76 protein-coding genes and 1 riboswitch (2 of these 77 only partly in view) are annotated in these 115,343 nt (G+C 41.7%); of the genes, 30 read left to right on the top strand and 46 right to left on the bottom strand.

Going from position 1 to position 115,343, the window contains the following annotated elements; genetic code table 11:
• The 8 genes from pgi to glk form a co-directional block, all read right to left on the bottom strand.
• Positions 1-991: the 5' portion of a glucose-6-phosphate isomerase gene (gene pgi, locus FLL46_RS02085; RefSeq protein ID WP_142891757.1), read on the bottom strand. It extends 653 nt beyond the left edge of the window; the window shows 991 of its 1,644 coding nt (coding positions 1-991); it begins with the start codon at positions 989-991; its stop codon lies beyond the left edge, outside the window.
• Between the two features lie 14 nt (positions 992-1,005).
• Positions 1,006-2,043 (bottom strand): type I glyceraldehyde-3-phosphate dehydrogenase, encoded by a 1,038-nt coding sequence (gene gap / locus FLL46_RS02080; protein ID WP_142891756.1) that lies wholly within the window; start codon positions 2,041-2,043, stop codon positions 1,006-1,008.
• A 96-nt stretch (positions 2,044-2,139) separates the two neighbouring features.
• The gene (locus FLL46_RS02075) at positions 2,140-2,781 is read right to left on the bottom strand and encodes a bifunctional 4-hydroxy-2-oxoglutarate aldolase/2-dehydro-3-deoxy-phosphogluconate aldolase (RefSeq protein WP_142891755.1); all 642 of its coding nucleotides are present in this window, start codon (positions 2,779-2,781) and stop codon (positions 2,140-2,142) included.
• Positions 2,782-2,813: 32 nt separating this feature from the next.
• On the bottom strand, positions 2,814-3,524 hold the full coding sequence (gene pgl, locus FLL46_RS02070) for a 6-phosphogluconolactonase (RefSeq protein WP_142891754.1): 711 nt from the start codon (positions 3,522-3,524) through the stop codon (positions 2,814-2,816).
• Positions 3,525-3,562: 38 nt separating this feature from the next.
• Positions 3,563-5,101: a glucose-6-phosphate dehydrogenase gene (gene zwf, locus FLL46_RS02065; RefSeq protein ID WP_142891753.1), complete on the bottom strand. Its 1,539-nt coding sequence runs from the start codon at positions 5,099-5,101 to the stop codon at positions 3,563-3,565.
• 42 nt (positions 5,102-5,143) lie between these two features.
• Complete coding sequence (edd, locus tag FLL46_RS02060) at positions 5,144-7,063, bottom strand: phosphogluconate dehydratase (protein WP_142891752.1); 1,920 nt, start codon at positions 7,061-7,063, stop codon at positions 5,144-5,146.
• Between the two features lie 212 nt (positions 7,064-7,275).
• Positions 7,276-8,292: a LacI family DNA-binding transcriptional regulator gene (locus FLL46_RS02055; RefSeq protein ID WP_142891751.1), complete on the bottom strand. Its 1,017-nt coding sequence runs from the start codon at positions 8,290-8,292 to the stop codon at positions 7,276-7,278.
• 223 nt (positions 8,293-8,515) lie between these two features.
• Positions 8,516-9,508 (bottom strand): glucokinase, encoded by a 993-nt coding sequence (gene glk / locus FLL46_RS02050; protein WP_142891750.1) that lies wholly within the window; start codon positions 9,506-9,508, stop codon positions 8,516-8,518.
• A gap of 382 nt (positions 9,509-9,890) precedes the next feature.
• Here glk and FLL46_RS02045 point away from each other — a divergent pair, with 382 nt between their 5' ends.
• The 3 genes from FLL46_RS02045 to FLL46_RS02035 all read left to right on the top strand — a co-directional run bounded on the left by FLL46_RS02045 (position 9,891) and on the right by FLL46_RS02035 (position 15,846).
• A complete protein-coding gene (locus FLL46_RS02045; RefSeq protein WP_142891749.1) occupies positions 9,891-10,919 on the top strand; it encodes a LacI family DNA-binding transcriptional regulator in 1,029 nt (342 codons plus the stop codon).
• 283 nt (positions 10,920-11,202) lie between these two features.
• Positions 11,203-12,780 carry a diguanylate cyclase gene (locus FLL46_RS02040; protein ID WP_142891748.1) on the top strand — a complete coding sequence of 526 codons (1,578 nt, stop codon included), beginning with the start codon at positions 11,203-11,205 and terminating at the stop codon, positions 12,778-12,780.
• A 24-nt stretch (positions 12,781-12,804) separates the two neighbouring features.
• Positions 12,805-15,846 carry a serine/threonine-protein kinase gene (locus FLL46_RS02035; RefSeq protein WP_142891747.1) on the top strand — a complete coding sequence of 1,014 codons (3,042 nt, stop codon included), beginning with the start codon at positions 12,805-12,807 and terminating at the stop codon, positions 15,844-15,846.
• Between the two features lie 17 nt (positions 15,847-15,863).
• Here FLL46_RS02035 and FLL46_RS02030 read toward each other — a convergent pair whose 3' ends face one another.
• Both FLL46_RS02030 and FLL46_RS02025 read right to left on the bottom strand, forming a co-directional pair.
• Positions 15,864-16,232, bottom strand: a complete 369-nt coding sequence (locus FLL46_RS02030) for a hypothetical protein (protein ID WP_142891746.1) — start codon at positions 16,230-16,232, stop codon at positions 15,864-15,866.
• 206 nt (positions 16,233-16,438) lie between these two features.
• Positions 16,439-17,035, bottom strand: a complete 597-nt coding sequence (locus FLL46_RS02025; RefSeq protein ID WP_142891745.1) for a TetR/AcrR family transcriptional regulator — start codon at positions 17,033-17,035, stop codon at positions 16,439-16,441.
• 133 nt (positions 17,036-17,168) lie between these two features.
• On the opposite strand from FLL46_RS02025, the gene FLL46_RS02020 reads away from it, so the two are divergent.
• Together FLL46_RS02020 and FLL46_RS02015 are read left to right on the top strand one after the other, a co-directional pair.
• The gene (locus tag FLL46_RS02020; RefSeq protein ID WP_210418571.1) at positions 17,169-18,347 is read left to right on the top strand and encodes an MBL fold metallo-hydrolase; all 1,179 of its coding nucleotides are present in this window, start codon (positions 17,169-17,171) and stop codon (positions 18,345-18,347) included.
• A gap of 101 nt (positions 18,348-18,448) precedes the next feature.
• The gene (locus FLL46_RS02015) at positions 18,449-19,177 is read left to right on the top strand and encodes a site-2 protease family protein (RefSeq protein WP_142891744.1); all 729 of its coding nucleotides are present in this window, start codon (positions 18,449-18,451) and stop codon (positions 19,175-19,177) included.
• Between the two features lie 27 nt (positions 19,178-19,204).
• Here FLL46_RS02015 and FLL46_RS02010 read toward each other — a convergent pair whose 3' ends face one another.
• On the bottom strand, positions 19,205-20,935 hold the full coding sequence (locus FLL46_RS02010) for an alpha-amylase family glycosyl hydrolase (protein WP_142891743.1): 1,731 nt from the start codon (positions 20,933-20,935) through the stop codon (positions 19,205-19,207).
• A gap of 63 nt (positions 20,936-20,998) precedes the next feature.
• On the bottom strand, positions 20,999-22,495 hold the full coding sequence (locus tag FLL46_RS02005) for an MFS transporter (RefSeq protein ID WP_142891742.1): 1,497 nt from the start codon (positions 22,493-22,495) through the stop codon (positions 20,999-21,001).
• A gap of 297 nt (positions 22,496-22,792) precedes the next feature.
• Here FLL46_RS02005 and FLL46_RS02000 point away from each other — a divergent pair, with 297 nt between their 5' ends.
• Complete coding sequence (locus FLL46_RS02000) at positions 22,793-24,415, top strand: alpha-amylase family glycosyl hydrolase (protein ID WP_142891741.1); 1,623 nt, start codon at positions 22,793-22,795, stop codon at positions 24,413-24,415.
• A gap of 831 nt (positions 24,416-25,246) precedes the next feature.
• On the opposite strand, the gene FLL46_RS01995 is transcribed toward FLL46_RS02000, so the two are convergent.
• The 6 genes from FLL46_RS01995 to FLL46_RS01970 all read right to left on the bottom strand — a co-directional run bounded on the left by FLL46_RS01995 (position 25,247) and on the right by FLL46_RS01970 (position 40,532).
• Complete coding sequence (locus FLL46_RS01995; protein ID WP_210418570.1) at positions 25,247-27,205, bottom strand: alpha-amylase family protein; 1,959 nt, start codon at positions 27,203-27,205, stop codon at positions 25,247-25,249.
• 54 nt (positions 27,206-27,259) lie between these two features.
• Entirely contained in the window at positions 27,260-29,659 is a 2,400-nt protein-coding gene (locus FLL46_RS01990) for a glycoside hydrolase family 31 protein (protein WP_210418569.1), read from the bottom strand.
• 142 nt (positions 29,660-29,801) lie between these two features.
• Positions 29,802-31,712, bottom strand: a complete 1,911-nt coding sequence (locus FLL46_RS01985) for a glycoside hydrolase family 13 protein (RefSeq protein WP_210418568.1) — start codon at positions 31,710-31,712, stop codon at positions 29,802-29,804.
• 225 nt (positions 31,713-31,937) lie between these two features.
• A complete protein-coding gene (locus tag FLL46_RS01980; protein ID WP_142891740.1) occupies positions 31,938-36,242 on the bottom strand; it encodes an alpha-1,6-glucosidase domain-containing protein in 4,305 nt (1,434 codons plus the stop codon).
• A 65-nt stretch (positions 36,243-36,307) separates the two neighbouring features.
• Positions 36,308-39,226, bottom strand: coding sequence for a TonB-dependent receptor (locus tag FLL46_RS01975; protein ID WP_142891739.1), 2,919 nt, complete (start codon positions 39,224-39,226; stop codon positions 36,308-36,310).
• Between the two features lie 463 nt (positions 39,227-39,689).
• Positions 39,690-40,532: a DUF2797 domain-containing protein gene (locus FLL46_RS01970; RefSeq protein WP_142891738.1), complete on the bottom strand. Its 843-nt coding sequence runs from the start codon at positions 40,530-40,532 to the stop codon at positions 39,690-39,692.
• A 449-nt stretch (positions 40,533-40,981) separates the two neighbouring features.
• On the opposite strand from FLL46_RS01970, the gene FLL46_RS01965 reads away from it, so the two are divergent.
• The 7 genes from FLL46_RS01965 (at position 40,982) to FLL46_RS01935 (ending at position 48,891) form a co-directional block, all read left to right on the top strand.
• Positions 40,982-42,235, top strand: a complete 1,254-nt coding sequence (locus FLL46_RS01965; protein WP_142891737.1) for a BamA/TamA family outer membrane protein — start codon at positions 40,982-40,984, stop codon at positions 42,233-42,235.
• Positions 42,236-42,245: 10 nt separating this feature from the next.
• A complete protein-coding gene (locus tag FLL46_RS01960; RefSeq protein WP_142891736.1) occupies positions 42,246-43,010 on the top strand; it encodes a hypothetical protein in 765 nt (254 codons plus the stop codon).
• Positions 42,997-44,145, top strand: a complete 1,149-nt coding sequence (locus FLL46_RS01955) for a sensor histidine kinase (protein ID WP_142891735.1) — start codon at positions 42,997-42,999, stop codon at positions 44,143-44,145. Before FLL46_RS01960 ends, FLL46_RS01955 begins: the two co-directional genes overlap by 14 nt.
• On the top strand, positions 44,135-45,505 hold the full coding sequence (locus FLL46_RS01950) for a sigma-54-dependent transcriptional regulator (protein WP_142891734.1): 1,371 nt from the start codon (positions 44,135-44,137) through the stop codon (positions 45,503-45,505). Before FLL46_RS01955 ends, FLL46_RS01950 begins: the two co-directional genes overlap by 11 nt.
• A 124-nt stretch (positions 45,506-45,629) precedes the next feature.
• Positions 45,630-46,238: a hypothetical protein gene (locus FLL46_RS01945; RefSeq protein WP_142891733.1), complete on the top strand. Its 609-nt coding sequence runs from the start codon at positions 45,630-45,632 to the stop codon at positions 46,236-46,238.
• Positions 46,239-46,331: 93 nt separating this feature from the next.
• Entirely contained in the window at positions 46,332-47,531 is a 1,200-nt protein-coding gene (locus tag FLL46_RS01940; RefSeq protein ID WP_142891732.1) for a tetratricopeptide repeat protein, read from the top strand.
• A 175-nt stretch (positions 47,532-47,706) separates the two neighbouring features.
• A complete protein-coding gene (locus tag FLL46_RS01935) occupies positions 47,707-48,891 on the top strand; it encodes a serine hydrolase domain-containing protein (RefSeq protein ID WP_142891731.1) in 1,185 nt (394 codons plus the stop codon).
• A gap of 81 nt (positions 48,892-48,972) precedes the next feature.
• Here FLL46_RS01935 and FLL46_RS01930 read toward each other — a convergent pair whose 3' ends face one another.
• A complete protein-coding gene (locus tag FLL46_RS01930; protein WP_142891730.1) occupies positions 48,973-50,322 on the bottom strand; it encodes a TonB family protein in 1,350 nt (449 codons plus the stop codon).
• 403 nt (positions 50,323-50,725) lie between these two features.
• Between FLL46_RS01930 and aroG the strand changes: the two genes are divergently transcribed.
• Positions 50,726-51,781, top strand: coding sequence for a 3-deoxy-7-phosphoheptulonate synthase AroG (aroG, locus tag FLL46_RS01925; RefSeq protein WP_142891729.1), 1,056 nt, complete (start codon positions 50,726-50,728; stop codon positions 51,779-51,781).
• A gap of 88 nt (positions 51,782-51,869) precedes the next feature.
• Here aroG and FLL46_RS01920 read toward each other — a convergent pair whose 3' ends face one another.
• The 4 genes from FLL46_RS01920 to FLL46_RS01905 form a co-directional block, all read right to left on the bottom strand.
• Positions 51,870-52,568, bottom strand: a complete 699-nt coding sequence (locus tag FLL46_RS01920; RefSeq protein ID WP_142891728.1) for a glycerophosphodiester phosphodiesterase — start codon at positions 52,566-52,568, stop codon at positions 51,870-51,872.
• A 121-nt stretch (positions 52,569-52,689) separates the two neighbouring features.
• Positions 52,690-53,811 (bottom strand): 3-deoxy-7-phosphoheptulonate synthase, encoded by a 1,122-nt coding sequence (locus tag FLL46_RS01915; RefSeq protein WP_281281926.1) that lies wholly within the window; start codon positions 53,809-53,811, stop codon positions 52,690-52,692.
• A 579-nt stretch (positions 53,812-54,390) separates the two neighbouring features.
• Positions 54,391-55,152 carry an SDR family oxidoreductase gene (locus FLL46_RS01910; RefSeq protein ID WP_142891727.1) on the bottom strand — a complete coding sequence of 254 codons (762 nt, stop codon included), beginning with the start codon at positions 55,150-55,152 and terminating at the stop codon, positions 54,391-54,393.
• A gap of 154 nt (positions 55,153-55,306) precedes the next feature.
• The gene (locus FLL46_RS01905) at positions 55,307-56,005 is read right to left on the bottom strand and encodes a molybdopterin-dependent oxidoreductase (protein WP_142891726.1); all 699 of its coding nucleotides are present in this window, start codon (positions 56,003-56,005) and stop codon (positions 55,307-55,309) included.
• 539 nt (positions 56,006-56,544) lie between these two features.
• On the opposite strand from FLL46_RS01905, the gene FLL46_RS01900 reads away from it, so the two are divergent.
• From FLL46_RS01900 to FLL46_RS01880, 5 genes are all read left to right on the top strand, one after another.
• Complete coding sequence (locus FLL46_RS01900) at positions 56,545-59,208, top strand: bifunctional diguanylate cyclase/phosphodiesterase (RefSeq protein ID WP_142891725.1); 2,664 nt, start codon at positions 56,545-56,547, stop codon at positions 59,206-59,208.
• A 107-nt stretch (positions 59,209-59,315) separates the two neighbouring features.
• The gene (locus tag FLL46_RS01895; protein WP_142891724.1) at positions 59,316-60,236 is read left to right on the top strand and encodes a histone deacetylase family protein; all 921 of its coding nucleotides are present in this window, start codon (positions 59,316-59,318) and stop codon (positions 60,234-60,236) included.
• A 310-nt stretch (positions 60,237-60,546) separates the two neighbouring features.
• Positions 60,547-63,816, top strand: a complete 3,270-nt coding sequence (locus tag FLL46_RS01890; RefSeq protein ID WP_142891723.1) for a S41 family peptidase — start codon at positions 60,547-60,549, stop codon at positions 63,814-63,816.
• Positions 63,817-64,104: 288 nt separating this feature from the next.
• Complete coding sequence (locus tag FLL46_RS01885; RefSeq protein ID WP_142891722.1) at positions 64,105-64,485, top strand: GntR family transcriptional regulator; 381 nt, start codon at positions 64,105-64,107, stop codon at positions 64,483-64,485.
• Between the two features lie 10 nt (positions 64,486-64,495).
• Positions 64,496-65,359, top strand: a complete 864-nt coding sequence (locus FLL46_RS01880; RefSeq protein ID WP_142891721.1) for a hypothetical protein — start codon at positions 64,496-64,498, stop codon at positions 65,357-65,359.
• Between the two features lie 295 nt (positions 65,360-65,654).
• On the opposite strand, the gene FLL46_RS01875 is transcribed toward FLL46_RS01880, so the two are convergent.
• Positions 65,655-69,140, bottom strand: a complete 3,486-nt coding sequence (locus tag FLL46_RS01875; protein WP_142891720.1) for a toll/interleukin-1 receptor domain-containing protein — start codon at positions 69,138-69,140, stop codon at positions 65,655-65,657.
• A 209-nt stretch (positions 69,141-69,349) separates the two neighbouring features.
• On the opposite strand from FLL46_RS01875, the gene FLL46_RS01870 reads away from it, so the two are divergent.
• The 4 genes from FLL46_RS01870 (at position 69,350) to FLL46_RS01855 (ending at position 72,059) form a co-directional block, all read left to right on the top strand.
• On the top strand, positions 69,350-69,814 hold the full coding sequence (locus FLL46_RS01870; protein WP_142891719.1) for a hypothetical protein: 465 nt from the start codon (positions 69,350-69,352) through the stop codon (positions 69,812-69,814).
• 167 nt (positions 69,815-69,981) lie between these two features.
• Positions 69,982-70,746, top strand: a complete 765-nt coding sequence (locus FLL46_RS01865) for a hypothetical protein (protein ID WP_142891718.1) — start codon at positions 69,982-69,984, stop codon at positions 70,744-70,746.
• Between the two features lie 345 nt (positions 70,747-71,091).
• Positions 71,092-71,349, top strand: coding sequence for a hypothetical protein (locus tag FLL46_RS01860; protein ID WP_142891717.1), 258 nt, complete (start codon positions 71,092-71,094; stop codon positions 71,347-71,349).
• Positions 71,350-71,426: 77 nt separating this feature from the next.
• Entirely contained in the window at positions 71,427-72,059 is a 633-nt protein-coding gene (locus FLL46_RS01855; RefSeq protein ID WP_142891716.1) for a hypothetical protein, read from the top strand.
• A 332-nt stretch (positions 72,060-72,391) separates the two neighbouring features.
• Here the strand turns inward: FLL46_RS01855 and FLL46_RS01850 are convergent, their stop codons facing one another.
• The 4 genes from FLL46_RS01850 to FLL46_RS01840 form a co-directional block, all read right to left on the bottom strand.
• A complete protein-coding gene (locus FLL46_RS01850) occupies positions 72,392-77,275 on the bottom strand; it encodes an RHS repeat domain-containing protein (RefSeq protein ID WP_168204001.1) in 4,884 nt (1,627 codons plus the stop codon).
• A gap of 869 nt (positions 77,276-78,144) precedes the next feature.
• Complete coding sequence (locus FLL46_RS26890; RefSeq protein WP_168204000.1) at positions 78,145-78,495, bottom strand: hypothetical protein; 351 nt, start codon at positions 78,493-78,495, stop codon at positions 78,145-78,147.
• 1,453 nt (positions 78,496-79,948) lie between these two features.
• Complete coding sequence (locus tag FLL46_RS01845; RefSeq protein ID WP_142891714.1) at positions 79,949-81,277, bottom strand: sensor histidine kinase; 1,329 nt, start codon at positions 81,275-81,277, stop codon at positions 79,949-79,951.
• Between the two features lie 15 nt (positions 81,278-81,292).
• A complete protein-coding gene (locus tag FLL46_RS01840) occupies positions 81,293-82,681 on the bottom strand; it encodes a sigma-54-dependent transcriptional regulator (RefSeq protein WP_142891713.1) in 1,389 nt (462 codons plus the stop codon).
• A gap of 329 nt (positions 82,682-83,010) precedes the next feature.
• Here FLL46_RS01840 and FLL46_RS01835 point away from each other — a divergent pair, with 329 nt between their 5' ends.
• The 3 genes from FLL46_RS01835 to FLL46_RS01825 all read left to right on the top strand — a co-directional run bounded on the left by FLL46_RS01835 (position 83,011) and on the right by FLL46_RS01825 (position 87,559).
• Entirely contained in the window at positions 83,011-84,279 is a 1,269-nt protein-coding gene (locus tag FLL46_RS01835; protein WP_142891712.1) for an efflux RND transporter periplasmic adaptor subunit, read from the top strand.
• Positions 84,280-84,407: 128 nt separating this feature from the next.
• Positions 84,408-85,151, top strand: coding sequence for an ABC transporter ATP-binding protein (locus FLL46_RS01830; protein ID WP_142891711.1), 744 nt, complete (start codon positions 84,408-84,410; stop codon positions 85,149-85,151).
• Positions 85,145-87,559: an ABC transporter permease gene (locus tag FLL46_RS01825; RefSeq protein WP_142891710.1), complete on the top strand. Its 2,415-nt coding sequence runs from the start codon at positions 85,145-85,147 to the stop codon at positions 87,557-87,559. The genes FLL46_RS01830 and FLL46_RS01825 overlap by 7 nt, the downstream gene beginning before the upstream one ends.
• Before the next feature lie 115 nt (positions 87,560-87,674).
• Here FLL46_RS01825 and FLL46_RS01820 read toward each other — a convergent pair whose 3' ends face one another.
• Both FLL46_RS01820 and FLL46_RS01815 read right to left on the bottom strand, forming a co-directional pair.
• Positions 87,675-89,522, bottom strand: a complete 1,848-nt coding sequence (locus tag FLL46_RS01820; protein WP_142891709.1) for a metallophosphoesterase — start codon at positions 89,520-89,522, stop codon at positions 87,675-87,677.
• Positions 89,519-91,186, bottom strand: coding sequence for an ATP translocase (locus FLL46_RS01815; RefSeq protein ID WP_142891708.1), 1,668 nt, complete (start codon positions 91,184-91,186; stop codon positions 89,519-89,521). The genes FLL46_RS01820 and FLL46_RS01815 overlap by 4 nt, the downstream gene beginning before the upstream one ends.
• Positions 91,187-91,417: 231 nt before the next feature.
• Between FLL46_RS01815 and FLL46_RS01810 the strand changes: the two genes are divergently transcribed.
• Together FLL46_RS01810 and FLL46_RS01805 are read left to right on the top strand one after the other, a co-directional pair.
• Entirely contained in the window at positions 91,418-92,245 is an 828-nt protein-coding gene (locus FLL46_RS01810) for a hypothetical protein (protein ID WP_142891707.1), read from the top strand.
• A 512-nt stretch (positions 92,246-92,757) separates the two neighbouring features.
• Positions 92,758-96,123, top strand: coding sequence for a methylmalonyl-CoA mutase family protein (locus FLL46_RS01805; RefSeq protein WP_142891706.1), 3,366 nt, complete (start codon positions 92,758-92,760; stop codon positions 96,121-96,123).
• Between the two features lie 127 nt (positions 96,124-96,250).
• On the opposite strand, the gene FLL46_RS01800 is transcribed toward FLL46_RS01805, so the two are convergent.
• The 3 genes from FLL46_RS01800 to FLL46_RS01785 all read right to left on the bottom strand — a co-directional run bounded on the left by FLL46_RS01800 (position 96,251) and on the right by FLL46_RS01785 (position 98,914).
• A complete protein-coding gene (locus FLL46_RS01800) occupies positions 96,251-96,706 on the bottom strand; it encodes a GNAT family N-acetyltransferase (RefSeq protein WP_142891705.1) in 456 nt (151 codons plus the stop codon).
• A gap of 86 nt (positions 96,707-96,792) precedes the next feature.
• Positions 96,793-97,935: a phosphatidate phosphatase App1 family protein gene (locus FLL46_RS01795; protein WP_142891704.1), complete on the bottom strand. Its 1,143-nt coding sequence runs from the start codon at positions 97,933-97,935 to the stop codon at positions 96,793-96,795.
• Positions 97,936-98,599: 664 nt separating this feature from the next.
• On the bottom strand, positions 98,600-98,914 hold the full coding sequence (locus FLL46_RS01785; protein ID WP_142891702.1) for a PGPGW domain-containing protein: 315 nt from the start codon (positions 98,912-98,914) through the stop codon (positions 98,600-98,602).
• Between the two features lie 288 nt (positions 98,915-99,202).
• Between FLL46_RS01785 and FLL46_RS01780 the strand changes: the two genes are divergently transcribed.
• Together FLL46_RS01780 and FLL46_RS01775 are read left to right on the top strand one after the other, a co-directional pair.
• Positions 99,203-99,532 carry a PadR family transcriptional regulator gene (locus FLL46_RS01780; RefSeq protein ID WP_142891701.1) on the top strand — a complete coding sequence of 110 codons (330 nt, stop codon included), beginning with the start codon at positions 99,203-99,205 and terminating at the stop codon, positions 99,530-99,532.
• A gap of 20 nt (positions 99,533-99,552) precedes the next feature.
• On the top strand, positions 99,553-100,503 hold the full coding sequence (locus FLL46_RS01775; protein ID WP_142891700.1) for a hypothetical protein: 951 nt from the start codon (positions 99,553-99,555) through the stop codon (positions 100,501-100,503).
• A 122-nt stretch (positions 100,504-100,625) separates the two neighbouring features.
• Here the strand turns inward: FLL46_RS01775 and FLL46_RS01770 are convergent, their stop codons facing one another.
• The 13 genes from FLL46_RS01770 to FLL46_RS01705 form a co-directional block, all read right to left on the bottom strand.
• On the bottom strand, positions 100,626-101,654 hold the full coding sequence (locus FLL46_RS01770; RefSeq protein ID WP_142891699.1) for an AI-2E family transporter: 1,029 nt from the start codon (positions 101,652-101,654) through the stop codon (positions 100,626-100,628).
• A gap of 50 nt (positions 101,655-101,704) precedes the next feature.
• On the bottom strand, positions 101,705-102,250 hold the full coding sequence (locus FLL46_RS01765) for a cytochrome b (protein ID WP_142891698.1): 546 nt from the start codon (positions 102,248-102,250) through the stop codon (positions 101,705-101,707).
• Positions 102,251-102,383: 133 nt separating this feature from the next.
• Positions 102,384-102,830, bottom strand: a complete 447-nt coding sequence (locus tag FLL46_RS01760; RefSeq protein ID WP_142891697.1) for a hypothetical protein — start codon at positions 102,828-102,830, stop codon at positions 102,384-102,386.
• Positions 102,831-103,008: 178 nt separating this feature from the next.
• Positions 103,009-105,309 (bottom strand): DUF6351 family protein, encoded by a 2,301-nt coding sequence (locus tag FLL46_RS01755; protein ID WP_142891696.1) that lies wholly within the window; start codon positions 105,307-105,309, stop codon positions 103,009-103,011.
• 417 nt (positions 105,310-105,726) lie between these two features.
• Positions 105,727-107,082 carry a CDP-diacylglycerol--serine O-phosphatidyltransferase gene (pssA, locus tag FLL46_RS01750; protein ID WP_142891695.1) on the bottom strand — a complete coding sequence of 452 codons (1,356 nt, stop codon included), beginning with the start codon at positions 107,080-107,082 and terminating at the stop codon, positions 105,727-105,729.
• A gap of 3 nt (positions 107,083-107,085) precedes the next feature.
• Positions 107,086-107,655 (bottom strand): elongation factor P-like protein EfpL, encoded by a 570-nt coding sequence (gene efpL, locus FLL46_RS01745; RefSeq protein WP_142891694.1) that lies wholly within the window; start codon positions 107,653-107,655, stop codon positions 107,086-107,088.
• Positions 107,656-107,900: 245 nt separating this feature from the next.
• Positions 107,901-108,674, bottom strand: a complete 774-nt coding sequence (locus FLL46_RS01740; RefSeq protein ID WP_142891693.1) for a BPSS1780 family membrane protein — start codon at positions 108,672-108,674, stop codon at positions 107,901-107,903.
• 408 nt (positions 108,675-109,082) lie between these two features.
• Positions 109,083-109,826: a hypothetical protein gene (locus FLL46_RS01730; RefSeq protein WP_142891692.1), complete on the bottom strand. Its 744-nt coding sequence runs from the start codon at positions 109,824-109,826 to the stop codon at positions 109,083-109,085.
• The gene (locus FLL46_RS01725; RefSeq protein ID WP_142891691.1) at positions 109,823-110,953 is read right to left on the bottom strand and encodes a threonine-phosphate decarboxylase; all 1,131 of its coding nucleotides are present in this window, start codon (positions 110,951-110,953) and stop codon (positions 109,823-109,825) included. Before FLL46_RS01725 ends, FLL46_RS01730 begins: the two co-directional genes overlap by 4 nt.
• A gap of 130 nt (positions 110,954-111,083) precedes the next feature.
• Positions 111,084-112,073, bottom strand: coding sequence for an adenosylcobinamide-phosphate synthase CbiB (gene cbiB, locus FLL46_RS01720; RefSeq protein WP_142891690.1), 990 nt, complete (start codon positions 112,071-112,073; stop codon positions 111,084-111,086).
• 8 nt (positions 112,074-112,081) lie between these two features.
• Positions 112,082-112,675, bottom strand: a complete 594-nt coding sequence (locus tag FLL46_RS01715; RefSeq protein WP_142891689.1) for a histidine phosphatase family protein — start codon at positions 112,673-112,675, stop codon at positions 112,082-112,084.
• 164 nt (positions 112,676-112,839) lie between these two features.
• The gene (locus tag FLL46_RS01710) at positions 112,840-114,675 is read right to left on the bottom strand and encodes a TonB-dependent receptor domain-containing protein (RefSeq protein ID WP_142891688.1); all 1,836 of its coding nucleotides are present in this window, start codon (positions 114,673-114,675) and stop codon (positions 112,840-112,842) included.
• A gap of 59 nt (positions 114,676-114,734) precedes the next feature.
• A riboswitch (cobalamin riboswitch) is annotated at positions 114,735-114,900 on the bottom strand.
• Positions 114,901-114,987: 87 nt separating this feature from the next.
• Positions 114,988-115,343, bottom strand: partial view of a cobalamin-binding protein gene (locus tag FLL46_RS01705; RefSeq protein WP_210418567.1) — the end only. It continues 502 nt past the right edge of the window; 356 of the gene's 858 nt are visible here — the last part of the coding sequence; its start codon lies off the right edge, out of view; the stop codon is at positions 114,988-114,990.

The following is a 115,343-nucleotide window of genomic DNA, read 5'->3' as shown; positions in this document are numbered from 1 at the left end:
TAGTCTGGGCACCATAGAAGTTATTGTACCAAATGCCGAGCAAAGCCATAATCACCGGAATATTATGTTCAAATGGAGAGTCTCGAAAATGCTGATCAGCGTCGTATGCTCCGCCCAATAATTGGTCAAAATTTTCAGGGCCTATTGATATGACAATCGAGAGTCCGATGGCCGACCAAAGGGAATAACGTCCACCGACCCAATCCCACATTTTAAATATATTATCAATTTCAATGCCGAATTGATTCGCAGCTTTCTGGTTTTCGGTGACCGCAACGAAATGTTTCGCCAGCAGCTTTTCGTCGGGCAAGCGACTCAAAAACCATTGTCTTGCAGTCTCAGCATTAACCATGGTGTCTTGAGTAGTAAAACTCTTAGATGAAATAATAAAAAGCGTCGTTTCCGGCTTTAGATTTTCCAAGGTATCGTTAATGTGGTTCTCGTCAATATTCGCAACAAAATGAACATTGAGATCGTGTAGTGCGTAAGGTCTTAGCGCTTCGGTCACCATTAACGGACCAAGGTGAGAACCACCGATGCCGATATTAACGACATCAGTAATGGGTTGATCAGTCGCCCCTAACCACTCCCTGGCGCGAATCGACCTGGCGAGTTTTTTCACCCGTGCTAACTCATATTCCACATCTGGAATTATATTAATGCCATCGACATAACAAGGCTTTTTCGAACGGTTGCGCAATGCCACATGAAGGACCGAACGATTTTCAGTATGGTTTATTTTTTCCCCCGAAAACATTTTCTCAATCATTTCGGGCACACCAGCATCTTTAGCTAAACGAATTAACAGGTTTATTGTTTCTGTATCAATTCGGTTTTTAGAATAATCAAATAAAATGTCATTAAATCGAATTGAAAACTCTTCAAAACGAGCGCGATTATCATTAAACTGATCTCGCATATGGACATTTCTGGTTTGCTCAAAATGCTGTTGAAGCGCGTTCCAACTTTCAGAATTCCGGGGAAAATGCATTTTAAATTCTCTTGTTAAACAGCCTTTTGCAATCTTTCTATTTGTTGTTCGCAAACCTGCATCAATGCCTGACAAGTGTCGAGCATTCGATTTGAAAACCCCCACTCGTTATCGTACCAGGCCATCACTTTAACCAGGTTACCGTTAACACCAGTTTGAGAAGCATCAAAACAGGACGATGCCGAGTTGTGGTTAAAATCAATTGACACTAAGGGTTCATCATTAAAGTACAAAACTCCGGCCATTTTTCCCATTGAGGCGTTTTTAATTAAAGTGTTGATCTCATCAACACTCGTTTCACGAGACGCAATAAAATTAAAATCAATGAGTGATACATTTGCAGTTGGTACTCGAACAGCAAGACCATCAAGTTTCCCTTGCATCTCGGGCAATACCAATCCGACAGCTTGTGCAGCGCCAGTTTTCGTTGGAATCATCGACATTGTTGCTGAACGCGCCCGGTAGAGATCTTTGTGTGGCATATCGATCAAATTTTGATCATTGGTATAAGCATGCACCGTTGTCATGACTCCTTTTTCAATACCAATCGAGTCGTTAATTACCTTAGCAATCGGTGCGAGACAATTTGTGGTACAAGAAGCGTTTGAAATAATTTGAGAATCGCTATTTAACACTTCATCATTAACACCATAAACAATAGTCGCATCAACATCGGTCCCAGGTGCGGAGATAATGACCTTATGAGCACCTGCCTCAATATGAGTTTTGGCTTGGGCTCTGCTTCTGAAAACACCGGTACACTCAAATACAACATCAATCCCCAGGCGCTTCCAGGGTAAATTTTTCGGTTCTCTTTCTGATAATACTTCTATCTCATCTCCATTGACACTCATGATATTTTCAGAAAATAAAACCTCTGCATTAAACTTTCCGTGAACAGAATCGTATCGTGTTAAATGGACATTCGTTTCAGCGCTCCCCAAATCGTTAATAGCCACTATTTGAATTTCGCTTCTTTTGCCCGACTCATACAACGCCCGCAAAACATTACGCCCGATTCGACCGTACCCATTAATAGCAACTCTAATCATTTCTACCTCCCACAAGGTGATAAACTTAATTGGATGCCAATAGGCTATTGGCAATATTTTTCACTTAACTTAATCTACGTTCTTAGGACAAAACGGCTAGCTGTCGTTATTGGTCGTTCCAACCATACTTGCCTGTTGTGCTAACTTTTTAATGCCTGACCAGTCTTTTTTCTCAATCATTTTTTTATTCAGCATCCAGGTTCCTCCCACACAAGCAACATTCGCTAATTCAAGATAGCGATCAGCACTTTCGAGGGAGATCCCGCCGGTTGGGCAAAAAGTAATTTGTGGTAGTGGACCAGCTAATGCTTTAAGCATTTCAATGCCGCCCGCTGCTTCCGCTGGGAAAAATTTTTGACACAAATACCCTTCTTCTAATAAATGCATCGCTTCACTCGGCGTCGACGCTCCCGGCAACAGGTTGACTCCTTCTGCCACTGCAGCACGTAACAAACTACTGGTGACACCAGGACTCACCATAAAATCAGCACCTACTTCTATGGATGCTCTCAATGTGGACATATCAGTTACCGTACCAGTACCAACAGCCACGTCAGGAAACGCTTGCTTGATTTGTGATACAGCTTCGATAGCAACGGATGTTCGCAAAGTCACTTCGAGGACTTTTAGTCCTCCTTCTACAAGTGCAGAAGCTAGCGGTAAAGCATCAGACAAGCGGTCAATAACTATCACCGGAATCACTGGGCCGCGTTTGAGAATATCGATCATATCTGTCATATCAAAATCCTGATTACTCGTTGTTAATTCGATCATTCCGCCCAATAAACTTCGACCGGAGTTTGTCTTTGATTTAAGAGTGCACTTATCGGTTGTTTCAACACATCTTTCTCCCCACCAGCACCGCGCAATACCTCGAGTTTTTCTTTACCAGTAATCAATAGAATAATTAACTGGCTGTGGAGCAAAGCCGGCAAAGTTAAACTCATACGCTGTGTATACTCACCAGCGACCGGACATCCTTGGGCGTTAATACCAATACACTTTTTAGTTTGTGCTGGGTCCATAGCTTCACCAATTTGCTGGGCGCCGGGAAATAAAGAAGCGAAGTGTCCGTCTTTTCCCATACCGAGTAGAGTGACATCAAAAGGCTGTGGTAATTCGCTAATACTTAATTCAGACTGCGCTTCTCCTTCTGCCGGAGTTTTCGCTTCATTTTTTAACGGCATTAAACGCGCTTCTCGCGCATTATTGACAAGTAATTTTTGCTGAATTAACCACTGGTTACTTTGCTCGTGCGTGGTCTCTATCCATCGTTCATCCGACGGTGCAACTAATATGTTGTGCCATAATAACGACATGTGAGAAAGCTTCTCAAAAACCGGGGCTGGTGTTGTACCACCGGGCACAACCATACTGGCTCTTCCCTGTTTTTCCACTCCTCGCGTTAGTTGCAATGCACATCGCTTGGTGACTTTTAAATAAAGTGATTCTCTATCATTGCAAAGGAATTCTTTAGTCATATTGATTGCCTTCTAATCTCATCTATTCTCTCTCCAGTTTATTTACTTTTGCCGGTACTCGTTTTATTTTCAGCGATGTTAATCCAACTCTGTTCTCGTTTTTCAAATAGCTCATTCGCTTTAGTTGGTCCCCAACTTCCCGCACTATAAAATTCCGGTGGAACCGCAGACGATTTCCAGCTTTCAATAATTGGATCAACCCATTTCCAGGCAGCCCTGACTTCATCGCGATGAATAAATAATGTTGAGTTGCCATGAATCGCATCAATTAATAATCGCTGGTAAGCTGAAGATTTAAATGGAATCGATTCTTGAGAAAAATCGAGGTTGAGTGTAATTGGTTTTAAGTTTTCTTTGCTTTCGAGCGATGAAGATAAATCTTCATTTTCACTTTTCTTCTCACCGTGTTCGCCAATCGCCTTAGCCATCAGTACTAATTGAATTTTTTCTTCAGGTTGTAACTGAATAATTAACCTGTTGGGTTCCAGATTTTTTTCTTTCGAACCATAAACATTATGGGTGACGTTTTTAAACTGCACGATAATTTCTGCACTTCGTTTCTTTAAACGCTTTCCTGTGCGCAAATAAAATGGGACACCCGCCCAGCGCCAGTTTTCGATAAAAGTTTTAATCGCGACATATGTTTCGGTATTACTTTGATAGCTCTCTAGTTCATCAAGATACCCTGGCACTTTTTCGCCATCAATCTGTCCACTCACATACTGGCCTCGGACAACCGACGACTCCATATCTTCGGGCAAAATAGGTTTAAGCGCTCTGAGTACTTTTATTTTTTCAACGCGAACATCCTCTGCCCTGAGTTTGTTCGGTGACTCCATTGCAACCAGACACAAAAGTTGCAGTAAGTGATTTTGTACCATGTCTCGCATTGCGCCTGCTTCATCGTAAAACCCCGCCCTTCCTTCGAGTCCGACTTGTTCACTGATGCTAATCTGAATATGTTCTATCGCCTTAGAGTCCCAGATATTTTCGAACAGGAAGTTACCGAACCTCAACGCCAGGAGGTTTTGTACTGTTTCCTTTCCCAGGTAATGATCAATTCGATAGATTTGCTCTTCCTGAAAGTAACGCGCCATTGTTTCATTAATCTTCTCTGCCGAATCCAGGTCGTATCCCAAGGGCTTCTCGACAACGATTCTGGAATTGGGCGTAATCAGGTTTTTGGTCGACAAATTTTCGCAACAAGCACCATAAATCGACGGCATGACGGCCAGGTAAAACAGGCGGATGTATTCTTCCCTGCCTTCAAACAAATCGGAGAATTGCGTCCAGCCCTGCTCAAGATTTGTCAGGTCCAGCATTACCGGTTCAACAATTGACATAAAAGCATTGCAGCGCGAAGAATCGAACTCTTCGGCATCTAAAAAAGTTTTCAACGCTTCTTCAATTCGCTCGGGTAGTACTTCAAAATCACTAGGCTTACGACAACACACCAAAATGCGCGAGTCTTCCGAGCAATGACCCTGATGGTATGCGCGATACATTGCTGGTAATAATTTTCGCATCGACAAATCACCCGTGCCGCCGAAAATCACTAAATCAAATACTTGCTTCATTATTACTCCAATTCATTACATTGCTCTCAGGGAAAAACTGGTTCAAAAAACTGATGCCCCCAGTTCCGCCGAAACAACCCGCTCTCTAAAAGCACCAAATAATTCTCGGCCGACACCAAAATCAGAATCCAGATTGTCGATTGACACCCTTTCTCTTTGTTCAAATTCGGATTGGTCGACTAAAATATTCAACTCGCCTTTTTGCGCATCTAATCGAATGACATCACCGTCTACAATTTTTGAAATTGCGCCGCCATCACTCGCTTCCGGAATCATATGAATGGCAGCAGGAACTTTCCCTGAAGCACCAGACATACGGCCGTCAGTGACAATCGCCACTTGATATCCTTTATCTTGCTGAACACCCAACAAAGGCGTTAGCTTATGCAACTCTGGCATTCCATTTGTTTTGGGGCCTTGAAAACGAATGACCGCAACAAAATCTTTATTGAGCTCGCCATTTTTAAAACTTTTCTCGAAATCTTCTTGCGAATGAAATACTGCTGCCGGCGCTTCGACAACCTGATGCTGTTGTGCAACTGCCGACACTTTAATCACTGAACGTCCTAAATTTCCGGTAAGCAGTTTTAGCCCGCCCTGCTCACTAAAAGAATGATTCGCAGGTCTTAACACTGTATCGTCGAGGCTTTCTCGACTGACGTTTTTCCAACGAACATTAAATTGCGATAAGCTCACATCAGTTTTGTCTCGGTAGATATCGGCACTGGTGTTTTGCGTTAACTCGGGTTCTTTAAAATAAGACTCAAGACCTTCTCCTAAAATGGTAAAAACGTCCTGATGGAGCAGTCCAGCATCACTCAGCTCCCGCATTAAAAACCCCATTCCACCGGCCGCATGGAAATGATTGATATCGGCACTACCGTTAGGATAAATGCGACAAAGCAACGGAACGACTTCCGATAACTCAGCCATGTCTTGCCAGTCAATTTTGATACCTGCAGCTCTCGCGATTGCTACCAGGTGAATGGCATGATTAGTTGAGCCGCCGGTTGATAGCAATCCGGCAATACCGTTAACAATGGTCTTTTCGCTGACAATTTTTGCTAGTGGAATCGCCTGAGAATTGCCGTTAAGTTGCGAAACTAAATTGTCGACTGCGGCAATAGTTAAGGCTTCTCTTAAATTTGTATAAGGTGGTACAAAGGAACTCCCCGGCAGGTGCAATCCCATTATCTCCATCAGCATTTGGTTGCTGTTGGCAGTACCATAAAAGGTACAAGTGCCTGGTCCATGATAGGAGTGGCTTTCTGATGCCAATAATTCTGCGCGGCCCACCTTTCCTTCTGCGTATGCCTGACGTACTTTTGCTTTATCACTGTTGCTCTGACCGGTCGTCATGGGCCCCGCTGGCAGAAACACGGTGGGCAAATGACCGAAACTGAGAGCGCCGACTAGAAGACCGGGGACTATTTTGTCACAAACCCCTAAACATAGAACGCCGTCGAACATGTTATGGGAAAGCGATACAGCGGTTGCCATAGCGATTAAATCCCGGCTGAATAAAGACAGCTCCATGCCAGACTGGCCCTGGGTCACGCCATCGCACATCGCGGGAACGCCGCCGGCAACCTGCGCTGTAGCGCCTGCGCGAATAGCGGTCTTTCTAATTAGCTCGGGATAAGACTGATAAGGCTGATGTGCAGATAACATATCATTGTACGAATTAACGATGGCTAAATTCGGCGCATGTTCCGCCGCCAATAGCTTTTTTTCGTTCTCACTACACGCAGCCATACCATGTGCAAGGTTACCGCAACCCAATGTCGCACGAGCGGGCTTATGTTCTTCCTGACCAGCCATTCGTCGCAAATAATCCGATCGAAATGGCTTACTCTTCTCAATAATATTTTGAGTTATACGCGATATTTCCTTTCGTGCGGCTGACTGATTGTTTCCGACTGATGCTTTCGTACTTTTTCCACTTTGACCAGATACAGACATTCTTTCTTCTTTCGCCTCGACAAGACTCTCTCGGTTGATAATTGATAACGAGCAAAGGTTTTCGCTCTGGTTTAATTAACGCACATACTGACACCGGTGTCAATTAGCAATCAATAAAATCGATAACGAGAACACTTGTCGAAGTACCAAGCGAAAGGGATTAATGAAACGGATTAGTAAAGTGAATTAGTAGATCTGATTTTAGTAGACAATCAAACTCTTAATGGCGCACTCGATTCTCTGACGATTAGCTCACCGTCGAGTTGCCTTTTTTCGTGACTTGACCCTTTTTCTCGGATGTTTTCTATCAAAATATTGACCGCTTGAGAGGCCATTGCTCTGACGGGCTGCTTTATCGTCGTTAACGACGGCCACAAATACTCACAAATAGGTGCATTATCAAAGCCGACTACCGATAACTCATGGGGAATCATAATTCGCCGCTGACTGGCTACTTTGAGCACGCCGGCTGCCATATAATCATTACTCGCAAAAATCGCAGTGGGTGGGCTAGCCAAGCCCAGCAACCGTCTGCCGCAATCCTCTCCGCTGGTGAATCGGAAGTCTCCCTGTTGAATGTAATCCGAATTAATTTCGATACCAGCTTCTTCTAACGCACTACAGTACCCCTGAAACCTCTGTTCAGAGACGTTATGGTCGATATGCCCTTTGATAAAGCCTATCTGCACATGACCTAATGAGATCAGGTAACGCGTCATCTGGTAAGCCGCCTGAACATCATTACTAATCACACACAGAGAGTCCGATTCCATTACCGTTGCACCAATTCTCACATATGCAATTTTTCTGCTATCGAGCATTTCAAGCAAAGATTTCATATCAGAAAAAGGTGGAGTCAGCACCAAGCCATCAAGACGCGACTCAGTAATCAAACTATCAATCCCAGTTAGTGATTGTTCACTTTCATGGTCGGTAGGATGAATTAACAGGTGGTACCCATTTTTATCGCAAATCTCTAGTGCGCCGGTTTGAATATCTGAAACATAACTTTTATTGGGATTGTCATAAACCAGACCGATCAAGAATGATTGATTGGTTGCCAGTCCTCTGGCTTGGGGGCTCGGTCGGTAACCTAGTTCATTAAATGCGTCTGTTACTTTTTGCTTGGTTGATTGACTTACATTGGGCTCGTCATTAAGCACCCTTGAAACCGTTTTCTTAGACACTCCTGCGTGTTTAGCGACAACATTGATAGTGACTTTTTGCAACTTTATTTCCTTTATCAAACCGCGATAACAGACCTATTTCAGATCAGTGTTGTTTACAAGGTTACTCTGCGAGTCATTTCATGAGCTCAAATTTGTGTAATACACCAATCAGTATATCGATCAAAATGTGCCTTAAAGCGCGGTCTAAGTCAATGAAAGCCAAGAACATCTCGATTCACCAGACGGCAGGTAACAACCGCCATTAGGAAAGATCAGCCGGAATTTAATGCTCAAATGAATTCCTGAACCAGGCGGCAGCCCCTAACAACGCAGAGTTGCCTTCAGTAACCAGCTGGACAGGAATGTCTTCCAGATAGTGGCTCATTTGATCTTTTGCCCTGAAAGCTCGCTTAAAATCACTGTCGATAAGAAAATCTGCAATTCTCGGCAATATCCCGCCACCAAGAAATACGCCTCCGCGAGCACCGAGCGCTAACGCTAAGTCGCCAGTAACACCGCCGAGCCAGGAACAAAATAACGCAAGCGTTCGTTGACACATTTCATCGGTGCCGGCCAATGCATGCCGACTGATTTCGGCAGTCGACAACTGACGGGCTGTCCGTCCCTCTACCGCGGCTAACGCATGATATAAATGACGCAGCCCAGGCCCCGAAAAAACGCGCTCTACCGAAACCAGTGAATATTTTCGCGAAAGCTGTTCCTTAATTGCCGCCTGAAGCGCGGTGTTTGCCGCCAATGACATATGTCCGCCTTCTGACGCTAACACATTCACCCGATGGTTTTGAGTCACCAAAGCAGCGACGCCAAACCCGGTACCAGGGCCAAGCACAGCGATAGGGCTCCCTTTGATACCATTTCCCTGGTTAATGGTACGCAAATGACCTTGCTCAAGATATTGAATAGCGTACGCGTATGCAGCAAAGTCGTTGATTATCTGTAAATTCGAAAAACCGAGTTTTCGCCTGGTGGACGGTACGCAGATATCCCAATTCAGATTGGTGAGTCGAATGCGTTCTCCCGCAACCGGCCCAGCCACCGCCAAACATGCCCCTTCAATCGATTTTTCATCTAATGTTTCCCTGTAACACGCCACAGCCTGCTCTACTCCATCGAACTCAGCGCTGGGATAGGTTTGCTGATTTTCAACTGTAAACTGTTGATTTTCCTTATTAAAAGTTGTGACCAGGCCAAATCGGGCGTTAGTACCGCCAATATCCGCCACAATATAAGGGCAATGATTATTTAATTGTTGCATAAGTTATATTCTCAATGATCATTCTAATAACGATTTTTTTCGACTATATCTTCAAATTTTGTTGAGCAGACCCGTAACAGTCGTGTGAATAAACCATCTACTTAAAGTCGCTGGCTCATAAACTACTACAAACAATATGATTTGGCTTTTTTATTACGCAATCCAATCATGATATGATAAATTATGATACCGGTGTCATTATTGATTTGTCAAAACTTTAATTGTGAGTCAGGCTAGCCTACTTTTATCAAAACCACAGTTAGAGTATATTGGCTGACAGTATTTTTACCCAAATCGGCTTTTACCCGGCCTTTAAAAATAAGTAATCTTTAAAATAAGCAGCCTTTAAAATTTATCAATTGGTTTTTAGCAGGAGTTTCATTTGAAAGGTAAAGCCACTTCATTTGACATCGCGCACCATGCTGGGGTCTCCCAGTCAACGGTGTCGCGAGCTTTACGCAATAGCCCGCTGGTCAATGAAGAGACTCGTGCAAGAATTCACGCGATTGCAAAAGAACTCAACTACAAAGTCGATAAAAATGCGAGCAATCTTCGCTCTCAACAAAGCGGTACAATCGCGCTACTCTTATTTCAGGATCCAACCAGCGACGACTCTCAGATTAATCCGTTTTTCCTCTCCATGCTTGGAAGCATCACTCGTGCTTGCACACAAAAAGGCTATGATCTCCTGGTGTCGTTTCAAGAGCTTGAGGACGATTGGCATGCTGACTATGAAGATTGCCACAAAGCAGACGGCATTATTTTGCTTGGATATGGTGATTACACTGACTACGAAGAGAAGCTGATTCAACTTGAGTCACAAGGGACTCATTTTGTTCGCTGGGGAGCGGTGAAGGAAGGACAACCAGGAATTTCGATCGGTTGCGATAATTTTCAGGGCGGATTCGATGTCACTCAACATTTAATTCAATCAGGCCGCAAAAATATTGCTTTTATTGGTGGTGCTTCCAAACACTGCCCTGAATTTTTTGATCGATACAACGGCTCCTGTCACGCAATCGAAAAAGCTGGATTGAAAGTGAATGCAAAACTACAAATTGAAGCAATCACTACAGAACAATCAGGATATGCAGCAGCTTTACAATTACTTGCCCTTAAACAACCATTCGACGCAGTTTTTTGCGCCAGCGACTTAATCGCAATTGGCGTGGTAAAAGCTTTGCGAGAAAGAGGCATGGAAATCCCGACCGATATCGCAGTGGTCGGCTACGATAATATTCCGCTCTCAGAATTCATCCGCCCTACTCTCACAACCGTTCAACAAGATACTAAATTAGCTGGTGAAGTTTTAGTTGAGACCTTGTTGGACAGAATTAATGAAAAGCAAGTCGAGACAACTATGTTACCGGCGAAGCTGATAGTTAGAGAATCTTGTGGTGGGAAAAATTGATTGTCGTTTTTTGAATTACATTACTTAAACGCTATTCAGAAAAACATACAATCAAGATCTTGAAAGAGCAAGAATCAGGCTGTAGCCTCGCCGGTATTTGCCGTCGCTTTGCAATTGGTCAGAGTACTTTCTATAAAGCTTTCCCCTTGAATATTCCGTAATTCGAGCTACAACTCCCTGATATTGAACCTAAAAATATATTCCAATCAAAGCAAATCACTTCAGTTAACAGAGATTTCTGTGTAGTATCCTTGGCTATATTGGTGATTTCAGATAACTTGGCATGTTAAGCGACTCGGTTCAACTCAACCTGAAATGGAAAGACGGCACTAAAGAAGTCTCTGCTGTGGTGGAGCTTGGTGAGTCGACTATCTATATTGGGCGTGGGCGTGAAAATGACGTTATCTTTGCCGACACTAGCGTTTCGCGCAAACACGCCAGAATCACCCAAACTCCTCAAGGTATCTCAATTCAAGACCTTAATTCGCGTTTTGGGACTTACGTCGACCATATTGCTATCGGCCCCGAAAACTCGATTCTGATCCAGTCCGATGTTGAAATTCGACTGGGGAATCTAGCCATAAAGCTTGAAATCGTCCGACCCGAAAAATGGCTGGGACGCTTGACTCAAGAGTTTTCAGCAACCAACCTACCCGCTTCGATAAAAGAGCTGAAGCAGCAAACATTGAATATTCTCAATCAACAGCCCACGAATAACTATTCCCCGGAAGAACAGCAACAAGTCATCGAACAGCAAAAAGTCATCGAGAAGGCCTTTAACAAAACGGAACAATTGGTCACTTCATGGGTAGAACAGAATACAGTCATACACAATATTCACTTGATGCTAAACCAAACACCGATTTATCAGGATTTTCTCGCGCAGATCCTGCCACCAATCGCCAATGTGTTAAAAGCTGATCGCGGATTCATACTTAAATTTGATGAGCAACATCGAAAATTAGTTCCTTCAGCGACTTATCACTATCAATTTGATGAAGAAACTCAAGCACTGGACAACAATGATTTATATAGTCAAACCGTTGCCAGGCGCTGTTACGACGAAAACGAAATCGTTTTGATTGAAGACACATGTAACGAAATTTCACTAAACCAGGCATTTAGTATCCATAAATTTTCCATCAAAAGTGCAGTTGTCATACCCCTGAGCTATGGCGAACGGACCCTCGGCGTTATTTATCTTGATAGTCAAACCAAAGCCAGCTGTTTCAATGAAGAACAAAAGCCTTTCTTACAATCGCTGCAAATTCACTTAGGCACAGCACTTAAAAGTGCGATGCACTACAGCCAGGCTATCACCGACGATTTAACGGGTTTATATACACGAAAATTTTTCGAAGAACGAATTAAGCAAGCGATGGATCAATCCAGACGATATGCTTCAACCTGTTGTCTGATCTTGCTGGACATTGATCACTTTAAAAATATTAATGACACTTATGGCCACAATTGCGGCGATCAGGTGCTCAGAGAAGTTGCCAACTTGCTTAGTATGACAGCGCGAAAGAGCGACGTTGTGGGTCGACTAGGCGGAGAAGAATTTATCTTCCTGCTAACAGAAACCAACGAAGAAGGCGCGCTTCGCTACGCCGAGCGTTTGCGCAAAGACATTGCGAACTTAGAAATTCAAAATGATGGTATTCGTGTTTCAGTAACCGCAAGTTTTGGTATCGTCGAATATGAGGCCTCACTGGGTACCATGCCCTACCGATTTATTGAAGAGGCAGATGCTGCCATGTATCTCGCCAAGCGTGCGGGACGTGACCGTGTACACGTCTCTACCAAAAAATCGCTAGAGTCTTTAAATACTCACATTCCAGATATCACCTTAACAGACTAATCAACTCAATTTAAATTTCCACCGATGAATTGTAAAAAATGCCAGCAAAGTAACTCTCCGCTTAACTTTTTTTGTGATAGTTGCGGAGAAGAACTCATCGCAGAAGGTCAGATGATGACTTTAAGTACTTCTTCATCGAATACTTCTCCATCGAATACTTTTTCATCCCAGTATGACGATGGAGATGATATCGACCAAACTCAAACCCGTTTTACACCAGACTTAACCACCAAACCACGATTAAATTTGAGTGATGAAAAACTCAATAGCGATGGTTCCATCACCCTGCCGAATCCACAATCATTTGTTCTGACCGCTACACATAAACGCGAAGACAAGGATGATGGTTCAAATACCCAATCGGGAATGGAGTCTGGCCACCCATTTCAAATCGTCAAAAAGGTTGGCGAAGGTGCGATGGGAATTGTTTATAAAGCCAGAGATACACAACTTAACAGATTAATCGCGCTAAAAATATTTCGTAATAAACGCGTTACCCGGCAAATCAGAGAGAACATGTTAGATGAAGCTCGGTTAGCATCCGCGCTAAATCACCCCAATGTTGTCACGATTTATGACGTCGCACGCAACAAAGATAACTGTTTTATCGCGATGGAATGGATAGAGGGAAAAACGCTCGATCGCTTTCTTGCTCCGTTAGTTTCAAGTCAAGGAGAGGGTAACCAGTTCACCAAGTTATCTTCACAGCAAAAGCTGTCGTATGCTCGACAGATTGCAGCAGGGCTAGCTAGCGCACACAAAGCTGGAATTATTCATCGAGATCTCAAACCAACCAACATCATGATTCGCGCCAGTGAACCGCGGGTAAAGATACTTGATTTTGGCATTGCAGAAATATCGTCTTTTTCGCAACAAACAAACGCTACAAAACAGAACCTTGAAAATGCGTCGTTAAATAGCGATTCAACTTTAGATCGAACCAATCAAACTTCAACCAGTGAAACAATCAGTCCCGCAGCAGAATTGCGTGGAACGCTATGTTATATGTCGCCGGAACAATCTCGTGGACGAAAATTAACGACTAGTAGCGATGTGTTTGCGTTTGGAATTATTTTATACCAGATGTTTTACGGTAATCACCCTTTCTATAAAAAACAACCGGAACTGACCTTAGAAGCAATACGAACGCATACGCCAGAGTTTCGTCCTAACTCCAACGACGGAGAATCTAAAAAGGAAAAGTCGCTACATAAAATTCCAAAAGTTATCGAGCGACTTATTCAACAATGCTTGAATAAAGACCCTGTGCAACGTCCAAAATCGATGGCAGAAATAGAATTGACATTACTGGAAGCTGAGCGAGAAGAAAAAAATCGCCGCTCGCGCGGCGGATGGCGATATTGGTTCACTTCCTGGCGTCTGATTCCATTGGCCAGCTTAGCCGCTGTAGCGGTTATCACTACCCCTCAAATTTTACGAGAACCAACTCCTATATCGCGGGAAAATATTTTACTCAATGGAAAAACCATTGCAATTTTACCTTTCGATAATATCAGCGGAGATCCCGCACTGGATGTATTTTCACGAGGTCTTTCAATCAGTCTGAGTAATGAGCTTGCTTTAGTGGGTCAGGAAAATAAGGATACCTGGGTGATCCCCTCGACAGAACTAAGAAAACTCAAAGACACCAGCGCTGAAGCAATTTATAAAAAATACAACCCTGAACTGATTCTTAGCGGGTCAATTCAGCATCTTGGTAACATCAGGCGTTTAAATATTTCTATTCTCAACGCAAAAGATTCAAAATTACTGCACTCAATCGTACATGATATTCCAGTAAATGAAGTGTTTAAGTGGCAATCTAAAATTCGAGATTCTATTTTGAATTTGTTGGATTGGTCGGTTTCGAATACTTTGCAAGCTAGACTCAACCAGCCATTAACGAATGGGTCAGAAGCTTATCAGAGCTATTTAGAAGGATTAGCTTACCTTTATCGGTATGATTATAAGGATAACCTAGATAAGGCGATTTCGGCTTTTGAAAAAGCTGTTGAAATAGACACAGGCTTCCTCGAAGCGACAAGGGAACTGGCGGGAGCCTATATTCGAGCCGCCAAAATACGAAATGGTGCAGAATGGTTAGAGCAAGCCGAAATCTATGGAAAACGAGCAATTAATTTAGCACCACAACACTCGTTAAGCCATTCCATTTTAGGGAATGTTTTATATGCAAAGACGGAATTTGATAAGGCGATGCAAAGCTATCAGAAGGCAATCAAAATGGATAGTAACAATGCGATCGCTTACTTTGGTTTGGCCAAAATTTACAAACGAAACGGAGAACTAGACAAAGCAGAACAAACTTATCTACGCTCCTTGGAAATAAACGAAAACTGGATAGTTTGGAATTACCTTGCAGTATTCTACTACAGGACAAATCAACTTGATAAAGCTGAAAGCGCCTATAGTATGTTACAAAAGCTAACGCCTAACAATGATGTTGCCTATCAAATTAACGGTGCTATACAAATGAGTCGCGGAGACTACAAAAATGCACTAAAAACTTTTACGGAAGCAATTAAAATTGAAGCAACAGGAAATAACTACTCTAACTTAGGCACAGTTCAGTTTTATCAAAAAAATTATGATGACTCAATAAAAAACTTTTTACTAGCGGTCAATTTAAACCCAAAAAACCACAAATTTTGGCACAACCTGGGAGATTCTTACCGCTGGAAAAAAGATGCAAAATCAGCAAATAGCGCCTATTACAAGGCATTGAATCTTCTTAAGCTTAAAATGTCTAAACAACCGAATAAAAGACTGTACAAGATTACCAAGGCAATGCTACTAGCCAAAATGGGAAAAGTAAAAGAAGCTTTAAGAGAAATGGAATTGATTGATAATATTAACGATTCTTATCATAAGGTATTGGCAGCCCAGATTTTTACGCTGTGCGGCCAATACGAAACCTCTATTGATTGGATAAACAAGGCTCTTTTACAGGGATACCCAAAGCAAAGCCTGATAGACGAACCAGAATTTCAAAAGTTATTCGAATCGAGCTGGCGTAAAAAAATCACTTTTCTAAACAACAAAAAGTGAGCCATATTCGACTTACTCTAATCATCGTCATCACCATCTGATACAACAATCATCGGGTCTAGTACATGATAAACGTCGTCTTCAGTTTGTACATAAACGATGTAAGAGTTATAAGCAGGCACATTAACTGCACCATCAGTTTGAACTTGCAATGTGCCAGTTTTACTGACATCACCAAAAGCATATTTTTGTTCATCAGCCAACGAAAAAGGATTATTGAAATACAGTCCCCAATCTTTAACAGTTGTTGAATTGTTTAGCGGTGTTGGCGAATCGTTACTCATCGAAAAAGTAATATCTTGGCCTTTTTGCGCGGTTACCGAAGGGTTCGCGCAGGTAATCGTCCCATTGTTGAAAGTAAAACTCACAGATAGTGGTTGAGGCATAACACATCCTTTCATATTATTAATAGGTTATTGTTTAATGATTATGAGCTTCGATGCCGAGTGACTGCAAAATTAATCAGTGAAATTAATCAATGACACTAAGCCCTATGCTCACTTTGCCTTAATTCCATTACTTAAAAATGAAATCAACCGCTATTTATAACGCAGTTATTAAAAGAAAGAAATGCTTATTTGTTGAGTCAACCTCACTTCTGGTAATAACATAGGAACATTCCAACCGACTCTTCAATCATATCTTCAACTTCTTGCTCGGTTGGAGACTCTTTACCTTTTAGCAGCCTGGGCCAATAGGATTCCATTTTTACCAGCCCCATAAATTTTCTGCAGGCTTCTTCACCACAGGATAAATTTAGCTCACCTTCAGCAATCGCAGAATCAAACCAGTTATACATATCCGACTCAATCGCTGACATTTGTTCCATTGCGTGTTGTATTCGTTGTGGATTCTGTAAAGCTTCCGGCATAACTACACGAGAAAGTCCGATAAACTCGTCAGATGAAAACAGGTTTATTTTCACCCGTGCGATCGCCTCAAGCTGTTTTCGCAGAGGAATACCGTTTTCATAAGGTTGTGGAGAAGTTTCTGCGATCAAGCCAAACATATACTTAACAATACCCATATAAAGCTCGTCTTTGCTGGCAAAATGATTGTAAACCGTTCGCTTGGAAACCTCCGCACGCTGCGCGACATTGTCCATGCTTGTTCCTGAAAAACCTTTCTCACGGAACTCCTGAACAGATGCCAATATAATCTGCTGTTTCTTTTTTTCAGTTAACTTCATGATTTTCAACAACTAAATTTTAGTTTCATCAATTAATACTCACTGTAACACATTTTTTTACACTAAGCAGTTTACTTTTTCGCAAACAAAAAGTAAACTACACCGTACAGTTTACTTGAGCTAGTGTAATTTTATGAGCAAACCCGATAGACAAAATACCAAAGGAAGCAACCAGAAGCGCAGTTTTAAGCAGTTAGGGTTGTTAATAAGACGTCGAAAAATCACCACATTTATATTGCTACTTGGAGGCACCATAGCCATGACTATCTCTTCTCTTAACGCAGTAACCGTCGAAAATGACGCCCCTTATTTAACTTCCTCACAGTATAACGCTGCAGGAAAATTCACTAATCAAAAAATGGTAGACGAATTCAGTTTTAGTCGCCTGTTCAGAATAGTGAAGCGTTCTTTATTCGAAAAAAAGCAAAACACGGCACCCGACAAATTGATTCCTTTAGAATCGATTTCTGACACGCAACTTGAACAACTTCCCAGCGATAAAACATCTATCATTCGATTAGGTCATTCAACCATTCTATTAAAATTAGACAAACAGTTTTGGTTGATCGATCCAGTATTTTCCGAGAGAGCTTCACCATTTTCATTTATGGGTCCTAAGCGATTTCATCAACCGCCAATTAGCATTAACGATCTTCCAGAAATTGATGGCGTGATCATTTCACACAATCACTATGACCATCTTGACGAGTACTCCATCAAGCAACTAGCTAATAAAGTGAAGCACTTTATCATGCCACTTGGAAATTCTGCACAAGTGATCGACTGGGGAATTAATCCAGATAAAGTAACCGAGCTAGATTGGTGGCAATCAATTCAAATTGAAGGCACCAAAATTACTGCAACACCCGCACAACACTTTTCCGGCCGAGGAATCAGCGACCGCAATAAAACTTTATGGAGTTCATGGGTAATTAAATCGGAATCAAGCAACTTATTTTTCAGCGGTGACACCGGCTATTTTGACGGGTTCAAGGAAATAGGAAATCAATACGGCCCATTCGATCTAACGATGCTCGAAACAGGCGCTTATGATAAAGATTGGTCAGAGGTTCACATGAGCCCAACTGAATCTGCCCAAGCGCACAAAGATTTAAAAGGTAAAAAACTATTACCGATTCACAATGGCACATTTGACCTGGCTTTTCATAGTTGGACAGATCCCTTTGAGCAAATGGTCGAAATTGCAAACCGAGACTGGATTGATTTGTTAACCCCTAAAATGGGACAGGTTGTTACTCTAAACAATGATGATTCAGTTGATGCAGCACGGGATTTATTTTGGTGGCGTTAGCCACTTATCAAATTGCGGTTTTATTTTAAGATGATATAGCGCAGCTTTAACTCGATTTGGAAAAAATGACCATGAACTTAGTTTTATAAACACAGTCCTAATTGTTAATTTTTTCCATCAGGAGAGCAGCTATATCACTTAAATTAGAGTCATTTAAATTAGAGTCACTTAAATTAAAGCCGCTTAGTTTAAGATTTTTCGCGTCTTGTTCTGCGATACCTGTTTTTATCTATTTGTCTGTTGTGATTCATGAGTATGGGCATGTCCTGGGTGCTAAGCTGGTTAGTAATCAAACCCTGACAGTTTACATTTGGCCTGGCTACGAATTACACCCTAACATAGGTTCTCCCTATAAAAAGAACTGGCCGAAAGGAGTAGTCGCATTTGGAGGAATTCAGGCACCTCCTGCCATTTCCTCAAAAGCTAGTGAGATTCCAGGTTGGAAAAAGTACATAGATTTAAAACAGGAAGAATATAAGCCAATAACAGAATTTGACTCAAGTATAATAGCGTTATCAGGGAGCGGTCTTAATTCATTACTTTCAGTAATATCACTGTTATTCATCTATATATTCAAGCCAAAAGGAATAGGTCTGGCGGTGTCCGTTGCAGGAGCGCTCTTGCACTACGACTTGCTACTTTATAGCGTGCTACCGATATTTTTCGATTTACCACACTTAATTTTTTGGGGTGGGACAAGCCCCGAACCAATCATTGCACTATCTAAATTAGGGCTACCTCAATATTTCTCAGTGAGTTCCGTCATTTTTATCTCGGCAATTCAACTGGGTTGTTTGTACAAATTGTTAAAATCACTGCCCGGCAATTAAGTAGAAAATTTTGCTAAGTTTATGAAGTTAATCTCGACTACTAGCCTCTCTTTCCCTTCCCATTAACTGCCGCATCCGTTCTATTAATTGCTGATTGTTATTGGCTGCATCAAAAAATAAAATAGATATGCCATGAGCCTCAACAACCCTTTTGAGTGACCCCTTGACAATTATCTTCTCATTTGAAAACGCCTCGCGCCACTGGCCATCACTTAAATACTTATCTATATTAAACTCAACGGGGGTATCACCCTTGTTTAACATAACCAGGGCAGTCTGATATTTCCCGCCATGTTCAAATATACGATAAAATGCAGCTTTATTTTTTGAGAACTCTAAATTTACCTGCAAGCCTTTCTGTAAGGCTATGGCGTTTTTCCTGATATTAGCGACCTTGCTCAAAGCTCGATAGACTGGATGTTTCTCTGCTTTCTCGATATTTTCCTGCCCCAGATAATTACGATTACCGGCATGCTCGCTAGTCCCAGCCATAAATGCGATTTCAGAGCCATAATAAATTACTGGAATTCCACGTGAGGTAAATAGCCAGTTATGGGCATCGATAAAACCGTTATCATCAGCATTCATCCGAGACATGTCGTGATTATCGTAAAACGTCATCAATTCATAAGGATTTTTATAAGGACCTTTTTCCAGGTGTAGGTAATTTGTCAGTTCGCTAAAGTCAGAGTTTTTGTTTTCAAAAACTTTTGTCATCCATTCTCGACCGGGAAAGTCCAGTACACTTATCCCACCATTTTTGTCCAAAGTATGTTCCGCAATAAAATCGGCGTCAAAGGAGTAACTTTCCGCAAACATAAAAAATTCAGAGTGCTTGTCTCTTATTCTATCGCTAAAGGCTTTCCAGAATGAATGCGGCATATGTTTGATGGTATCAATTCGAAACGCATCTGCGCCTTGAGTTATCCAGTAAAGATATGCTTCGCTAAAGTAGTCGAGTACCTCTGGATTATCCTGGTTAAAATCCGACAATTGTAATATATCGTTAGACTTATTATAAAATCGGTGCAACGGGTTATCATCAGAAAGTTTTTCAGGGTCGAGGTTTTGTTGATCAGCAATTAAACGCCCATCTTTATCAAATAATTGACCAAACTTTGGCTGTTGTTTTGGCTTCATCGTATAGGCCGGTGAACCATGATTTAGAACGATATCTAAAACCGTCTTAATCTGATATTTTTCGCGCAGCTGCTGAGTCAGTTGTTTAAAGTCTAAATTTTTCGATGGTAGATGCTCATCCGTTTTAAAAAAGTTGACGCCCCAATATCCATGATATCCGGTCTTTCCACCATCACGAAAAGCACGGCCAAATGCTATCGGCTCACCACCGGCGAAAGACTCATCGGGTTGATCGACAATTGGTGTCAGCCAGATGGCACCAAAACCAAGGTCCTTAATATAACCAGCGTTATCTAAAATGCCTTGAAAATCGCCTCCCATATAACCGACGTTAGCAACCTGTCCATTAGGCCCGACTAAAGTGTTCTGAAAAGTTGGATTATCACCACCTTGATTGGGGAAGTTATTTTCAGGATCACCATCAACAAACCGGTCAGTCATCAAGAAATAAACGGCATTACTCGCAAAAGGTTCTAAGGTGCCGTAAAAAGACTCGGTCTGTAAAGATACTCGCTCCATAATTCGAGACTCATTGTCAGCCTTATCCTGACAACTGATCAAAGCGGTAGTAACTAATAAACCTGTAATTTTTAGCAGTAGCTTTTTTGTTTTTTTCATTATTTATGATCTTTAAATATTTAGCTGTTGAAACAATTAAAGTAAAACACCTCGATTAACCAATCAGGCCCCCGCTAACTCCTTTTCAGCGATTAACTTTTCCGCTGACTCATCTCTAACAAAATAAACAGAAATAGCCCCTAGAATCATAAACACGCCGGCTAAGACAATAATGTTAATCGCTTGATTATCAAAAATATGCGCTAGAATTTGACCAGCAATTATTCCCGACAGAATTTGCGGCGCAGCGATGGTGAAGTTGAATATTCCCATATAAACACCGGTTTTAGCTGCCGGTAAAGAGTCAGAAAGAATTGCGTAAGGCATCGCTAAAATTGCCGCCCATGCAATCCCAATACCGGCCATAGGAAACAATAATCCAATTGCGCCTTTGGGAACATCGACTTCAGTGACCAACAAGTTGACATGGACAATTTCTGAGTTTTGAAATGCCAGAAAACTGATGTACCCGATGCCACCAAGTAACAGGGAAACCGAGTAAGTCAGTTTACGACCGAACAGATTTGCAATACGAGTTAACAGAATCGAAAATATCGCCGCAAACAACGAATAAGCAGCAAAGATAATTCCTACCCAGTCGCCGGCAGCACCTTTTGCCGCCGCAATTTCTGCGGGAATGGTACCAACAGATGTCAGGTAATCCGGATCGAACCATTTAGCTTCAACTCCCCAGATATATTGCGTAATAGCAGGCGTGGTGTAAACCCACATAATAAACAACGCAAACCAGGAAAAAAATTGTACCACAGCCAATTGCTTCATCGTTTTCGGCATACCGATTAATAGTTTAAAAAAGCCTGACAGTTTCTCAGCGAGAGACTTTTGAACTGCAAGCTCTTTGTTGAGTTCTGTTTCATCTATACCTTTATAAGCATTATATTGTTTCGGTGAGTATTCTTTGGTTCTAAAAACAGTCCATAATACCGAACCAAACAGCGCCGTAGCACCAAGATAAAATGCCCAGATAACTGATGGCGCAACCTCTCCCGCTTTTGCAGTATTATCCAGACCAATCACATTAGTTAACACAAACGGTAAAATCGAGCCACAAACAGCACCAATATTAATTAGCAAGGACTGGATTGAGTAGCCCAGATTGCGTTGCTCTGAAGGCACCATATCTGACACCAAAGCTCGAAATGGCTGCATAGTGACATTAAAAGCGCCATCCATTAACGCCAGCATAATGCCGCCGAAGATCATAGGCGCCATAATTGCGACGGCAATCTGTGCATTTGGCATAAACGCCATGCCTATCGCCGCAGCAATTGCGCCAAAGAGAATATAAGGATTACGACGACCAAAACGGTTCCAGGTTCTATCTGAAGCAGAACCGACGATTGGTTGTACGATTAACCCCATTAATGGCGCGACTATCCAAAATAGTGAAAGAGAATGAAGATCAGCCCCTAAATCGGAAAGAATTCTACTCGCATTCGCATTTTGTAGCGCAAAACCGAATTGCACACCTAAAAATCCAAAACTAACATTCCACACCTGCCAGAATGATAACGCGGGCTGTTTTATTTTTTTGTTCATTAATCTACCTTTAGTCGCCGTTGGAGGTTATTTCAATGTTAATAACAACTGGATGTGCTTTTTGCTATGCCACTCAATTACTATGCCATTCAACCATTTTGACTGGCTACGCAAATATCAGTTTCGCTTTGGTCTATTACAGTTCCTTTTTATCTTAAATTGATTGTCAAAAGCGAGTAAAAAAACAAGTTTTTTCTATGCATACGTATGCAGGCGTTTGAATAGCAGATTACCTTTCAAGTATGCTGCAATTAATACAATGAAAACGAATTAAACAAAAATAACGACAGGTTTCAAATGAGTCAAACTTCATGGTGGCGAGGAGCCGTCATTTATCAAATTTATCCCAGAAGCCTTAAGGATAGTAACGGCGATGGCGTTGGCGATCTACAAGGTATCGTGCAACAACTCGACTATATTGCGAGTTTAGGCGTTGATGCAATCTGGGTTTCGCCATTCTTTAAGTCTCCCATGAAAGATTTCGGTTATGACATCAGTGACTATCAAGATGTTGACCCACTATTTGGTACGCTTGAAGATTTCGATCAACTCATCGCTAAAGCTCATGATTTAGGGCTAAAAGTTATTATTGATCAAGTTCTCAGTCACACATCCGATCAACATGCCTGGTTTATCGAAAGTCGAGACAATAAAACCAATTCGAAAGCAGATTGGTACGTTTGGGCTGATGCAAAAGAAGACGGTTCTGCGCCCAATAATTGGTTGTCTATTTTTGGTGGTTGTGCCTGGCAGTGGGAACCTCGACGCCAACAATACTATCTGCATAATTTTTTAACCAGCCAGCCGGACTTAAACTTCCATAATCCAGATGTTCAACAAGCTATTCTTGAAAATGTTGAGTTCTGGTTGAAACGAAAAGTAGACGGTTTTCGGTTAGATGCAATTAACTTTTGCTATCACGATAAAATGCTCAGAGACAACCCAGCCAAACCAGTTAACGAAAGACAAGGGCGTGGTTTCAGTGAAGATAATCCTTACGCGTATCAATATCACTACTACAATAATACACAACCAGAAAACATCGCTTTTATTGAAAAGTTAAGAGCTTTGTTAGATCAGTATCCTGGTACAACCACCCTTGGTGAAATTTCATCAGAAGACTCGTTGGCAACCATGGCCGAATATACTGAAGGTGGAAAGAGGCTTCACATGGGTTATAGTTTTGAACTACTAACCGATGATTTTTCAGCACAATATATCCGGCAAACAGTTGAGTCATTAGAGTCAAAAATGACCGAAGGATGGCCTTGCTGGGCTATCAGCAATCATGACGTAAAACGTGTTGTTAGCCGTTGGGGCGATAAAGAAAATAGCGAAGCTAAAGCAAAACTATTCAGCGCCCTGTTAGGTTCGTTGAGAGGTAGTATTTGTTCTTATCAAGGTGAAGAGCTTGGGCTAGAAGAAGCCGAGCTGACATTTGAACAATTACAAGATCCCTATGGTATTACCTTCTGGCCTACTTTTAAAGGGCGAGATGGATGTCGAACGCCAATGCCATGGAATAGTCATTTACCACACGCAGGTTTTTCTGAAAATGATAGTTGGTTACCGATCCCTGTTTCGCATATTGATAAAGCTATAAACCTGCAAGAAGATGATCCGCTATCAGTGTTAAATAGTTTTCGTCAGTTTTTTGCATGGCGGAAAAATTATCCTTCGCTCATAACTGGAAATATTAATTTTATTGATACTGAAGAACCGGTACTTGGATTTTTCCGCGAAAATAGTGATGAGAAGTTACTGGTGTATTTTAACCTTTCTTCTTCTCAACAAGTGATTCCAATAAACCAGGAATATGTGTTGTCTAGTGTTGAAGGTCATGGTTTATCCTCCGGCGCAATAAGTGGTAATCAGGTTGTGCTTCCTGCTTATGGATGCCTGTTTGCTAAGTGTAAATAGGTTGCGCCTTTTTTTTATTTTTTTGAGCTTGTTTTTATGCCGCTTTGCTTATGTGCGGCGTTTTTTTTGTTTCCGTGGAAGTTGTGTGAGTTTCTATTTTATTAAGGGCGGTTTCGCATCGCTTTGCTTGCATGCGACTTACTTTTTTCAACAGCTAAAAAAGTAAGCAAAAAAGCCGAGCGCTTGCCGCTGGGCAATTGATACAGGCGAAATTCACTAGAAACAAACCTTTAGCACTGAAGTTGTTATTGAGATGCTATCGCCTGCTCTGTGGAAGGTAGTCTTTACAATGAAGCATTGTTGCTGTTACGCATGCAGATTGTCGTTTGGTTCTTTCTAAGATATTAATTTTGTCGTGCTTTGATTAGCTATTTTCAACTAGTTTCAGGATATATTGACTGTCCGCAATCACTAAATATCGAATACGTGGAGGAGTGAATTCATCTTTCGCGCCTACCCACTCATTCCTAGTAACCTTCCCACCGATAACTGTTTCTGAGTTGAGATAAATTTAAAGTCGTAGATGAAGCTACGAATTAAAAATTGACAAAAGTCAGTTGGAAACCAGGGATAGTTGTTAAAGGCTCCTCGCCCAGCGGCTATAACGAGCTTGTGGAATTCATGACTCATTGGATTAAGCGGAAAAATGTTTGAGGGAACCGAGTTTTTTTCCGCCCAATGAGTCACTGTCAACAGGAAAAGGCGAGAAAGGCTTATCAGTTCTTACAACACCAAACAAATTAGTTATTTTCAGCGAAAAAGCCCTTTTGGTTACTTTTGTGGCTTTGGACAAAAGTAACTCGCATGCAAGCGAAGCGATGCGAAATCGCTCTAAAAAACCAAAACCAAAGACTCAAGCCCCCCCAAAGAAACCTTAATCTTCCCCACCCCACCTTCAACACTCAAATCAAAACGCCGATCATCAAAAATATTCTCCAAATGGTAAACACCATCCCGCAAATCCCACTCACTAATCAATGACTCCATCACCTCAATCTCAAACCGACTACTCTTATCATCAGAAAAATTACTCACCACTATAACTCTCTCACTATCAGACCAGCGAGCAAAAGAATAAAGCTTCTCACCATAATTTCGCGTGTTTACCAAATTGTAAGAATGCAAATCAGCATAGTTACCAGTTAGAGCGAGAGAATTAGCACTAAAAGAAAGTAACTTTTGATAAAAATTATTTAGAGATTTTTCATTAGAAGTTAACAATCCCCCATCATACTTCCCATTATTGGCCCAGCGCTTGAGCGTTTCTAATCCCCAATAATCAAAAATAGTCGTTCGCGTCGGAGCACCAAACCCCGCATCGCCTTCGCCTTTTTCCCCTAAATCTTGCGCAAAATATAATAAGGTGGGACCTTTACCGATTAATGCAGAAACGACCATCGCAGGTTTACCCTTGTTAGCATCCCCGGCAAAGTCAGGACTTGCGATACGCTGCTCATCGTGATTTTCAAGAAAATGCAGCATTTGAGGGTCAATGTCAGCAAAGGTATCAACAATTGGCGTCAATAAAGAAGTCGGCGCTTTACCTTGCATAATCAATTTTAAAGTGTCATAAAAATCAACCTTATCGTATAGCGAGTCCATCAATCCTAGCTTGATATAGTCTCGATAAATCTTTGGGTTGTAGACTTCTGCTAACAAAAAAGCTTCAGCGTTTTTTTGTTTAATTGCTGAGTTTAGATAACTCCAGAATTCAACAGGAACCATTTCAGCCATATCATAGCGAAATCCATCAACACCAAATTCAATCCAATAAAGCGCGATATCTCGAAACTTTTTCCAGGAATCAGGAACACTTCTACCTGCCCAAAAGTCATAATGCTCGTGATGGTTTTTACTACGATAACTATCTGGCAAGCGGTCAAAGTCGTATGTCCCATCGGGACGAACACCATAATTGACCTTGACTGTTTCGTACCAGTCGTGAAAACCTGGCTGCGCTTTACGGGCACCATTTCCTGTCCACTTAGCGGGAGACTCATGAAAACGTCCGTCACTTAATAAATGTTTTTCACCGCCCAAAGCCTGGTAACCATCTAAGGGTTCAGGGACAACAAAAGGTTGATCAACAATATAATAAAAATTGTTGTCTCGATGATACTCAACATTAGTATTATCTTCCGCGCCAAAATCTTTTACGCCTTTCGGCTTGGAAATCGACTGATAATTTCTCGCCACATGATTGGGAACAATATCAATGATCACTTTCATCCCTTGCTGATGAGTTCTCTCTACCAGTGCTTTAAATTCTTGTAGGCGGTTATCGGGCTCCACCGCTAAATCAGGATTGACATTGTAGTAATCTTTAACGGCATAAGGTGAACCGGCTCTTCCTTTAACTACGTCAGGATCATCATTAGCAATCCCTAGCTGAGTGTAATCTCGAATTAACGCGTGATGCGGTACGCCTGTGTACCAGACATGGGTCGTTCCAAATTGCTTAATGGCTTTAAGCGCATCAACAGTGAAGTCGTTAAATTTGCCAACACCATTTTCTTCAATACTTCCCCAAGGTTTATTTGTTGTGTTTCTATTACCAAATAGCCGGGTGAAAACCTGATAGATTACTTTTTTTTCTGGTTTTTTAGCTGCCTTTTTAGTTGGCTCTTTAACGTTCGAATTTAGCGCCGCTTTTGTATCAGCCTCGACCTTCTGAGTATTTTTAATGTTTGCTCGTTCAGATTGAACACAACCAGAAATAAAAGAAGCCGTGAAAACAGCCATACTAAAAGTAACAATGATTATGTTTATTTGCTTTAGTTTTTTCATCATCTTATGTTTCGATTTAAATTAATATTCAAAATTAAAACTTGTTTGTGTTTTTCTTTACTTGATAACCAACAAAGACTTTTCATGGTTCCATACAATTGAAACCTCAAGTTGATTCAATGCTGAGTCATAAGTAAATTGATCGGCAGGTACCTCTTCGTCATTAAATTCAATCGACTCTGGTTTTCGATTCCAATTGTGAATCACTAGAGAAACCTTTCGTGACGCCGGCATTGTTCGATAGCCCTTCCCTTCGCGCTTAATTTCAATCTCTAAATGTTTTCTTTGGTTCTTCGCCTTAAATCTCAACAACTCATGTGCGCCACTCTGAATTGAATCAAAGCTCTCCCCATCATCCTCATACATCATGCCTTTACTTTCTGATGCAGAATCATCCGAGTAATAGTGCAATATTAAATTCCCACTTGAGTAATCTTTTGTAGATTGAATACTTTCTATCATTGGTAGGAAGGCACCGGCCTTAACGAGAACTGGAATTTTTTTCAAATCAACAGGTATATCGACGGTTTGACTACCTTGATATTTGGTACCGTTCCAATAGTCAAACCATACGCCTGTGGGTAGTGAGAGCGATTGTGAGGTAATGCCCGGCTCAACTACTGGAGAAATCAAAAGAGAGTCCCCCCACAAGTAGCTCGTTTTATTATCGATTAAGTCTAAATTAGATTCATCAGAAAAAAACAATGGCCGCATTAGCGGCATTCCTGTGGTCGAATTCTGATAAGCCATCGTATAGATATAAGGCAACATCTGATAACGCAACTTAACGAACTCTCTGATAATATCTTTGGTTTCTTTATCGTGGAAGACAGGCTCTGGCGCAATGTTATCTTGTGCGTGAGGTCGGTAAACCGGTTGAAATACGCCGTATTGCAACCAACGAATATAAAGTTCTTTATCAAAAGTTGTGCCACCGGCAAAACCACCCAGGTCAGAATGGGTGTAGGCCAGGCCGAAAAGTCCCATCTGTAAACTCAATTCTACCTGAGGTTTTAATCCTCCCCACGACCGCGAAACATCACCGGTCCAGGGAATTATTCCAAACCGTTGTGACCCAGCGAACCCTGACCGCATCATAATAAACGGGCGCGTTTGAGGCTGAAATTCTCGTTGATTTTCATACACCATTTTAGCCCACTGGTGGCCGTATGCATTATGGATTTCATCACCTCTGACGTTTCTTTCGGCGGCAGAGAAATAGTGCAATATATCATCGGGATGAACTTCGGGTTCTCCAAGATCTCCCCAGGTTCCAGCGGTTCCTTGCTCGAAAAGTTTTTGATAGTGTTGCCAGAACCACTGTTGAGCATTTTTATCAAACACATCAACTAAGCCAGTATTGCCGAAATAAAAATCATATCGATAAGGCTCACCTTTTTCATCTTTAGCAATCACCTTATTATCAACGGCCTCTTGCCAATTTTTAGAACTGCTTAATATAAAAGGTTCGGTAATGGCGATGGTTTTAACACCTTTTTGTTTGAGGTCATCGATCATTTTTTCAGGCGTCGGAAACGCGCTTCGATCCCAATCAAGGTTACCAACATGACCCTTAATATCAGGGCCAAACCAATAGAGGTCGAGAATAACTGTGTCAAGCGGAAAGTCTTCTTGAATAAATTTATCAACAGTTTCCCTGACTTGCTTTTCGGTTTTATAACCAAAACGGGAAGCATAATTTCCAAACGCCCATCGCGGCGGTAACGGTTGTTTTCCGGTGAGTTCAACGTAGTTATTAATAAGTTTAGGAAAATTCTTGGCCGTAGAGACAATGTAAGCAGTTCGTCCACCAACAGCTTCAAACGACAAAACATCTTTATTTGTTTTTCCAATGTCCAAGAAACCTGACGCCGAGTTATCAAATACAATCATATATTTCTTATCTGACATAATTGCCGGCAAACTGTAGTACATCTGATTAGATTCAGTGGTGTAACCATAGTGGGCACGGTTATAAAGTGGCATTCTGTGGCCTCTTCGATCCATACCGAGAACTCTTTGCCCGCCCCCCATAATTTTTTCTTTGTCGGTAAGCTCAAAATTGAAACCTAAATTCTTATCAGTATGAAAATATGCTATCTGACGGCTGATAAGTTCAGCGCCACGAAAAAACCGAATCTCAAAGTTTTTCTTATTAATGACCGCTTCTAAATTGCCATTACGAAAAAACAACTGGTTGTTTTTTTCCTGAAGCTCTCCTTTTTCACTTCTTGAAGTCTCAGATATTGCAAAGGAAGGTAATTGCTTTACGCCGTTTTCCATATGATGCACCTCTATGGAATCACCAGGTAACGCTGTCAATTGAATCTTTCCCCTGGATGTTTCAACAACTAAAACGCCATTTTCCATCGAGTGCGAGACATATTCGGAGCTTTGTCTGGATGTTACACAAGAGGTGAGCGCTAACATTCCTAAAAGGAATAATATTTTTTTCAATTTTTTTCCTCGTAATAACTAAGTTAACGATTAAGTCGATTGCGTTTCCCCCGCTCAGTACACTGAGCCTCTCTACCCCGCAGAAAGAAAAGCACTTATCTCCTCCTTCATCAAAGGGGGCTTAAGGGGGATTTATTCAAGTTTAATTCTTCACAATATCCAAAACCAATGCGGACATTCCCTCAACTTCAATTGCTTTATTCATCGAATATTTCCTTTCCGTAAAGATATCTCTACCAACACGACCCTTTTCATCTTTAAGCATTGATGGGAATTTTTCTGGATTGATTACGACAGTGCCCTTATTTTTATTGAGTACAACCATTACTTTTGAACTCTGGTTATGTCTGAAATAAACATAAACACCATTTTGTGGAGCGTAATGAGTTAGCTTTCCAGTGTGAATGACTGGCGAGTTCTTGCGCCAATTTAACAACTTTTTCATAAACAACTGCATTTCAGACTGACTATTGCTTAATCCTGAACCAGAAAATGCGTTCCGCTTGTCGCTTTTCCAACCACCGGCAAAGTCACTCCTGATTACACCGTGGGAATCGCTCTCTTTGTTATCCATTAAAATTTCTGTTCCGTAGAAGAACTGTGGTATTCCGCGGGTGGTCGCAAAGAAAACTAATGCCATTTTAGTCAATGCGACATCATGTTTTAATTGGGTAAAAATTCTCCCCATATCGTGATTATCAGGAAAAATAACCAACTTTTCTGGATTCGCATAAATGAAATCGCCGGCAATTGTTGCGTAAAGCTTTTGAAATCCATCGGACCAGCTATCTTTTTCGGTAAGACCTTTTACCAGAGCATCCTGAAGTGGAAAATCCATCAATGAAGTTAAGTCAGATTGATAATCATCGTGACGTCTTTTACCTTTTTGCCAATAAGCAACAATGGCAGGGTTTATTGACCATTCTTCACCAACCATCGTAAATTCGGGATACTCAGCCACAATTCTCTGCGTGTAGTCTGTCAGAAATTTTTTATCTGAATATGAGTAAGTATCTAAACGAATACCGCTCAGGTCAGCATATTCAATCCACCAAATACTATTTTGAATAAGATAATTAGCCAACATCGGATTACGCTGATTTAAATCTGGCATTGTCGGCACAAACCACCCATCGGCGAAACCGTTTCTATCTTCTGCCACACCATGGGGGTCATGTAAGCTTTCCCTTTTATGACTGGTAGGGCTGAACTTAGCATTATGGTTAATCCAGTCTTCTGCCGGAAGATCTTTCATCCACCAATGTTCGGAGCCAATATGATTAAGAATGATGTCTTTGATTAACCCAATCTCTTTTCGCTTTGCTTCCCTGGACAACTCTCTATACAAACGGTTACTACCATAACGCTCGTCAATTCGATAATAGTCTGTTGTGGAATAACCATGATAGGAATATTGAGGCTGATCGTTTTCCAAAACGGGATTGAGCCAAAGCTGCGTGAACCCCATTTTGTGAATATAATCCAGGTTATCAATGACTCCCTGAATATCACCTCCGTGTCTGCCATCTGGATTTTGTCGATCAAGTTTTTCTTTTAAACTATCAACTTCATCATTTGAGGAATCACCGTTAGCAAATCGATCGGGAGTAATTAGATAAATAACATCAGCAGAATTAAATCCTCGTCGGTTAGCCGAGTTCGACTCACGTGATTTAATTTGATAATCAATCGTGTTAACGACTTTCTTGTTTTCAAGAAAGTGAAGCTGATAGGTTCCGTGAGGAGTATTCTGTAACGACAAATTGATAAATAGATAGTTAGGATTATTCGTTGACTGCCATGATTCAACTTTGAGTTTTTTGCTCGGCGATTCAACCGTCAGATTGGAGATATTATTCCCGTGGACCATCAACTGAAGGCGATTGTCTTTCATACCTGCCCACCAAAAAGGAGGTTCGATTCTATAGTTTTTCATCACGTCAGTTTTCACTGACGTGTGCTCTTGCGCTTGTACTGAAAAACTAACGCCAACAAATAAAATAAATAATGTGAGTAGTGGGAAATAGTTACCTGAATGTTTTGTAAAATTCAAAACAAGACCTCTTGATAAGAGACATCTGAAATACGTTCTTTAAAATAGAATTTCTGCAGCACATGTACTGGATATTTACATGCATACCAGCTCAAATATATACATTCCTAAATATCAGCGCTCATAATAATCAAACAACGTTTTAATCGATTAGCCGCCCAGCCAACGCCGGACGGCAATCGAAAACCGGGCTTACCCAGTAGCCCGGAGCGACACTAACTTCAATTAGAGAGCGGTTACCGTCACTGATGGCGCTGAACCATCAGGCCCGGTAACCATAAACCGATAAGTTCCATCTGTCGTAATTTCAAGCTTCAGATTATCGTTAGTAGTAAATAACCCTTCGGCAACACCTAACTCAACTGCAGCCGAATCGCTATTTTCGGCGCCGAAGTTAACCGTCGACCAATCTTCACTGGCAACTTTGAACTCGTAACTACCAGCGGTTAGCGCTCTGTCGATACTGTAAGTACCATCGCCGTTATAGCTAATTTGATCATCAGTTCCCCAACCGTTCATGCTGCCGCGAAGGAATACCGGTGTGCCGGCAAAGAACTCCTGGTTAAACACACGAAGCTTTGGCACCAGGTTGGTCATATCAAAAATAAACACGTAAGTGGCGTCAGTGGAGATGGTAATGTTTAAGTTATCATTGGTTTCGAATAACAATTCTTCGACACCAAGTTCAACCGTTGACTCTCCAGCATTTTCAGCACCAAAATTCACGGTGCTCCAATCTTCTGATGCGACTTTAAAGTTATAGGTTCCAGCAGTAAGCGGCACAGATAGCGTATAGATTCGACCGCCATCATAAGTGAACGGCGTTGTCGTTCCCCAGCTATTCATGTCGCCTCGTAGATATACCGTTGTTCCTACGTAGGGTTCCTCGTTAACGACATTCAATACCGGCGCCGTCGGTTCACTGGCATCGACTTCAAAATAATAAGTTGCATCAATTGCAGGTGTGATATTCAAATTAAAATTGGTTGAAGCAAGCGTTTTGTCAGCGCCTTCAGCGACAACTTGTTCAGCGCCTTCACTCGCTGCACCATAGTTCACGGTAGACCAGTCTTCAGACGCAAACTTGAAGTTGTAAGTTGTACCACCTGTCAGCGCGACAGCCACCGCGTAAACGCCGTCACCTTGATACTCAAATGCATCATCAGTCGACCAACCATTCATATCACCGCGTAGATAAACAGAAGTGTCTCCATAAGGAACAACGTCGGGTGCACCGGAAGTCGCAAAAGCGGATAAACCTTCTCCTTGTGCCGCCCCTTGAGATTTAACGAAAACAGCCATAGTACGGGCAGGTACCGTAAATGTCCCTTCGCCAGTACCTTCGCTAAAACTCGCGCTACTCATTCGTGTATCCACTGATGCGGCCAGCGTCGGATGTAAACTAAATCCGGCAGCGGTTGGAACCGTATGTGATTGTTCGCTATCGGTACCATTAACCACAACGACAAGCGCGTCAAAAGCAGGGTCCAGGTCGGTCACACCAACACCATCATCAATACTCATGACGATAAGCCCTTGAGTTTGTCGACTACCGATATTATGGAAACCAACGCGCGCCAGAACATCGGCTTCAGAAGTCAAACGGAACAGCTTACTATCGCGACGAATACTCAGAAATTCTTTGAAAACATTGGACGCGAAAGTGATATCACTGTTACTGGTTGCTGTTAACGGATTTGAAGAAATACCAACAATATTTTCCCAGTTGCTTTCATTGTCCTGAGCTAGCGGCAAGCCAACATTCCAGTTGTTAGTCGTCATGGTAAAGTCAACATAATTGAACCAGTCGCCAGCATCATAAGTATTACGATCCATTGATTTGGAACGAAGCATGTCACCACCGAGTTGCAAGAATGGAATTCCCTGACTCATCAATGGAATTGACAAGGCAATATTTTGTGAACGCACTCTGTCTTCTTGTGACATACCAACAGGTAAGTTGTATTGCAATTTATCCCACAAAGTATTGTCATCATGCTTAGAAACATAGTTGATTACATCAGCTGGATCCAAGGCATAAGATGGGCGAGAAAAACTGCTACCGGTACTCGCTGCGCCACTGGAACCTTTCAGCACATAGTTAGCTAGCGTGCCGGCCATACCCAGTTTAACCACATCTTGTTCATTCAAATCGCCGCCGCTGTTAAACAACGCAGCGGAACGAATACCTTCCCGAATGCGATCATTGAAAGTCGATATTTCGGTTCCTGCGAGGTTATCCTGATTGGCCTGATTCGCTCTGCCATCATCTCGATACCAACCTTCTCCGTAAAAATAGTTATCCGGATCAACAGCTCGTACTGCTTCTCTCGCCGCAACCATTTGTTCAACTGAGCCATGGCTCATAATATCGAAACGGAAACCATCAAATTTATATTGTTCAGTCCAGACTAACAGAGAATCCTTCATAAACTTATCCATCATACGATGCTCTAGTGCCGTATCGTTACAACAAGTGGATTGTTGAACGCTTCCGGTCACCAAATCTCGGCGATGATAATAGCCAGGAACAATTTTATCGAACACAGAATTGTCCCACAGGCCGGCAGAACTTGTATGGTTGTAAACAACATCCAGAACAACACGCAAACCAGTTTCGTGTAGCGCCTGGTTCATCGCTCGCATTTCAATAATTCGTGAAACGCCGTCGGCATTAGAAGCGTAGATACCATCTGGCACGCTAAAGTGTTTTGGATCGTAGCCCCAGTTAAACGAGTCTAAACCTCGCATAGAGTTCACTAGCGCTTGAGCATCTTCTGAGTAAGGTGCATAACTTTGTAAAACAGAAAGAATAGTTGCGCTGTCAGATTCAACACCACAGACTGGTGCATCGGCGTTGGCCGCACATAAATCTCCAACGGTATCATCGATATCAACAATATTTGCCGGGTCTTCGCCAATACTGGCAATGTCATTGGCAGGCAACATATGGAAGTGAGTTAAACCCCGTGACGCTAAAGCCGCCAAATGTTGCATAGGTGCGGAAGTTGTTTCGGTAAATGCCATATACTTACCACGATTGGCTTCCGTGGTACTTTCATCGCGTACGCTGAAATCTCGAATGTGCCCTTCATAAATAACGGCATCTTCGGGGTCGACAATAGTCGGTACTGTGTGCGCATCCCAACCCGCAGGTTTCAGGTCCGCATCATTTAAATTAACAAACTGACTGTACATGCCATTAGTCGACAAACTTACTGAGTAAGGGTCGGTGGTTTCAATGGTTTCGATCGCATCGTTTTGCGGATGATAAACACTGAGTTCAAATCGGTAAAACTGACGGTCAAGGGATGCAGTTCCCCCATAACTCCAAACACCGGTTACGGCATCTTCTGTCATATCATTAGTGCTGGTTAAATTTTTAGCGGCATCATAAATCTTTAACTTGACTGTCTGCGCAGTCGGTGCCCAAACCGAAACGTTGATATTATCGCCAGAATAAACTACACCAAGTGCCGACTCATCAGCATCTGCATCACCGGTTGTATAAATTGCGTCGAGTGCTTTCGCCGCTTGAACATTGGTCGCCTGAAAAGGGCCGTCAGCATTGTAAGCCGCAAGCACTAACTGATTTTTCAAAACGGCTTTCGCTTCTTCGGCCGTCCAATTTCCCTGGTATGCAGTCCAGCTGGCAAACTGTGGATACATGGCTTGCTGTTCCGCAGTCAATTCCACCTCAGTCAACACCACCGACGTACCACTTAAGTTTGAATCATCATCCACCTCGATGCTCGCGTCAGCAGAATGGTGCAGGCGAACTTCGGTTGCTAATACTGGATCAATTTCCCAAACTAATGTCGTTGCATCGATCCAGTGAGCAGCAAAATCTTTGACCTGCAGCGGTAAATCGCCCAGAGATGTAATTGGATATTCGAAAACTGCCGGATAGCCAGAAAGCGTCCAGTTCATGCGAACAAAATCAGGATCGTCCTGAACCAGATTCATGGTCCAGTCACCGCCGCCTAATTCTTTACCAGCATCATCAGTGCCAATGTGAATAATAAAGTTCGCGCAGTCACCATAACCTTCTTTCAATTTTAAAATCCAGTAAGCACCATAGTTAGGATCAATTCCGGTGTGGACCAGACCATTCGACCAGGACTCAGCGATAGATTCCGGCGCCAATGAATCGCAAGCGTCATTGTTCCAGGTGTGCAATCGATAGCCTTCATAAACCGGATCTCCCGCTTCATTTGATGCATCTTGTGGTCTGTTATAAAAAAGTATCGCTTCGTTTTCGCCTGGAAATACACTCGGCTCAGGCGCATTAGGATCAGCACCAATGACACATTGATCATTCGTTTCATTAGGCACTGTCGGCGCAGGACAATCAAGGGGCGGCGGCTCAACACAAGATGTTCCGGTGGGATCAGGAATTAGCGGCAATGTACAGGTCAATAATTCTTTTCCGCTATCGACCGATCCGCCGCCACATCCACCTAATCCGAGCAAAGTTAAAATAATGGCAACATAGCTCAAAATGGTTATTTTTTTTGTCAAATTATTCATGGGCAATCTCCAAATTATTCTTTTCAATTTACTTGGTTTCTAAATTTATCGACTTAACAATCAATTTAAAGCTGGTAAGTCATCCCAAGAAAAAATTGACGGCCAAAATATTGAATTGTGCCGGTTTGTGCTTTTGTACCAAAGTAAGATTTTGTCGGTTGGTCAGTTACATTGTTAACCTGAAAAACTATCGTTCCACTTTCATCAAAAGCGTAAGAGGCTTGATAGTCAACAACCGTTTCACCATCGAAGAATACTGTTTGCTCATTAACGGCAATTTGTTCAGAAACAAATCGCGAACGGTGACGCACATTGATTCGAGTTTCAAAATCGTCATATTCATAAAAAACGGTTGCGCTGATCACATCTTTTGACAACCCATCTAACGGTAAGTCAATTGAAGAGCCGCCAAAGTCAGTCAGCTTACTCACCTCACTATCGGTGTAAGCATAACTTCCGCTCACACCTAAGCCAGACCAGGGTTCGGGCAACATTGAAAATACCTGGGTGTAAGCCAGTTCAAACCCTTGAATGTACCCTCCTCCTGTATTGTTTACCGCTGTAGTATAAGAACCATTACGCACTTCAAATTCTTCCAAAGACACAGGGTTTAGATAAGTTTCAGGAACCGCAATATTGGTGGTCGAAAAGTCAAAGTTTTCCACGGTAAATTGATCAATAAAAGACTTAATATCTTTATAAAAAATCGCCGCAATAAGGGCTCCGTCAGTCTCACTAAAATAATATTCGTAAGACAGATCATACTGGTCTGCCATAAATGGTTTTAACTGTGGACTGTTGACACTCGTGGCATTAAATTCTTGAGTATCAAGATTAACCTGCCCACTGATCTCCGACACCAGCCGTTGAATTGGCGCACGCGACATCACTCTGGCCGCAGCAAAACGAAGTTGGGTATCTTCAGTGAGTTTAAAATTTAAGTTAATTTGCGGCAAATAATCGGTGTAAGTGACGCCGTCAGTACCTGGTGCGTATTGATCATTAACAATACCTGCCTCGTCGACAATATTCTGTGCACCCTGTAATGGATCGCCTTCGACATTTTGTAATGTTGATGCAGATTGATCAGTATGAACAACTCTCAATCCAATGTTACCAGTAACGGGCATTTCGCCTAACATGGCATCGATATTAGCCTGGAAATAAGCAGATGAAACTTTTTCTGTCACTTCACCACTTTGTAAAACAGACCATGCCGAATGATTGTCTAACTCTCCCAACGCGTTAACACCCCATGTTTGCACGGGTTGACCTGTTCCTGCTGGCAACCAGGCGGCGAGAACCGCATCAATATCAACGGCCAGGTAACTCGGAAAACTAGCAAAGTCTCCAGAAAAACTTACCGGAGTAGCTAAGCTGCTATTGAGTCTGAAAGGCGGTTCACTGGATAAGAATGAACCGTCCGAACCGTATTCGAACAGCGATCGCTCTTTATCATAGTTTCGTTCAGAAAAACGAACGCCCATTTCAAACGAAGAAAACCAGTCGCTTTGTTGTAAATCATAAACACCATCTAATTTAAAAGCTTTTAAGTTGTCTTTATATTCAAATGGATAAGTACCATATTTACTGACCATGACGCGGTTAATATCGGCAAAATTCTGATTGAAACTCGCGTCAGGTAAATTCAGATCATTCAGTTGATAGTTTATTGCGACACCCGTGTCGAAAACTGGATTGGCAATGGTGGCATCTTCAGCAACTAAAGACCAAAGTAAGCGATTTTGGAAATCACTTTCAGCACCAGAATAAGAAAGATCAGCACTTAGAGAAAAATTATCGGTCAATTGCCAGTTGGCATTAACTCCATAGTTTGCAATTTCATCAACTTCACTATCATCATCGTTTGCAATTTCAACTCGAGTATAACTCTGTCCAGTCCTTACTACCGTGGCGCCAACTACGTTGTTCTGAAAAATATTGGGATTATAAAAATGCGCCGTTGGTCCACCAAATTTAACTCGAAGACCTCGCGCGAATTGTTCGGAATCAAATTTTGACAAAAAGGCATCGGCAGTTAATGAAAATGTATTACTCGGCGTCCACTCCACTGCCGCGACATAACCGTCACGAATTTCAGTGCCGCCTTTATGCTGCATTTCGAATCCTTCGCTGATAAATTCGAAATCTTGATCACCGTCAACGTCTTTTTGATCGTTGTAGTGAAGACCGATAAATTGGGTCGCTACGCTGGGTTGATCTAATCGAGCAAATCCTAAAGATAATCCCACTGTGTCATCGGCAAATTTTCCCTGGTAAGAAAAGCTTAAGCGGCTACCGCTTTCTTCAGCATCGTAAATTTCTTCAGCGCGATCGTTGTACATGCCTCGTGCATTAAAACTAAACGTGTGTTGCTCTTTGTTTTGTAATGGGCTCGCCGTTCTCAGTTCCACCGTGCCTGCAACACCGCCTTCAATTAAAGACGCTTTTTGCGATTTATAAACGGCACCGGATGCAATTAGCTCTGACGGATACTGGTCAAACTCAACACTACGCGTTCCTCCAGTTGAAACTTGTTCTCGTCCATTAAGCGTCGCTAAAATAAAGCCGCCTGATAAACCACGGATATTAATTTCAGCAGCCTGTCCACCGGTACGTACCGCGGAAATTCCAGGTAATCGTGTTAATGCGTCTGCAATTGATACATCGGGAAGAGAACCTAGATCGTCAGAGGACAATTGCTCACTAACAGTGTCGGCATATCGCTTTTCATCGAGTGAGCGAATAAGGCTTCCACGATACCCAGTGATAACCATTTTATGTTCTTCAATTGGTTGTTCGGTCTCGGTCGCATTTTCATTCTGACTGGATGAATCAGTCGACTCGCTTACCTCATTTTCTTGTGCAGATTCTTCTTGAGTAGTTGTTTGTTCTTGAGCACTGACTGGTGAAACATATAAGCCAGAAGTTAGCCCTGCAGTGGCTAAGGCTAACGTCAATAAACTCGGCTTAAATCTCGTCATAGAAACCCCCTTGTTATTATTTTGTGTTGTTCGATCCCTAATGTATCGGTTTTACAAAAATTCGTTATCGCCCTGAATTCGCTAAGTAAAACTTATCAAATTGATTGTTCACACCAGAGTACAGCGTCGGATAAAACACATTTTTAGTCATTTAATCTTGCATCAATAATACGGGGGAACAATTTGACAGGACAATGGCTTGCATACGTATTCATAAGAATTTTGAGATTTTTACTGACGTCGATAGAGGTAATTCTGGTTAAAAACGTGATTATTACCGGAGAAGTGATGCAGTAGATTTTTTGCTTCTTTTTCAGCAGGTTTAACCACGACGCAATAGCCGGCATTGTCATATCTATCGCGACTTAAGTCGCTCCTACAGGAGAACAACGAATTTGCAGGAGCTGTTTCAACCGCGAAGTGTTGGAAGGTAATAAGTAGGGTGAAAATTTCCCCCAAATGATTAATAACTAACGCTAACCTCGTACGAAGTAAATTTTCGAATATTAATAACACCTGTATCAAAAATTAAATACTGGCCTTTAATCCCTTTTAGTGTTCCTTCAACAACAGGGTTTTTATCGAAGTTATGCGAAGTAATTTTGCTGGGAAATTCTAATACAGGGTAATCAATCTCAACCAGTTCACTCTCAACCGGCTCAATCTCATCCTCACCGAAACGCGTAATAAGGCTATCTATGCCTTCTTTAAGTTGCGATTTAAGTTTTTCCGCCTCACCAAGTATGTCTCTGGGTTCAGCATTTCCCTTGAGCAAAGCACGCCAGTTGGTTTTATCTGCGATTAAGTCTTTAAAGGCAGTTTCGACAAACCCTGACTGCTGACGGGTGTTGACTTTAAAAATGATCGAAGCCTGCGTCGCCCCTTGATCGATCCAACGGGTGGGGATCTGAGTGTGACGAGTAATACCGACTTTTAATCCCGAGGTGTTGGACAGGTAAACATAGTGAGGCGTAAAACAGTTTCTCTCCCCCCACTCAGGTTCACGGCAAGTACCTTCATGATAATGACAAGTTTCCGGCTTCATTATGCACATATCGCATTGCGCCAGCTTTTTCATGCAAGGATAACAATAACCTTGGGAGAAGCTTTTTTTTGTGGCTCTACCACAGTGGAGACAGGAGATTTTTCCAGAAAACTCAAGTTTTAGCGACTGACCTAAAAATTGATTCAGTGGTAACTCTTCCTCTCCAACGGGAAGACGGTAATTAACTTTATTTTCGTGATCACCCAGATCAGCGCGCATTTTAGCCAGTACACCAGTAAGCATATCGAATTTAGACCCCATCTAAATACAGTTCAAATAATCATCAATTGAGTGACAATCGATTCAAATAACCGCTCGATTTTAGCTTTTCTTTGCCCTGTCAACCAGCATTTATCGGGTTACCTGCCAATATACGTTTCGTTAATAAAGCATTCGACTAGCAACATTGACCAATATTTAAGCAGATAATCCTCGATTAACCTGGTCAATCATAAATACTTACATATTCCAATGTTAGAACTAGATAAGAAACGGTTACTATTCCCATCAACTTACTGATAGTCGAAAATAAAATACAGGTGTCGTTTTTTTGCAACAGCCAATCACTATTATTAGCGCCCTTTATTGCGCCCTCGAAAACAGACAATCAATTATAAATCAAACACTTAGAAACCTGCCTTTGCTCCAGTTGCGGTTTGGCACATCGGTTGCTCTTTCAAACTAACCAAACCAAATTAAGAGCAATTTTTATGAACAAAAAGTTTTTTACTGGCCTGCGAGAATTTTCGTTGATCTTAGCCATAATCGCGTTGTTAGGTAGTGCTGAAGTTGTGGCGGCGTCTGAAACAGGTAATGACGACGGCTTATCATTTAACTTAATCATCGATGATATTACTTGCCGAGGCAATGAAAACACCGATTGTAATTTTATTTTGAAAAAATACTATCAATCCGTCGGAGACCTGGTCGATCCAGGCGAAATCGCAGATGCGCGACTGAGGCTGGGAACATTATTCCAATTTAGAAATGTACGAGTCACTCTGGAAAAATCGAGTGAGCGTGGGCACGTTGTCGTTGTATTTATCGTTGAAGAAGCCGATCAAATTCAGTTTAATCTCGCTGCAAACTACGCAGGTACTGATATTAAAAACTACGAAAATGATTCTTTTCAACTAGCCTCCGGCGTTACTGATTTTAACTTTTTGGGGCGAGGCAAACAGCTTAGTTTTAATGTGGGCACATCTCAATCCAAGTCTCGCAACACTCAGTTTATTTCTCCAACGCTGTCTTCAAGCAGTCGTCAAAAAGCTCGTAATAATTATGCTGACATAGAATATTATGACCCGCACCTGTTCGACTCAGCACGATACTTTTTTACCGCCAAAATATCTTATAACGAATGGAATAACAGACATAACGTAACACTTTCAGGAGAACAGGAAGAACACCTGACAGTTAATGATAATAACAATTCCAAATTTTACTTTTTGTCACTAGGTCGACGCTTTGGAAGCTATTCCTATGTTCAACTCAGTGCATCAGATATCGATACGAATTTTAACGGCGGAAAAATAGATTCCGATACTGTCGTATCGATGAGTTACGGTCGAGATTCGCGCGACAATTTGTTGTTCCCCACAACAGGCTCAAACTTCACCGCGACAGTCAACCATCTTAACAACTCTCGCTATTCATCATTACATCTAGCTTACTCAGATCACTATAGTCTCACAGATAACTACGTACTGAGTTATCGGATCACAGATACTTTTGAATACCACGAAGATACGGGTTCGGATTTCGACCTTAATCCTTATTATTCATTAATGTTTAGTGACATAAACCAAAGTCAAAAACACAATGGTATCTACTCAGGCTGGCAGTACACTTTGCATTTTCCGTCAAATGAGGCAAGAGATCGTGGCGTAACTTTCGGCGTTGACTACATACATCAAACCGATAAGCTGATTTATCGACTTGCATTCAGTTATGAGAAAGAATGAGGAGAACCCCATGAAAAGCCTCCTCATTCTGTTTTTATCCATTTTGACGTTTCATAGCGTAATTGTTAGTGGACAAAATATAAAACTTAAATTGACTGAAACAAAGCTCACTAGTTACTTGCTAGAGATTGAGTACCCTGAGCGGTTGGTCTACCAAGAATTAAAAAGTGGCCTACCAAATATGATTGATTTCATTATCAAGTTAAAAGATGAAACTTCACAAATATCGAGACAAAAATTCAGTTTAATTATCACCTACGATCTTTGGGATGAACACTATAGTATTAGCCGTCTGGATTCAGGCTCGCTGACCCAGCAACTAGTAAAAGATGAGAATGAACTAAAAAATGCTATTTCGAATATTGCTTTTGCCGATTTTTACACCTTTGGAAAACGCCCCTCGACCGATGCACAATTAAACAAAGAATATTCAATATCGATTCAAGTACTATTTAATCCAGTGAGAGCTGAGCGTGTTAAGAAGATTTTAAACTGGATCAGAACCAGTAACGGTTACGACGAAGTTAACGAACAAAGTGAATTTACGTTAGCATCGAGGCAATCTGCTGCAAGCAAACCGCCCTCAAACCCGGTAAATATTATCGCTGGCGATTCGCACAAAAGGACAGTTAACAGTGGCGGCCCTCGATTCCAAAAGCTATTTGACAAGATACTGGAGCAGCAAATGTCAGATGATCAAACGAGCGCACAATGGAAAAGCCAGGTAATTACCCAATCATTCACGCTGAAGAGTTTAGCTCGTGAAGACGACTAAGATTAACCTCTACCTGATTGCGACGATATTGACTTTGTCTGTATCGTCTTTTGCTATTTCATTCTGGCTCATTGACGAAATTCTTGAGAGCACTGTGCGCTTAGGTATCAACCCCAAAACAGGAGAGTTGCTTTCAGAGTACCAAAAATCGTTGAAACAATTAAAGAATTTTAATCCTGAGCAAGAACAAGCGTACAAACAACGTTTTTTTGAAATTCAGGATTTACTGGAAGTTTACCGAAAGCCTGAAGAGCTACGCAAAATAATCAAGCATTCTTACCTGACCTACTTCCTCATCATTTTTATTAGCATTCTGTTGTTATCGATTGTAGCGGCAATTCTTTTAAGCAGAAAAGTATCCGACTCTTACAGAAAACTGCTTAAGAATAACCTGGATAAATCCAGGCGACTGCAAGATCTGGAAAATATTCAAAACTGGCAAAATATCGCCGCAAGCCTCGCCCATGAAATTAAAAATCCGCTCACGCCAATTGAAATGATGGTGTCAAATCTCAATAATGCCTATCACAGCCTGACTCCAGAACGATTCGATAAGAAGCTGAATCAAACGCAGCATATCATTCTTGAGGAAGTCGACCGTCTTAAGAAAATGGTTAAACACTTCTCGCAATTCTCAAAACTACCTGAAGCAAAATTGCAGCCCATTGAGTTCGAAAGTTATATTCCTGAACTAGTCGATGAATTATCGGAGGTCTGGCCTACAACTCGGTGGGACTATAGTTTCAGTGAAACCAATAAGCCTACCGCGATCAATCTTGATAAAGCACTTTTCAAGCAATGCTTAATTAATTTAGTTAACAACGCGGTTGAAGCCAACCCATCAAGTGAACAGATTAAAATCAAATTGGATATATACAACAGTAACGACGATTCATTGATACTCATCTTTTCCAATCAGGGAAAAACGATTTCTGAAGCCGACCACGCTAATATTTTTCAGGTAGGCTATTCGAGTAAGAATAATAAAAATAACCAAGGATTAGGTTTATCAATCGTCAAGAAAATTATTTTGGAGCATTTTGGCACAATAGAGCCAGTAGGTTTTAAACAAGGTGCTGCCTTTATGATTAAATTACCTATTAACCAACAAGTGCAAGCGAGTCATGACAAATAAACTAGAAAAAACAAATGGAAAAATTATTGTCATTGATGACGAACCTAATATTTTGTTGAGTATTGCATCCTGCCTTGAACTCGAAAATATTTATGTCGATACATTTACATCCTCGAAAGATGCGTTTATCGCAATGCAAAAACAGGATTATGATTGCGCGCTCATTGATATTCGATTAAACCAGGAGTCAGGAATCGAGCTATTCAAACAACTGCAATCAGCAGGTATTGATATCCCGACGATATTTATGTCAGGCAATGCTAGCTTAAACGAAGCCGCTGAATCTCAGAAATTAGGTGCTTATGATTTTCTTGAAAAACCATTTTCCAGTGAAAAACTAAAAATCGCTTTAGAAAACTGCCTCAACTTTTACCGGTTAAAAAATAAGTTGAAGAGAATTGAAAGCTCCCACCCACAAAACAAACTTATTGGAGAGCATGAATTAATGAGGCAACTACGCTCTGAGATCTCAAAAGTTGCTAAAACCGACGCCGCCGTATTAATTCGTGGCGAGAGCGGCACCGGGAAAGAGCTCATCGCACGAGCGATACATGAAGCTAGCAGGCGTTCAGAAAAAGAATTTGTTACCGTCAATTGCTCAGCCATTCCTCAAAACCTGATCGAGAGCGCACTATTCGGTCACACAAAAGGCGCTTTTACCGGGGCCAATGAGTCTAAAAAAGGCTATTTCGAAATGGCCAATCAAGGGACTATTTTCCTGGATGAAATTGGTGATATGCCACTCTCTGCTCAAGCCGCTTTATTACGTGTACTAGAAACCAAAGAAGTTCAAAAAGTGGGCAGTGAAAATACCAGCTATGTGGATGTTAGAGTGATTGCCGCAACCCACAAAAACCTGGACGAAGCTGTAGAGAAAGGAGATTTTCGACAAGACTTATTTTATCGCATTAATGTAATACCGATCACATCTCCTGCACTCAGGAAAAGGAAAAGTGACCTCCCACTGCTGGTGAATTACTTGATCGAAACCTTGTGCCGCAAACACGGTATCTCAATCAAGCAAACGGACAACTCTTGTATAAAACTATTTGAAAACTATACCTGGCCAGGCAATGTGCGAGAATTAACAAATACCCTCGAAAGAATGATCATTATGGGAGGAGAAATTTTAACTTCCCAAGATATTCCCAAAGATATCACCTCTCCTCATCAACAAAAAGACCGCGAGGTTAGTTTAAAATCCTACCGCGAATTCGCAGAACGAGAACTCATCGTCGACCGACTGAACCAATTTAGTGGTAACATCAGTCAGGTTGCCCGTTCGCTCAAAATAGACCGAACTCACTTGCACAAAAAGATTAAACAGTACGAGATTCAACGCGACAAAACATTTGGTTGAAGTATTTCAATTCAGCCAAAATTCAGCTTATCTCAATTAAACTTTTACCCTCTTTAGCTTATTCTATTTGAACTAAGAGCGATTAATCTTATTAAAGCCTATTGGTGAAACAAGGTACTTGAGTATGAAAACGATATCGAATATAAAAAAACTTCCAATCATGGAAAAGCAGTCAAAGGCAAAAAGAAACACGAACCGGCTGTTCTCTCTCTTACTCTTGAGTGCTTTGTCCTCCCCAATTTTTATGTCATCACAAGCCTTTGCTCACGAAAGTAAATCAGGACGCTTTTTTTTCACTTACGAATCGAATGGTGATGATTACATTGCCGGCGTCGGTACTGGTGTGACATTCAAAGATGAAGACAGTAACTTTGGCTTCCAGGTCAACAGTTCGTTCAACGCTGCAGAAGTGAGAGCCGATGATGGTTTTATAGAAGATTTCTTCGCCTGGCAAGCCTCTGTTAAATTTGGTTACTTTTCTAATATTTCGGTTTACGGAGAAGCCGGTATTGACTTAACCGAAGCATTATTTCACGACTATCGATATGATGACGATGACGATCACCATCATCACTTTGAAGATGATGTTGACGCCTTTGTTGGCGTAGGCATTGGCGTTGACACTGGGCCAATAAAAATTGAAGCATTTAGTCGACGCCGAGAAATCGACAGCCGATATTGGGAAGCAGAAGCAGAAACCTTTAGTGGTGTACAGTTATCAATTAACTTCTAGCAGCTAACTTTCTGATATTAATTTACAGACACTAACTTCCTGATTTAACTTCCAGACATTGCTATTTTGACGGGATAGCTTAGAATAAAAAGTATGCTATCTCGTATTTTCTTCGTTACTTCATTATTAATTTCCGGCTGTATTCTTTCAGCATGCACTAGCACCCAGCCAGCCAAAACACCGGTTATCATCGCCAAATTACCGCAACCAAAACCCTGGATGAACTCAGAGCACTTTGGCGAAAGACCCAAAATCATTTCACCTGCAGAAGTTTCAAGGCTATCAATCGAACAACAGTCAGAATTTCTCGCCTACTTTCGGTCTCACGAGGAGCAAGATACGAGAGCGAACAAAGTCATAGGAGACTACCTTAAACAGCATTTAAGCGACTTCAATTACTATTCAGATACCCTGACCGCACAAAACTCCTTAATCGAGCAACAGGGAAATTGTCTCTCTCTAGCGATTTTAACCAAGGCTTTAGCTGATCTGGTCAATGTGGAAGTCAAATACCAACTAGTGCAAACAACACCGGTTTATCAAAAAGAAGGGAATGTCATCTTAAGTTCGCAACATGTACGAACCAAGCTATTAGATCCCAAGATAGCCCGAGAAAAAGGAGAAATAGTGTTGTTGCGAGGTGGCGTTTATATCGATTATTTTCCTACTCTGGGAAGTAGAGCACTACGCAGTGTTGATGAAGCCGAGTTTTACTCGATGTATTACCGTAATAAAGCCGCCGAAGCACTGATTAACAAAAATAACGTTTTGGCATACTGGTTGCTCAGACAGTCTTTAAGCTTAAAACCTTCTGATGCCCACGCCATTAACATGATGGCAGTGGTTTATAGCAATACAGGGCAGCTAGACACCGCCGCTGAACTTTATCGCTATGGCATTGAAAACTCTGAAAATAAGCTGGATTTACTGAGCAATTACCATACTTTGCTCAAAAAAACCGGCCAAATTGAGGAAGCAGCCAAAATAGCCAAAATACTCGATCAGTATGACGACCCAAATCCGTTTAAATGGGTTCGTCTGGCCAATACCGCTTATAACGCGCGTAACTACTCTCGAGCTATCTATTACTATAAAAAAGCAAGCCGGGCGGCCCCTTATCTGCATGAGCCCTATGCTGGAATTGCTCGCTCAAACTTTCAAATGGGTAGATTAACCTCTGCACAGCAAGCGATGGAAAAAGCCTTACAAAACACCCATAAACACAACACTAAAAAGCTGTATCAGGCCAAATATGAAATGTTGTCGCAGTTGTTAAATAAAGACTCTCACTAGTCAGCTTGTCAAGATTGTCAATTATTATCATAGTCCATCAATTTTTTGTTAAATCTTGGGTCTTTTCCATCAATTAGCCGCTAATCTGACGCATTTTTGGGGTTATATTTCATCTTTTTTTTCACATTTCTGTGATACACTTGGCCGATATTATAAGGAGCAGTAATTTCCAGTTATGCCTATTTCCTGGTTGAAAAAAACATTTTGTATACTCGTTAGCTTAATCTTTTTGAGCGCTTGCTCAAACGAAGAGGCACCAAAAGCCGAGCAAGTATCACAAACCTATAAGTACAGCATTCCCGAATATCTCGATGATGGATGGCAAGTCGGGCATATCAGCGATTTCGGTTTTGACGAACAAAAAATAACAACACTCGTCAAAAATATGCAAAACCAGACCTATCCCGGTATTGATTCAATAACAATTGTTCGTGATAACACCTTGCTTCTCCACGAAAACTTGAGAAGCGAATTTTCAATTTATGATGAGTGGATTAATAACGAAAACCTGCATCGGCATGTGATGCATTCCACAAGTAAAAGCTTTGTTTCTGCCCTGGTTGGCATTGCTATTCAGCAGGGTTATATCCCCGATACTTCATTACCTTTTTACAGTTTTTTTAACTATGGCGAATACTCAAACTGGGACGCCAAAAAAAACGCAATAACCCTCGAAAATGTACTCACTATGCAACTGGGTCTGGAATGGGATGAATGGAACTTTCCATTTGGTGATGATCGAAACAGCCTGACCAACTTAACCGAAAACAACTATGATTTCGTTAAAGCCATGTTAGATTTACCACTCACATCAGAGCCAGGAACAGAATACGCTTATAACACTGTAGCCTCGATTGCTTTGGCCAATGTACTTGAAGCTGTTACTAATATGCCTATGGAAGAGTTCGCCCAGCAATACTTATTTGATTTGTTACAAATACGTGACGCAGAATGGCTGATGATCCCGACGGGCTCACCCAACACGGGAAGTGGCTTATTTTTACCCACACGTGACATGGCGAAGTTTGGGCAACTTTACCTCAACAAAGGTCAATGGAATGGCTTACAGATAATTTCTCCCGACTGGATTGAAAAGTCACTCAAACCCAGTGTAAAACTTGCCTGGGATTACACCAGTGGGTACGGTTATCAGTGGTGGTTAGGAGAATTTAAGGTGAATGATAAAATCATTCCTTTTTACTCAACTCGTGGGTTTGGCGGGCAGTTTATCATCACCATTCCAAGCTATGATCTGGTGCTTGCATTTACTGCTCATAATTACGAAGAAGAACTTTACGACTTACCATTTAGACTGACAGAACAGTTTATTCTGCCAGTCATCGAACAAGATCCTATTTAATTTGTTATTACACAAAAAATTTATGAAAAACTAGCCTGAACTCCGGCGCGGATGGCTATCAAATCCCCAGTTCAGGTTAGCTTAAAACCACAGCTTCTTTTTTTGATAGGCACTCAAACGATTTTTGATTTCATCTAGATCAACCCGCATATCTTCAGCCTCATCTAATGCATCTTCTTGGTAATCAACCGCTTTTTTAAAGTCTCCCTGGGCAGCATGGGCTGCAGCTTTAATTTCGTTCAGGGTTGCTTCGTCCCAAAACTGTCGGCTAGGCAATGTTTTAATAATCTTGATGGCTTTCTTAGGGTTTGCGATCTCTTTATTGTTAGAGGTCGCTAACATCCAGGCATAATCAATTGCCGTCGAAACCTCTAAATCATCAACATCACTCAAATACTCGACTGCCTTCAATTGTGATTCTTGAGTACCTTTTTCAATAGCTAGTGAAGCCAGTAATTGTTTCGCCTGCGGCTGACCACTCGAAGCGGATCGAGTTAACCAATCAATACCTTTCCCCCTATCAGAAATACAACCCTGCCCCATGATAAGACTCCGCCCCAATTCAAATTGGGCGCTAGTGTGGCCCTGAATTGCTGCCTTGATAAACCAATCATTCGGATTTTCTTTTTTTGGCATTTTCAAATGTTTATTCCAGACGCCGAACAAATATTGGGCGTCGGCATCGCCTAATGCAGCGTTCTTCTCTGCTTTTTCCAGGTATTCTTTTTTCACCGAAATTTCATCGGCCCCCTTCAATCGAAACTCAATAGTATAACGGAGTTTTTTCTGCATTATTGGTTCGCCTGCTTCATTAACGGCTGGCTTGAAACGCCACTTCTTAATTGCAGCCACAGAATCTTTAACGAAAAGGTTTTCCGGTAATGATTGAATTATATGAAGATTTCGCGGCTTTCCAGATTTATCCACATCCATTTGAAAACGAACCCAACCTTGTGCACCACTCATCGCCGCTTTTCTTGGGTATTTAGGATCTACAATTTTGACAGGATCCGCCGAAAATCCATGTTCGTTTTCCGCTTTTACAATCACGGGATAAAGTTTCTTCATTAAAGTTGCCGTTGAGTAATTTTTGTAAAGTTTATTGAATTCTGCTTCAGCAGCATCTTTGTCTTCTATTTTCGAAGCGATTGTCTGAAAAATTTTCTTTTCCTGAGGCTTACTCGTTTCCCCTTCAACAGCTAATTTCATCCACGCATAAGCTTTATTCAAGTCTTTCTTAACGTGTTGGCCATGGTAATACATAACGCCCAGGTTGAACTGAGATCGTTTTTCACCCAATTGTGCCATCGACAGAAAGTCCTGATAAGCTTTCGCATGCTCACCGGCACCATAACTGTCGAGTGCGGAATTGAAATCGGCCTCAACAGCTGATGACATGAATAAAAATAAGATAATAAATAGTTTTCTCATTGCATCTTCCTTGCAAATTATTAAATAAAAAATCCTCAATATTATTACACTACCTGAAAGTTAATTAAACACTATAAACAGGTGCAATTAATTGAGATATTTAAAGCTAAAACATCAACTCAACGATATTTGTTGCGATTTATTTCGAATCCTCGTCAAAGTTGTCTGAAATACCGCAGAAATGTTAACTAAAAACCTGACTTTTGAATTCACAACAACATGGATATTTTTTCCAACAATTTCATTGCAAACACATGCTACTCATTGAATTTTCAACTATTTATCCCAAAATAGAACCCGTTGTTAGAACTTTCTGTTACTAAAGTTTAAATTCGTTGCATAACCATTCGGATTTCCGAATAATTTCTTAAAACCGCCACAAAATAGTTGTATGGAATATCCTATGCATTACCAAACAGACGATGTACGTATTGATAAAATAAAAGAGCTGCTTCCTCCAATTGCTTTACTGGAGAAATTTCCGACGAACTCTGTGGCTACAGAAACCGTCTTAAATGGCAGACAAGCGATTCATAATATTTTACAAGGTAAAGATAAACGCCTGATGGTTGTTATCGGTCCTTGCTCAATCCATGATCCTGAAGCAGCCATCGCATACGCAGAGAAGTTACTTGAGTTACGCAAAAAATATTCAGACTCTCTTGAAGTTGTTATGCGCGTCTATTTTGAAAAACCCAGAACCACAGTCGGTTGGAAAGGCCTGATTAACGACCCTTATCTTGATAACAGCTTCAGAATTAATGAAGGACTTAAGCTGGCGAGAAAATTATTGGTGGACATCAACAGTATGGGTTTACCGGCAGCCGGAGAATTTCTGGATATGATCACGCCGCAATACATTGCTGACCTGATGAGCTGGGGAGCTATTGGCGCGCGAACTACCGAGTCGCAAGTTCATCGAGAACTCGCCTCAGGACTATCTTGTCCCGTCGGATTTAAAAATGGCACCAATGGTAATATTCGCATCGCGGTTGATGCAATCAGGGCGGCCAGTTCCGCCCATCACTTCCTCTCAGTTACCAAATATGGGCACTCTGCAATCGTACAAACAGCGGGCAATGCGGACTGTCATATCATTTTACGCGGTGGCAAAACTCCCAATTATGATCGCGAGAGCGTGACATCAGTTGTCGCCGGTCTTAATGAGGCTAAAGTCAATCCAAAAGTGATGGTCGACTTTAGTCACGCTAACAGTAACAAAGAATTCAAACGTCAGCTGATTGTTTGTGATGATGTTTGCCAGCAAATTGAACAAGGTGATGAACATATTTTCGGCGTTATGGTGGAAAGTTTTCTTCAAGAAGGTAATCAAAAATTAAAAGATAATAAAGCAGAAACTTTTGGACAAAGTATTACCGATGGTTGCATTGGTTGGGAAGACACCGAACTATTACTTGATAAATTATCACAATCAGTTTCCAAATCCCGACAAGTTTAAAGCTGACGAGTAACTTACGGCTGGCGGATAAATCAATAAAACCAGCCGTTATTCTGAATAATCGAGTTTGAATAATCCGACCGCTGATTTATTTTAGATGTGCAATACGAACCATTGAGCGGGTTGGGTAATTTGTAAAAATACCGTCAACCCTCATTCGATGAAGATCGGCAATATCCTCCTCATAATCAACAGTATAAACAAACACCTTGAGACCCCTTTCATGGGCATCATTTACAAAACACTCATCAACGAAATCAATATCGATATGGATGCTATAAGCATCCAGTTTTTCAGCGAATCTTGCGTAGTTAATCGGACGACTTCCCGTTAAAGCGCCAATTCGCCAGGCCATATCTAAAAGCTTAATTTCTCTGAGTAGATGATGATTAAACGAAGACAATAAAAACTGCGATTGTTCAAAACCTAGCCGGCTCATCGCTTTTTCCAACATAGCTAGCAGTGGCTTTACGGTTTTCTCGGATTTTAATTCAATATTAAGGTCACATCTCCCTGCCACCAGCGTTAACACTTCCCACAGCGTGGGAATTTTCTCACCTTTTCCGGCATCCAATAACTTCAATTGAGACAATGGCTTTTCGCTGACTCGACCTTCACCATCCGTTGTCTTATGCAACCAGCGATCATGAATGACTATCAGCTCGCCTTCGGTCTGGTGAATATCAATTTCCACCGCGTCAACCTGCATCTTTAACGCGGCTTCAATCGCTAATAATGTGTTTTCGGGCTCGTGTCCACTGGCGCCACGATGGGCAATGACTCTCATATTTGATTAACTCATTAGAAAAACTCAAATCGATTATTTTCTATCAACTTGAATTACTTTCTCAAATAGTTACTTCAATGATAAGTGTCAAATTATCTAATAAACAGCTGGAAAATGTCTATTAAAAAGTTATCCCTTGCCTGAGCGCTTTCGAGTGCGCATTGCCTTCACTTAATTTGTCTGCAAAATCAATCAAACTGGATTCCGTCGTTTGCCAATCAATACACGCATCAGTGATCGAAACACCATACTTAAGTGATTCTTTTGCGCCCGAAATAGGTTGATTACCTTCGTTCAAGTGACTTTCTAACATGAATCCGATTATTGAATCATTACCCGCCACAATCTGCCCTAATACATCCTGTAAAACGATCGGTTGCCGGCGATGGTCTTTATTCGAATTACCATGGCTGCAATCGACCATAATATTAGTGGGTAAGCCTGCGCTGCGTAATTTTTCCTCATATTCCGCCACCTGTTCCGCCTGATAATTTGGCTTGACTCCACCGCGCAAAATTACGTGCCCATGCCGGTTTCCAGTTGTCTCTAATAAAGTCACCTGGCCTTGTTGATTAATTCCCATAAAACTGTGACCACTTGCCGCCGCTTTCATCGCATTGATCGCCGCAGAAGCGGAGCCATCTGTGCCATTTTTAAAACCCATCGGCATCGACAATCCACTTGCCATTTCTCGATGAGTTTGAGATTCACTGGTTCTTGCTCCTATCGCCGCCCATGAAACTAAATCAGACAGATATTGAGGAGAAATTGGATCTAGTACTTCGGTACCCACCGGCAACTCCAACTCTGCTAACCAACGCATCAACTCTCTGGCCTGGGCTAAACCTTGCTCAACTTCAAAACTATTATTTAAATGGGGATCATTGATCAAGCCTTTCCAACCGACAGTTGTCCTTGGTTTTTCAAAATACACTCGCATCACAATAAATAATTCATCAGATAAATATTGATGAAGCCGTTTGAGTTTTAGTGCATATTCCTTAGCGGATTTGATGTCGTGTATTGAGCAAGGCCCGACAATAGCTAATTTTCTATGATCCTCACCAGCTAAAATATTGGCAATCGTTTGCCGGGAACCCGCAACAAATTGGAGTGCGGCTTCACTGATCGGTAGTTTTCCCTTGAGCGCGGCGGGAGTCAGTAGAACTTTTTCAGAAGCAATATTAAGATCATTGACTCGATTCATTGCTAATTTTGTGTTGATGCTTGTATTGGTTAACATGTTAATTTTCTCGTATTGTTTGCTTCGATCTAATCCTATCGTTGATCATTTAATGTCTTTGCTCATTTAGCACTTATGCTCAACCATTTTCTGAATCATTAAATTCTGACTATCGAAAATTTTTGACTAATAGTGATCATGTGATCGAAATTAATTTTTAGTTGTCAGGTGACAAAAATATTTTTTTTCGGCTAGAAATAGCTTTAGTTAAAATATCAAAACCAAAGTTAGCCGTTGAAACTGTGTCTAGTATCTAAAATAGGAGTGGCGATAACGACGAGAAAAGAAAATATATTGGGAAGCCAGGCAAATAAACGTGCTGAAGGAAGTTGAAGTTAATTGGGTTCGGATACGATTGCCAATCATTCGACTGCTATTCATTCGACTGATTATCGATTGCTGAGCCGCTGCTCGCGACCTCAAGTATTGCGGCTTCGATTGTAAGCCATTTTTCTGGTGCACCACTTTTCTCCAATTGGCGAAATCAAGTTGTAGCAACCATTGTTAACCCGAAGTAAACTAAAACCAACGAACTTTTTGGAATATTGTTAACTTCAAAGCAAAGACGCGCATAGCCTTTTACCGGCCACCGGCAACATCGATAAATGTCCCAGTCGCATAGGAAGCTTCATCGGATAAAAGCCAGCTAATCGCGGCAGCAACTTCGTTGGGATCACCACCCCGTTTCATTGGAATATTATCCTTAATTCTATCTACTCTTCCCGGTTCACCTCCATCGGCGTGCATATCGGTATAAATAAAGCCCGGACGAACCCCGTTAACGCGAATACCTTGATTAGCAACTTCCAGCGATAATCCTCTGGTTAATGTATCGATTGCACCTTTTGACGCAGCATAATCGACATATTCTCCGGCAGATCCCGTACGAGCAGCAACCGAAGATACATTAACAATAGCGCCACCGCTCCCACCATTTTTTATCGCCATCCGTTTAACCGCTTCCCGACTACACAAAAAATAGCTGGTGATATTGGTCGTTAGAATTTGATTAATTCTTGCTGCGGTCATTTGTTCTACCGTCGTTTGCGGCAGTAAAATACCAGCGTTATTTACCAGTCCGCTAATTGTACCGAGTTGCTCATCAAGGGTCTCAAACAGCCGCATAACATCGGATTCAATCGACACATCGGCCTGCACTGCAATGGCCCGCACTCCCGATTCTTTTAATTCAGCGACCATATCTTGTGCGGCCTCAGAATTCGACCGATAGTTAACGGCAATATCATAACCATTTCTGGCTAATACCCGAGCTGTCTCCGCACCAATACCTCGACTGGCGCCGGTAATCAGAACTGTTTTATTAGTTGAATTCTTATTCATTGAATCCTCATTTATTGCAGCCTTATCAACTAAAACCTCATCCACCGAAACCATACTGATCGAACCCCCAGTTGAGAACCTGCTAAATTATCACCTTTTAAAGCGTAGCAACTCTCATTATTTTTATGCGTTCCGCCAATGGTTCCTTTCAATACTAACGGGATTTCGATTCCTGATAGTTGCGCATCGCTTGTTGAAACTTTTTGACAGTTGGCTTTACCAACGGGCGATACAAAAACCGGAAAAGCCAACCCGGGCCAAATTTAGCTCTTTCTTCCATTGCGACTCTGGCCCTGGGATGATCCATAAATCGAAAACCTGATGGGCGATATAATTTATTGTCGCGTCGAAATTCAAATCCACAAATGTATTTGACATTTTTATAACCATAGTGAGCAGGAGCAACCAGACGCACCGGCGCACCATGCTCCAAGGTCAGTGGAGAGCCATTTAATTGATCAGCCAGCATGACATCCTCAGCTAAAAGATCGGCTAACGGAAGGCAAGTACGATAGCCGTCTTGCGCACGTAAAATAACAAAGCCAATATCTTCAGCAGGCAAAGCTTTCGCTTTAACTATTTTGTCGTAAAACTCCGAAAACCTTACCCCACTCCAGCGTAAAGATTTAAAACTCCAGGTTGTCACACAGTGAAAATCTGAAGTTTGTTCAACTCGCGGCAACTTGGAGAAAACCTCGGAAATTGACATTGGCTGCGCCACATCTCCAGTTATCTCAAAAACAACCTGATCGAGTTGCCGTGGAAACCGATTAGCAAATGGGGTTAAACCAAAACGATAAAATGTTTCAGACTCGTACTGTCCCGGCGGGAGTTTGGACTCACTTTTCATCATCAAGCCGTCTGGTTTGTCTATTAATAGCAGATCCACATGTTAAACGATAACTCGGGGCAATGCTCTCAATTCGAGCGAAATATTGATTCACTTGTAAAGCCAATGTTAACTAAACCTGATGTTTGGATATTGATATTTATCAGCCCTACAAACCAACAAATCCTGATTTTTATGTGATCTAGCTCATTAGTTTAAATGTTAGTCACAAGGATTTAGGTGAATTTCAGAGAAATCTCGCTATAATTTACTAGGGCGTGTTTATCTTTCGTTATTTGAGATTGTTGAGGCTAAAATTTTGCCAATCAAGGCGTTTGGAGTGAGGTTTAGTCATTCTAAATGAGCGACAAACAACGCGGAGTGACGAAATTTTAGCCACAACCCGCAGGGCCGAGCCATTTTTTCGCCCAGCGGCGTTAAAAGCTGAACCTGTAGAATGGCTACATGGTTCATCTTTTGCCTTGCTGGACAAAAAAATGGCATCGGCAATCTCAAATAACGAAAGATAAGCACGCCCCAGGCCACAGGATACTTTTCATATATTGAAGAACGAAACGACGCTGACAGAAAAGGATCTTTGCGAAGAAATTAAAGACCTCAAGGTTAGAAATGCTGAATTAGAAAAAGCGGCGAGACGGTTCACGGCCGCAAAAAAATTACAAAACGCCCTCTTCAGAATCGTCGATATCGCTAATTCAACGGCGGATTTATACGAATTTTACTGCGAATTACACAACATAGTCAGCGAGCTGACTTCAGCTAAAAACTTTTTTATCGCGCTATATCATCAGGACGTCAACGGTTTAAGTTTCCCTTATTACGAGGATGATGAGGATAACGAGCAAGGTAAAGACGAACCATTACACAACAAAGAGAAAATCCACTCTGCCGAGAAGTATCAAGCCTCACCAACAATGCAAGTAATAACGCAGGGAAAATTGCTGCACCTCAACGCTCAGCAAATCGCCCAAATGGGCGGAAAAGGAAGAAATGCCGAAGACTGGATTGGCGTTCCACTCATTCAAGGTGACAAAGTGCTGGGTGCACTTGTGGTACAAAGCTATGCGCCGGGCTTTAGCTACAGCAAGCGTGACGAAAATCTACTCACCTATGTGTCCCAGCATATCGCAACGGGTTTGAGCCGCAAACAAAGTGCAGAAGCGCTCAAAGATGCACACAAGAAATTGCAGCAAAATAATCTGGAACTCGAAAATCGAGTGCAAGAACGTACTAATGAACTCAACCAGATTAACTTGATGCTTGCCAATGAGGTAAAAGTTAGGAGAACCAGCGAGAAAATTCAGAAAGCTTTATTCAAAATTACCGACCTGGTGAGCACTGCAACCAGTTTAAATGACTTGTTTGAAGGTGTGCATCGCACCATTTCCGAATTAATGTATGCCGAAAATGCGTTTATTGCGATAGTATCTAAAGATAAAGATGCGTTGGAATTTCCCTATTTTGCAGACCAGCACGATGCGCGACCCGGCATCATTCAACTAGATAGCGAGAATGATTCAGAACCTTCCAGCCTCACAGTAAAAGTGTTTCAAACCGGCGAACCTATTTTATTCGAACGCTCAAAAGATAAAAAACGGGAAGTCCTCGGCCCTGAGCCAATTTCCTGGTTGGGTGTCCCTCTAAAAGATCAAGCAGCGACTTTTGGCGTTATTGTGGTTCAAAGCTATGATAAAAATCATATTCACAGCAACCAGAACCTTTCCGTATTAATCACCATCGCCAAGCAGGTCGCGACAGCAATTTTGCGTAAAAAAGACGCTGATGCACTCAAACAGGCCCATGAAAACTTAGAGCGACGAGTAAAAGAGAGAACTTCCGTTCTTGAAAAAACGATTGTTAAGCGGCGCAAAATCGAAAAACAACTTGAGCACGAATCGCTCCATGATGCTCTTACCCAATTACCCAATCGAAAATACCTGACGGAACAATTAAAAATAGTACTTGAAGGTGAGTTAACTGAATCTTCGTGTGATATCGCGCTACTATTTCTCGACCTGGACCGGTTTAAAATAATTAATGACAGTTTGGGTCATCATATCGGTGACCTGTTTTTAGTGGAAGTGGCAAAAAGACTCACCAGTTGTATGCGTGACAACGACGTTGTGGTTCGATTAGGGGGTGACGAGTTTTGTATTTTAATGTCTGATGTACGTTCAGAAAAAGTGGCTATTCGACTCGCAGAAAGAGTATTGAACCAATTACGCAGTCCCGTAGAAGTTGAGCAGCATTCCCTGATTACCAGTGCCAGTATCGGTGTCAGGCTAGCGAAGGTAGGAAAAGACAATGCAGTGCAAGTGATCGGCGATGCAGATTCTGCCATGTATCAAGCAAAGCACGATGGGAAAAACCGTTACTGTTTGTTTGACGCCAACATCAAAAAAATTGTCTCCAAACGACTACAGTTAGAGCAAGACTTACGTAACGCCATCGGTACTGATCAGCTATCACTTTATTATCAACCTATATTAGAACTATTTACCAATAGCATCGTTGGACTTGAAGCCCTGATTCGGTGGGAACATCCAACCGAAGGTTTTATCAGCCCGGTTGAGTTTATCCCAATCGCGGAGGAAACCGGGTTAATCCAGGAGGTAGGCGAAAAAGTTGTGGAAATGGCCTGCCAATCGTTACACGAGTTTTCTCAAATTAGCGCTACTGAATCGCTTTACGTCAATGTTAATATTTCAGCGATTCAAATCCTGTCGCGAACCTCGGACGAGTCAATTCGTAAGCTTATCGCCAAATACAAAATCGACCCAAGCAAACTCAATGCAGAAATTACTGAGAGTATTCTGGTAGAAGATTTCAAAGCGGCCATACAGTTTGTGCAAGAGCTGAAAACTATCGGAATGAAAGTATTTTTAGATGATTTTGGTACCGGATATTCTTCGCTCAGTTATTTGCATCAATTTCCTTTTGATCTGATCAAGCTCGATCAATCTTTTATTCAGTCAACTTCCGAAAATAACAGTAATATTACTCTAATCGAATCCATTGGATTCCTTGCCACCAATCTTGGAATGGATATTGTGGTGGAAGGCATAGAAACGGAAGCACAAATGATGCTTGCACAAAATCTGAATTGTCGCTTTGGCCAGGGATATCTATTCGCCAAACCCATGCCGAAGCACCAATTGATTAAGTTTGTTCAAGAGTATGCAACTTCCACCAGTTTTATCAATTAGTCTAAGCAACCTCACAATTTGAAATTTAGGCAGAGTCTGTTTATCTTTAACGCATGCCTAAACAAGCTCGTGGATCAGGCACATAAAAGCTACTGGAGGACCTTGTCATGTCTTTAGGAATAATCAGTCACTCAGATTGCAGCGCCCACAATGTCGGCGAGCATCATCCCGAACGCCCCGCACGAATTGCTGCCATTCAACAAGAAATAGCTAATTGTGAATTAGAACCGCACCTTCTCCACATCAATGCCCAGCCAATAAAACAGGAACAACTTGAGCTGGCTCACAACGCCGAATACATTGAGTATATTTTTGAAAATGCCCCCAGAGAAGGAATCCTGCAACTCGATGCGGATACCGCAATGATGCCAGAATCGCTGAATGCGGCGTTACTTTCTGCAGGTGCTGCAACCAATGCTGTCGACCTGGTAATGAGCCAGGAAGTCAACGCAGCCTTCTGTGCCACACGGCCGCCTGGCCACCATGCAGAACGCGACAAAGCGATGGGATTTTGCCTGTTTAATAACGTCGCGATCGCCGCAATCTATGCAAAACAACAGTATCAGTTAGCACGGGTTGCAGTAGTCGACTTTGATGTGCACCATGGTAACGGCACCGAAAATATTTTGAGAGATGAAAGCGGTTTTTTATTCTGCTCAACCTTCCAGCACCCATTTTACCCTTTTAGCGGAACCGAAGCTCACCCCACACATATTATTAATACTCCATTGTCGGCTAACGCAGGTAGTCAGGAATTTAGACAGGCAATTACTAACGACTGGCTGCCGGCACTACACCAGTTCAAGCCAGAACTATTATTGATATCTGCGGGTTTTGATGCCCATGCTGAAGATAATATGTCACAGGTAATGCTTTATGAAGAGGATTATCACTGGGTAAGCCGAGAACTCAAGTCAATTGCCGATCAATATAGCGATGGTAGGATAGTCTCTGTACTAGAGGGCGGATATTCCCTGGGGGCGCTCGGTCGAAGTGTCGTAGCCCACCTCGAAGGGCTATTAAGTTAGCCTTTAATCTCAAATAATAGTAGGTCGATACCTCCCACCCAAAGTAATGCGATTTTACAATCGTTTCTGAAATCCTGCTGCCAATTCAATTGTTCGAAACGAAAACTCGATTGTCGTAAAAACCTGATCATGATTAGACACAATTTTTCGTGTTGAATTTTGCTGATAAATTACAGTTAGAATACGCATTGTAGTATGCTTTAGAACTTCGTTCTGTCTTGAAGAAAGGAGAGAGTTTTTAACCTTTTGAGATAAACAGTCCCTAACAGCATCAAGACAAAATAAAATCAAAAAATGAGATAAAAACACTATGAAACTGCGATTAACATTGGCACTTATTTTCGCGTTCAGTAGTTCTGCTTCTGCTTCAGTTGGCTACTACCGTTCTCCTACTCTTCACCAAAATACATTGGTCTTTACTGCAGAAGGCGACTTATGGGTCACCAGGGTCGACCAGCCAGAAGCCAAACGGCTGACAACTCATCCTGCAGAAGAAAAACAAGCCAAATTATCACCCGACGGCACACAGATAGCCTATGCCGCCAATTATGAAGGTGCAACCGAAGTTTATGTTATCCCGGTTAAAGGCGGTGTCTCAAAACGCGTGAGTTTTGAAAACAGCAGTGTCAGAGTGCAAGGTTGGACACCAGATGGAAATATTCTTTACAGTACCAACAACCGTATCGGCCCAACCGGTAACTGGACTCTGCGAAAGGTCAATCCAAAAACTTTGGTGGTTGAATCTATTCCTCTGGCTGACGCGGTTGAAGGAGCCATCGATCAACAAGGTAAAAATATCTATTTCACCCAATTTGGCCTCCAGATTTCAACGGACAATGCCAGGAATTACCGCGGTGGTGCTAAGGGCGAGCTGTGGCAATTCAAGTTAGGCTCAAAATCAGAAGCTAAAAAACTGACCGGTAACCATATCGGCTCCTCACGCCAACCGATGGTTCACCAAAATAAACTCTACTTTATCAGCGATGCCAGCGGCTCAGACAACATCTGGTCAATGAATTTAGAAGGCGGTAATTTTCAACAAGTGACCCAATACCAGGACTGGCCGATTCGTTCTGCACAAATAAACGGTGACAAGATTGTTTATCAACATGGCGCAGATATCAAGTTGCTGGATCTCAGTTCATCGAAGAGTCAAAAACTGAATCTTGAACTCACTTCCGATTTTCCTAATTTACGCGAGCGTTGGATTAACAAACCACTAAAATATATGACCTCAAGCCGATTGGCAGGAAAACAAAAAAAGATAGTTATTACCGCCCGCGGCAGAGTCGCTATCGCAGGAATTGATAAGTCTCGTCTGGTTGAAATTGCCACCCCGCTACAGTCACGTACTCGCAATGCTCTGTTAAGCCACGATGGAAAATGGGTCTACGCGATAAATGACGCCAGCGGCGAAAATGAGATTTGGCGTTTTGCCGCCGATGGTTCAAAAAATTCGAAACAGTTGACTGACGATGGTTCTATTTTTCGTTGGTCTCTATCCCTCTCCCCCAACGGAAAATGGATTGCCCACGATGACAGAAGCGGCAACTTATGGTTGCTCAATACAGATAACGCTCGCAACAAAAAAATACTATCCGGAAGTGACGGATTAAGTCCTTACGCTGATGTAAATTGGTCTGCAGATAGTCGTTTGCTGGCAATTACTCAGTCTCATCAAGACGACGAGCGTAGCCGCATTGTTTTGTATTCTCTCGATGACAAAAAACAACAAGTGTTAACCAGCGATAAATACAACGCTTATTCACCGGCATTTAGTCCCGATGGTGAATGGTTGTACTTTTTATCCGACAGACATTTTAAAGCCACCCCTGGTGCACCATGGGGAGATCGAGTAATGGGAACGGTATTTGATCGACGAACCCAAATATTTGCTTACGGATTAACACAATCAGCGGTGTTTCCATTCCAATCCCCAAACGAGCTGATGCCTAAAAATAGTACGACAAAAGATAAAGCAGAAAGTAAAAAGTCAGCCAAGAAAAAAACTAAAAAAACAGTTGAATGGAAAGGGTTAACGAAGCGCCTTTGGCAAGTTCCCATCGATTCAGGCAACTATAGTAACTTGACCGTTAATGATAAATTTCTGTTTGTGCAAGATAGAATTAATGAACCGAAAAGCAAACCAACAATTAAATCAATAAAGATAAAACCTTCTCCTGAATTGGTGACATTTACGGACAAAGTTGCTGGATATGCCCTGTCAAACGATGGCAAAAAGATATTCGTACTCAAGGAAGGCAATGACAACGCGAATATGTTTATCGTTGATTCAGGCGACAAATTCCCTAAAGACACAAAAGGCACCAAAGTTGTCACAAAAGATTGGCAGTTGCTGCTTAATCCGAAACAGGAGTGGAAACAAATGTTTCAGGATGCCTGGCTAATGCACCGCGATTTTTTCTATGATAAAAATATGCGCGGAATTGACTGGAACGAAGCGAAGAAAAAGTATACTCCGCTACTTGATCGCTTGACTGATCGCTATGAACTAAACGAAATACTTAAACTGATGATGGGAGAGCTAAACTCACTCCATTCACAGGTGAGAGGCGGCGACTACCCGAGCGATCCGTCAATGGCCAAAACAGCAACACTTGGCGCGATACTTAGCCAAACCAGGAAAGGTGTATCGATTGACCATATTTACCGTTACGATCCAGAACTCCCTTCGCAAGCCTCACCATTATTGAAACCTGGTGTTAACGCAGCAGAAGGCGATATTATCAGTGCGGTTAACGGCGTCAAAACAAACTCGGTTGACGCAGTCAATCGACAACTGAGAAATCAAGCCGGCAAGCAGGTTTTATTAGAACTTAAACGAGGCAAGAAACAAGTTAAGACTGTGGTGGTGCCAGCTTCAAGAGGACAGGATTATCAGTTCAGATATAACGATTGGGTGAATAACAATCGAGAAAAAGTATCAAAATCAGCCCCTCAAATCGGCTATTTACATTTGCACGCCATGGGCTCAAATGACATTGCTAATTTCGCCAGAGAGTTTTACGCTAACTACCGAAAACACGGATTAATTATTGATGTACGCCGCAACCGCGGTGGCAACATTGATAGCTGGATCATTGAGAAACTGCTCCGTCGTGCCTGGGCCTTTTGGCAACCGACAACCGGCGACTCATTCACCAATATGCAACAAACTTTTCGCGGGCACCTGGTTGTATTGGCGGATCAATATACCTACTCGGACGGCGAAACTTTTACAGCCGGTGTTAAAGCTTTGAACCTCGGGCCGGTTATCGGCAAGCAAACGGCAGGCGCCGGCGTATGGCTACGCAGCCAAAATAGAATGGTTGATAACGGTATTGCCCGGGCAGCTGAATTTGCGCAATACGCGATAGATGGTCGATGGGTCCTGGAAGGGTATGGAGTGAAACCCGACATTGAAGTCGACAATTTACCTTACGAAACCTTTATGGGAAAAGACGCGCAGCTTGAAGCCGCAATTGCATACCTTAATAAAAAGCTCAAAGAAGAGCCTATTCCAAAGCTTCAAGCAAAGCCTTTTTCCGATGTTAATACGCCTGCGGAAGATATTCAATAAGCATTAATCGAGTACATATAGTCATAATCGATTGCTCCCACACAGGCAGTGGGAGCAATTCAAACAGCCTTAAGCAAATATCATTTTCACATCAAAGTTCCCACTAAATAAGCCACAGTAACTCGTTAATATTTAAAGAAAAACAGGCCGTTGATACGGTATCGAATTCTCACTAATTCCTCTCCATTTCACAATCACAAGCCGGTATTGATCAAATTTTGCCCTTGCATTTTGCTCGAACCCATTGTACCATCACCACACATGGTTCATATGGGTCATATTAAAATTATGGAAATAACTATCGACATTGACGATCCGGTCCCACTGTTTGCTCAGTTGATCGAACAGATAAAAAAGGCCGTGCTCAGCGATAAAATTGGTCCAGGCGATGCGCTACCTTCTATCAGGCAACTCGCCAATGATCTGGAGCTCAACAGCAAAACGGTTGCAAAAGCCTATCGACTGCTAGAGCGAGACTCGGTCATTCAAACCAAAGGTTATCGTGGCACATTTATTCATCCCGATGCTAAGTCAAATAGCACTGTCGACTTAAATGAGTGGGTAATGACAAAACTAAACGAAATGATCACAACATTTAGAGAATCCGGTGTTACCGATTCTGAAATAAGAATTGCATTTGGAAACGCGATGAACAATCGCGGCAATTAAGGAGACATACATGATAGATAATATATTATTTTATCCAATATTTTTAAGTCAAATCCTGCTAATTAATTTCTATTTTTCAAAAAAATTAGTTGATCGAGCTGAGAGGATATTCAAAAAATATCCGCCATCGAAATATCCCAAGCTCTACCCGAAACTAGTAAAGCCTGAAGGAAAAAGGCATCAAAGTTTTAACCTGATCAATCGCATTGTGTTAGTACTTGGTTTAATACTCCTGATCGCAATCGGCGTATGGGAAAACTCGTCTGAAGAACAGTTTCCAAAAGTTATTCCGGTGCTATTTGGACTACTTCAATTTTCTCCATTTATTTTGATGGAAATTTCATGTTTCAAACGCTTTAAACAAATGAGAGAAGCCAATTCAAGCACGACTAGAAAAGCCGAATTACAGCCGCGCAGATTGCAAGATTTCGTTTCACCCACACTAATTGGTATCGCGATATTCATGTATGTTGCCAGTGTATTGTTTGACTTGTATGTCCACGACTTTGTCATTCAATGGGGCCATGACACGGTTCAAAGAGCATTTATACTACTAATGAGCAATCTTTTTCTGATTGGAATAATTATCTGGAATTTAAGAGGGAAAAAGCTCAACCCATATCAAAAAAATAAAGATCGCTTTCGGCAAATAAAAATTAGCGTGAGTTCTCTGGTGTTATTGAGCATCACAATGAGCTTATATTTTGCAGTCGTAGCCGCAGGAGATAAATTTGATATTGAATCTTTTGAACCTAGTATCGCCAGTTTATATTTTCAGCTAATCGCATTTATTTCAATCGGCACAATGGTACAAGAAGCGAGTATGGAAGAAACTGATTTCGAAGTGTATCGAGAAGATGTTTCAACGACTTAATTATTTAGCTTTAAGTTACTTAAACTCAAATTATTTAGCTCAACGATACTCGCATATTTAGTCAGCTTTACAAAATACTGAGTATACTTTAAATGTGGGAACACTTGACTCAGCGTCATGTTCCCAGTCACTAAAGATACAAACAACATTACCATCAGGAGAAGCTTTATGAACGGAATAATCATTGCGGGTGTGATGATTACTTTGTCGTATTTCATAACCGCAACTCCTGACGAATCGCTCATCGAAAAAAAGCGTTCGAAATATTTGAATGCGAGTCAATCGAATAAAACGGCTACTCTTCCAACAAGTTTTGCAGTTCTTGACATTTACCATGATCGGGATTCAGTTGAAGACACAGCTCAACATCACGCCGTGCATCATCTTTTAAATCACAATAAAACCGTGCTAATCCTCGAATATAATAATATTCGCCAACATTCTGCTCCAGTAAAATTGCGTTACTCAGCGATTCAATAGCCGGAGGGTAAAGTTGGAGGTTTAAGTTGCAAAGGCCTTGCAAATACCAGGCAGCATGGTGGTTCTTATCTATCGCCAACAGCTTCTTTAAGTCAATGAGAGCAAGGGCATATTCACCGCGTCCTCCCTGATACATTGCTTTTTCATATAGTGAATAAGTCTCTTCAGGGTTAAGTTTAACTGCCTGTGTAAAATCCTCGAACGCTTTTTCAACATCATTAGCCAACTTATACAGGTAACCACGATATTGGTAGTGTTGACTATTTTCAGAATCAAGTTCAATGGCACTCGAATAATCCTCAATGGCACCAGGAATATTGTTTAACTGTTCTTGAATAAACCCTCTTCTTGCAATGTATTCAGCCCGGTATTGCTCAGGTAAATTCGTCGTCATATTAATCAACATCGATTGATCACTCAACGCTTTTTCAAATTGCCCTAATGCTTCATAACATTCGCTTCGCCACATGTAGGGACTTGGAAAGTCCGGTGAATACTCCATGGCTTTGCTAGCTACGGCGATAACTCGTTGATATTCTCCCGCATCAATCACATCATAAACCGCTTGTACCAGACCGAATTGCCCGACGCTGCTTTGACAAATAATTTCAATAGCCTGTTCAAAAATATCGGGATGAACCAACTTCAATACAAAATCTCCTAAGGGTCGATTAAGTTCAGGGCGCGCTTTTTTTGTTGGAAAAAAACCACCTTCTCCAGCATGCAAAGCCACGCCGCCGTCCTCTTTATATTCAACTTTAATTTTTGGCGTCGGTGGATAAGTTCTGATATGCAAATATTGATTAACCGCTTTAATACGCTGCAATTGAATTTCCTGCCTGTCCTCAGCCGAAAGCAAGCCAATCACTTGAGTATAGATTTCATCGCTATCTACCCGCCCTAACCCATCTGCAAGTTGTAAAGCAATTTTCTCGTCGTTGGTAGTTTTTACAATTTCGATTAGTTCGTTCGCAAGTCGAATACCACTAAAATTTGCAGTCACCAACTCCTCGCCCAAATGCGCAAACAAACGGGACAAAAGCCTTGCACTTACCATTCCCTGATACTCACCATCTTTCGCTAAATCGATTAATTTTGGTAAAATAATATCGAGACTTGGTGAATTAGCCGTAAATAAATTTTCAAAGCTATTGATAACATTATCGAGAATATTTTCGTGCTTAGGGTTAATTAAAACTTCTAAAAAAGGGATTGCAACAATTTCAGGAGTTTGACAATTTCCCACGTACACCATTGCCTTTCTACACACCTCTAAATCAGAATGATTTAATAATTGAACAAATAGATTTGCAGCTCGTTGAGAATTTCTGAAAACCTGCAGAAGATGCGGTAGGTTGGATAATACCTTTATATCATCTTCAGCAATTTTGTTTTCCAGTCGTTCGAGAAAAGTATCAACATCATTACTCCAATAAACCAGACATGCACCAAGATAGCGAGCACCATCTAAACGCTCATCGTCCAGTCGAGTTAAAGCGACAGTTTGTCCACAAAAGTTAACTTTACTCACAACCTCGAAAGTCTCTGGATTATTTTCGATGAGAAAATGATGTGCATTATTGCGCAATCGAAATAAATGAGGGTTACACCGTTTAAGCAAATGCCAATGAAGATCACTTTCAAAAACCTTCGTCAGCCATTCTGCGACCATAGCAACTAAAATGACCGGCTGGCGAGTTTGAGAACGCACATAGCTGGAAACAAGTCGATGCATTTGCCAGAGCCTGACTATGTTGTTTCCGCTATCTTTATCATTGGTTGACTCAGAGGATTGAATCCAACTGCGATTTGCTAACTTCCCTAATGTCCTTTCGGATATCGTTAAAGTTAACAGTGGTTGAGGCACCGCGACAAATGATAGAAACGCGAAGAATTGTAACGCGCTTTGCATCTCATGGTCATTCTGCAACAGTGCGTAGGATAAGTGAAACGTCTCAGTAACTCCCCTTAAGTAGTTTTCTTCAACTTCTTCTTGTAAAGAATCAATTTCGTCTTTTAAGTAATCAGCAGGCTCTTCCTCTCTCGCTTTGCTTAGCAATGACTTCACAGCAATAAACTTCTCACTAAGAAGCGTTTGTAATAACTTTAAGGCCAAAGGCAAACACCCAACCCAGTTAACAATTTCTTTCCACTCGTCATTGCTTAACCAGTCTTTCTTCACTTCATTTCGAGTAATCATTTCAATGGCAATTTCCGGCGAAAACTCTGATACGCGAATTAATGTACCCACTTTAATTTTTGAGCGCCGTGTCGTACCCAGTACACGCACATATTGCTCAACCGGGCACCAATACTTTAGCGGTTGAATACGTTGGCCTTTTTTCGGTTCAGGTAGATTATCCACCACCCACAATACCGCTTTATCATTTTCTCTTTCGCTAAAGTAATCAACTAACCTCGATGATATAGCCTCGACATCAAAATGAAACCGGTCGACAGGCTCAATATTCGGAAGAAATTTCAGCGCGATATCATAGAGCTGTTCAAATAACTCTTCTTCATCACAGTCGGCATTTAACCAGATGATACCGCCAGGGTAATAACGTGCTCCGTAACGCCAAACATACTCTGCTGCAATTTGTGTTTTCCCTGTTCCACCTAGCCCTCGCAGTACACAAGTTGTAGCGTTACCAGCAACACCATTCGTTTCCAGTGAATGAAATATTCTCCAAAGAATATCCTGCCGGCCTATGAACTCATTACCCAGTCCATCGGGAATATTTTTCAGAAAATTAGGAATATTTTTAATCACTGCGGGAACTGGAATAGAACCGCCATCGAGTAACATTTTTACGGCATTGTCATCAAACTCATCCAATTGATTGCCAATAACATCCGGATCTTTCTCCAACTTCCGTATCACCAGCTCAACCAGATCGGCGCTATTGTCAGAAGCAGGCCAGGAGGTATTGGACAATAACGGTGGTAGGTGAGCTTTTACCATATCTAACTCAGTATTTTCAGGTAGTGCAATAAGCATATGCTCAAGCGGTGATTCAACCTTGCCGTTAGAGATGTTCTTTCGGTACAAAGCAATGCCTAACTGATATTCGCAAACGCACCAATAACGCTCGAAATAAACGGAGTCCACAAATACAACCATCACCCTGGAGTTAAGCAGACTTTTTGCAATATCTTGTGGGAAACGACTTCCTAAAGGAATTGACCTGTCATCAATAAAGTGAGAAATACCATTGTCTGTTAACAATGCTGCGAACTGATGTGCTTCATCAAATGAAGATGTTCTGGCATAAGAGATAAAAACGTCATAGCTTTGCATAGGAATCCCTCCCGAAAAGGTGAGCAAATCAATGATCTGCCTGCAATTATCACTTTATTAGCGTATATTAGTTAATGGTTCCCGTCCAGTGGTGAAAATGTGCACGTCTAATTTTCGACAGGAAAAACTTTGTCATTTAAATTTTGTATTATTTTTTAGTTGTTTTTTTATCAACAAAATTAATCATGGTAAAAATGGAGGAGGTTCCAATGAAATGGAAAAACTGGCTTGAAAGTTGGAATATGACAGCCTTAAGAATAAAAACACCTTTCCTTGATTTAGAGTGGAAACCACGAGACGAAGATAAGGCCGCAGCCTGGGAACTTTATGTCGAATTACTGACTCGAACGACAACTCAAACAAGCGACGAATGCGGCGACGAACAAACCGCCTTATCAAGTATCCACTCACTTTTTTCACTCACCAGAAGTGTGTTGAAAACACATGGAAGAAATTGTGCAGAGTTCGCCAAAATAGCGATTGTTGTTCTTAACCAGGTGGTTCGTCCTTTCACTGCGAAATGGCACGGACTTTCTCTGGAAGGCGCTTTCGACGATCCTGAACATTGTCGTCAATTTAGAACAGAACTTGCTGAATTGCGCAAAGTGTTACTGGTTTACACGAAAATGTTGGCAGATATGGCTGGGGTCGAAGATCTGACAGAGCTGAATTGAAACCCACACAAGACAAACCATTTCGGTGAAATCACTATCCGAACACAATACGAAAACACGCCCAGCTCGTCTGAAGGGTTATAAGGTTTCCTAGACCTTAAAATATAGAGTTAATTAAATAGGAAACATACATGAAGCTATTGATTAAAATTATCCTCGCGACAACTTTGATTCTTTCAAGTTGTTCAATAGCGGCCAACAAGACCGATAAAAGTATATTTCAAAAGTATGCTTTTAAAGAGGGAGGCTACTCTGTTGTTGGAACCCATGGGCAAAGGCATGAATTCCATGCCGAGATGAAAGAGTTTTTTATCGAGAACGTCGAATCTCTTAAATCAATAAAGAGGGATTGGCAGCTAGGCGATGATAAGCCTCTTTCAGCCTGTGGTTACAATTACTATCTAAATATTTTGAAAGATGGGGTCAAGGTAGACGAAATCGGGCTGAATTTTGAAGACGGTTGTGGATATGCAGTTATTGACGGAAAGAGTTTTTCATTTGATAAAAGTCAATTACTTAAAAGTAAACAACTCATGCGAAAAGTGATACGCAAAGAACATAAGTTTGAGTCTCTAGAGGAGGCAAGAATCTTCATGAATAAACAGAAAACAAATTCTGAAATCGCTCTAGTTTCACCAGTGAAATGGGCTGAGTTCGACGGGGAGTTTCGAGTTTATGCCAATTGTAAAAGCCACAAGCATAATAAAGGCAAAATTGATGGATGTATAAAGGCGCTAAAAAAGCAGATACGAGAAAAGCAACCAAAGCGTAAATTTGCGATTACACAATCTGGTTCATCAAAAGACAAAGTTCTATTGACTATAAAGGGAGCAAAAGAACTTATTCAATTATTTGATAAGGAGTCTATTGTTTTTACGTGGAAAGATTATCGCCCTGAACTCATTGCATATTGGGTCGCTGATGCAAAATAACTTGCTGCTCCATGCACTTCCGGTGGCTATCCATAGGTAGTAAATACCAGACACTCAACTGGCCGCAAATCGCTTACAGCCGAAATCAACTTTCGCTGACAGACATTTCAGCTTTAGGAGCTTGTAAATTAGCTAAATTTTGACAACGCATTTTTAACTGATTGGAGATTAAAACAATCTCCCATAAAATCTGTGAGAGATTGTCTACTAGTTGAGTGTCCGTTTATGGTTGGCTATTCAAGGAAAAGTCGATGAAACGTAACAATACGCTGAAATTTAGCGTAAACTACACAAAAAATTAGCTTTGCGTTATAGCAATAATAAGTAAGAAATAGGAAAGTATTTGTGTCAATTACTCATCCTGAAACAGAGTTTAGAATTATATTGAAGCCATCAGGAATCTCCCCTTCATTGGAGGAGTTGAGATCTTTGAGAGATGCAGACGTCAAGGCAAGAGAAGTGGCACTTTTCAAGTTAAGAGAAGAAATTACTAATACCGGAAATTGGACTATAGAATCTTTAGAGTATTTCGATGTGAGTGACTTCAAGGAAAAATCAGATGGTTCGACTTGGCAAATTGATATTGAAACTGTAGAGTTATAACAAGAATTAGAAATGGATTCGATGAACAAATACGCCTCACAATTTAAATAAGCGTTAAGCACTAGTAAGGAGCAAGTATGATTAAATTCCTGTCGATAGTTCTCATAACCCTATTCTCGGCAGCTAGCACTGCCGAGGAGAGCTTACTAAGGCATGCCCAAAGTGTTTATAAACTTGATGACTCCAAGCTAACTGATTTTTTGATCGAAGTCGTTAATATGGATGTGCTCGAAGGGAATAAAACAAAGTTTGTGGGCGAGGTAATACTTAGCTTAGCACCAGTTGAGCGAGAGGAATTTTTTGATTGCAAGAGATTTTACAATGAAATAGGAGAGACTAGAGCTAAAGCCGTTAATGAAAAAATGACTCATTATCTTTTTGCTTGTAAGGATCCGCACTACACAGAAAGAGATGCATTGGAAAAACTGTCTAAGGTATTGAAAACTGACATAACCCACCCCTATGAAGTTGACGCAACATGGGCATGGTTTTCGGCAACTGGAAACACCGGTGCCCTTAAGCGGTTTCTCGAAAATTACCTGAAAAATGAGAACACTTGCCACAGATGTATTGAGTGGTCATATGCTAGCAATTACAAACAAAATCAAGACGTATACTTGTATCTTAAAGAATACTCTACAACTGTGGGCGTCGAAGATAAATTAAAGCTATTTCGTTTGGCACCAAATGTAGAGGATGAGGGTACTTAACAAGAGAAGGTAGTGGATGCTTCGCACCGCTGCTTTGGACGTTAGTCACGTGAATTAAGTTAAGCGTACAATTATGACTCTAGCTTCTTAGTAAATGCCAGACACTCAACTGGCCGCAAATCGCTTACAGCCAAAATCAATTTTCGCTGACAGACATTTCAGCTTTAGCAGCTTATAAACCAACTAAACTTTAACAACGCATTTTTCAACTGATTGATGATTGTGACAATCTCCCACAAAATCTGTGAGAGATTGTTTATTAGTTGAGTGTCCGTTTATGGTTTATAAAACGAAAACACAATTTCTTTGAGCTTCTTAATACTCACATAAAATTATGGACCAAGAACTCCGTAATAAATGTAATAGTCATTAGCATTGTAAATTTTCCCGAACTCTCCCACGCTTCGCGTTACTCTCTCGGCGATGAACGCTCTGTTTCCTTGATCAAAATTGTAAAAGTCAATGAACCCAACAGGTTTCATGTTTGCGTTTAGATAGACAGTTGCTTCTCCTATTCCATAATTATATTTGGGGCTGCCATATGTATCTATCGGCGCAGAAAAACCTTGTGTACCATCGCTTAGCGGCACGCTTTTGGCTTCTTTATATTTAATTATTCCGACAGACAGAATTTCATTAAATGTAATCTTCTCTAGCTCGTAATTGCTACCATCTCCATACCACCATTTTTGGTACAGTTCTATCTCAAAATTGCTATCGAGTAGACCACTAGATTGTCCCATGTTTTGAATCAATGCCCCTATCGAGTCTTTTTGTGCGTTGCTGAATCCTTCCCTCTGACTAATTCCTCCTCCAAACCCTTCTCTAATATCAGCTATTTCGGAGCCATAGTTTTTGGTTCTATTTGACATTCGATGATAGGTTGTAACTGACTCGTTATTAAAATGAAAAGTCGTGCTAAATCCTCCAGTAGTTGCATAGTCGGCAATTACAGGCGCAAGGTAATCCGCATCCGGAGGTAGTACTGCCGCAGCGGCGCTCGCTATTGCCTTGCGTGATCCACCATAGAAAGTCGTCGAACAAAAGCAAACACTGCCGCCAGAATCTGATCCACGAATGGTAGTTTTGTACCCGCTCGGATCAACAAACCGCATCGGATTATTAAACACATAACTATACCGATTATAACTCTGCGAGAAATGCGGTGCCTGAACAATCGGGTCAGGACTTAAAAAGCGGCCCAGCGTCGGGTCATACACTCGCCCATTCATATGAATCAAGCCAGTACGGTCGAGATGTTCATGACCGGTGTAACCACGTGAGACTTTACGCCGCAAATTGTTGTTTAACGTGCCTAACTCGTCGCTATTAAATTTGCCCAACCAATTATCTTTTCGGCGATTACCAAAAGGTTCATAGGCAAGGCGCATAATGTCGCCATTTTGATCAACAATGGCAGCAACAGAACCCAAATGATCACGCAATAAATATTCTGTGTTATTGGTGATAGTGTAGCCATCATGTTTAACACCTTTAATCTTTATTGCGTTGCCAAGTTGGGTTTTATATAAAGCGCTGTATTCATTATCCGCTTCGGTTAGAACTTCTTCGTACGCGCCGACATAAAAAGTATGCTCGTTTTTGAGCTGACCGTTTGTATCCTTCCACTGAGCTTTGCGGTAGTAACGCGCACCGTCAATTCCATAGGCAAATTCGTCGCGCGCATTAAAGTTAGATTCACTTGGGCCGCGCGATACACGATGTGGTTTGCCACGTGCCGTCCAATCTAAATAACGGTTGTCGCCATCGCTGGATAAGTACTGCCTGATTGCACCATTCGCGTTGTAAACTAAAGTGCGGTTTACCCCATTCAGGTAAACCGAGTTCACTGCGTTTGCGCCACCGTTACCACTGATGCTCGCTGAGGTGTCATAGACATAATCGGTTAAGTCATCACCTTCACCAATTACCGTCGTCTTTGTCTTGATGTTGCCGTAAATATCGTATGACTGACTGAGTTGTCGACTTGGCGACGAAGCAGAACTCTGATAGGTGTAACTGTCGGTTAAGCGGCCAAGCGGATCATAGTCAAAAGTTTCGCTGACATTGATACGGGCGTCTTCGCGCTTTTCGAGCATACCGTTGCTTAACCAACGGTAACTTTCGTTTTGAATCTGGTTTGATGCGCGTGTTGAACTCAGGCTTCGTAGACTGCCAGTGAGCGGTTCGAAGGCTTTAGCGGTGCTGATGCTCGGACCGAATTCTTCACTGGTAATGTTGCCGAAAGCATCGACACTGACGACTTTTTGCAACTGACCACCGTTTTCATCCAACACTTTTTCGAGGAAGCCACGGGAGTTGAAATGATTGGTGGCGCTGACACCGCCAGGATAAGTCGTGGTTTTGAGTCGGCCGTAGCTGTCATAGCTGACGCCCGAAGTGTAGCTTTTGGTGTAACCCGGAACTTTGATATCGACCTTTGTACCACTCAGCTTGGAGTCATTGTAATAACTCAAGTCCTGCTTGTGGTAAAAGCGTGAGTCGTTATCAACAAACTCAGTGTAGTCGAGCAGGCCCTTGCCGTTGGCGCTGGTGTCGTATACCCAGTTTTGCACACCGTCGAGGGTGGTTTCCCTGGTTTGTCGGCCAAGCAGATCGTATTTGTAATCTGCGCGCAGACCGGCATTATCTTCTTCCCAGAGCAGTTCACCCAGACCATTGTATTTGCTGGTGACAGTTCCGAGGTTTTGGTCAACTAAGGTGATCCGATTACCGGCTACATCGAAGCTAAAGCTGGCGACTTCATTGCCTGCTACTTTGATCCACTTGCTCAAACCCGTTGGGTAGTATGCAAACTCGGTAGTGACTTGGTCGCTGCTGCCATAAGCATCATGCACTTGGTAAACTTCGCCCGTGCGGTTCTGGATCGTTTGCTTTCGATGGGTATCGGTGTGTGCTTTGTCTGCATCAGTTACGTGCTGGGTAACTGTGGTTGCTGGCAGACCGCCAACCACGCTATAAGTCGTTTGTGTGGAGCTGTTGTCGGGCCGATTCACTTTCGCCAGGCGCCCATACGCATCGTATTCGTAGTGGATCCAGCTCGGTGTGCTGTCACTAAAGTACGGCAGGCTTTCGTATGCCAACTGACCGCGCTTGTTATACAGCCTGTCTCGGTAAACAGCTTTGCCATCGAAGCTGATGGTTTCACTGCGAATTTCGCGCTCGAAAACATCGAAGTAACTGACAACATCACTGGTAACTGGCGAACTGCGCGTGATTTTGATGAGTGCGTCGGCACCGCCGTGACCACTCGGTCCGTTTACCCGAGAACAAACACCGTCGCAACTTTCGTAGGTCGTACTAACAGTGACGTTATCCGGATTGGTTTGCGTGCTGATACGACCAAACTGATCGAACCCGATTGTGCTAACAAGGTTGTTGATGTCGGTCGTTTCTTTAACCGAATCAAAACGCAGATCATATTTGGCGCTGGCCGTTTGTGAAAGGGCATTGGTGGTTTGTGCAGGGTTACCTCCAAACTCAAACGCATCGATGCTGCTGGTACGCGAAGCAACTTCGACACCACTCGCTGTTGTTGTAAGCAGTCGGCCCAAACTGTCGTAGGTAAAACTGCTGCTTAAGCTGAGGTCGGCATCACCACTAAAGCTGGTTTTGTTGTCAATTCGATGGGTGTACGCACCATTGTGCACATAGGCTTCTTGTGTTTCCTTGACGCTTTGATAAGGCACCGTGCTTGAGCCTTCAAACCAATCGCTGTCGGTCTGATGATTAAAGCCAATGATCCATTCGTCGTTGGTGTAGTTGGTAAATTGTTTTTTAACTTTTTGCTTGCGTATCACACCGCTAAGAAGATGATCACTGACAGACCAGGTATCGCCAGCTTTGCCTTCGCTAGTTTTATTTGACGAGCTAGCCCATTCGGTTTCTGTCGTCATGCTTTTCAGCAGGCGAAGGTTTGTGTCCAGTTCAGGTGTTTTGCGCGTTTGTTTTACGCTGATCAGTTGACCGTCTTGATAACTGTAAACGGTTTGTGCCGTGTTCAGGTAAAGGTAGGTCAGCATGCGTTTTTCACCGTGACCGTCCTGATGATATTCGCCATGATCCATTGAGAAATAAAGGTAGCGATTAAATACCTGGCTAAGCAGCTCACCACTGTTGTTAGTGCCAAGGTAGGTTTCACTGCGGGCGTTAACCTGATTTTGTAAACCGAAGGCGGTACCCGCGGTTTCGAACTGGGTGTAGCGAGTCGTATTGCTGACCACATCGTAGATCTTCATCGCTTCGAAGCCAACAAAGTCGTGCGCTTCGGTCGTCAGACCAACCCCCTGATAACTGACTTGCTTTTCATTTAAGCCGCCGAGTCCATCGCTTTTGCGAATTGCAGTAACAACCGTTTTGAGTTTCCCTTCGTCCTCCTCTTCGGCGGTGAGATCACTCACATGACCGACGCCTGCCGCATTGAATTCACCAAAGGGACGCTCGTTAAACTGACCGACAGTTGACCCTTCCTGCATCGTCAGGTAGTCAAACTCGGTTGTTAAACCATATTTGGAAGTGACGGATGTAATGGCCCCCTTGGCCGGACCGTCGCGGAAATCCCACTTGAACTTCAAGGGTTCCAGACAGCTTTCATTTCCACCGTTTTCACCGAAGCCACACTCCTGAAGCTGATCGAGCCAGTAGACATCAGTCGTGTCAGTTTCCTTGCTCGCCAGATGGTATTCGCGAATTTTTATTCCATTTCGCCAAATTTCCACGCCTTTCAGCAGCGGCGTGTTTTGCACTTCATAGGAAAGAAAGGGATCTTCCTGGCCGCCAGGGATAACCACGTGCGTTGGATCGTCATTGACCAACTCGGTGTAACTGCGGCTCATGTAGTTCATTTTGATGCTGACAAGATTATCCCCTTCGCCGTAATCAATCGCAGTGGGGTAGCTGTTTTGGATCTCCTGATTCTTGTGGTAGTGATAAACCACCTGGTTGCCAAAGACATCGGTCTTGCGTTTGATCTTGCGGATGCGGGAGGTAACAACATCCAAATCCATTGGGTCTTTGGTAATCAGGTAGCTATCATCGCTGGTTCCATATTCAAGTACGGTACCGTCCGGCTGAGTCAATTGGTAGCCGCCGTTTGCCAGTGGCTTGATTGCACTGAAACTGTCGCCGCGCAGGCGAAAACGCATGGCTTGAGGATTTTGCACCACTGTGGCAAGTGGTTTACCGTCCAGGCACATGTAGGTCTCCTTGATCTTGCAGGTGTGGATCTGCGAGAAGCCACTCAGACGGAAACCACCATCCATGGTGTCTTTCGGTAGTTTTAAATGGGCGCGCTTGTCATCACGACCGCTACTGTAAAGAAAAGATAAAGACGGCATGATGCCGTTTACGCCTTTAGGCAGTTTCAGCGGAATACTGATATTCGACTGGCCTTTGCTATTGGTTGACGACTTATAGCTGGTTGCGCCAACGGTGTCTGCGGTTCTGATTGCTGCACCGACGGGATCGACGTTTGCCAGGGGATCCGCTCGAAGGATGCTTTCTACGCTGCTTGAGATCGCCCCCTTGTGACAATCGGGTCCACCACCAACTGCCACGCACGCGTCCACACGATAACTGTAAGTGCCTATTGAATCTTTCGTCAGTGTGAGTGTTTTTAAGTCTTTGCCATCACCAACAGGCGTCCACGAACCGTCGTTGTACTTTTCGTACACGCTGTACCAAATACCGTCGTAGGCATTGGCATATGGCAGGACCGCATCGTTCCAGAATATTTTGAATTCGGATTTAAGGCTTTTCTCCGGCACAGCCAATATCGGCGCACGTGGGTTAGGCAGGTTAACATTAATACTTGCGACATTACTGAACGCACCGCATTTTTGAGGCACACAGGCACGCACTTTATAACTGTATTGGCCGTTGGTTGCTGCGGTGACTGAAAAGGATCGGCCCGTGCCGTCTTGTACTTTGGTCCAGTCGCTGGTGGGCGAATCTTCGTAGAGTTCATAACTTACGGCGCCACTTGATGATGGCCACGACAGTGAGAAGTTACCGGTAGTGCTGGTGCTTGCTAGTGAAATATTGCCAGGCGCTGCCGGGGTATGGATCACCGTAAAGTAACTACCGACTTGTGCCAGACTACATCCTCTGTTGTTACAGGCACTGACTTGATAGCGGTAGCTGCCATTGCCCAGTGTTTCTTGATTGCTTTGACCTGAAATCGGCGTAACATTTTGCCAGCTATTGTTTTCTTTTTGTCTTTCGAGCTTGTAGTAAGAAACACTACCACTAGCACTTCCCCATTGAGTTTTGTACACACCAGCATCCGCATTGACGGCACTGGTTTGGATAGAACTCGGCTTGCCGGGCTTACGCAATACGGTAAATACAGTGCCGTACTTTTTGCCACCGCAGTCGTTGATGTTACAGGCGCGGACATAATAAGTGTGGGAGCCATCAGGCGGTGACACTTGTTTTGATCGAGAAGAGGTCACCTTATGCGCAAAGGCATAACTTCCACTGCCTGTTTTGCGGAATAGCTCATACCATTCGACGGTACCGGAGGCCGCGCTCCAAGTAATTTTGTAGGTGCCGGTGTCAGCATTAATGGTGAGGCGAGAGATGTGCTGTGGTGTTCCCGGTGTGCGCTTTACTGTTACTGCACTACTTGTTTTTGGTGAACTTCTGCAACCTGCGTTGTTGCATGCGTAAACGCGATAGCGATATTGACCATCACTCAGGGTGTCATCACGAGAACGACTCGAGGATTCCTGAAGTGTCGACCAGTTACCTGCACCGTAGGTTTCACGCTGCAAGCGATACTTGCTCACGGTGCCTGAAGCAGTTCCCCAACTGATCCTATATTTACCTTGTGCAGCACTTGTCGTTGAAATGTTAATTGACGAAACATTACCGGGTTTTGTGAGGACTTTAACGGTCGCAGAATTCGAGTAAGACGTTGTACAATTGTAGCCGCCTCCACCGGGACCTCCTCCCCCTCCGGAAATCGAACACTTGTATGTTTTTACACGGTAATAGTAGGTCCCTTGCGGCTTGCCAGTATAGGATTTTGTACCACTGGTCACATTGTTGGCAATGGCATTCCAATCGCCACTGTTAATTTTTTCCTGCAGGGTATTGGAACCCATGCTAACACTTGCCGCGCTATAGCTGATGCTGTAGTTACCATTCGCACTCACGTTGGTAGAGGCACTCACGCTAGCCGCGTTAGCAACCACGGACAGGGTCGACGAGATAATAATTATCACGGCGCCCAACAATACTCGCGATTTACGCAGATAATTTTGATCATATTTCGTTGAGAATTTTTTTTCAGTTAACTGAACTAATGATGTCAGGTATTTAATTTTCACAAAGCAGCCCCTTTTGGTATGCAGTTTGTTCGTTTTCAATATTTGTATCGTTTTTTCTTTGTCATATAAGATTACTAATCCAATCAACAGCATTTAAATAAAGGTCATCTATTTAATAACGCTATGTTAAAAATGCTGTGGATGAATTATCCAGCGCATTTAATTTAGGATGATTAATGTGAAAATTTTGTGTTTGCCAATATATCGAAAATCGATAACCAAAAAGTTTATAAACAAAAAAATCAGACACTCAGCTTATGGCCAAACTCTCACATAACACAGGTCCTCTGTTTAAGGTTTAGTCAGCTGCTCTGTATCGAGATATATCTACTTTCTTTTCAGAATAGTCTTCTAGTTTGTTCAAAAAAATGGCAGGTAGTCTTCGAGAAATAAATTCGCTCAAAGGGGCCGGAGTAATTGATTTAAAAAAATACTGAATTACAAATTAGAAAATTCGTGACGCGATTAATACAACACGGATTCTTGAAAAAATGTTTTATCAAAAAATTGACACTCGCTCAAATGGAAGGGCCACAGCTATCCAAAAACCACTCGGAAACATGCACCGTTCAGCCGATTGTCACGGTTTAAATTATCAACATAAATTAGATCGCCGCCATGGTTCACCATGATTTGTTTTGAAAGGCTTAATCCTATTCCTGAACCTTCTTGTTTAGTTGTAAAAAATGGAATAAAAATCTGTTCAACAACATGGGGTTCAATGCCGATACCAGAATCTTGAATTTCAATGATAAGTTGGCTTTGAGCATTATAATACAGAAAAATTTTAAGTTGTTTTAGTGAGACAGTTTTCAAGGCTTCCATGCTGTTTTTTACCAGGTTAACTAATAGCTGTTCCAATTGAGCTTTATCAGCCATTACCCAATATTCTGACAAGTTAGCATCTACATCAACTTTAATGGACAACTCGCTCAACGCTTGCTTATGTAGCGCCAAAACTTGCTCTACCAGTTTTCTTATTTCCACGCGCTGCAATGTGGGCAAGGGTAATCGGGTTGCCCTGGAAAATTGCTTGATAAATTTATCTAGCTGACTTGCCCTGTTCGCAATGGTATCTAGTGCCAGATCTAAATCTTCTTTATTTTCCCTGTCATCAAATTGAGTATCGTCAGGTATCAACGCTTTACAGGTTTGTGCTAACGAAGCCAGCGGCATGATCGAATTGGCTATCTCGTGGGTAAGCACCCGGGTGAGTTGTTTATAGGCTTGCTGTTCTTTTGCTTGCAATGCTTGATAAATCGACTGGACATTAACAATTTTGACACGTTTACCCTGAATATTAGAGCAGCTAATTCTTACCGAGAGCGTGTCGTTATGTTCACCACTTTTCCAGGGTAAAACATTGCGGCTACTTTGAGTAGAATCCTGAATAAATAGACCAAGTTGTCCCCATGCTACATCTTTAATATCTTGGGGCAAAATTCCGAGCAAGCGATCAAGTGCCGGGTTTTTGTGTAGCAAGTGATTATTTTCGTCAAGGACCAACACACCAGAATCAAGATGAATTAACAGCATTTCCAAAAACTGATGCTGAACTTCAAGTTCTGTGCGAGATTGGTGAATTCGGTGCCGCACCAGGTTGAACTCCTTGACCAAAGGATCATCTTTTGAAAACCCAAGAGTGGGGTCGTCATTAGCGAGTGCTTTAAGCAATCGTTTCAGACGTTTATTACTATTAACATAAACTTGTGTTAACCGAACAGCCACCAACCCAGTGATTAAAACCAAAGATAAAGTGACAGCGATCAGGTTTTCTGCGTTGACAACAATAATTGTAATCGTCAGCAATATCGAAAACGCCAATAACCAACTTATAAAATTCAAATTTTCTTTCAGAGTTGTCATTTAAAGACCATACTTTTAAAGACCGTACTTTTCCAAACGTCGGTATAAGGCGCCTCGGGTTAAGCCGGTTGCTTTAGCGACTTTACTCACGTTTCCTTCATAATAAGCCAATGCGTTTTGAATGGTTAACTCTTCAACCTGGCTCAAATTAAAATTTTGCTCACCAGGCTCAACAGTTGACGAATATTGTCCAGATGGTTCAGCAGCGTTTGCATCTTGCAATGAGGTAATTTGTAGATGGTTACCATCATTTAATATCACCGCCCTTTCAATGACATGTGACAGTTCTCGCACATTGCCAGGCCAGGAATAGTGCTTCAACTTACGCATTTCTGAATCAGGTATGCTAACTTCACGCCGGTATTTTCGACAAAAATGCTGCAAATAATAATTGGCTAAAAGAGGAATATCTTCCAGACGTTCACGTAGCGGTGGTAAGTGAATTTCCACTGTATTGACTCGAAATAATAAATCCTGCCGAAAGCGTCCTTCAATTGCCGCCTGGTGTAAATTGTCATTAGTCGCACAGATTAATCTTATATCAGTTTTGATCGGCTTATTTTCACCCACCGGAGTAATTTCCTGGTTTTGCAGCGCGGCCAATAACTTAACCTGTTGTTTAATCGGTAAATTACCCAATTCATCCAAAAATAAACTACCGCCTTTCGCCAGTTCAAAGCGCCCTACCCGGTCAGTTTTTGCGTCAGTGAACGCGCCTTTTTTGTGACCGAATAATTCACTTTCAAATAGATTTTCGCTAATGGTTCCCATATCTAAACTGATAAAAGCACCACCAGCGCGTGGGCTAGCTTGGTGAAGCGCTCGCGCCGTCAATTCTTTACCGGTGCCGCTCTCTCCCAAAATCAATACACTCGCGTCTGTTTCAGCGACTTTTTCAATCATGGTAAAAACTTTTTGCATAGCAGGACTTTCGCCGAGAAATGGTTGTTGGCTATCGTTTAATACTTGATTTAAACCTTGAGTTTGCCGACTCAGTTGCTTGAGTTTTTGTTTTGATTCAGAGATTTTAAGTGCGGCAGCAATTGAGGCCAACAATTGTTCGTTAGGGCAAGGTTTGGCAATAAAATCTGAAGCCCCTGCTTTAATCGCTTCAACCACCAGCTTAATTTCAGTATAAGCAGTCATCATAACTACGACAATTGTTGGGTCGACAGTAAGAATTTTTTCCAGCCAGTAAAAACCTTCTCGACCGCTAATCGCATCACGAGTAAAATTCATGTCCAGCAAAACGACATTAAATTGACTTTGCTTCAACAGTGGAATCATTTTTTCTGGATCACTCAGAGTTTTAACCGTTTGGTAATGCTGTTTTAACAACAACCGACTCGACGTCAGAATATCCTGATTGTCATCGACAACTAATATACACCCGTTCTGCTTCATCAATTTACCCGATTAACCTTCATCTTGTTTTTACAATAATTTCTAGTCAAATCCCGATTCATCGCACTAACAAATTCAATTAGCCCGATAACCTGATTGAACAACCTTTAGCAAAGTACTCACCACCGAAAGATTCAGTGTACCAATTTTCTAACATATGTCCATATTTGGACACTTCGCTATTCTATAAATGGACAGTCTATCTAACGGTTCTATCAGTCGACACACCAGAAAACGCCTATCTCATTGTTTTAATTGGCTTTTATTTGTTGGCACAAAAGCTGCTCTATAACATTCAAATGCAATTGACTAACCTATTAGGGGAAAAAGTGGATAAAAGAATTGAAGGTGCGAGTAAGAAGAGACGTCTAAAGTTAGCTATCGGAACAACGATAGCCTTTGTACTAATTATGACTGCCTATTCAATGAGGGAAGGTATAGCCTCGGGACAGACTCAAAAAATAAACGCTGCCAATATTACCGTCAGCGAGGTCATACAAGGACGCTTTGAAGACACGCTCAATGTCCGCGGCACGGTTACCCCCAAAACGAGTATCTATCTGGATTCTGTTTCTGGTGGCAGAGTCGAAGAAAGGTTGGTCGAGCAAGGAAGCTATGTTGAAAAAGGCCAGCCATTGATCAGGTTGTCTAACGCTTCACTACAACTCGATGTTATTAGTCGCGAAGCGCAAATTTCGGAACAACTGAATTTCCTGCGCAACACTCAAATGCTAGCAGAAACCAACCGACTCAACCTACGTCGAGAGTTGATTGAAAATGAAAACCAGATTGCTCACTTAAACCGAAAAATAAAGAAAGTGGCTCAGCTAGCGGCAAAAAACTTTTTCGCTAAAGATGAACTGGCAATGCTACAACAAGATTTGCATTACTATCAGCAACGTAAAGCACTCAATCTGGAACGCCAACAACAAGAAGATAAGCTAAGAAAAATACAACTTGCGCAATTGAAAGATAGTGCAGAAATGCTGCAAAACAATTTGGCTTTCGCTCGCAAAAACTTGGCGAGCTTGTTAGTTCGAGCCCCGGTATCAGGAACATTAAGCGAATTAAACGTTGTCACCGGCGAGTCGAAAAATGCCGGCGCGCGACTCGGACAAATTGACTTGCCCGACGAATATAAATTGCTTGCATCATTGGATGAGTATTATTTAAACCAGGCCAATGTTGGAATGCCGGTTAAAATAAAAATTAGCGACACAACAATAGACGCACAAATCGACAAAATCGATAGTCGGGTCATTAACGGTCAATTTACCATCGAGGTTAATTTCCCGATACTGGATAAAGCGCAGGATCATAAAGTTAAACGAGGTCAGAGTCTTGATCTTGAAATTACTCTGGACACAACCAGCAAACAATCTCTACTTATTTCACGAGGCAGCTTTATCAACAGCAGTGGCGGAAATTGGGCTTATGTGCTAGACGCCGATGGTTCAATGGCAACGAAACGCTCGATAAAACTGGGCAAGAAAAACCAACAGTATTATCAAGTGTTGAGCGGTCTTGGAATTGGCGAGCACATTATTACCTCAAGTTACAGCGCTTTCGACAAAGCAGAAACATTAACGATTAATTAGTCATCAAAATTTGCAATCAATAACACGGATTATCTACGATTAAAATAACCTCGTGATGTCCAATAAAACCTTATTGATTTGCCCATTATTTTGATACCATTTTAGTTCGCTCAGGAAAATTAAATAAAATGATAAAACTCAATAAAGTTAGCCGAATTTTTCGCACACAAGACATTGAAACAACCGCCCTAAATGAAATCAACCTGAAAGTTGATGAAGGTGAATTTTTGATGATTATGGGAGCCTCAGGTTGCGGCAAATCAACATTACTATCAATTCTGGGAATGCTCGACTCAGTTAGCGCTGGAGATTACTTTTTCTGTAATCAAAATATCAGCGGTTTCAGTGAAAAGCGGTTGGCAGATATCAGGAAAGAAAACATCGGTTTTGTATTTCAAAGTTTTAACCTTATTGACGACTTAACTGTCTTCGAAAATGTTGAGTTGACGTTGCAATATCAAGGCATTCGTCGCGCAGAACGAAAACAAAGAACACGAGAAATTCTCACTAGAGTTGGTTTGGATCATAGGGCCGATCATTTACCACAGCATTTATCTGGCGGGCAACAACAGCGGGTTTCTGTTGCTCGCGCATTAGTTATCAACCCAAAAATAATTCTTGCCGATGAACCGACAGGTAATCTTGACTCAAAAAATGGCGAAGAGATAATGCAAATGTTGCGTCAGCTTAATAATGAAGGAACTACCATCGTTATGGTAACCCACTCAGAAGCCGATGCTCAATACGGCAGCCGCACCATTCGACTGTTTGACGGTCAGGTAATATCAGACAAAGCGGAAACACAGGTTAACGAATCGAATAACTTCGAACGAGATCAAGAGCAGACTCGCGAGGAGACGTTAACATGTTAAAAGATGGCTTATTTGTTAACTACCTCCTGACTGCATTTCGTTCAAGTAAGCGGGATAAAATCAATTTCGTATTAACTATTTTAGGGTTGTCAATTGGTATGGCGGCTTCTTTGTTGATAGCATTATATGCGATTAACGAAAACGCTTATGACGAGTTTCAACCCAATGCGAAACAAACTTACCGATTGATCCAACATCACCTTCCTACGGGAAATGATTATCCCCTTTCAACTCCCAGGGCAACCCAGCATCTAAAAAAGCTTAGTGGTGTAGAAGATGTTTTTCAACTGGTTAGAACTTTATGGCTAATAGAAAATAGAGTAAAAATAGACGACCAGTACTTTAAACTCGAGAAAAACTTCGCCGCGACGGAAAATATTAAAGACTTTATTTCAATTAACACCCTTCGAGGAAATCTAACAGAGGCCTTAACTCATCCTGATAGATTAGCGTTATCAGAATCAGAGGCCATTCGATTATTCGGCACTACCGATATTATTGGCGAAACGCTACCAGTTAAAAATTCGAATGACACCTGGACTGTTGTCGCAGTATTCTCTGATTTGCCTGACAACAGCCACTTCTCGATTAACTCTTTAATCGCTGCAACGCCTTACATCGACGTTATTGGTAGCCATTCTTATACCTATGTCAGGCTCAGCGAAAACGCCGATATCAAAATAATTAGCGATGCCACTAGTCGGATTTTTGCAGACATTTGGGGTTGGGATATCAACCAACTACAATTTTATCTACAACCGTTATTAGATATTCATCTCGCCCCAAATATCAAACACGATATGAAAGTTGGTGGTTCTGCCAATACAGTTTCGATCACCATTATGCTGAGTATTTTATTATTGTTAATCTCTAGCTTTAACTACATCAATATGAGTATTGCTCAAGGCGGGCGTCGAGCAAAAGAGGTTGGCATCCGCAAAGTACTTGGTGCTGGACGTTTAAAACTGGTGCTACAGTTTCTCGGAGAATCTGTTATTTTCGCATTATTTTCTGCGCTCATTGCCGCTAGTATCGTCGAGCTTATTTTACCTGCATTTAATCAGTTGGTGGGTCGTGAACTAACGATTGGCAACTGGTCTTCGATTATCGTTCCCGTTATGTTTGTTACTTTACTGATAGGATTAATTTCAGGAATTTATCCCGCACTATTCATGTCTTCATTTAGTTTAAAACGAGTCATTAGCGGCGATCTTGAACGGGGAAAAACCGCGGTGTTTGTCAGGAAATGCTCTATGGTCTTTCAGTCCGGCTTGTCTGTTGGTCTTATCATTGCCGCAGTTAACCTCTATTTGCAATTCGACCATTTGCAAAACCTGCCGGTCAACTATGAAAAAAGCAGTCGGTTACAAGTGATTGATGCACCACACGAAAAAATTTATGCTCAGGAGAATGATAGCTTTTTCCAGGCGCTTACCAAAATAAGCGGAGTAAAGTCAGCAACGCCAATAGACTTTGAATTAACTAAAAGTTTCTACGCTGGAATATACAATGTCTCCGTATCAGGTGAAAAGCCTTTCTCTGATGGAATTGGTTATGGTGGTACTGGTTACAACGCAGCGGAAACAATTGGCCTACAATTAGTAGCGGGTAGAGACTTCTCGAAAGAATTTACTTCAGACTGGTTTAACAAAGAAACAAAAACAATGTCAATCATGATCCCTGAATCGGCCTTATCTACCGTGGGATATGCTAACGCAGATGAAGCTATCGGCAAAACATGGCAGTTTTCGGCGGGGCGCTATCACCAAATCAACGCATTAATTGTTGGTGTATTTAAAGATATAAAAGTAGGCTCTGTGAAAGAATCTTACACCCCCGCGATTCTTGGTTGCGGTCTATCATGGTCCAGTGTCTACTCCATTCTCCTGCAAGTTTCTGACCAAGACTCGATCACCCTTCACAACGAAGTTCGCGAGTTAATGCGTAAACAACTGCATATTGACCCCGTTGAAATACAGGTAGTAGAGGCGAACTATTTTGCTTTATATTATGAAGATAAACGCTTAGCAAAAACTGTCGCGATTTTTTCTGGTCTTGCAGTATTTCTTACCTGCATCGGTATGTTCGGTCTGGCTGCGTATAGTGCACAACGTCGAAGTCAAGAAGTCGCGATCAGAAAAGTGCTGGGGGCATCTCGGTTGACGCTAGTAAGCTTGCTCGCCAAAGAATCAATTTTATTGGTTGGTATCAGTTTGCTTTTTGCATTTCCTTTTACGTTTTACCTGCTCAATGATTGGCTAAGTCAGTTTAACGAGCGTATAGAACAATCACTACCGGTCTATTTGCTTGCTGGACTAGTGGTATCGGTAATAACCTGGTTAACCGTGCTGACGATCGCCTTGCACACTGCCAGTGTTCGGCCGGCTTTTGTTTTAAGGTGTGAATAATTCCAGAGGGTAAAGTTTAAAACCTTGTTGACCTTTGAAGGCTATTCTCAAAGGTCAACAATTTTTAACTGTGAACTGGCTATCTCAAGCCAATTACTAACCATTAGAAAGCCTGCTAAAACTTTCCTTTAAGCATTTTGTTTCTGCGCTTCCAAAGCATTCGAATTTGCTTGGTGTGAAGCCACGGTTTGAGGGTTTGTAGCTGTTCATAAGTTAATTCTTCGAGTGCAGATTTAAATTTATCGGTCAAAATGATCTTGGCTCGCTTGAGTATTTTGGGGCGCTTTACACTGGTACCAAAACTTTTCGAGTGGTCAATAAAAACGATCTGCCAATCGTCCCTCTGATACATGATATTTGATTGGTTACGATCAGTATTCATAATTAAATAATCGAATGAATCCATTAAGTTCACTTGGTCGTGAGGATTGCAATATCCGTTATAATAAATTTTCTCTTCATTCATCACTAGATCAGAAATCAAACCATCAACCCATAATTGTAAAGCCCCTTTTCGACCTTCGATTGTCCGCTCTACTGTTACAGGCACGAGCCCAATTCCTAGCATTCTGTCAAGTTTATAAGCCGCAACTTCATATTGATATCGATCTGCTTTATCTTTCCCTTTATTCCACCCCCCTTTCTCAATATCGGGGTAAGAGTCTTTATATTTAAAAATCCCTTTGATCACTTTCCCTTCTTTTTCAAGGGTTACTTTGAAAGGTTTGGTAATGCCTTCTTTAGTTCCTTTTTTGTGAGTCATTTTCGCGGTCGTCAAAAACTCTTCAACCTGACTATCACTCATATCGTATGGATTTGCCCACTCGCGATTGGGAGCAGTTATCGATGAGGCTGTTTCGCCGGTTAACCCATTAATAAATGTAACTTCGTTATTTTCATCGATTTTAGCCGCCCAAGGCTCACCTTTATAATAAGGTTTTAGCATGCCTGTATCTAAAATAATCAGCTGACCGTCAAGCCGATCAAGCGGTTTACGCTGTTGACTGGTTGTATGACCAACCCACAACCGTGTCGCATCCCATTGCTTGAGTGTACGCTTGAGATTATCTGACTCAAAATAAGGGTGACAAATTGCGTTACCTCGATACCAGGTAGGACTATTTTTCGACAGCAGTAACTTCTTTTTCGATTTGGTATAAGCTTTTTTTCCGCGAGAGTTTTTTAACGGTTTAACAAAGTGATCCCTTTGTTTATAAGGCGGATAAAATGCTAACCGCTGGCCTTTGTTTAGTGACAACCAACTTTTTAGATAATCAGACAGTGTCTCTTTTAATTCTTCGTTAAGTTCTTCCAATGATTTGCCATTAACATTTTTTGATAATCCACCGTGGGCGAAAATCTGTTCGTTAATTTTTATGACATAAGGTAGTTCCATTAGCCACTTTCCATAATGACTCGTTGGTTGATAAGCTAACTGTTGCGCAAAAAATCCTTTTCTATATTGTTGATCAAATTCTGCTTTCGTTTTTTCATTATCAGTATGACGATTCACTTTCAAATATTTTTGGTATGCCGCTTGCCGAATTTCATCGGTTTCATCAGCCGCAAATTCATCAATTTCCTCGTCTGAAACATAACGAAGGTCGCCGATTAAATTCATCACTTCGTGATTTCCTGCCACAATATGAAACCGACCACCTGCCGCTATGGCCTCAACTTGAAGGCGCATAAATAAATCGATCACTTTTCGCGTCGCCGGCCCCCGGTCCATGAGATCACCCAAGCTAACAAAGTGAGCAGAGCCGCCAATCCACTTATCTTGCTCATCAATTAATTTTAGCTGCCTCAGTGTTGCATGAATTTCAGTGTAGGCACCGTGGATATCTCCAACCACATAAATCGGAGACTCAGTTTCAAAACTAACCTGGTTGTCAGCACTTACCCAAACACTACAAGCAAGGCTGGAAATAACGAAGACAATTCTTATTATTTTTTTCATCATTGATCTGTTCCTTCCAAAAGATGTGCATGAACAAAAGTCACTTTTATTTTACTGCTGGCCGTAAGCCCTTCAAAGTCGGATGCAATCACTTCAATATTCAACTCGCCTTCATGCCCTACCGGTGGGTTAAAAGTAAATGTTCGAGTCATTCGGTCAAACTTTATCCATTTAGGCAGAGGTTGACCTGATACTCTTCGGGCATGAAATTTAAGCGCGTCGCCAATATCCGGATCAACAAAAGTACATTCGCTAATACTAAATTTTGACATACTTCCTGACGGCATCTGCAAATGAGGAATCATCGCCATCACCTGAGGTGGAGAATTTCCTTGCGTTTTCTGAACTTCAAGTAAATTATTGTGGCCGACTTTCCATGCTAGCGTAAACAGGCATGCCGCCAGGATAAAATTGCTTAAAATAAAACCGGACACGCCAAGCTGAAAATACTCGATGCCAACAAAAATAAATGCGCCGTATAACAAGTCGCCAAAACGATAGAAAAAGGTTTCTATAGTGGTTTTTCCCAAGTACTTTAATTTTCTAGGCACCGGTAAAAATAGTGCATGGCGAGTGGTGTTTTGTACCGAATAATTGGCACTATTTTCGGCGATCATTGCAATGCGGATAAAAGAAAATATTGGAATAAAAAGCATTAGTCCGTAGCCAATTAGCATAATAATCGGCAAAACCAGTATCGCGCCACGCAAACCAACCCACTTGAAAATTCTAGACACGAAAAACAATTGTAAAATAAAGCTTCCTAAAGTAATCCAGGAATAATAAGTCGAATAAAATTGCCCTTGCCAGGCTTCAACATCGGTTATCTCTCCAGACGCCACTAGTTCTTTTGTATGCTCGTTGACCAGGTGAGCCAATATGTATTCACCAGTAGAATTGATAAAAACCAGAACGACAACAAATGTCGCTATCATTAACAAATAATTATTTTTGAAAACGACTAAAAAACCATCTAACCATCGATGACTATCATCCTCGTGGTGGACCGGCTCTTCATTAGCAGAAGCTTCTGGAATAGTCCCATCAGTTTGACGAGTAAGAAAAACAGAGATTAATAACAACGCAACTGCCAACATCATAATGCCGACAATACCAACATGAGGGAATATTGGTCCGGCAACTCGAGAACCTAACCAGGCACCAAATGTTGCGCCAACGGCTAAAATAACAAACAACCGCTGACCGCTCCTTACATTGTACAAATCCGCAGCGAAGGCCCAAAACTGCGCAACAACCATCACGCTAAAAATTCCTAACCAAATGTAAAACACCATGCCGACATTGATTTGCAAGTATTGCAACGCGGCGAACATCACCAGGTTTAAAATAAAAAATGCCAATACATTACTAATGATAATGCTACGATTTTTATTTTCGGCAAAATGATGAAACAGCACCGAAAACAATGGCACTATAAAAATCAACAGTCCCGCCTGAATTGCAGTGGCGTAACTTTTATACTCAGCACCGCCGTATGCCAATATTAAAGGTTCGCGAATCACCTTAAGCAGGTAGTACGCAGACATTAGAATACAGGCATTGAGCGTTAGTAAAATACAACTCTTTCCCTCTCCAGGCTTAACAACGCTAATGAGGTTAAGCAAGCGTTCCCACCAACTATGGCTTTGAGAGGCTTCAGCTTGCATAGGCAAATTTCCTTAATTGTTCGTTATTAGAGGTTCGATCTTTTCGAAATTATACAACATTATCAGCAACTAAGCGTAATTTAAGCCGTCCTGCCAGTGGTACGACCGCACACTTCCTACAATTATTAACAAAACACTGCAGTAACTTAACAGCATCGGATAATCGCTTAACAGCATCAAAAACTGACTGGGAATAAAATTAGCTTACACAATCAACACAAGGACTAATCAATGAAATATTTCCCCGGTATTTTATTAATGATTGCTTTGACGGGCTGCAAATTTGATAGTAATTCAGATTCCAATAAATCAATTACCGTTAAGGCAACTGGCATCACTAAACCAGTTTTGCTCAGCGAAAGCATTTCAAATACAACCCACGAAATTACTCGCGATGGCAATATCGTAATCAAACTTCCTGACGGGCAAAAAATGTACCATCTCGAGATTTTAAAAACCAATCAGCAGAGTTGTGGCCTCGATTTACAGTTAGCACTAACTTGTAGCGAAGGTGTCTGCGATACCCGTTATGAGCCGGTGTGCGGAAAAGAACCATTAGCTGGTGTTCAATGTGTCACAACCCCTTGCCCCACTGATCGATATAAAACCTATGGTAATGTTTGCGAAGCCGATATTGCTAACGCCTGGTTTGCGTTATCAGGCGAGTGCGGCGGCCTTGATGAATTAGCAACCTTTCATATTGAGCCGGCGCAAATAGTTGATCTCGCGGTGATTTCAATTCTGGTGGAACCTTATCAACTCAAAAGCAAGAGTATTGAAGATGATACCTTGACACTCCTTTTTGAAGTTGCCGGTGGCTGTGGTACTCACGAATTCAGCTTATATGTCGATAGTGACTTCAATGAATCAGCGCCACCGCAAGCCAACTACACTATTGGTTATCAAAATCAGGATGACTGTGAAGCTATGGTTGAAATCGAAAAGCAGTTTGACCTGGCACCAATTAAAGAGAATTTCAGGCGGCTCTTTCCCAATGAAACCGGGAATCAGACAGTCAACCTGGGTGAATTAGGCAACTACGTTTTTTCCATTGATTAGTTAACCGATTGGCTTGCCGAAGTCCGTCGATAGTATCTCTAACTTTCGCGGAACTTTGGTAAGCATCTTACTGAAGATTTGAAAATTCCGCCTGAATTTGATTATCGCAGGAAGGAATTTTTAACCGTAAATTAACCCTACACACGAATTGTGTTTAATTTTTCAGCGATTTTGTTGGAAATATTGCCACGTTTTTAACTAACGCATATTGAATTTTACCGAACGAAAAAAAAGATTACTTTACGCTACGGAACATAAGCACGCACACAGTCTCGCTCTCAAACAATACCCTTCGAGCCAACTATTTTCGGGAACCATAAGCCGGAAAAGTAAGGGTAAACTGGTCAATCCTCAAGGTCTCATTTCACTAAAATGGTTGGTTTTTGTTATAATTCGCGCCTCAATTTTCCAGAGAAAGTCAAAAGCCTTCGAGCGTGACAATCTCAGTTGGAGTCGACTATTTAAGTCAACTGGCTCAATCAATCAGTTTATTTTTGATTAAAAGGTACGCCATGTCGCAAATCAATCAACAACCTTATCAGTCAACGAACAAGATCCGTATCGTTACAGCTGCCTCCCTCTTTGATGGTCACGATGCAGCGATTAATATAATGCGCCGTATTATTCAGGCAAGCGGATGCGAAGTCATTCACCTGGGACACAACCGAAGCGTCCAGGAAGTCGTTGATTGCGCAATTCAAGAAGATGTTCAGGCAATTGCCATGACTTCCTACCAGGGCGGCCACGTAGAATATCTCAAGTATATGGTTGATTTATTAAATGAACGAGGTTGTGGTCATATCAGGGTATTTGCCGGCGGCGGTGGCGTTATCCTCCCCGATGAAATTGAAGAACTGCACGCCCATGGTGTTGCCCGAGTTTATTCGCCTGACGATGGTCGAGAATTAGGCCTTCAGGGAATGATCAACGACCTGATCGAAAAATCGGATTTTCCCACGGGAAATAATGCCGGTAATGCTATTCCGAAAACTGATGAGCACTGTGAAATTGGTCGACTAATCTCTGCCGCAGAAAATTATCCGGAAGAAAATAGTGAAATTCTAGACCTTGTCAGAAATGCAGCTAAAGCTTCAAAAACACCAGTGTTAGGTATTACCGGAACTGGTGGTGCAGGAAAATCTTCTCTGGTTGATGAGTTAGTAAGACGCTTCCTACTCGATTTTGACGACAAAAATATTGCCATTATTTCTGTCGACCCAAGCAAGCGAAAAACAGGCGGCGCATTACTTGGTGACCGTATTCGAATGAATGCAATCAACAACCAACGAGTTTACATGCGCTCTCTGGCCACCAGGCAATCAAATCTGGCACTTTCACCGCACATTCAAGAAGCGGTTAACATTGTTAAAGCGGCTGGTTTTGACCTGGTGATTCTTGAAACTTCAGGAATTGGCCAGTCAGATACAGAGATTGAGGAACACTCCAATGTTTCAATGTATGTAATGACACCTGAATATGGCGCAGCAACGCAATTAGAAAAAATTGATATGCTCGACTTTGCCAACATTATTGCAATTAACAAATTTGACAAGCGCGGTGCATTGGATGCGTTGCGTGATGTTCAAAAACAATTTCAACGCAATCATATGCGTTTTGAAGAAGCAACCGAGTTAATGCCTGTCTATGGAACTATTGCTTCACAATTTAATGACCCTGGAACGAACGAACTTTATCGCAACTTAATGTTGTTGGTTAATCAACAAACCGAAGGCGATTTGCAAACTAATTTCGAAAGTAACGAAGAAATGTCGGAGAAAATATTTATTATCCCGCCAAAACGCAATCGTTACCTTGCCGAAATTGCAGAGAATAACCGCAGCTATGATGAATGGGTTGAAGAGCAAGCCGCACACGCGCAAAAAGTTCAAAGTGTGACTGAAACCATGGCGTTGCTGGAAGATAATGACGAGCTTCGCTCATCAGTTGAAGCGCTTATGGAAAAAGCAGAATTAAAACTTGATCGAGAAAATAGCAAGTTATTAGATAACTGGGACGAAGAAAGAAAACAATATCAAAATGATGTATTTGTTTATAAAGTCCGCGACAAAGAAATCAAAGTAGAAACCCATACTAAATCGCTCTCGCATCAATCGATTCCCAAAATTTCTGTACCTAAATATAGTGGTTGGGGCGACCGTCTAAAGTGGAAATTACAAGAAAACTACCCAGGTCAATTCCCTTTCACCGCCGGCGTGTTTCCATTTAAGCGCGAAGGAGAAGATCCCACTCGGATGTTCGCCGGTGAAGGCGGCCCTGAACGCACTAACAGAAGATTTCATTATGTTTCTAAAGGGATGCCCGCAGCCAGACTTTCTACCGCTTTCGACTCGGTAACCCTTTATGGTGATGATCCAGATTACCGTCCAGACATTTATGGAAAAATTGGTAACTCAGGTGTTTCAATTTGTTGTTTAGACGACGCCAAAAAACTTTACTCAGGGTTTAGATTAACCAAACCCACCACGTCGGTTTCAATGACTATCAATGGTCCTGCGCCAATTCTGGTCGGCTTTTTCATGAACGCCGCTATCGATCAAGAATGTGAAGTCTATATAAAAGAAAATGGACTGGAGCAGAAAGTCAAAAACAAAATTGCAGAAATTTATACAAAAAAAGAACTGCCCATTCCAACCTATCAAGGCGAAATACCTGAAGGCAATGATGGATTAGGTTTAATGCTGCTAGGCGTTACCGGTGATCAAGTTCTTCCAAAAGATGTCTACGAATCAATTAAGTATGACACCATTCAGAAAGTTCGCGGCACGGTCCAGGCCGATATTCTGAAAGAAGACCAGGCACAAAATACCTGTATTTTTTCAACCGAGTTTGCACTGCGCTTAATGGGCGATGTGCAAGAATATTTTATCGAGAAAAATGTTCGAAACTTCTACTCAGTTTCAATTTCCGGATATCATATTGCAGAAGCTGGCGCCAACCCGATTTCTCAACTTGCGTTTACGCTGGCCAACGGTTTTACTTTCGTCGAGTATTACCTGGCACGTGGTATGGATATCAATAAGTTTGCGCCTAACTTCAGTTTCTTCTTCTCTAATGGTGTCGATCCTGAATATGCGGTTATTGGTCGAGTCGCTCGTCGTATTTGGTCAAAAGCAATGAAGTATAAATATAAGGCAAATGCTCGCGCGCAAATGCTTAAATATCATATTCAAACTTCCGGTCGTTCTCTGCATGCACAGGAAATTGACTTCAACGATATTCGCACGACGCTACAAGCTCTGTACGCCATTTACGATAACTGTAATTCGTTGCACACTAATGCCTATGACGAAGCGATAACGACACCAACCGAAGCGTCAGTTCGTCGAGCAATGGCAATTCAGTTAATCATCAATCGTGAACTTGGTTTAAATAAAAATCAAAATCCATTACAGGGTTCATTTATCATCGAAGAGTTAACTGATCTGGTAGAAGAAGCTATTTTGATGGAGTTTGAGAGAATTAGTGAACGTGGCGGCGTGTTGGGCGCAATGGAAACCATGTATCAACGCTCCAAAATTCAAGAAGAGTCGATGCATTATGAAATGCTGAAACACACCGGAGAATATCCGATTATCGGCGTTAATACTTTCTTATCTTCTGAAGGTTCTCCTACAGTAATTCCGGGCGAAGTGATTCGCTCAACCAAAGAAGAACGCGTTTACCAGATTGAAATGTTGGAAAGATTACACCAAGGATACTCTGACGAAATCAGCCAACAAATCAAATCACTGCAAGATGCAGCATTACATAATCACAATATTTTTGCGGTATTGATGGAAGCGACAAAATATTGTTCACTTGGCCAGATTTCTCAAACCTTGTATCAGGTGGGCGGGCAATATCGGCGAAATATGTAATCGTTAAATCACCTGAGTTTTGAGTGATAAAAAAAGCCTTCGCAACGAAGGCTTTTTTATTTCCATAACAATTATTTCGTCACTTGGCTAATATTCTGAAAATAATCGAATGCCCAACGATTTAATTCTAACGACTCAATTTCTTCTCCATAAATGTACTCAGCGGGTCATCATGATAGTCACCAAACGCCCCGCACTCAGCATAGCCTAACTTCTTGTATAAGCCGATAGCATCTTGAGAGTAAGGTCCAGTTTCTAACCGGGAAATGTAAACCTCATTTTCAACTAAAATAGACTCCAGGTTAACTAGAATTTGCTTAGCCAGCCCTTTGCCACGATGAAGCGGCGGCACGTAAACTCTCTTTATTTCTCCATATCCTTTAAGAATTTTAACTGAACCGATTGCGATTATTTGCGTGGACTCAACAGCGCCAAGAAATTTAACATTGTCTTGTTGCAAAGTTTCAATTGAGTCAAGATGACAGCTTTCAGGTGGATATAATTTACTTTGATACTCATCAAGCTCCCTGATAAGGTTTTCCGCGTCTTTCGGATTAATTTGTTTTATTTCTATTAAACTCATTTCCTTTCTTCGCTCTTCAAAATTTTAACTTTAATTCTTTTATTTCGAGTCAATTAGCCTGGTCATTTTATTTAGAAACTTCCAATTCATTTCAACATCTGCGAACAACTATTACTCTTTTCTTCAGTAGGAATAACAACCATCCCCTGCAAACGCTTTGAATTACATCGCTGATCATTTACCACATCTCTGATTCTAATTTCCTTAACTTGTTTTGGATACAACTGTTTTATTTCCGCAAAAATTTCTGGGTCGTGCTCACCCGAGTCGCCGATTAAAATAAACTTTCGCTGCGGGAAATGCGCTATTATCTGGCTTATCTGCTCGAGTTTTTGACGTTGTGTCGCCCCACCTGCAATTAATTTACCAATATCCTGATAAGTTTCTGACTCGAACAAGTTAGTTCTGACATTTTTCATATGAAAACTCCCATGAGGAAAACCTTCTTTATCACTAAATAGAAAATCTTCAATGGGTCCATATAATTGCCAGGGAGCGCCCGATACATAGTGAAAAGCTGTGGTTTCGTCAAAACTTCTATACTTATTCGCCATTCCTTTCGCCGCCTTAAACGGTTTAAAAAAAGTATTGTGTAAAACAACAGGATTACCCAGAGGAATTTGAGTGACTTTTACTGTGTCATCAATGTCTGAAATCACCGATACCCCTTCAGGCTCGACCAAACGAACTCGTCCAACTCCAAAATGATCTGATGAGACAGCATGGAAACTTAACCAGCCATTTTGAGAGTTTTGAGCTTTCGATAATTGATTTGCTTTTTTATAGGGTAGCTCAAGCAATCCCGTGATTGTTCCGTTAAAATCAGTTTCCGGCTCATTCGTGATACTTTCGATCACAAATACCTGTTTATCAGGGTCATTATCAAATTGAATCTTAATGACCTCACCAGATTCGCTATCTCTTAAAAAATCTCGGGCACGTGACTTAAAAAGCCGTTTTTGCTGTTCGGTCAAATCTTCGAGTTTAGCTTTATGTTGTATTATTTTACGTGCTGTCTTTAAGGTAAGTTTACGAAAAAAATCTAAATCTTCACTCACCCAAAGCCTGACGGGAATTTTCCAGCGCTCATTGGACTGATAACCATATGTTGTATAGAAGGTGACTCTTTTTTCAGCCTGTTCTGACGCAGTGCTGTCCTCCTCTGCGAGGCATTTAAGCGGCACCCAAGCAAAAATCAGTATTAAAGAAATTAAAAACAGTCTAATCATTCAATGCCTCATTTTCATGAAGTTGAGTTAGAGTTTAAGATAGTCAGTAGTGAGGAAATAGCACTAATATCGTTGCTGTTTCGGCTTCAAAGGAGCCAATAGCAAATAGAAAATCCAGACAAACCAGGAAATAAAAACAATCCCTAACAACCAGGCAACTTTTTCTGATCCTGAAGTCCTGTTCGAAGTTAAAACGAGAATAAAAGGCAGTAACCAAATAACCACCGCTAGTAAAATAAATAAACTCATTCCCATATGTCGAGACTTCCATTAGTCAATTATTAAGTCGCTAAGCATAGTAATACTAGTGCTTAACGGTATCGGGGGCAAACAACAAATAAGCAGACAACACTTAACTTGTCCATTTAAAGCATCCGGTGCAGCTATTTTAATCAATGATACGAACTCTTGGGTTTTGAGCATCATTTGAGTATATAGTATTTGTTTCAACGAAACTCAGCCTTCATTATTTCATGTTAACAGCGTTGAGTTTACCTGCTATTAATCCAAGTTTTGCTTAAGTGAGTCAAATTGAACGCAAAAAAAAGCCGGTATAAATACCGGCATCAGGTAAGTCACATTTCTGAAACTGTTTGTCTTATTTTTGTTTGTGAGTCATTAACCAATATTGATCAAAGCTCGAAATCTTTCTTGTCCTATAACGCTAGTATTTCGCTTTACGATTTGCGAAATAAGCGTCGGCTTTTTTCGCAGAAACTGTCAGCCAGTGCTGAAACTTTCTTAACCACTTTCGAGCAGATGGATACTCTATTGCTAAAATCCCTAGACCAATCGGAATCAGTAAAAATGCCGGTCCTGGCAAAATAATCAGCAATAGCCCTAATAGCGTGACGAATACTCCAACTACCGTAATAATGGCCTTCTTCGCTGGTCGACCAACCGGGTTATCAAAAACCTCCGCAAATGATTGCTTTACTCTTTGTTTAAAAGCTTCGACACGTCGATTGCTTCGTCTCAATTGTTATTCTCCATGTGGCCTGCGTAGAGCTATTTTATCGTCCAAACACGTTATTGAGTTTGTATAAATGTAACAAAGAATTTATACAACTTAATAGATACTGTTCTAACTCTTTGTAATTAATAACTTTTTAATAAATTTTTTATGATTTACTCCGCCAAAACTAGCGGTAAATTAAAATTACTACTTGATCACACATACTATTTGCCATACAGTATAAAACACATACTATGTGACGCACAGTAAAAAGCGATTATTCCTCGCTATAACGATTACCGGATTATCCAAATGACCGATAGTGAACATTATCAAAAACTGAAACTTGAACTTCGACGCGGCGTTCTTATTTTGGCCGTTTTAGCGGAGCTACGTGAAGAGCACTATGGCTACTCGCTCAGAAAAAACTTAATGACCAAAGGGTTAGAAATTGACGAAGGCACGCTTTATCCACTGATTCGAAGATTGGAAAAACAGGCCTTACTGACCAGTGAGTGGCGCGAAGAAGGCAATCGGAAAAAGCGGTTTTACCGACTATCTGAAATCGGCGAAAAAACGCTGGAGAAGTTAACCAAAGACTGGCAACAAGTCGAGTCTACCCTGAATAATATTTTGCAATGAAAAAGCAAGCGGAGTACAACATGAAAATGATCAACAATTACCTGAGCAATCTGGAAAGCTATCTTCCCGACGAGCTGAAAACAGAAGTTAGAGAAGAGCTTGAGTCGTCAATTTACGGGCAAATTGAGGATCAGCAGGCAGAATTGGGACGCGAGCTCAATGAACAGGAACAAGAGCAACTGCTCAGAAAAATTGGCCATCCGATGCGAGTCGCTTCAGCCTACTTGCCTAATCAGCAGTTAGTCGGCCATGAATATTTTCCGGCCTACAAAAAAACCGTTGAGATTGCACTAGCCATCGTTCTTGGGATATCGGTAATCACCTCTATGCCCTGGGTATTCACAGCGGACAACCTGATCGGCAGTGCAATTTCTTTATTTGCTGAGGTGGTTCATACAGGGCTTTATGTTTTCGCTATCATTACAATTATTTTTTATTTCTTGCAACAAAACGAAACCAGCCTGGATGAAATATATGCCTGGTCCCCAAAGAACTTAAAACATACATATTCAAGAATCTCGATCAGTCGTATGGAAACATTATTCGAAATGATTGTTGAAGTTCTGTTTTTGTCCTGGTGGAATGATCTATTAACATGGCCTTCAGCGGTAACTGAAGAGTCCATAACAGCGACTGTATCGCTCAGTCCTGAGTGGGCGGCGGTATTCTGGAGCGTTAACATTATCTTTGGGTTAAGCCTTGCCATCAACTTCCACAAGTTAGTAATTGCGGGCTGGAATAAATTTACTCTGGCGACTAATATGGCGCTAAACCTCGCAACTTTGGTGGTACTCGTCCAGATCGCAGGGTTTGAACAATATGTCATCTTTACCAACCCGTCTGACGACAGTATTCAATTGGAAGATTCAGCGAGGATACTTGAAAATGTTGTATTGGTTACTATGGGAATCATTGCAACTATCGTGGTTTGGGACACTTATTCAAACTTCAGAAAAATGCTGAACAGATAGTTAAACTTCGATGAATGGGTGTTTCGCTGGTTTGAAGAGCGGTATTTAGAACTGCGAAACACTCATTTCACTAATAGAGAAACAATTTCTCTTGGGAACAGGTTAATATCCGAATAAAAAACCTACTCTTCCGGCCCAAGCATAATCGCTAACCAACGGGTTTTATCATTGGTTTCCAGCGCTATCTTAATGGTCATGGTCAATGGAACTGAAAGAAACATTCCCACGGATCCAAATATCCATCCCCAGAAAATCAACGATAAGAAGACCACAAAAGTCGAGAGCCCTAACATCTTACCCATAAATTTAGGCTCCAGGTAATTACCAACCAGATTGTTCACTGCAAAAAAACTAATAGCAGTCCATAAAACTGCAGCAGGCCCTAATTGAACAAGCGCCAACATTAACGCAGGAATTGCCGCAATAATCGAGCCGATGTTTGGAATATAGTTCAGCAGAAATGCAAGCATGCCCCACAGGAACGGATAATCAACACCAATAATCACCATCAAAATCGAGATTAATATGCCTGTTCCTATACTTGCAGCCGTTTTTATCGCCAGGTAGTGTCTAATTTTCCCAAGTACGTGGTTAACGTGAACCATTTTATCCTGGCTATTGGAAAATGCTCGGGCAAATTTACTCGGAAAACTGGTGATTTCGCTAAGGATAAAAATGACCGATAAAAATATCACGAAAAAGTCAGAGAAAATAACGCCGAGTCCACCAATCACTCTGGTCACTAACGCCATAATGTCTGTTTTCTCGATAATCGAGGCGATCTCAATTCCCTCAGCAGGAAGTCCGACAGACACCATCCAGGCAGTAAGCGCACTCAGCTGAGACTGCAGCTTTGAGGCATAAACTTCCCTGTTTTCATTAAAAGACTGAACCGAGTCACCAACCAGGTAAACAATGAGCGAGACAAACAAAAGTATGGCCAGTAGCACTGCAATAATGGCGATGCTTTGCGGTACTTTTTTACTCACTAACCAACGGATAGATGGCGTACTCACGACCGCGATAAATAGCGCCATCAAAAACTGCGCAATAAGCGGCGCAGCAACTTTTAACCCAGCAATCACAATCACTAATGCCGCTAAAGTTAATAGTAGAGGCGTTTGACGTTCAACCGACACGGGATTCGTCATTCTTTTATCCTTTTAGATTAAAACATTTTATCTGTAGAAAGCAGATGGCGTTAATTCTTACCGAGCATTCGCGTTAACGTCGCATCTTTACTCAGCCAATGATGCTTGAATGCAAACAATATATGCAAACCAACCACTGCTGAAATGATCCAGGCAGCTATTTCATGAACGCTATGAAACAAACCGGCAATTTGATGATTTTTCTCGTCGAGACCAGGAATGGTAAACAAGCCGAACATATTCACTGATTTTCCGGCTGCGATTGACATGATCAATCCCGAAACAGGCATTAGTAAAATTAGCAACATTAAAAACCACTTGCCCGCATGAGCCAACTTAATATCTAGCTGGCTATAAGATTCCAGCGGTTGTAGTTTTTTATTTGAAAGTGTCCAGTACCAACGAAATAATGCCAAAATTAGCAAAATAACTCCGGTAGCTTTGTGCAGCGCGTATATTTTCCATTTAAGATCGCCATCTTCCATATTATCCATCACAAATCCCACCACAATCATTCCAATTATCATCGCGGCCATCAACCAGTGCATGATAATTGTGAGCTTTCCGTAGTGACTTTCGGTATTTCTTAGTGACATATCAACCCCACCTTTAATTTTTCTTTTTGTTACTGTTCTTTTTTATAACATAAGAACGGGTGATCCGCGACTATTACACCATGGACAACGACAAGATTATCCTTTAGCCCAATATTGAATGAGCCTGAAAAGGCTAAGTTGCTAACTTCGAAGTAGGAATTACTCGTATCAAAAGCCTGGAAATAAGATACATTAGCGGCGTCAATACTAAAATGGTTGTCACCATGTCAGCCACAGTATGATATTGCTGATAAAGCATGAGTAACAGATACGCAATAAAGGAAATAAGTATCCCTATTCTTAATTTTCTGCCATCAAACCAGGTAAAAACCACAATTGCCAGGGCAAAAGCAGTATGAGTGCTGTAATCTAACCCAAACGAGTGCCAGATCATCCAACGATTATCGATGAATTGGAGCAAGTAAACCAAAGCCAACAGTAAAAACAATTGCGCAACTCTCAAGCTACCTTGGTGACGCCCTTGCGTACGAAAAACATGCACTATGACGCTAATGGCTATGACTAACAAAATCGGACTGTAACTATCAGCAACCCAATCCAACTTTTCATACAAGCTCATTATTTTTCCTGTTAGTAATATTGGCTTATCAAGTTAACGATAAACAAAGAGAAATAAAACGAACTTGAGTATATTTTTATCGTTAAATTGAAGCAACGATTAATCCAATTTTAATTAACAAGAAACATATGGCTCAATTAACAGCCAAGTGTCTCAAAAAGAAGTTTGAGACAATGGATTATTTGCTGGCGCGATGAGTAGAAAATTCGTGTGGACTTTTCATCATTTCACCTGGCTCAGCGATAAATAATTCATCGGGAAAACCTCTATCAGGTTTGGAGTAATCACAAACACCTTCAGGAAATATTGTCTCTAATTGTTCTTGATAATTTTCCATATTGATCGAACCATACAACCCTTTACGAATCGCATCGGTCACACTTTGTAATTCGCACTTAAAAGTATCACCTGCCAGATCAGCTCCTGCGACACTTCGCGACTCAGAATAAATGGGATAAGCGGTCATACAATCCCCGTCGAATTTTCCGTTCCACATACCATCCCAGACATTTGCCCCTTGGGCCAAAACTTCACCATGTGCAGAATAACAACGATCAAAGGCATCTGTCGGCCGACTGGCCGAGATCATTTTTTCGTAATCATTTTCTCTTTCACTAATTGAGATCCGTTTGAATTCCACTAACCATTTATCAATCATATCTAACGCGTCGGGCAAAGGATTGTGGGGTTTTCGGGTCATCCAGATTAGCTGATTATTCGCATGCCCTTTCGCTTTTAGCATTCGCTTTCTGGTGGAAAATGAAGCTGAAGCATGGTGCATATCTAACTCATCATCCAAGTAATGTCTTAAATCGATCACGGGAATTTTTGTCGTTCCAAGAAATACATGGCCTGATCGATAAGCGGCTTTCATTGCTTCCAGGCTTCCCTCTGTTCGAGCTGCAACAACTTGTTCGCTCGACTCGCTGGTTGACATATTCTGCTCTCCCCACACTGAAATCCCAGCGCTTAATGAATCACCACCAATCCCACCAAAACGCTCCGGCGACATTTCTATGGCCGACTTCCACCCGCCAATATTCGCGTTTATATTTAGAAATTCTTCCTCAGAGATTTGCTTCTGCAATAACGCGGAAAGCCCGTATTGAACGCCAACATTATCGAAAGTTTGTGCAGCGTATCCGTGCTCGTTAACACCGTAAAAAAACTTCAAATCTTCCCAGTGCGACCAGTGGGTTTGAGATAATACTTGCGGAGAAAACCGTTGATAAAAATGGATATATGTTGGGTTGTTAACCAGCGCAGTAATTCCTCGCCAACCGTTGGAGCATTCCGTTAGTCCTCCATTATATGATGGTAGATTTCCTTTCAGAAAAAGCGACAAATCATTCAGGATAGAAGTCTTATTTCTCACCCCGCTTTTTGCATTTAAGCCGGCCACAAAACGTCTATTCTCCCAGGTTTGCCACTTCTTATTATTTCTGTCGGTCACATCAAAGTAATATTCCAGCAGCTCACAATCAAACACATAAGTCGTTTGAGTAATCATATCTGGGTACGAGTAAAGTGCGATTGCTGCATCAAGTAGTGAAGGGTTATTTTGAGAAATTAAATACTGCTGAATAGCGCCGCCGGAGCCACCAACACCAACGGTATAGTCTTCTTTTCCATACAGTGCATTAAACTGCCGTTTGACTCTTAAAGCAGTATCTTCGGCAAGCCAGATATTAAAATGATTGGCGGTTTGATTGCCTGTCGAAAAAATAACAGCATATCCTTGCTTAAGTTCATCGACCCGCCGCTCCAGTAAACGAATCGGTTTTCCTTTTCCTTGTTTGTGACCAACACCCACGCCACCACGAAATTGATAAATTAAACGCCGATTCCAATGTTCTGAGTCGGGCCGGCTTAAGCTTCCCTTAGCACCTTTTAGTACTGCAATCGTATAAATAAAACGATTGATAGTGCCACTTTCAACTCGCACAATAAATGGAATATTTTTCCCACCAACATCAATCAAGTTTATGTCGCTGGTTGAGGCTGTTAAAGGGTAAAAACGATCATCTTTGTTACTTTGATAATAATAAATAGCTCTCGTTGGAATAGAACAATCTTTGCTATAGCCCAAAATATGATTGGTTTTTTCGCCGGACTCTCGCTCGATATAAACAGGCATGCCAATACCGTCGTAGTTATCAACCAGAGGTTGACCCAGGTTTGACTCTTCGGTATTACAAAGGAAAGGATACTGTGGCGGACCTGAAAACAGGGATTGCACCGGACCTACTTGACCTAACTTAATTAAGTCTGGAGTTGGATCAATAGGCCGCATTAAAACGGAAGGATGCGGTCCTTTGTAAGCCTTAATTAATTCACGAGAAAACTCTTCGCCCGGCGTTTTTTGAACTTTGGGAAGATGATCGTATTTGTGTTCGTATCGGTAGTACTGATAAAAAATATTGGAAAACAAAAAAACAATTAACAACACTGGAATGAGTAACAACAGCTTCCAACTCATAGAATACTCCTTGAATTAGAAACCTACCTCCGCAGGTAGCCTTCAAAGAACCATCAAAAATCTCTTTGCCGTCCCAGTGAATTGTTAAAAATATCTTATTTTAATCTAATATTCTATCTCGCATTGATTGATCAGCTTTTTCAATTGCCGATCGCTGCCGCATACTTTAAGTATATTAGATCAGAGATAATTTTGCTGGCTAATCGAGAAAAGATTTTTTCTACGTTTTATTTCAAAAAGTTAAATTAGTGAATTGAAGCGAATTCTAGAAATGAATTTTTGCAGAAGCAAAACTTTTATTATTACTGTGATAATTACCGATAAAATGGGAGAACAAATCAAATAAAACAAGTACCATCAAGACAAGCATCATCATGAAAAGCCAGCTTGCCAGAAGTGACTTTTCAAGATTATTTTTTACAACAGCCGATTTAAAATACTATCCAATTTGGCACGCTTTACATTTTTCATCAATTTACAAGCGGCATCAGGATAGTCATTAATCGTTTGAATTTGCTCAAAATGATCAATACGATTGGTATGCGTTAAGATCTGCTGGTACTCATGTTGAAATTTTTCTTTAAGTTGCTGGTTTGGATCTTGAATTAGAATTCCATTCTCCAGATCAAGTGACCATGCACGTGGATTAATATTATGGCCAGTAATTAAATGGCAGCTATCGTCACAGCTCATTCCTTTTAAATGAAAACTGTTATCATCGTGTAACCACAAATGAATATTCAGCAAGCCAGTATCTACAAACTTTTGGTTTCGCTTTACAAACTTTCTCAAATTAGTTTCGTAAATGTAGGGAACTATTCCTATCCGATTAAACGCTTGATCTTCAGGAATATAAAAATCATTCGCAACTTTATCACCCACCACAATGTTAACTTTTTTCCCATTTTTCAGGATCCGCCGAATGGCCTTGCTCACTTTATTGGGGAAGTTAAAGTAAGGTGTAAAAATAATGATTTTGTCTCGCGTATTCTTAACCATGTCGTAAATGGTCATATTCAACGGATTTCTACGCCCGCCAAATCCCAACAACGGCGTTATCGCTACATCTTCTTTTTCTAGTGGATTAAGATCAGGGGTGAATTGGTAATTACCAACTCGGAGACTCTTCTTAAACTGTCGAATTAACGGTTTAAGTTGCTTTTTGCTAAGTGCTGTTGGTTCTGTTAGCGATTTTACAGCAGAGGATGTAGCCAGATATCGCTGCATAAAACTCACCATGCTGTCGGTCAGTTTCTTATCTTTAATCACATGATATCGATCATAACGATAGCGCGAGTTTTGTTGCAAATAAATATCATTTAAACTCGCACCGCTGTAAAGCAATGTATCATCAAAAACAAATCCTTTTAAATGGAGTACGCCCAACATTTCTTTACTTTTAACCGGCACACCCAGTATATCAATCTGATGTTCAAACTTTCCGGCATATTCTCGATACAAGCGAACATTACCGATGCTTTCCGGCTGCCCCATCAACCCTCGCTGGGCGCGAGAAAAGTCGACAAATATTTTCACATCTAACTTCGGGTTAGCCTGCTTAGCCTCATAGATTGCACTCAGCACTTCCTGACCAGATGCATCATCTTGCAAATAAAGTGCGGTCATATAAATCCGCTGTTGAGCGTCTTTGATCAAACCGAGAAGCTTTTCTCGAAACTGTAAAGTCGTTTCGATTATGCTGATATTTTCCGCTTCTGTTGATATCGAACTTAGAGTGTTAATAAACGACGCTCCTTTTCCAGGGAATTGCATTAGTTACTCTGCTCTTCCCATAAATTTCTTGTCGGCAACATTAATCTTAACTTTCTCGCCATTAGAAATGTACTCTGGAACCTGAATGGTCAATCCTGTCGGAAAACGTGCAGGTTTAGTTCTCGCCGATGCTGATGCCCCTTTAATCGAAGGATCTGTCTCTGATATTTCCATTTCAACAGACTGGGGTAGCTCTAGCCCAACGGTACTACCGTCAACTGTCAGCACCACCAAACCTTCAATAGATTCATTAATAAACAATAGCTCATCTTCTATATCTGCGCGCTTAAAGGTAAATTGGCTGTAATCTTCATTATCCATGAAAATATAATCATCGCCATCATTGTATGAAAAACTCACGGCATGACGGCTCAGTTCAACCTGCGAGAGCACGTCGTCACCTTTAAATGTGTGCTCGACTTTACCACCAGTGGTAATGTCGGCGAAGCGGGTCTTGTAGAGTGTCGCCGCTCCCCGCGCACTGGGACTATGGACATCGATATGTTTAACTAACAATAACTTACCGTTGTATTCCACGGCCATACCGCGTTTTAATTCACTCGCTCTAGGCATCGTTTCTCTTTTCTATCGTTAATTTATAAGCTATTTTTCAAAATTGGAGGCTATCATATCTCTTCGACGAGTACGAATTCAAGTGATAGTTAAGATAACCGGAAGACCAAGAGCCTGCGCGGCTTCCAGCTATTTGAAGGTATGCGAAATGAGGCGTTCGCCTTCAGCCATCACAAAAAAAGCCAATAAAAAGAGGCTTGCCGCTTTTCGACCAGCCTCTTTCAAATTAGTCCCTTAGACTTCAATCAATCTTCAATAAAAATATCTTTATAGGAAACATAAATTGAAGCGATCATGGTTGGACCTAACACAAGTAACCCAAGACCTATCGGGATGACCGCGAGGATGTAGAGAATAAGCGCGATGATTCCGTAAATCAAAAAAGGCACAATATTTTTTAAGCAGCCCATGAAGCTCATTTTTAATGCCTCAGGAATCGATAAATTGTTGAGAATGATAAGCGCAGGAGCAAACCAGATTGCCATCGCCAATGGGATCATCAATAACATGACAAATAAGAAGGGTAGCAAAAAGCCCAAAGGATCGGTTTCAATACTTTGACTAGCGGCTGCATCATCCCCCATGACCAATGACAAAGCGATTGGCCCCATAACGATTAGCATTACGATTACAGAAATCACTGCCATCGCTACCGATAACAATATCAACTTCCCGGTGTTGTGTGAAAATCCCGCAAACAAATAGCTTATTTCAAAAGGTTTCCCTTCATCTTGCGCTCGGCAACCAGCCATATATCCCGCGATCCAGACATAGGTCGTCAGCATGACAAAAATTTGCCCGATTATCGGCACAAAATTCGCAACAAGCATCAAGATAAACCAGACAATGATAGTAAGTATCCAGTTCAACCAACTTTTCTTAAAAAAATCAAAACCGCCGGAGATCCAGCTCCAGCCATTACCAACGGATACCCCTCTAGGCCCGACAAGCCGAAAAGCGCCTTTTGCACCTGGCTGCTCTATGTCGGCGTCTGGTGTTTGATATGGATTTTCTGACATATTCTTTCTCCCTTGCTTTTATTGTTAACAGTCGAGTCGTTCCGGTATTACCCCTTACATTGCTGCTGAGTTTTCGTTCAGCTTTATCTACTTCTTTCGGTCCGTCTACTCTAGAACTATTACCTCCAGAACTATTACCTCCAGAACTATTACCTCCAGAACTATTACCTCCAGAACCATTGGCTCCAGACCTATCTGCTACTAGTTTATTTGCCCCAGACAATTAAACACTCGACACCCGATTTCGGAGATTGTCAATCTTGTGACTAACCTGAGCTTAGGGAAAACGATTGATCTCCGTTCTAAATTTTACGCATGTGCATCTAATCACTAACTTTGCAGGCGATAAAATGCCTCTTCAGAATAGCAAGTGATGCACTACTTTTGCAAGAATAACAATGATTTAGCTTAACTAGTGATAGTATCCAGAGATAAACGATAGTGATAATTGACCTGTTCTTCACTGTATTGGTTCGATTTGGCGATTGGGCAAGCCAGTCGAGCCAGGCAACGGTTCTCACAGAGGGAATTCTGCTTTTTCCGATAATCCAGGCATTTTTCTAATGACAGATCGCCGTCACGCAGGGCTTCAGCAGGACATGCGCTAATGCACGGTTTGTCATGGCAATTATGACATGGTGATAAATAGGTATGAGTAATCAGCTGGTATTGGCTTTTTACCAACACCACGGCACGATAAGCAAACCAACTTCCCCACTCTTGATTAATTCCGACTCGAAACGGTGAAGGATGATGCCACCCCGCCAATTCGCCCAGTTTTTGTAGTCCGATCGGTTTATTATTTTGTGCCGGGTTATTCGGAAAAATGAGTTCAAATTCATTTTCAGCAAACCTTTGAGCAAAAAATTGAGTGACCATTTCAGTCGAAAAATCATCAATCGGATCTTTCGATTTTAACGGCGAATTTTTCTCACCATGAGGCTGCAAACGAGTTTGCCATTCCTTGACTTTCTGCCACATCAATCTCCCACCGTGGGCAATAACAATCAGTTGATTATATGCTTTAAGATTTTCACTACATTCGAGTAGTTGCGTCTTAACCACATCAGGTAAATCAGCGATCTTAAAAATAGCATGAAGATTAAGCCCTTGCTCAGATAACTCCTTGCCATCGAATTTTAGTTGGCTCATTGGTCTCTCCCCTGAATAGACTGAGGCTTTTGCTCTTCAGGATATGCTTGGCTAATTTTTTCGAAAACTAGCTGCAGCCTTTCCAAACCAGTATCATCAGGAATACCAAAACGTATCGCATTCTTTTCGTCACAAAGCCTAACATAAACTTTGTGGCGGCAGAGCCTTTCAAACCACTGCTCGGCCGAATTTGTCTTTACCGTCAGGAAAAGATCAGTTCCAACAATTTCATCTAATTCAAATTGAACTGTCAAAAGCGCTTGCAATTTTGAGCGCTGAATAGAAAGCCGTTCGCGTTGCCGACGCTGCCACTCTAAATCACCAAGCGCCTTTTCGGCAATCAACAACGCAGGGCCATTCACTTGCCACGGCCCCAGCATATCACGGAGTTGCTCCAAAATATCTTCTGTTGTACAAACGAAGCCAATACGAATTCCGGCCAATCCAAAAAACTTTCCTACTGAACGTAACACGATAACGCAATCACTCAACGAGCTTTCCTGTTTCATGACTTCAGTAATCATCGAACATTGGTGAGAAAATACGTCCATAAAAGCTTCATCTATCACCAACCAACCACCAAGCTCCGATAAATTTGTAGCGAGGGCAATCAGACTATCTACCGCAAATTTTTCCCCTCCGGGATTATTAGGGTTAATCACAACCACCACACAATTTCTGGTCAATTGTTCAGGCTGAGGAAGCTTCCGATAATGAACGACTTTAAAACCTTGATCACGCCATGCTTTTTCATGTTCTTTGTAGCCGACTTCAGGCACGAAAACTTGAATGGTTGACGCATCACTATTGCTGGAAATATTTTTACGTTTAACCATAGGTAACGATTGAATAACACTCTGACTGCCATTGGTGACCATTAAACGACTTGTGTGAATATTCTCATTCAAACCGCTGATTGATAATAAATTATTTCCACTATAGTAATTTGTCGCTTGTTGAATCAGATTAGCCGAAGGAACAGGCAACTCACGCCAAATTGACTGGGGAATATCAGAAACAGGGTAACTAAAAGGGCTGATGCCAGTTGACAGATCGAGCCAGCCCTCTGTGTCTAGATCAAATTGCTCAGCAACTGAGTTGAGTTGGCCGCCATGTGTCAAACTCATTGCAATAGACTCTTCATATTTTAACTAACTCTATCATATATTAATTAACCCCATTCAATTAACTCACCGAACTAAACCGTCCAATCCAATTCTAATGAAACCGACTCAAATAAAACGATCTATCATGAAACTAAAACCCCGGAAATATAAACCAGATAGAAACCGAGATTAGCATCAACACATATACAAACAAAATACTTGCGCGTTCAACTAGCGACAGGCTTCTGTTGATATCTGTTGTCGCCGCGGGCTCTGCTTGCCCCAGAACAACCGACTCAGTGGATTGACCGTGATAAACAGCCACTCCGCCTAGTTTTATTTTCAAAACATTTGCTCCCATGGCCATCACCCACCCGCCATTTAAACTTTTATAGCGTCGACTTTGCATTAACGAGCGACGAATGATTCGAGTAATGTTTATTAAACGCCGCGGTTTTGCGAGTAAATAAAATGCGCCGGTTATTTTAGCAGAAGGCCAACCAAGCCAATCATCAGCTTTGGCAGCAAACCAACCAAAATGAATAAAACGCTCGCTTTTGTAACCCCACATCGCATCCAATGTGTTTGCAAGACGGTGTAAAATAACCAACGGCGCGCCGCCTACCGCATACCAAAATAAACTGGCAAGAACTGCGTCATGTCCATTCTCAAGCACAGATTCAACTGTCGCTCGGGCGATCGCCTTGTCATCCATTGATTGGGTTTCTCGGCTAACGATTAAACTGACTGCTTGTCTCGCTGCGGTAATATTTTTATTTGCTAAGGGTTCAGCAATATTTAACGCATGCTGTTTCAAACTATTTAACCCTATCGCAAAATAAACGACAATGATATCTAGTAAAATAAACAGCCAATTGGAAATAGCTTCAGATGGAAGAGAGGTTGAGGCTAAATAGTAACTGACCGGCAATGGCAGCACGACAATGTTCCAGGCGAAAAAACCATAAAGCCTTTTTAATGTTTGAACTCGACTTCGCCCACAAAGCATTTTTTTGTTAAAACGCGATTCGATTTGATTCGCTAAATTACCAAACCCAACCAGCGGATGAAAGCGACTCACCTCACCAAAATATCGGTCGATAATGATCGCAATTGATAACACCAGAACACCGGTTAACATGGCAATGCTCAGGAGCCAACAGATGTGAATCGTTCGAATTGATGGCAATAATTGATCGGAAAGATTTTTCCATTACCATACTGACTATATGCATCACAGTGACTGTCTTGCGCTAATGTCGCCATAAAACAACGTATTGCATCACCATGAGTAACCACTAGAATTTTGGATTCTGAGTGAGATTGCGCAATATCGGATAATGCCTGTTGAATTCGAGAACCGCATTCAAGACCACTTTCTCCTCGCGGTGGAGCATGCTCGGTCACCTGGAAAAAAACCTGCTCGAAGTGCTCCTTATCGGATAAATCATCAAAGTAGCTCGATTGCCAATCACCAAAATGACGCTCTACCAATAAATCATGAATTTTTAATTCAACAGAAATTTTACTTCGGCAGAGTTCTGCTGTTGATTTCGCCCGTCCTAAAGGCGATGAAACAATCAATTCAATTTCGGCGCGCGATAAAGATTCTACAATTTGAGTCGCCTGATTTTTACCGGCAACGGTCAAACTACTATCAAGCCGACCTTGCAATCGACGAATTTTATTCCACTGGGTTTCGCCGTGACGAGCAAGATAAAAACAGGTTTTTTGTTTTTCCATAATTGACAGCTCAATCAACAAATATCTAATTTTTTCATTCGCTTCAAGGCAAATTAACAGTCTATTAGTAACAGTAATCTATCGGTTAGGATACTATTTCGGTTAAGACACTATTTTAATATTCAATGTGCGGCGACTAATCTGCCGCCACACATTGCGAGAGGCTAGAATAAATTCTGGTGACTAACCGTGAGATAAAACTCTCGTTCAATCGGGTTGTAACCAGCAACAGTCGTAGGTGCCTCATCAAACAAGTCATTCACTTTAAATTTCAACTGCCAATGATTATCAAATTGATAGCCGACGCCAACATTGACTCGGGTATAGCTATCTAACTCAATATCGCCGACTTCAGGGCGCTTACCGACATATTCTAATTGGCTAAACCAATCAAACTTGTCACTAGCAAATGAAATTTGATAACCAAAATGATTTTTTGCTCTTCTGATCAGCGGATCACCTGAGTTAGCATCTTCTGCCGAAACTCGGCTAGCAGTTATTTCATGTTGATAGTCTCCTTGAGTAAGGCTATAACTAACATCAACGCCTGAAATTTCCGCTTCACCAACATTTTGTGGAGACCAGATACCATTGCTACCACGCACCCATTGGATCAGGTTTTCAATTTCAGAATCATAAACACTCACAGTTAAACTGCTATCAGTGAAAACCCCTTTATACAAAAGCTCCAAATTATCTGAAGTCTCAAACTTCAAGTTTGGATTACCGCCCTGAGGGTAAAAGAGATCGTTAAAAGTAGGCGCTTTAAATCCTTCGCCATAATTTAAACTCAACAAGTTGTCGTCATCCAATCGATAGCCGAAGCTGAAGTTAAATGTCTTCTCATTAGCGACTTGTTCAACATCATCTTTACGTACAGCAAAATCGGCAAGGAAAGTTTCGCCAACATAATTCGCACTCACGTGAAAACTTTTCGTTTGACGGTTCTCATTCGCATAGGTAGCCGTCGATTTCTCAATGCTATCTTCATATCGATCGATTCCACCGCCGATCGACAGTTCATCCGTGACACTTTTTCGTGTAAGGATTGAGTATTGAAGACGACGGGTTTCGAAAACACCGGCACTTTCGCGAGTAACGCCATTGCCGGTAGAAAAACTCTGATCACGAACACCACTCACCGCCAGTTGATTATTCCAACCGTTGTTTTCGTGATTAAATCGCAAATTCCATAGATAATTATTAAAGTGAGATACATTGCCGCCCCAGGTTGTGTCGAAGTCATTTTTACCTTCGTCCGCCTGTACCACCCAGTCCACAGTATTATAGTCAGATAATTGATAATCACCTCGAATCGCTAAACTATCGTACTCGAATCCGTCGTCATCTGGCTCGTTATCAATTCGCGCGTCAAATCCATCAGTCTCTCTTCGACCATAGGTAATCGTATTAACAAAATCACCGCTACCCACCCCAACTGAGACATCGATTTCGCGAGCACCATTTGAACCAATTGTTGCCGAAACTTTATGTTCGCCAGGTGAAAAACGACGGGTAAAAATCTGGATGACACCGCCAATAGCATCACTTCCCCACAAGGCAGCGCGTGGGCCTTTTACAATTTCAACTCGCTCAATTTGCGAAATTGAAATATTAGAAACAGACTTTACTCCCAAAGTAGCTGACGCTACTCTCACCCCATCAATCAAAATTAATGTTTGGTTCGAATTGGTCCCACGACTAAAAATGGAAGTCTCCTGACCATGCCCACCTCTCTGCACAAAGTCGATTCCAGCCACATTTACCAACAAATCAACAAATGACTGGGGTTGAATTCTCTCGATTTCAGCCCGGTCAATAATTTCAACGTCAGCCAGCGTATCATTGATATCTTGCTTCATCCGATTAGCTGTGACAACAATAACACTATCGTCATCTGCAGAATCATTAACTAATGCTGAGTCATCAGCTAAAACAGCAAACGAGGCTGAAGATGCTAGAACTAACGCAACCGACTGCGCAACAAAACTTCTTTTCATTTTATCTTACCTTTATAAAATGACGCCCACCGCGTCATCGACTACGGGATTACTCCCCTACTTAAAAATTTAACTAAGCCGGTCTCCGGGCTAAAGTAAAAATATCACCTATGATTAATAGAGATCAGTTATTACTATTACCGTTGCGGGGGCAGCGTCGGAATTTCACCGATTTCCCGTTTACGTTCGATTCTTACTCGAACCACTTAGCTCACCAAAACACTTCCCTGTTAGATTTTAACAATGTCAAAATCAATCCAAAATTCTCTACTCTTACTTATCAAATTAGTAAAAATGCTTTAACAAGGCGCACTACCTGGCGCTATCAATCGCCTCACAAAGTTTCTCCAGTCCCTGAATAGCTCGTGGACCAAAACGATGAAGAATGTCTCCATTCATAGTGAAAATTCGTTTTTCTTTTACTGCTTTAATATTATCCCAACCATTCCAAATTTCTTTTTTTGCACCAACTTCTCCTGAGTGATGAGGAATGACAATAACTTCCGGATTTTTAACTAAAACATTTTCCAGAGAAACCACGGGATAAGGTGCATCCGCATCATGAAATAAATTACTTCCATTACAATCATTGACCAAAGATTCAATCCAGCTTTTTGGGCCAATAGTTCTAAGTGGCTCATGCCATAGCTGGTAAAAAACTTTAACTT

It is taken from the genome of Aliikangiella coralliicola, from assembly GCF_007004725.1.
In the GTDB taxonomy this organism is placed as follows: domain Bacteria; phylum Pseudomonadota; class Gammaproteobacteria; order Enterobacterales; family Kangiellaceae; genus Aliikangiella; species Aliikangiella coralliicola.
This window is presented reverse-complemented; position numbering and strand designations above follow the sequence as displayed.

Excerpts from the sequence above, each read along its gene's own strand:
- gap (WP_142891756.1), bottom strand. The coding sequence starts at position 2,043 with ATGATTAGAGTTGCTATTAATGGGTACGGTCGAATCGGGCGTAATGTT.
- FLL46_RS02075 (WP_142891755.1), bottom strand. The coding sequence starts at position 2,781 with ATGACAGATATGATCGATATTCTCAAACGCGGCCCAGTGATTCCGGTG.
- pgl (WP_142891754.1), bottom strand. The coding sequence starts at position 3,524 with ATGACTAAAGAATTCCTTTGCAATGATAGAGAATCACTTTATTTAAAA.
- zwf (WP_142891753.1), bottom strand. The coding sequence starts at position 5,101 with ATGAAGCAAGTATTTGATTTAGTGATTTTCGGCGGCACGGGTGATTTG.
- edd (WP_142891752.1), bottom strand. The coding sequence starts at position 7,063 with ATGTCTGTATCTGGTCAAAGTGGAAAAAGTACGAAAGCATCAGTCGGA.
- glk (WP_142891750.1), bottom strand. The coding sequence starts at position 9,508 with ATGCAACAATTAAATAATCATTGCCCTTATATTGTGGCGGATATTGGC.
- FLL46_RS02040 (WP_142891748.1), top strand. The coding sequence starts at position 11,203 with ATGTTAAGCGACTCGGTTCAACTCAACCTGAAATGGAAAGACGGCACT.
- FLL46_RS02035 (WP_142891747.1), top strand. The coding sequence starts at position 12,805 with ATGAATTGTAAAAAATGCCAGCAAAGTAACTCTCCGCTTAACTTTTTT.
- FLL46_RS02030 (WP_142891746.1), bottom strand. The coding sequence starts at position 16,232 with ATGCCTCAACCACTATCTGTGAGTTTTACTTTCAACAATGGGACGATT.
- FLL46_RS02025 (WP_142891745.1), bottom strand. The coding sequence starts at position 17,035 with ATGAAGTTAACTGAAAAAAAGAAACAGCAGATTATATTGGCATCTGTT.
- FLL46_RS02020 (WP_210418571.1), top strand. The coding sequence starts at position 17,169 with ATGAGCAAACCCGATAGACAAAATACCAAAGGAAGCAACCAGAAGCGC.
- FLL46_RS02010 (WP_142891743.1), bottom strand. The coding sequence starts at position 20,935 with ATGAAAAAAACAAAAAAGCTACTGCTAAAAATTACAGGTTTATTAGTT.
- FLL46_RS02005 (WP_142891742.1), bottom strand. The coding sequence starts at position 22,495 with ATGAACAAAAAAATAAAACAGCCCGCGTTATCATTCTGGCAGGTGTGG.
- FLL46_RS02000 (WP_142891741.1), top strand. The coding sequence starts at position 22,793 with ATGAGTCAAACTTCATGGTGGCGAGGAGCCGTCATTTATCAAATTTAT.
- FLL46_RS01995 (WP_210418570.1), bottom strand. The coding sequence starts at position 27,205 with ATGATGAAAAAACTAAAGCAAATAAACATAATCATTGTTACTTTTAGT.
- FLL46_RS01980 (WP_142891740.1), bottom strand. The coding sequence starts at position 36,242 with ATGAATAATTTGACAAAAAAAATAACCATTTTGAGCTATGTTGCCATT.
- FLL46_RS01975 (WP_142891739.1), bottom strand. The coding sequence starts at position 39,226 with ATGACGAGATTTAAGCCGAGTTTATTGACGTTAGCCTTAGCCACTGCA.
- FLL46_RS01970 (WP_142891738.1), bottom strand. The coding sequence starts at position 40,532 with ATGGGGTCTAAATTCGATATGCTTACTGGTGTACTGGCTAAAATGCGC.
- FLL46_RS01965 (WP_142891737.1), top strand. The coding sequence starts at position 40,982 with ATGAACAAAAAGTTTTTTACTGGCCTGCGAGAATTTTCGTTGATCTTA.
- FLL46_RS01960 (WP_142891736.1), top strand. The coding sequence starts at position 42,246 with ATGAAAAGCCTCCTCATTCTGTTTTTATCCATTTTGACGTTTCATAGC.
- FLL46_RS01950 (WP_142891734.1), top strand. The coding sequence starts at position 44,135 with ATGACAAATAAACTAGAAAAAACAAATGGAAAAATTATTGTCATTGAT.
- FLL46_RS01945 (WP_142891733.1), top strand. The coding sequence starts at position 45,630 with ATGAAAACGATATCGAATATAAAAAAACTTCCAATCATGGAAAAGCAG.
- FLL46_RS01940 (WP_142891732.1), top strand. The coding sequence starts at position 46,332 with ATGCTATCTCGTATTTTCTTCGTTACTTCATTATTAATTTCCGGCTGT.
- FLL46_RS01935 (WP_142891731.1), top strand. The coding sequence starts at position 47,707 with ATGCCTATTTCCTGGTTGAAAAAAACATTTTGTATACTCGTTAGCTTA.
- FLL46_RS01930 (WP_142891730.1), bottom strand. The coding sequence starts at position 50,322 with ATGAGAAAACTATTTATTATCTTATTTTTATTCATGTCATCAGCTGTT.
- aroG (WP_142891729.1), top strand. The coding sequence starts at position 50,726 with ATGCATTACCAAACAGACGATGTACGTATTGATAAAATAAAAGAGCTG.
- FLL46_RS01920 (WP_142891728.1), bottom strand. The coding sequence starts at position 52,568 with ATGAGAGTCATTGCCCATCGTGGCGCCAGTGGACACGAGCCCGAAAAC.
- FLL46_RS01915 (WP_281281926.1), bottom strand. The coding sequence starts at position 53,811 with ATGTTAACCAATACAAGCATCAACACAAAATTAGCAATGAATCGAGTC.
- FLL46_RS01910 (WP_142891727.1), bottom strand. The coding sequence starts at position 55,152 with ATGAATAAGAATTCAACTAATAAAACAGTTCTGATTACCGGCGCCAGT.
- FLL46_RS01905 (WP_142891726.1), bottom strand. The coding sequence starts at position 56,005 with ATGATGAAAAGTGAGTCCAAACTCCCGCCGGGACAGTACGAGTCTGAA.
- FLL46_RS01895 (WP_142891724.1), top strand. The coding sequence starts at position 59,316 with ATGTCTTTAGGAATAATCAGTCACTCAGATTGCAGCGCCCACAATGTC.
- FLL46_RS01890 (WP_142891723.1), top strand. The coding sequence starts at position 60,547 with ATGAAACTGCGATTAACATTGGCACTTATTTTCGCGTTCAGTAGTTCT.
- FLL46_RS01885 (WP_142891722.1), top strand. The coding sequence starts at position 64,105 with ATGGAAATAACTATCGACATTGACGATCCGGTCCCACTGTTTGCTCAG.
- FLL46_RS01880 (WP_142891721.1), top strand. The coding sequence starts at position 64,496 with ATGATAGATAATATATTATTTTATCCAATATTTTTAAGTCAAATCCTG.
- FLL46_RS01875 (WP_142891720.1), bottom strand. The coding sequence starts at position 69,140 with ATGCAAAGCTATGACGTTTTTATCTCTTATGCCAGAACATCTTCATTT.
- FLL46_RS01870 (WP_142891719.1), top strand. The coding sequence starts at position 69,350 with ATGAAATGGAAAAACTGGCTTGAAAGTTGGAATATGACAGCCTTAAGA.
- FLL46_RS01855 (WP_142891716.1), top strand. The coding sequence starts at position 71,427 with ATGATTAAATTCCTGTCGATAGTTCTCATAACCCTATTCTCGGCAGCT.
- FLL46_RS01850 (WP_168204001.1), bottom strand. The coding sequence starts at position 77,275 with ATGTGCCTGGACGGTAAACCACTTGCCACAGTGGTGCAAAATCCTCAA.
- FLL46_RS26890 (WP_168204000.1), bottom strand. The coding sequence starts at position 78,495 with ATGGCTCCCACACTTATTATGTCCGCGCCTGTAACATCAACGACTGCG.
- FLL46_RS01845 (WP_142891714.1), bottom strand. The coding sequence starts at position 81,277 with ATGACAACTCTGAAAGAAAATTTGAATTTTATAAGTTGGTTATTGGCG.
- FLL46_RS01840 (WP_142891713.1), bottom strand. The coding sequence starts at position 82,681 with ATGAAGCAGAACGGGTGTATATTAGTTGTCGATGACAATCAGGATATT.
- FLL46_RS01830 (WP_142891711.1), top strand. The coding sequence starts at position 84,408 with ATGATAAAACTCAATAAAGTTAGCCGAATTTTTCGCACACAAGACATT.
- FLL46_RS01825 (WP_142891710.1), top strand. The coding sequence starts at position 85,145 with ATGTTAAAAGATGGCTTATTTGTTAACTACCTCCTGACTGCATTTCGT.
- FLL46_RS01820 (WP_142891709.1), bottom strand. The coding sequence starts at position 89,522 with ATGATGAAAAAAATAATAAGAATTGTCTTCGTTATTTCCAGCCTTGCT.
- FLL46_RS01815 (WP_142891708.1), bottom strand. The coding sequence starts at position 91,186 with ATGCAAGCTGAAGCCTCTCAAAGCCATAGTTGGTGGGAACGCTTGCTT.
- FLL46_RS01810 (WP_142891707.1), top strand. The coding sequence starts at position 91,418 with ATGAAATATTTCCCCGGTATTTTATTAATGATTGCTTTGACGGGCTGC.
- FLL46_RS01805 (WP_142891706.1), top strand. The coding sequence starts at position 92,758 with ATGTCGCAAATCAATCAACAACCTTATCAGTCAACGAACAAGATCCGT.
- FLL46_RS01800 (WP_142891705.1), bottom strand. The coding sequence starts at position 96,706 with ATGAGTTTAATAGAAATAAAACAAATTAATCCGAAAGACGCGGAAAAC.
- FLL46_RS01795 (WP_142891704.1), bottom strand. The coding sequence starts at position 97,935 with ATGATTAGACTGTTTTTAATTTCTTTAATACTGATTTTTGCTTGGGTG.
- FLL46_RS01780 (WP_142891701.1), top strand. The coding sequence starts at position 99,203 with ATGACCGATAGTGAACATTATCAAAAACTGAAACTTGAACTTCGACGC.
- FLL46_RS01775 (WP_142891700.1), top strand. The coding sequence starts at position 99,553 with ATGAAAATGATCAACAATTACCTGAGCAATCTGGAAAGCTATCTTCCC.
- FLL46_RS01770 (WP_142891699.1), bottom strand. The coding sequence starts at position 101,654 with ATGACGAATCCCGTGTCGGTTGAACGTCAAACGCCTCTACTATTAACT.
- FLL46_RS01765 (WP_142891698.1), bottom strand. The coding sequence starts at position 102,250 with ATGTCACTAAGAAATACCGAAAGTCACTACGGAAAGCTCACAATTATC.
- FLL46_RS01760 (WP_142891697.1), bottom strand. The coding sequence starts at position 102,830 with ATGAGCTTGTATGAAAAGTTGGATTGGGTTGCTGATAGTTACAGTCCG.
- FLL46_RS01755 (WP_142891696.1), bottom strand. The coding sequence starts at position 105,309 with ATGAGTTGGAAGCTGTTGTTACTCATTCCAGTGTTGTTAATTGTTTTT.
- pssA (WP_142891695.1), bottom strand. The coding sequence starts at position 107,082 with ATGCAATTCCCTGGAAAAGGAGCGTCGTTTATTAACACTCTAAGTTCG.
- efpL (WP_142891694.1), bottom strand. The coding sequence starts at position 107,655 with ATGCCTAGAGCGAGTGAATTAAAACGCGGTATGGCCGTGGAATACAAC.
- FLL46_RS01740 (WP_142891693.1), bottom strand. The coding sequence starts at position 108,674 with ATGTCAGAAAATCCATATCAAACACCAGACGCCGACATAGAGCAGCCA.
- FLL46_RS01730 (WP_142891692.1), bottom strand. The coding sequence starts at position 109,826 with ATGAGCCAACTAAAATTCGATGGCAAGGAGTTATCTGAGCAAGGGCTT.
- FLL46_RS01725 (WP_142891691.1), bottom strand. The coding sequence starts at position 110,953 with ATGAGTTTGACACATGGCGGCCAACTCAACTCAGTTGCTGAGCAATTT.
- cbiB (WP_142891690.1), bottom strand. The coding sequence starts at position 112,073 with ATGTTAACCGGTGTTCTGGTGTTATCAATTGCGATCATTATCGACCGA.
- FLL46_RS01715 (WP_142891689.1), bottom strand. The coding sequence starts at position 112,675 with ATGGAAAAACAAAAAACCTGTTTTTATCTTGCTCGTCACGGCGAAACC.
- FLL46_RS01710 (WP_142891688.1), bottom strand. The coding sequence starts at position 114,675 with ATGAAAAGAAGTTTTGTTGCGCAGTCGGTTGCGTTAGTTCTAGCATCT.